Below are 113,860 nucleotides of genomic sequence, written 5' to 3'. Positions count from 1 at the left end.
TGAGGTCCTCGTAGCCGAGCTGGCAGACGACCGAGTACGGCGCAAGGGGCGCTTCGGCGGCGCCGACGACGACGGCGTCGGTGCCGCGCCGGATGGAGCGTGCGGCGTGCATGAGCGCGTCCAGGCCACCGGCCTCGTCGCTGGCCACGACGGCGCACGGTCCCTTGAAGCCGCCGCGGATCGATATCTGGCCGGTGCTGGCGGCGTAGAACCAGGCGATGGACTGGTACGGGCCGACGTAGCGGGAGCCCTGCCCCCACAGGCGCTGCAGTTCACGCTGGCCGAACTCGCCGCCGCCGGAACCGGCAGCGGTCACCACGCCCACGCTGAACGGGGCGCTCTCGTAGTCGGCGCGGCCGAGCCGTGCGTCGTCCAGGGCCAGATCGGCGGCCGCCATCGCGTAGTGCGTGAAGCGGTCGGTCTGGACGAGGTAGCGCTCCTCGATGAACGCGACCGGGTCAAAGTCCCTGACTTCGCCCGCGACGCGCAGCGGAAGGTTCTCGCAGCCCTCGCGGGAGACCATGTCGAGGACGCTGACGCCTTCCTGCGTCTGTTTCCAGAAGGTACCGGCGCCGGTCCCGTTGGGGGCGACGACACCGATCCCCGTAATGACGGATCGCCGGTGTGTCCGGATACTCATGGGGTCCTCCCGCCTGTTCGGGTCAGAGCGACGGCGGACTGGAATCCGCCGAACCCGCTGCCGACCGAAAGCACGCTGCGCAGCTTCAGGGGCCGTGCGGTGCGCGGCACGTAGTCGAGGTCGCACTCGGGGTCCGCGGTCTCGTAGTTGGCCGTCGGCGGCACCGTCTGGTGCTCGATGGCCAGCACGCACGCGGCGATCTCGATGGCGCCGATGGCGCCGAGCGAGTGGCCGACCATGGACTTGATCGAGCTCATCGGCACCTTGTACGCGTGTGCGCCCAGGGCCCGTTTCACCGCTGCCGTCTCGTGCCGGTCGTTCTGCTTGGTGCCCGAGCCGTGCGCGTTGACGTAGTCGACCTGCGAGGCGTTGATCCGGCCGTGCGCGAGGGCGGTGTTGATGGCCTCGGCCATCTCAAGGCCTTCGCCGGTCAGCCCGGTCATGTGGTAGGCGTTGCCGAAGGTGGCGTAGCCCGATATCTCGCAGTAGACGGTCGCCCCGCGGGCACGGGCGTGTTCGAGCTCCTCGAGTACGAGGACGGCGCCGCCCTCGCCCATGACGAAGCCGTCCCGGCGGGCGTCGAACGGCCGCGACGCGTGCTCCGGGTCGTCGTTGTTCGCCGAGGTCGCCTTGATCGCGTCGAAGCACGCCACCGTGATGGGGGTGATCGGTGTGTCCGAGGCACCGGCGATGCAGACGTCGACCCGGCCTTCCTCGATGGAGTGGAAGGCGTACCCGATCGCGTCGAGGCCCGAGGTGCAACCCGTGGAGACGGTCTGTACGGGCCCGTGGGCGCCGACCTCCTCGGCCACGGCCGAGGCGAGGGTGCTGGGCGAGAACGCCCGCTCCAGGTGACGGCCCGCCGGCCGGTGGTCGACGTCCCAGCGCTTGCCGCTCCCGCTGACGGCGACGTAGTCGTGCTCCAGGCGGGTGGTGCCCCCGACCGCGGTTCCGAGGGACACCCCGATGCGCCAGGGGTCCTCCTTCTCCGGGTCGAGTCCGGCGTCGCTCAGCGCCTCCCGGGCGGCCACCAGGGCGAACTGGACGTACCGGTCCGATCGTGCGACCAGGTCCTCGTCGAGGCCGTGGGCCGCAGGATCGAAGTCGCACTCGGCGGCGATGCGCGAGCGGAAGGCCGCCGGGTCGAACAGGGTGATGCCGCGGGTCGCTGTACGTCCGCTGGAGAGGAGGTCCCAGAAGGCCGGGACCCCGATGCCGCCGGGTGCGACGACTCCGACTCCGGTGACGGCCACACGACGGGTCATGACGCAGCCTCCGTTCGTTCTGGCGGGGCTCCGCGCTCGGCGACGTCCGTGTGTTCGGTGTCCACGTGCCCGAGTTCCGGGCGCGGGGCGAGCGGGCCGAGGTGGAAGACCATGCGCGCTTCCACGTCGCCCACGTTGCGGAAGCGGTGGCGGACGTGCGGGGGGATCAGCAGCCCCTGGTCGGGCCGCATCGCGTGCGGCTCGCCGTCCAGGTCCACTTCGAGGAGTCCTTGCACGACGTACACGAATTCCTCGGAGTACGGGTGGTAGTGCTCGCCGATGCGCTCACCCGGGTTGACGATGGCCAGCCCCATGAAGCCGCTGGTGGCGCCTACGGCGGTCGGTGTGAGCAGGGCGCGCAGGTCGCCTCCGCGCCTGCGGTTGGGCTGAGTCTCGCTGAGGTCCACGATGCGAGGCCGGTGCGTGGTCATGACTGCTCTCCTCCAGGCGCGTTGTGCGGTGTGACGGCATCCCGGGGCGGTCCCCGGTGATGCCGGTGAAGCCGTTCAGGACTCGGTGGCCCGACGGTCGGTGATCAGGCTCATCTCTGCCTGGGCGAGGAAGCGCGCGGCCTCCTGGTCGGTCGTCGGCATGCCGTTGGCACCGCCGTCGAGCAGTCGGCCGAGCATGGCCGCCTTGCGGTTGCCGCCGATGCCGAGCGCCTGGGTGGGCTGGGCGTCGAACGGGCCGCTCACTTCGAGGAGCCGCACCACGATGTCGTCACGCTGGAAGATGGTGCTGCTCTCGATGGGGCTGGCGACGTCGTCCGCGGCCTCCTCGTCCTGGCCTGCGAGCAGCCGGGCCAGGGCCATGCCGCAGCCTTCCTTCGCCTGGTAGAACAGCGCGTGCCGCTCGACGTCCGAGGCGGCGTGCCGGCCGGCCTTCACGTGGTGGACGGTCGGGAGTGCGGCCCGGGTGAAGAACATCCGGGCGGAGTCGGGGTCGCTGAGGTCGCGGTCCTGCTCCAGGTACGGGTTGATGGCCTCCTCGACAGCCCTGACCTCGGGCTGACGCGAGACGTGGCGCAGCGCCGCCATCAGGTCGCCCTCGACCTCCACCGCCCGCACGACACGGTTCCCGTGCATGAAGAGCGAGGTACGGCACAGCCGGGTGTTCTCGTCGACGCGTGCCTGCGGGGAGTCGTAGTCGGAGAGGATCTTCGCGACCATCTCCTCCGTTCCCGGCTTCACCGTGAAGGTGAGCGCGTGACGTACCACTCCGTCGCCCAGACGCGGGGCGGCCTGGAGGCGGCCCTTGGCCGGCTCGGGGGCCCGCTGCTCGAACGCGACACCGGTCTCGCGCAGCACGCTGAAGCGGAGGGAGCGGGTGTCGCGGACGCAGCTGTGCAGCGGCTGCACCGTCGCGACGTGCTCCTCGCTGTTCACCCAGGCGAGGAAGGGCGGGGCGCTCTCCCACTCACTGGTGATGAGCCACTGCGAGGGGTTCTCGATGGACTGGCACAGCTGGTCGCTGATGTGCCCTGGGATCGAGGCCACCTGGTTCCGCATGTGCTCGTACGCCTCGAGGAACTGGTTCTGGGCGCCGTCGTGCAGGTCCAGCAGCAGTATGACCCGGAGCCTCGAACCGTCGAAGGCGGACTGCGATATGCGTTCCGAGAGGGTTGTCATCTTTCGCTCTCCTTCGAGACGGATCGGCGGCCACGTCCCGTGGTCCCTCGTCATCCGTCGGTTTCGGTGGAAGCGGAGCAGGTCCCTGCCCGCTGATGCGTATGTCGCCCCCGCATCGCGAGTTCGCTCCCGCGACTGATCGTGGAACGCTGGTACGGGCGGCGCGAGATTTATGAACCGTTCAGGTGAGGCGGTGACCGAAGCCTCCGGACAAGGGCATGGACACTGCATCCGTCCCGCGTCCGAGCTGGAGCAACTGATGAACGAGAAGACCGACCTCCGCGTACCAGTCCTCATCGTGGGCGGCTCCCTGGTGGGCCTGTCCGCCTCCCTCTTCCTGAGCCGGCTCGGCGTCCGCCACCTGCTCGTCGAGAAGCACGCGAACACCTCGACCCACCCCCGAGGGCGCGGCAACAACGTCCGCACCATGGAGCTGTTCCGCACCGCCGGCGCCGAGCAGCTGATCCGGGACGCCGCTTCGGTGCTCGCGGACAACCACGGCATCCTCCAGGCGGGGTCGCTCACCGGGGACGACCAGGAGTGGCTGTTCAAGGAGATCGACCCGGGTGGCGGTCTCGCCCGGTTCAGCCCGAGCGGCTGGTGCCTGTGCAGCCAGAACGATCTGGAGCCCGTGCTGGTCACCCATGCCCGTGACCAGGGCAGCGAGCTGCGGTTCTCCAGCGAGCTGCTCACCTTCGAGCAGGACGCGGACGGTGTGACCGCTGTGGTGAAGGACCGGGAGACCGGGGAGCACACCACGGTGCGGGCGGACTACCTCGTCGCCGCCGACGGACCGCGCAGCCCGATCCGGGAACAGTTGCGCATCGGCCAGTCGGGGCCCGGCGATCTGTTCCACAACGTGAGCATCACCTTCCGGTCCCGGCAGCTCGCCTCGGTCGTGGGCGACCGGCGCTTCATCGTCTGCTACCTGACCAACCCGGAGGCGGACGGGGCGCTGCTTCCGGTGGACAACGAGGAGCAGTGGGTCTTCCACGCGCCGTGGCAGCCGGACCGGGGCGAGACGCTGGAGGACTTCAGCGACGAGCGGTGCGCGGAGCACATCCGCAAGGCGGTCGGAGCGCCCGGTCTCGATGTCGAGATCACGGGCAAGGCACCGTGGCACGCCGCGGAGCGGGTCGCGGAGCGTTACGCGTCGGGCAGGGTCTTCCTGGCCGGTGACTCGGCCCACGAGATGTCCCCCACCGGGGCGTTCGGCTCGAACACCGGCATCCAGGACGCGCACAACCTGGCGTGGAAGCTGGCTGCCGTGATCGCCGGCGAGGCGGGGCCCGGGCTCCTCGGGACGTACGAGGCGGAGCGTCTGCCGGTGGCGAAGGCCACGAGCGCCCGCGCGTCCGCCCGTTCGGGAGAGCACAGCCACCCGGGTTACGCCGGCGCCGGCGCACCCGGTCCGGGCGGCGGTCGCAAGGGCGGCATGCTCACGGTCGCGCTCGGATACCGCTATCTCCAAGGCGCGGTGCTCGGCACGGACCCCAGCCTGCCGGTGGTACCCGAGGGAATGGGTCTGGCGGGCGAACCCGGCACCCGCGCACCGCACTTGTGGGTCGAGAAGGGCGGGGTGCGCCTGTCGACGCTGGATCTGTACGAGCAGTCGTTCGTGCTCCTGTGCGACGCCGGCCACCCGGAATGGCGCGCGGCGGCGCTTCGGGCGGCGGAGCGCCTGAAGGTCCGTCTGGAGGCCTTCACGATCGGTTCGGGTCCGGGTGCCGATCTGGAGCCCGCGAACGAGGCGGACTGGAGCGCCGCCCACGGCACGAGCCCCGAAGGTGCGGTGCTCGTGCGCCCCGACGGCTTCGTGGCCTGGCGGTCCGAGGGCGGCGTGGCCGACGCCGAGGCGACTCTGTACGAGGCGCTGACGACGCTGCTCCACCGCGACTGACCGGTCCCCCGGCGCACCTCGTCGCCGACGGCCTCACCGACCAGCACCTCACCCGACGCCGAACGACCTCAGGGCGGTGAGGAAGGCGTCCGGGTTGTCGTTGTGCACGAGGTGCCCGGCGTCGACCGGGACGTAGCTCCCGCCGGGTATCCGGCGGGCCATCCACGCCAGTTGCTCCTGGTCGATGTGGCTGCGGGTTCCGCCGACCACGAGCGTGGGGGCGGTGATCTCGCCCAGGCGCTCCCGTACCGCCGGATCGGGGGCGTTCAGCTGGGCGTCGATGGAGCCCACCACCGGCCAGTCGAAGCCGAGTTCTCCGGCGGGCCGCTCGGCCGGTGCGCGGGGCGGGTCGAGCGGGACCAGGGGCGGCGCGTCCTCGATGACGAGTCCGCCGATCAGCCCCGGGTACTGCTCGGCGAGCATCAGGGCCGCCGCGCCGCCCATCGAGTGCCCGACCACGACGGCGCCGGCCAGATTGCGGACCTCCAGGAACGCGTGCAGGTCGTCGCGGAAGAACTCGAAGGAGTAGCGGCCGGGCCAGTCGCTGAGTCCGTGGCCCCGGAAGTCGAGCGCGTACACCCGGTGCCGTACGGCGAGCTGTTCGGCGATTCCCGTCCAGTCCAGGCTGTTGCCGCCCCGCCCGTGGGCGAGCACGACGGGCGGGGACGCGGGATCGCCCCAGGTTCGGTAGGCGAGCCGGTTCCCGCCTGCCTGCACGCTGCTGACCTCGGGGTCGAGGAAGGCGGTGACGGTGCGGACGAAGGAGCCGGGGTCGTCCATCCACGGGTAGTGTCCGGCGCCCCGCTGGACGACGAGCTCGCCGTGCGGGAAGAGCGCGGCGAGCTCGGCCGCGCGGTCGGGGCTGGGGCCGCCGTCGTACTCCCCTGCCACGACGAGTGCCGGTGCCTCCAGCTTCCGCAGGGCCTCGACGACTGCGGCGGTCTCGAAGCCGTCCTGCGGGTGGTGGAGCGACCGCGCCTCGGCGTTGGTCTGGGCGGCGGCTTCACCGGCGTGTGCCCGGGCCACGGCGTCCCAGCGCCCGTAGGTGAACGGCAGGGTGGCGGCCCAGACGTCCGCCGTGGCGCGCCCGGCCCAGACCTCCTCCAGCGCGGCCCTGGCCTCGGCGTACCAGGGCTCCTGGCTGCGCAGTTCGGAGGCTTGGCGCCAGTCCTCGTCGGTGACGGGGATACCGGTGGCGCGTGTGCTGGGAGTGACGAGGGTGAGGGTACGCAGTCGCTGCGGGTACTGCGCGGCGTAGAGGGCCGCCAGGCTTCCGGACGCGGAGTGGGCCAGCAGATCGATCCGTTCGAGGCCGAGGTGCGCACGAAGGGCCTCGACGTCGTCGACGATCCGGTCGCAGCGGTACGTCGAGGGGTCCTCCGGGACCGCGGAGTCCCCGGTGCCGCGCAGATCGAGGAGGACCAGCCGGCGCACGCGGGAGAGCCCGCCGAGGTCCCCGAGGTAGCGGGCAGCCCGCATCGGGCCGCCCGGCAGGCAGATCAGCAGGGGGCCGTCACCCACGAGGTGGTAGGCCAGTTCGGTCCCGTCGTACGTGCGGAAAGTCGGCATGCCTGCCATCCAAACAGGGCAGGCGGGCGGCTGCGGGCGCGTACGCCCACAGCGATCAGGCGGCTCGGAGCCGGGAGGGAGCGGAGCGGCTGCCTGCCCGGCACCTCCTGATGGACGTCACGCCTCTTGCCATGGCGTCGGCATCCTGAATTACTACTCCCAGGGACTTCGACCGAACGATCGGTCGTCCGCTTCGGCGAGAGGATTATCCGCATGACGGCTCTGCTGGACGCTGCCGAGCGGCTCGGCCGCGACGAGCTGGAGGCCCTGCAGCTGGAACGGCTGCGGACCACGCTGCGGCACGCTTACGACAACGTCGGCTTCTACCGGGAGGCCTTCGACAAGGCGGGCCTGCGGCCCGAGGACTGCCGTACGCTCGCCGACCTCGCCCGCTTCCCGTTCACCGTCAAGGCCGACCTGCGGGACAACTACCCCTTCGGGATGTTCGCCGTCCCCGAGGAGCGGGTACGGCGCATCCACGCGTCCAGCGGGACGACCGGCCGGCCGACCGTGGTCGGGTACACCGAGCGCGATCTGGACACCTGGGCGGACGTCGTCGCCCGGTCGATCAGGGCCGCGGGCGGGCGCCCGGGCCACAAGGTCCATGTGGCCTACGGGTACGGGCTGTTCACCGGCGGGCTCGGGGCGCACTACGGGGCGGAGCGCCTCGGCTGCACCGTCATTCCCGCGTCCGGCGGCATGACGGCCCGCCAGGTCCAGCTGATCCAGGACTTCCGTCCCGAGATCATCATGATCACGCCCTCGTACATGCTGACCCTGCTGGACGAGTTCGAGCGCCGGGGGGTCGATCCCCGTTCGACGTCGCTGAAGGTCGGCATCTTCGGCGCCGAGCCGTGGACCGAGCAGATGCGCCGGGAGATCGAGGAGCGCTTCGCCATCGACGCGGTCGACATATACGGACTGTCCGAGGTGATGGGCCCGGGTGTCGCGCAGGAGTGCGTGGAGACCAAGGACGGGCTGCACATCTGGGAGGACCACTTCTACCCGGAGGTCGTCGATCCGTTCACCGGCGAGGTGCTTCCGGACGGCGAGGAGGGCGAGCTGGTCTTCACCTCGCTCACCAAGGAGGCCATGCCGGTGATCCGTTACCGGACCCGTGATCTGACGCGGCTGCTGCCCGGTACGGCGCGGGTCTTCCGGCGGATGGAGAAGGTCACCGGGCGCAGCGACGACATGGTGATCCTGCGCGGGGTGAATCTCTTTCCGACGCAGATCGAGGAGATCGTGCTGCGCACGCCGGGGGTGGCGCCGCACTTCCAGCTGCGGCTGACCCGCGAGGGCCGCCTGGACGCACTGACGGTACGCGCCGAGGCGCGGGCCGGGGCCACGACGGACGAACGTGCCGCCGCGGCCCGGTCGATCGCGGCGGCCGTGAAGGACGGGGTCGGGGTGACGGTCGGGGTCGAGATCGTCGATCCGGAGGTGCTGGAGCGTTCGGTCGGAAAGATCAAGCGGATCATCGACCTCAGGGACGCCACCTGAGGCACGGCCCGGTGCTGACCGGCCGGGCAGCGGGTTGCCGTCAGCGGCTTGCCGTCAGCGGGTCGCCGTCAGCGGGTCGCCGTCAGAACGGCGAAGACGACGACATTGCTCCGGTACCCCGACTTCTTGGTGTAGCCACCGCCACAGGTGATCACCCGGATCTCGGGGCGGGCCGACGGGCCGTAGACCTTCTTGTCCGGGAAGTTCTTCTTGTCGTAGGACTCGACGGCGTAGACCGTGAACACGGCGGTGCGCAGGTCCGCCCGGATGACCTCGATCGTGGCGCCCTTGCGGACGGATCCCAGCCGGTGGAAGACGCCGGGGCCGACACGGGTGTCCACGTGTCCGGCGGTGATGGCGGTGCCCACGGCTCCGGGAGCGGTGCCGTCGGCGTACCAGCCGGCGAGGACCGGGTTGTCGTCGGGCGGAGGCTGCAGCGCCCCCGCCGCGTCGAGGGCCAGCCGGGCGACCGGGGCGTCCACGCCGACTGCGGGGATGCGCAGCCGGACCGGGTCCGACGGCGGGAGCGGGGCGACGGCCGGCCGCGCGGCCGGGGCGGTGCGGCTGGGGGACGGGGCCGCCGGGGCGGGGGCCACGGGGGCCGGGGCCACCGGGGCGGGCGTGGCCGGCAGGGGACGCAGGGGGGCCGGACGTACGGGTGGCCGGGGTGCGAGCTCCGGCGGCACGGGGGCGGGGCTCACATAGGCGGGAACCGCCCGGGTGGCGCCCACCGGGGCCGTGTAGGCCTGGGAGACCGCCGGTCGCGCGGGAGGGGCGGCGGCCGGCGCCGGCGCGCTGCGGACGGGCGCGGGAGGTGCGGGAGCCTCGATGGCCTGCGTGGTCGGCGGCTGCGGTGGCGTGTCGTCACGCATTCCGCTGACCACGAGCGCGGTGCCCGCGACCAGGGCCCAGACAAGATGCTTGACCGCGGGGAACGACTGCGGTGACGTGCTGGACCTGCGCCCGGTTTCCATCTCGTGTGCCTCTGCTTCGCAGCGGGTGAATTGCTTGAGGGGGTGGAAGCCCGCGGGCTCCCGGGCCTGTACGGCATCCGGGGCCCGCGGACAGGACACGGCCGCGCGGGACACGGGCCGCGGTCGGACACGAACGCGGTCAGGCTCCGACGGTGCTCACCCGACGGCGCATCCTGACCACACCTCCGGCGAGCGCACCGGCCAGCAGCACGCTTCCCGCGGCGAGCTGCGTGCCCTTGTCCGTGGGAGCCCCGAAGCCGGCGTCGACGCCTCCGCTCGGAGTACCCCCGCCGTTCGGGGCACCACCGCCGCTCTGGACGCGGTCGGCGATCTTGTACGTGTCAGTGATCATGATCCTCGGCGGGCACTTCACGATCACGGTGTCGGTGCGGGCGACGGTCCCCGCCGGAATCTCGAACACGCCGACGAGCGTGCCCTTGCGCTCGCCCGCGAAGAGGTGAAACGCCCCGCCGACCTCCGACGTGCCCTTGCCGTAGGTCTCCTTGCCGCATGCCCTGGTACTGACCGTGACCTGGGAACCGGGTGTGGCCCTGCCGGGGCTGATGCGGATGCTGGGCTCGGCGGCGGGTCCGGCGGCGGCGACCGCGGCCGGGGCCGAGAGCCCGAGGGCACCGACGATCAGACAGATACCCGCACCGACGCGTGTGTTGCGCATGAGGATCCTCCTACGGGAGCAGGGTCCGGCCTGTCTGCGCGGTACCTCTGCTGTGCTCCGTTCCTGAGGCAACCGACAGTCCGTCACATCCGCAACATGACATGTCGCCCCATGCGTCACCCGGCCAGGCGCAGGAGGGCGCCCCTGCGTGATCGTTTACGCAGGTCACCGAAGCGGAGGCAGGGACGGCGGAGGAACCGGCGGGCGGACGGCGAACGGGCTAAGCGCGGCGGGTGATCCGAACCGTCCCGAAGGCGGAGGGAGCCTGCGGGCTACTCCCCCGGCCTCAGGGTCCGGCTGCCGGAAAACCGGTCCCTCAGCTCCCTCTTGAGGATCTTTCCGCTGGCGTTGCGCGGCAGCTCGTCCACGAAGAGGACCCTCTTCGGGGCCTTGAAGTGGGGGAGCTTCTCGCGGGCGTACGCGATCAGTTCGGGCTCGGTGGCCTCGCCACGGCGTACGACGATCGCGGTGACGGCCTCGATCCAGCGCTCGTCGGGCAGCCCTACTACGGCCGTCTCGGCCACTGCCGGATGGGTGTAGAGGGCATCCTCCACCTGTCGTGAGGCGATGAGCACGCCTCCGGAGTTGATGACGTCCTTCACCCTGTCGACGACGGTGAAATAGCCCTGTGCGTCACGGACCGCGAGGTCGCCGGAGTGGAACCAGCCGTCCCGGAACGCCTCGGCGGTCTCCTCCGGCTTGTCCCAGTACCCCTGGCACAGCTGCGGGGAGCGGTACACCACTTCGCCTGCCGTGCCGTCAGGTACCTCCTTGCCGTGCTCGTCGACCACCTTCGCCTCGACGAAGAGCACGGGCCGCCCGCACGATTCCATCCGGCCCTCGTGCTCGTCGGGGCCGAGCACGGTGGCGAGCGGGCCGATCTCGCTCTGCCCGAAGCAGTTGTAGAAGGCCAGCCCGGGCAGCCGCTCGCGCAGCCGTTCCAGTACGGGCACCGGCATGATCGAGGCGCCGTAGTACGCCTTGCGCAGGGCACCGAGCTCACGCGTGGCGAAGTCCGGGTGGTTGGCGAGGCCGATCCACACGGTGGGCGGGGCGAAGAGGCTGTCCGCCTGCCCTGCCTCGACCAGGTCGAAGATCCGGCCCGCGTCCGGGGCGTCGAGGATGGTGTTCTCGGCGCCCACGGCGAGGTACGGCAGCAGGAACACGTGCATCTGCGCGGAGTGGTAGAGCGGCAGCGAGTGCACGGGCCGGTCGGTGGCGCGCAGGTCGAGCGCGGTGACGGCGCTGACGTACTCGTGGACCAGGGCGCCGTGCGTCATCATCGCGCCCTTGGGCCGGTCCGTGGTGCCCGAGGTGTACAGCAGCTGGACCAGGTCGTCGGCGCCGGGCGCACGGTCGGGAGTGAAGGGGCGCGGGGTGTCCAGTTCGCCGAGGAGCGAGTCCGGCGCGTCGCGCAGTGCGCGTACGGCGTGTCCGTCGGGGATGCGCGGGGCCAGGTCGGGGTCGGTGAGGACGAGGGAGCTGCCGGACTGTTCGAGGATGTACGCCAGGTCGTCACCGGTGAGGTTCTGATTGACCGGCACATGGACCAGCCCTGCCCTGGCGCAGGCCAGATAGGCGATCAGATAGACATCGGAGTTGTGGGCGAAGGAGGCGACCCGGTCACCGGGACGCAGTCCGTGTGCGCCGGTGAGCACCGCGGCGGCCGTGCTGACGGACGCGTCGAGGGCCGCATAGGTCCAGGACCGCCCGGCGTAGCGGACGGCGATGTGCTCGGGGGTGCGCCGGGCGCTGCGCGCCACGACTCCGTCGACTGTGCTGCTGCGTACACCTGTCATGGCGTGATCCTGGGCGGCCCGCCGCCGGGGGTCAAGGGCCCGGATACCGACCAGCCGGTTGACAGGTGCACGGGTGGGCTGACTGAGTGGCGCGTGGCTGTCCGGGACTCCTGGGCAACCGCTTTTCACACCCGCACAGTTGGGAGGACCCTTGCCCCTCCGTAACCGTCTGAGACTCCTCGCGGTCTCCGGACTCGCTCTGTTCACCGCGGCCGCGTCGCTGCCTCCGGCCGCGGCCCGCACCTCGCCCGAGCACCGCCCCTCGGGCGGCGGACTGTCCGCCGTCATCCGGTACACCGAGTACGGCATCCCGCACATCGTCGCCAAGGACTACGCGGCTCTGGGCTTCGGCAACGGCTGGGCGCAGGCCGCCGACCAGGTGTGCGTCCTCGCCGACGGATTCGTCACCGTGCGCGGTGAGCGGTCGGCGTACTTCGGTCAGGACGCCGCCCCGGACGGCTCGTTGTCCTCGGCGACGAGGAACCTCTCCAGCGATCTGTACTTCCGCGGGGTACGCGCGAGCGGCACCGTCGAGAAGCTGCTGAAGGTCCCGGCGCCGGCCGGTCCCAGTCACGACGTCAAGGAGACCATGCGCGGCTGGGCCGCCGGTTACAACGCGTGGATCAAGCAGAACCCGATCACGGATCCGGCCTGCCGGGGAGCCTCCTGGGTGCGGCCCGTCACCGCGCTGGACGTGGCCGTCCGGGGCTTCGCGATCTCCGTGCTCGGCGGTCAGGGCCGTGGCATCGAAGGCATCACGGCCGCCCAGCCACCGTCCTCGGTCCCGGCTGTCCCGGGCGTGTCGCCCGAGGAGGCGGCCGGCGCCGCGCAGCGGCTGCTGTCCACGCAGAACGCCGATATGGGTTCCAACGCCGTCGCCTTCAACGGGTCCACGACGGCCGGCGGGCGCGGGCTGCTGCTCGGCAACCCGCACTACCCGTGGCAGGGCGGGCGCCGGTTCTGGCAGTCCCAGCAGACCATTCCCGGCGAGCTGGATGTGGCGGGCGGTTCCCTGCTCGGCTCGACGACGATGTCGATCGGGCACAACAGGAACATCGCCTGGAGCCATACCGTCGCCACGGGCGTCACGCTCAATCTGCATCAGCTGACGCTCGATCCAGCCGATCCGACGGCCTACCTGGTGGACGGCCGGAGCGTACGGATGACGAAGCGGACGGTCACGGTGCCCGTGAAGGACGCCGCCCCGGTGACCCGCAGCCAGTGGTGGACCCGCTACGGCCCCGTGGTCACCTCACTGGGGGCGGGGCTGCCGTTGCCCTGGACGGCGACGACCGCGTATGCGCTGAACGATCCCAACGCCACGAACCTGCGCGCCTCGGACACCTCGCTCGGTTTCAGCAGGGCGCGCAGTACAGCGGACATCGAGGCGGCGCTGCACCGCACCCAGGGCCTGCCGTGGGTGAACACGGTCGCCGCCGATTCCCGGGGGCACTCCTTCTTCTCCCAGTCCCAGGTACTGCCGAGGATCACCGACGACCTCGCCCAGCGCTGCTCCACCGCTCTGGGGAAGGCCACGTACCCCTCGTCGGGACTTGCGGTCCTCGACGGATCTCGGAGCGAGTGCGCGCTCGGCTCCGACCCCGACGCCCTCCAGCCGGGCATCTTCGGGCCGGGCAGGATGCCCGTGCTCAAGGACGCCACGTACGTGGAGAACTCCAACGACAGTGCCTGGCTGACCCATGCGGACACACCGCTGACCGGCTACGAGCGTGTCTTCGGCACCATCGGCACACCGCGCTCCATGCGTACCCGCGGTGCGATCGAGGACGTGTCAGGGATGGCGGAGAAGGGGCGCCTGACCGTCGGTGACCTGCAGCGCCAGCAGTTCGCGAACCGGGCGCCCGCCGGTGACATGGCAGCCGCCGATCTGGCACGTGCCTGCTCGGAGCTGCCCGGCGGCACCGCGTCCGCCACCGACGGTTCGCCGGTCGACGTGTCGGCGGCGTGCGGCGTGCTGAGGCGCTGGGACCGGACCATGGACACCGGCAGCGCCGGAGCACTGCTCTTCGACCGCTTCTGGCGCAGGGCCACCGGGACGGTCCCGGCCGACAAGCTGTGGAAGGTGCCGTTCTCCGCCGCCGATCCGGTCCGGACACCGAACACCCTGAACACCGCGGCCCCCGGTGTCACCGCGGCGCTGGCCGACGCGGTGGCCGAGCTGCGGGCGGCGGGGATCGCGCTGGACGCGCCTCTGGGCAGTCATCAGTCCGTCGTACGCAACGGGAAGCGCATCCCGGTGGGCGGCGGTACGGAGTCGCTCGGCGTCTGGAACAAGACGGAGCCCGTGTGGAACGCCCCGGGAGGCGGCTACACCGAGGTGTCGGCCGGTTCCAGCTACATCCAGGTGGTCGGCTGGGACGGCGGTCCGTGCCCGGTGGCCCGGACCCTGCTCACGTACTCCCAGTCGTCGAACCCCGCGTCACCGCACTTCAGTGACCAGACCCGGTTGTACTCGGGCGAGCGCTGGGTGACGTCGCGGTTCTGCGAGAAGGACATGGCACGCTCACCCGCGCTGCGGGTCGTGCGGGTCCACGAGAGGCGATAGCACTCGCTCTGTCCGCCCCCATCGGCCCCTGACGCACCGGCAGGACGCGTCAGGGGCCGATCGCGACGGTCAGGGCGAGCAGCACCATGTGGGTGGCGCCGAGACCGAGGTGGAGCAGCGCCACCAGGAGCATGATCAGGCCAGGCACGGTCGCGCCCCGGTCGGGCCGGGCTTTCCGATCGTGAAGGTGGGCAGGACCATGCTCAGGGTGGTCTGTGTCGCCACCGCTGTCGGCGCGGCGCCGGCGCCCTCGGCCCCGGACCGGTTGCGCTCACGTTCATGGCCACAGGCTGCCGGAGGAGGCCCGGGAGGGCTCGATGGGACAGCACCCCGCCGCTCGGTGGGACGGCACCCTGGGCACTCGGGAACGCGGGGACCGGCGTCTTCGCGATCGCCAATGCACCGTGATCCGCACGCACAGCGCTTCCTGATGTTGCGTCAGATTCTTCTGCCCGTCAGAGGCGTACGGGACGGCGGGCGTGACAGTAATCTCTGCTTCGGCAGGAAGTTTCAGACTCGGACGAGATTTCGAAAGTTACTTTCGCGCAAGTGCTTTCCATATCAGGGGAAGGGGTTCCGGATGGCCGGGGACGTGTCGGGCAGGGGAATGAGCCGTCGGAGGCTGGGCGGCGGGATACTGGCGCTGGGCGGAGCCCTCGCCCTCGCGCCGATGCCCTTCGCGGCAGCGGCCGCCGAGCGCGGGGCGGAGGTGGGCACACAGTCGGGAGCTGGTACGGGTATGAGGTCGGGGCAGGGCGGACCCACATTGCGCCGCGGTTCGGCCGAGCGCGCGGGGCTGCTGTCCGAGCCGCTCGACCAGCTCGTCGCCGACGCGGAGACGTATCTCGCCGACTCCCCCAAGCACCCCTGGTACGCGGGGGCCGTGCTGCTCGCCGGACGTGGCGGCACCGTGGCCCTGCACCGGCCCATCGGCAAGGCGGTGCGCTACGCGGCGTACGACGAGAAGACCGACACCGGCGTGGAGTTCCCCGCGGACCAGCAGATCGCGATGGCCGAGGACACCGTCTTCGACCTGGCGTCGGTGTCCAAGCTGTTCACCTCGATCCTGGCCGTTCAGCAGATCGAGCGGGGTGCGCTGGAGCTGGAGGCGACGGTCGCCTCCTATCTGCCGGACTTCGCGGGCGGCGGCAAGCAGGACGTGACCATCCGCCAGCTCCTCACGCACACCTCGGGCTTCCGGTCCTGGATCCCGCTCTTCAAGGAGCCGACCAGGGAGGGGAAGCTCCGTCTGCTGTGGAACGAGGTGCCGGCCTCCGCCCCCGGCACGAAGTACCTCTACTCCGACCTCAATCTGATCTCGCTGCAGCTGGTCCTGGAAAAGATCACCGGCCGCACCCAGGACGTCCTGCTCCGCGAGGAGATCACCGCTCCGCTCGGGATGCACCGCACCCGCTACAACCCGCCCGCTTCGTGGAAGCCGAAGATCGCCGCCACCGAGGATTCCCGGCTGCCCTGGTCCGGCCTGGAGCGAGGGCTGGTCTGGGGCGAGGTCCACGACGAGAACGCCTTCAGCCTGGACGGCGTCGCCGGGCACGCGGGGGTCTTCTCCTGCGCCTGGGATCTGGCGGTCCTGGCCCGCACGCTGCTCAACGGGGGTGTCTACGGCAGGACCCGGATCCTGTCCGAGGACTCCGTGGAGCTGATGTTCACCGACTTCAACACCGCGTTCCCGGGCGACGAGCACGGCCTGGGCTTCGAGCTCTACCAGCACTGGTACATGGGTGCGATGGCCACGCCGCGCACCGCGGGACACACCGGTTTCACCGGCACGAGCCTGGTCCTCGATCCGACGACGGACTCGTTCCTGATCGTCCTCGGCAACTCGGTGCACCCCGTGCGCACCTGGCGCTCGGGCAGTGCGCCGCGGGTGGCGGCGGCCAACCGGATGGCGCGCGCCGTTCCTGTCCGTCCCGCCCATGGGCGTACCGCCTGGTTCTCCGGCATGGCGAGCGCCTCGACCGCCACGCTCGCCCTGCCGGCGCTGCGTCCGGCGTCCGCGCACGCGGTGCTGAGCTGTGCGCTCTGGTGGGACACCGAGCCGGGCTCGGACTCCCTGCGCCTGGAGGCGTCCTCGGATTCCGGGGCGACGTGGCTGCCCGTGCCGTTCACGACCGTACCGGCGGACGGAGGCCGCCCTCCGCAGCCCGAGCCGCACCCGGCGGGCTCGGTGTCCGGCTGGTCGGGCCGGGCCTGGCATCGTCTCGAGGCGGACCTGGCCGCCTGGCGCGGCACGGAGGTCGTGCTGCGATGGCGGTACACCACCGACCAGTTGTACGTCGGGCGCGGTGCGTACGTCGACGGTGTACGGGTCCGGGACGGCGGCCGCACGCTCTTCGACGGGGACAGGCCCGGCGACTCCGGCCGCATCGAGACCACGGGCTGGATTCTCTCCGCCGACTGAGCGGTCCGGCTGCTTGGATGACGGTATGAACGGAACCCAGTCCATAGATGCCCCGTGGGGCGTGTCGGTGTTCGGTGCGGCCAGCGTGGATGCCGCGCCCGACCTGGCACGCCTCCGCGTCGCGATCGAGCAGACCAGGAACAAGCCCGGTGAGGCTTTCGCCGCCACCCGGAGCGGTGTGAACCGGATCCGGGAGGTCCTGCGCGGGCACGGGGTGCCCGAGGCCGCGGTGTCGACGTCGCGGCTGAACCTGTCGTCCCGGTGGAGCTACGGCGACGAGCGCAAGTTCCTCGGCTACGAGTGCACCGCCTCGTTCGTGATCGAGCTGCGGGAACTGGACATCCTGGAGACCGTTCTCATCGACGTGGTCGATGCCGGGGCCAACCAGGTCAAGGGTGTCGAGTTCGACGTGAGCACGAAGAAGGAGCTGCGCGCCCGGGCGCGCACGGCGGCCGTCGCCGCGGCGCGGGAGAAGGCGGCCCTGTATGCCGAGGCGGCCGATGTGCGGCTCGGACCCGTGATCCACATCAAGGACGTGGACTCGGAGCAGCTGCAGAACTACCGCGGCCACGGCGGGCAGAACGGCGGCGGCGAGGGCGATCTGACGCCGGGCAGGGTGTCCGTGTCGGCGGGCGTCGTGATCGGGCTTTCCCTCAGCAGCAGTTGAGGACGCGCGCGTCGGCGCGAGGAGCACAGGAGACGGACGTTGAGCGCGGGCCGCCCCGAGGGGGTCCGCGCTCCGCCATTTCCGGCACCGAAACTTTCGCAGACCGTCATGAACATCTTTCGTAATGCTCGACGGCGATTACGGGAGGCTCTGCCGGATGAATTCCCATACGCACCGAAGTCACACCGTCTGCGCAGGTCATGTCACCGCCCGCTCACAGATGAGCGGTTATTCGCTCGGAAATATTTCGGAAATGTGGCGTTGACGGTTCGTCACGTTGAGCGCATACTCTCCCACGCGCCCCCTGCTCCAACGCTCGTCCTCCCGCCGCGGGAGCGCCCACCGGGTGCACCCGCGGCGGCTGCACAGCACCTCGAACGGTCCGAACCCCCACACCCGGGCACCCAGTTCACTCCGCCCGGCAACCGGAAGAAGAGGCTGGAAACGTGATGGCCAAGAAGTCCCCCGGCGACACCTTCACCCGTCCGCACCTGCCGGCCCGTGCCAGACGGGCGGTCTCGCTCATCACGGCGGGCGTCCTCGCCGCGGCGGGCGTGGTCTCCCTCGCCGGTACGGCCGAGGCCGTCGGCGCACTCGGCGACGCCGCTGCGGCCAAGGGCCGGTACTTCGGTACCGCGGTGGCCGCCAACCACCTCGGCGAGGCGCAGTACGCGTCCACGCTGGACGCCCAGTTCGACTCGGTGACGCCCGAGAACGAGATGAAGTGGGATGCGGTCGAGAGCACCCGCAACTCGTTCAACTTCTCGTCCGCCGACCAGATCGTCAGCCGCGCCCAGAGCAAGGGCATGAAGGTCCGCGGACACACGCTCGTGTGGCACTCCCAGCTTCCCGGCTGGGTCGGCGGCCTGGGAACCGCAGATCTGCGTACGGCGATGAACAACCACATCACCCAGGTGATGACGCACTACAAGGGCAAGATCCACTCCTGGGACGTGGTGAACGAGGCCTTCCAGGACGGCAGCAGCGGCGCACGGCGCAGTTCGCCGTTCCAGGACAAGCTCGGCAACGGCTTCATAGAGGAGGCGTTCCGCACCGCCCGCACGGTGGATGCCAACGCCAAGCTCTGTTACAACGACTACAACACCGACGGCCAGAACGCGAAGAGCAACGCGGTCTACGACATGGTCAAGGACTTCAAGCAGCGCGGTGTGCCGATCGACTGCGTGGGCTTCCAGTCGCACTTCAACAGCAACTCCCCCGTCCCTAGCGACTTCCAGGCCAACCTTCAGCGCTTCGCCGCTCTCGGCGTCGACGTGCAGATCACCGAGCTGGACATCGAGGGGTCCGGCTCGGCACAGGCCGCCAGCTACACCAAGGTGGTGAACGCCTGCCAGGCCGTGTCACGCTGCACCGGTATCACCGTCTGGGGAGTCACGGACAAGTACTCGTGGCGCAGCAGCGGCACTCCGCTCCTGTTCGACGGCAACTACAACAAGAAGCCGGCGTACGACGCGGTGCTCGCCGCGCTCGGCGGATCCACCGGTGGCGGCGACGGCGGCGGCACCGGCAGCTGCACCGCCACGTACACCCAGACCGCCACCTGGAACGGCGGGTACAACGGACAGGTGACCATCAAGGCAGGCAGTTCCGCCATCAGTACGTGGACGGTGCCGGTGACCGTGGTCTCGCCGCAGAAGGTCAGCGCCACCTGGAACGGCTCGCCCACCTGGGATTCCAGCGGAAACGTGATGACCATGAAGCCGAGCAACAACGGGAACCTCGCCGCGGGTGCCTCGACGAGCTTCGGGTTCACCGTCGCGACGAACGGGAACACCTCCGCGCCCGCAGTCGGTTCCTGCACCGCATCCTGACCGGAGTCGGTTCCTGCACCGCCTCCTGACCGGAGTCGGCCACCGGCCGGAACGGGGCGCGTGAAACCCGCACCCACCCGCCCCGTTCCTCATCACCGCCCCGCCGGGTCCCGAGACCTGGCGGGGCGGTTCGCCGTCTCCGCTATCCGGCCTCGGCCAGGGCGGGAGCGGGGGACGGTGCCGGAACAGCGGGCGGCGCCGGTGCCGTGGACTCCCGTACCACCAGGCGGGGCCTGATCAGCAGCGACCGTCCGGCACCCGGGGCAGAGTCGATCCGTGCCCGCAGCTGCTGGAACGTCTCGGCCGCCATCTCCGGGAGGGGCTGGCGGACGGTGGTCAGGGGCGGTTCGAAGAGGTCGGCGAGCAGGATGTCGTCGAAACCGACCACCGAGACGTCCCGCCCCGCGCGGAGCCCGGCGTCCTTGGCCCCGCGGCAGATGCCGATGGCGCACATGTCGTTGATCGCGACGAATCCGGTCGGCGGGCGAGGCCGCGACAGCAGTTCCCGGGCGGCGTTCCGGCCCAGCTCGGCGGCGTCCTTGTCCCCGAATTCGGTGGTGTCCGCACCGGGCCACACGATCGCGTCGGCCGGGTCGAGGCCCGCCGATTCGAGCGCGGCCCGGAAGCCTCGCAGTCGCTCCCGGCGGTTGACGCTGTTGACCGAGCCGGAGACGAACGCCAGTCTTCGGTGCCCCAGTTCGATCAGATGGCTGGTCGCGAGCTCGGCGCCCATCGCGTTGTCCACACTGATGCTGGACAGTGAAGCCGGATCGCCCGCCTGCGCGGTCCGGTCGAAGGCGACCATCTTCAGACCCCGGCTGAGCAGCGGGGCGACGTGGTCGAGCGAGGGCAGGGAGGAGCACAGGACCACCCCGCTGACCCCGTCGGCGAGCAGTTCCTCACCGTACTTGAGCTCACGGGCGGGATCGCGCTCGCTGTTGCACAGCAGTACGTGGTAGCCCTCGGCCAGAGCGATGGCCTCGAGCTCTCTCGCGAGCGCCCCCCAGAAGGGGTTGGCGACGGAGGGGACGATCAGGCCGATGACCTTGATGCGGCCGGTGCGCAGCATGCGTGCCGCCCGGTTGGGCCGGTAGCTGAGCTGCTCTATCACCTGCTCCACACGAGCCAGGGTGGCCGCCTGCATACGGTCCGTACGTCCGTTGAGGACGTTGGAGACCGTGCTCGCGGAGACTCCTGCTGCCTCCGCGACCTGATGGATCGTTACCCCGCTCATGCCACCTCCGGTTCGGAACGCACTGCTGAGCTTAGTGTACCGATTTACTGAACGGGCTCCACCGGTACACCCGTTAACATCCCTGAAAATTCTTGTGCATCAGCTGTTGACGCCACTCTCGACGCGTTCTTAGCATCAGTGCATCGATTTACCAGTGCTTCCCAGCCATGTCCGGGAAGTCATCGCTGGATCGATCCACTGACTCCACCTCAAAAGGGGTGTCCCATGGAACTCAACAGACGATCTGTGCTCGCCGCCATCGGCGCGGGTACCGCCACCGCCGCGCTCGCCGGCTGTGGCGGCGGCTCCTCGGCTGCCGGTTCGGCCGACGGCCCCGCCGAGGGCGAGATCACGCTGCTCACCCCGATCTACGAAGGCGCGAAGGGCAAGATCCTGCTGGAGCAGGAGATCCTCGGCGGGTTCCGGAAGAAGTATCCGGACGTCAAGGTGAACGTGGACTACACCACGTACGCGCAGCTCAACGAGAAGATCACCACCGGTCTCGCCGGCGGGCTGCTGCCCGACGTGCTCATGATGGGTGTCGGCTGGATACCCCCGTTCGCGGCGAAGAAGGCGATCGCCGAGCTGCCGGAAGAGCTCGCCACCGCGCACGACTACGAGAAGCGCGTGCTGGAGCCGTCGCGTTACGACGGCAAGCTCTACGCGCTGCCCGTGGTCCTGGACACCCGCATCGTCGTGTACCGCAAGGACCACTTCGCGGAGGCCGGGATCAAGAAGACCCCGGCCAACTGGGCCGAGCTGCGCGCCGTGGCGAAGCAGTTGACGAAGGACGGCCGCGTCGGATTCGACCCGTTCTCCATCGATCTGCGCCAGTGCTGGGAGACCTTCCTCTTCGCCAACGGCGGCCAGTTGTTCAGCGCGGACGGCAAGAAGGTGTTGTTCAACGATGCGCGCGGTGTCGAGGCCCTGCAGTTCTTCAAGGACCTGGTCAAGGACGGCTCGGCGGACTACGCGAAGAAGACGGATGCCGGCGCCCCGTCCAACGTACAGACGGGCAGGGCGTCGATGATGATGTCGACGAGCGCCCTGTGGGTGCAGGCCAAGGAGCAGAACCCGGAGCTCATCGAGGGCGACAAGCTCGGCTCGTTCGTCCTGGCCAACCGCAGGCCGGCGATGCTCCAGGGCGGCACGCTCGTCACCCAGTCCGCGCGTTCCAAGCACCCGGCCGCGGCCCGTGCGCTCGTCGAGTACCTCGCGACGCCCGACTCGATCCTCGGTGCGGCGAAGCAGCGCGGCTCGGTCCCCGGTCTCCGGGACCTCAACGAGTCCGGATACGTCAAGGAGAACGAGTTCGTCGATCTCTCCCTGCAGAACCTGGAGCACGCCGTCTCGGAGGGCGGTACCGCGGCCTGGATGGAGATCCGCGAAAAGATCAAGCCGACGCTGGAGCCCGCGATCGTGGGCGGTCAGTCCGCGAAGGACGCCATCGCGGAGCTCGGCCGTCTCGCCGAGGCCGCCATCGGCCGGATGTAAGGACCCGACACTGTGCCAGCGATATCCGTAGTGAAGGCACGGCCCGCGCGGCCGCCTTCCTCTCCCGAGGCACCGAAGACGACGCGTACGGGCCGGGTCCCCACGGGCCCGGGACGGCGTCGGCGCCGTGCGGGCATGCTGATGGTGGCGCCCGCGCTGCTGCACGCCTCGCTGTGGATCGGTCTTCCGGTCGTGGTCTCGGTGGCCCTGGCCTTCACGAAGTACGACGTGCTGACGGCGCCGGAGTTCGTGGGTCTGGGCAACTTCCGGGACATGCTGGACGACGCGGTCTTCGTCAAGTCCATCGGCAACACGCTCGTCTACACCTTCTTCACGGTGCCCTTCGGCATGGCCCTCGGCCTGCTGGTGGCACTGGCTCTGCACACCGGCCTCAAGGCACGCGGCATCTTCCGCACCGCGGTGTTCCTGCCGCAGGTCACCGCGACCGTCGCGATCGCCCTGGTCTGGCTGTGGATCTACAACCCCGGCAACGGACTGCTCAACACCCTGCTGTCGTTCCTGGGCGTCCAAGGGCCCGCCTGGCTCTCCTCGACGACGTGGGCGATGCCCTCGGTGATCCTGGTGGGCATCTGGCAGGGCATCGGCATGAAGATGCTCATCTATCTGGCCGCGCTGCAGTCCCTGCCCAAGGAGCTGTACGAGGCGGCGTCCGTGGACGGTGCGTCCAAGGTCCGGCAGTTCTTCTCGATCACTCTTCCGCTGCTGAAGCCCGCGACGTTCTTCGTGCTCATCACCTCGATGATCAGCGCCTTCCAGTCCTTCGACCAGATCTACATCCTGACCGACGGCGGCCCCGCCAACAGCACCACGATGATGACGTACGAGATCTACAAGTCCGCCTTCCGGGAGTTCCGCGTCGGCTACGCCAGCGCACAGTCACTCGTGCTCTTCGTGCTGCTGATGGGCTTCACCCTGGTCAACAAGCGGATCATGGGAGGCAGTCGTGGCCACAGCTGAGCTGCAGAAGCCGGCCCCGGCCCCGGTGCCGAGGACCGCGACCAAGGGCAAACCGGTCTCCGCCGGCCGCGTCGCGCTCTACGTGACGTTGTCCGTGGTCTCGCTGCTGATGATGGTGCCCTTCGCCTGGATGATCCTCACCTCGCTCAAGACGCCCGTGGAGATCGCGTCGCAGGATGCCGGACTGCTCCCTGAGCACTGGCAGTTCGGGAACTACGCCGACGCGCTGAAGGCGGCGCCCTTCGCCACGTACGCCCGGAACAGTTTCCTCATCGCTTTCAGCCACACCGTGCTCAATGTGCTGATCGCCTCGATGGCGGGGTACGCCCTGGCCCGCATCAGGTTCCGCGGCAGCGAGACGATCTTCTATCTCTTCATCGCGGCCCTCATGATCCCCACCTACACCAAGGTGCTGCCCGAGTTCCTGATCGTCCGCTTCATGCCGCTGGCCGGCGGGAACGACATCCTCGGCCAGGGCGGCAGCGGCTGGCTGGACAGCTGGTGGGCGCTCATCATCCCCGGCGCCGTCACCCCGTTCGCGGTCTTCCTCTTCCGGCAGTTCTACCTGGACCTTCCGGTGGAGCTGGAGGAGGCGGCCCGGCTCGACGGCCTCGGCGAATTCAGCATCTACGCCCGGATCATGAGCCCGCAGGTCAAGCCCGCGTTCATCACCGTGGCGCTGCTGACCTTCGAGTCCTCGTGGAACAACTTCCTCTGGCCGCTCCTGGTGACCCATACGGACAGCATGCGGGTGATCCAGGTAGGGCTCTCCGTCTTCAAGACGGAGAACGGCACCCAGTGGCACTTCCTGATGGCCGGCACCACGCTCGCCACCCTTCCCATGGTCGTCCTCTTCCTCATCGGCCAGCGCTACTTCGTACAGGGCTTCGCAACCGCCGGTCTCAAGTGACCGGTTCCGGCCCCTCGTGGGCCGGTCACCGAAAGGGCTTCACCCATGTCTGCTGATCTCAACGGCTCCCGCGCACTGGTGACGGGAGCGGGCCACGGCATCGGCCGCGCCATCGCCGTCGCCCTGGCAGAGGCCGGCGCCGACGTCGCCGTCCACTTCCACTCCTCCGCCGAGGAGGCCGCGAAGACGGTCTCCGCCATCGAGGCGCTGGGCCGCAGGGCCAAGGCGTTCCAGGCCGACGTGACCGTGAGCGGCGAGGTGGACGCGCTGGTCGAGGAGGCCACCGGATTCCTCGGCGGTCTGGACGTCCTCGTCTGCAACGCGGGTCATCTGATCGGCCGCGAGAAGATCGCGGCCATGTCGGACGACCACTTCGACCAGGTCATCTCCGTCAATCTGACGTCGGCGTTCCGTACGGTGCGAGCAGCCCTGCCGCATCTGACGCAGTCCTCGGCCGGACGCATCATCACCATGTCGTCGCTCGCCGCGCACAACGGCGGCGGCCCCGGCTCGGTCGCCTACGCGGCTGCCAAGGCGGGCATCCGGGGCTTCACGAAGGGTCTGGCGAAGGAACTCGCGGGCACGGGGATCACCGTCAACACGGTGGCGCCCGGCTTCATCAAGGGCACCGCCTTCCACGACACGTTCACCGCTCCCCAGGCCCAGCAGGCGATGGAGGCCGGCATCCCCGTCGGCCGGGCCGGCACGCCGGAGGACGTCGCCAACGCCGTCGTCCATCTGGCCTCTCCCGCCTCGGGCTTCCTCACCGCCACCACGGTGGACATCGACGGTGGCGTGTGGCCGCGTTGAGGCGCATCGCCCGGGAGCGGGGCGGCTGGTGGCACGCGTACGTCTGCCCGGCGCACGGGGTGGAACTCGACCACGGTGATCTCCTCGGCGGGGTCTTCCCCGAGGACGGTGCGCGCTGCGCGCACGGCTGCCGGGTGGACACGGAGGCGGTGCGCGGTGCCTGGCTGGTGCTGTCGCACCAGGCGTGGGCGCGGCATCTGCGGGTGCTCGCCCATCGCGGCGAGCGCGCGGAGGCGGTGTCCCGGCTCGTCGAGTACGCCGACGTGTACGCCGGTCTCGCCACGGAGCGGCACGGCGAGGCGCAGACATGGATGCTGCGCGGCAGGCTCTTCCACCAGGCGCTGACGGACGCCATCTGGGCGGTGAACATCGGGCACGCGGTGAACACGCTGGCCGCCAAGGACACGGAGGGGCTGGCGGCGGTACTTCCGCTGCTCGACGACCTGGAGCGGGCGGCGCTCGACGCCCGCGACGTGCTGACCGGCCAGGGGCACCTCGCTTCCAACTACACCGCGTGGCTGAACGCTGCCGGCGTTGCCACGAGCCGGGCAGCGGCCGCGGTCCGCGGCCGGGAGTGGGACGGTGCCGGGCAGTGGCTGGAGGGCGCCCACGGCCTGTACGCGCATCTGCGGGTGGCGGTCGCCGAGGACGGCTGGGAATGGGAGGGCAGCACCTACTACCACGGGTTCGTACTGAGGGCGGCCCTGCTGGCGCTGCGCTCCACCGACCCGGCGGCGATCCCGTCCGATGTGGTGGGCGTGCTGGCCGGGATGACGGACGTCCTCGCGGCGATCGCGACGGACGGCGGCATTCTTCCGGCGCTGCACGACGGTCCCTACCTGCGGCCCCCGCTGGCCCTGGAGTGGCTCGAACTGGCGGCTCTCGCAGAACAGTTGGTGCCGTCCGCGGCACTGGATGCGGTGGCTGTACGAGCACGGGCCGAGCTCGGCGAGCACGACGACGGGCTGGACCGGGAGCTCGGCGGCTGGTTCGCCGGGCCGCCGCTCCCCCGCCGGGCGGCGCCCGGCGCCGTCACCGTGTTCCCGTCGGCGGGCTACGGGGTGGTACGGGCGGCGGGCATCCACGCGCTGCTGGACTTCGGCCCGCACGGCGGTTCGCACGGGCACCGCGACAAGCTGTCGCTGTACCTGTACGGGGACACGACCCCGTGGCAGCCGGACCCCGGCCAGGTGCCCTACGCGCACGCCGAGTTCCGTGATCTGTACACGTCGACGGAGGCGCATCCCGCGTTCCGGGTGGACGGCGCCGAGCAGGCGGAGTGCACGGGGGCGCTGCTGGCTTCGGACACCTCCTCGGTGTCCGCCGAGGTCACCACCGCGTACGAAGGGGTGCGCGCGGTACGGCGGGTGGCGGCCGGCGACTGCTACCTGGTGGATCTGCTGACGGTGACGGGCCGGGAGGCGCACCGGGTCACGGCCCAGCTGCGCCCGGGAACGGCGCTCGACATCCAGCTGCAGGCCGCCGGTCCCGTGCGCACCACCTGGTACGGCGAGGAGACCCTGCACGGCTGGCACACCCACACCGCCGGGGTGCCGGTCCGGCCCGTGACCCGGCCCGGCCCGGGTCCGGCCGACGATCCGCAGCGCATGCGCACACGGGTCGACTTCACCGCCGAGGCCGAGCGGGTCACCTTCGCCTCGGTGTACCAGGCGGCATCGGCGGGGCCGGCGGTGAGCGAGGTACGACTCGACGGCGAGGAGCTGACGGTGGAACTGGCGGACGGCTCCACCGCACGCTTCCGGACGGAGGGCTGAGTCGTGCTGCTCTCCGCCACTCCGCCGCCCGGCCCGCGCCCCGCGCAGGAGGTCCGGCTGCGGGAGGAGGCCGCGCGCCACCGCGGTCTCACCCCGCCCCGCACCCACCCCCTGGCCAGCATCACCTGGCTGGGTCCCGCCGCCTCCAACCCGGCTCTGGCGTACCGCACCACCGGCGACCGCGCGCATCTGGAAGAGAGCCGGCGCTGGATCGAGGCGGCGGTGCGGCTGCCGCACTGGGGCCGGGCCCATCTGCCGGACCACGACCTGGACGCGGGCTGGCTGCTGCACCACCTGTCGCTCGCCTACCGGTGGATCGGCGACGAGCTGCCGGACGGGGTACGGGCGCTGCTGCGGTACAAGCTGCTGCTGCAGGGCCGTCGTATGTACGAGTTCGCGGTGGCGAGCGAGGGCCGCTGGTGGTCGTCGTCGTACTGGCAGAACCACAACTGGATCTGTTACGCGGGCCTGGCGACCGCCGGCTACGTCCTGGGCAAGGAGGAGTGGACCGAGCGCGCCAAGGACAACCTCGGCACGGTCCTGGACCTGATGCCGGACGACGGTTCGCATGCCGAGGGCGTCGTGTACTGGCGCTACGGGGTGCCTTTCCTGGCGATCCATCTGGATCTCCTGAAGGAGGCGGAGGGCGTGGACTGGTGGGAGCGCGGCGGATTCCTCGCCAACACCTTCCGCTACCGGCTCCACCAGACGGCGCCCGGCTTCGCGTTCAACGTCGACCACGGTGACTGCCACGACCGGCGCAGTGGTCACAGTGCGGGGCTGTACTACCGGCTCGCCGCGCAGTACGGCATCGCGCAGGCCCAGTGGATGGGCGATCTGGCCTCGGGCGAACTGCTGTGGCAGGAGGCGGCGGAGAGCGGGGTGCGGCCGGGAATCCTGCCGGAGGCCTATCTGGAGTACCTCTGGTACGACCCTTCCGTTCCGGCCGCCCGGCCGACCGAAACGCGTGCGTTCTTCCCTGACCTCGGGCTGCTTTCGGCCCGCACCGGGTGGGACGACGATGCGACGCTGGTGTCGTTCAAGGCGAGTCCGGGTGGCGGCCACACCGCGTGGGAGACCTCGGCGAAGCACCGGGCCGAGCTGGGCTGGGAGACCCTGAACCAGGGGCACCACCACCCGGACTCGGGGTCGTTCGTGCTCATCTCGCAAGGGGCGTTCCTCGCCGTCGACGAGGGCTACAGCAACCGCAAGCGGGCGGCGCACCACAACCTGCTGCTGGTGGACGGGCAGGGTTACGCGGACGAGGACCGCTACCACGTCTACAAGGACATTCCGTACGAGCGGCAGGCCAGGCAGCGCGACGTGCTGGTGGACGCCGAGGCCGGCTGGGCCCACGCCACCGCGGAGATCGCCGCGATGTACGACCCGGAACTCGGTGTCCGGCGCCTGGACCGGACCCTGGTGTTCACGCCGTCGGGCCGGCTCGTGCTGCTCGACCTGGCCGAGGCGGAGACGGGGCGGGAGTGGACGTTCCTGCTGCAGACCGACCGCCCGACGGAGCCGCGGCCGGACGGCAGCCGGCTGATCAGGTCGGGAGAGGCCACTGCCCTCGTACGGCAGTTCGCGCCTCACGACGCCTCGCTGGTCTGTGAGGTCACCGAGGTCGAGGCCAATCCGACGTCCAGTACACCGGAGCTGCGGCTCACGCGGACGCTCCACACACTCCGTTCGACCGCCCCGCGGTCGCCGGACGGTCTCTTCCTCACCGCCATCACGCCGGGGGCGGCGTCTGCGGGCGAACAGATCGCGTGCCTGGAAGGGGGCGGTGTCACGTTCACGGACGCGGAGGAGACCGTCCTGCTGTCCCCCGTCACCCGTCGGATCCGTACGTCACGGGTGAGCGCCGACGCCGCGGCCCTGCTGACCTCCGCCGACGCCGCGCCGTTCGTCGTGCGGTGCACGCGGCTGGAGATGGACGGGCACGTGCTCCTCGATGTGCCGGAGCCGTACACAGGAAAGGTCGGCTGATCATGCAGGCAACACTCTCGTCCGGCTGGCCGACGCTGTTGCGGCGTCTGGAGTTCATCGCGTACCCGGCCGTCGCCGGGGCCGCGTGCATCGTGCTGTCCCTGGGTGTCGTCACCTGGCTGCCCGCACTCGCGGCCATGGGCCACGCGCTGCAGCTGTGGCGTGCGGAGGGGGACAGCCGCGTGTTCGTCAACGCGTTCGCCGCGTTCCCCCGCTACTGGCGCGCGCTGTGGCGGCACGGGTTGCTGTCGACGGCGGCGGCGGTCGTCCTCGGCGCGAACATCGTGTACCTGCTGTCCCGTTCGGAGCCGTGGACCTTCGTCGTGCTCGCCGCGCAGGTGGGCATCGCCGCCGCGCTCGTCATCCACCACATCGCGCTCGCCGCCGAGGCCGGACGGACACCGCGGGGCTCGGTCCGCACCTGGTCGGCCGGGGCGCTGGCGCTCGGCTTCGGGTCTCCGGCCCGGGGCACCGCACTGCTCGGCGCGGTGATCTCCGCCGTGCTGCTCTCCCTCGTCGTACCGCTGGGGCCGTTGCTGCTGGGCCCCAGCATCCCCGTACTGCTCGCTCTGTCCTTCGCTGATCCCAGGAGGCACACCTCATGAGCCATGCACTGCGCACCACCCTGGCCGCCGCGATCGCCGCGGGCACCTCGCTCCTGTTGCCGGCGCCGGCAGTGGCCGCCGAGGCGGCGACGGCGTACTACGTGTCGCCGTCCGGCAGCGACGCCAACGCGGGTACGTCGGCGGGGGCGCCGCTCGCCACGATCCAGAAGGCCATGGACCTGGCGCCCACGGGAGCGGTGGTGAACCTCGCGGCGGGCACCTACCGGCAGGACGTGGTGACCGTGCGCCCCGGCGTCACGCTCACGGGCCCGTCGAGCGCCGTGGTGAAGGGGGCGGGCGACGCCCGGATCATCCAGGTGCAGCACGACTCGACGACGCTGAGCGGCTTCACGGTGGACGGGCTGCACGGCTCGTCCACCGAGGTGGCGGGCTACCGCCTGAAGCTCATATATGTCATGAGCACGACTGCCGGGAACGGAGTGGGCGGCCTGCGCATCACCGGCATGACGCTCAAGAACGCCGCCGACGAGTGCCTGCGGCTGCGCTATCTGGTCACCGGCGCGGAGGTGGACGACAACACGATCACCAACTGCGGGGTCGCCGACTTCAAGTTCGGCGGGGGCGGCAAGAACGGCGAAGGCATCTACCTCGGCACGGCCCCCGAGCAGCAGGGCGCGAACGGTGCCCCGGACGCCGCGGCGGACATCAGCAGGAACAACCGCATCCACCACAACACGATCGCCACCCAGGGCAACGAGTGCGTCGACGTGAAGGAGAACTCGACCAACAACTACGTCGAGTACAACGACTGCAGTGGCCAGAAGGACTCCAGCTCCGGCGGCCTCGACGCACGCGGCAGCGGCAACATCTTCCGCTACAACACCGTGCACGACAACGTCGGCGCAGGTGTACGGCTCGGCGGTGACACCGCGACCGACGGCATCGACACGAGCGTGTACGGCAACACCATCACCGGTAACGCGGGCGGCGGCATCAAGTTCATGCGCACCCCGCAGGGCCCGGTGTGCACGAACACCATGAGCGGCAACACCGGTGGCAACGCGGTCGGTACGTACGCGAGCGAGTACGAGCCGACCGGTGCGTGCCCGCAGTGACCGGCCGGGGGCCCGCGAGACGCGGGGTACTGACGGCGGCGGCGGGCCTGGCGGCGGTGGCCGTCGCCGCGCCCGGAGCCCAGGCCGCCCCGGCCGCGCAGGGCAGCGGCGGCGGGGCCGGCAGGTCACGCTGGGCCACGTCCTGGGCGACGGCGCAGACCGCGCCGACCGAGACCGACACGGTGGCGGCCCGCGGGCTCACCGACGGTGTGTTCACGGCCGTCCTACGGCTGTCGGCCGGCGGGCAGGTACGTCTGCGGTACGGGAACGCCTTCGGCGCCGTACCCGTCCTGATCGGCCCGGTGACGGCCGGCGGGCGCGCGGTGACGTTCGGCGGCCGACGGCAGGCGTGGCTCGCCGCGGGCGCCTCCCTGACCAGTGATCCGGTCGACGGGCCACCTTTGCCTGCGGCGTCGCGGCTGACGGTGGAGACCCGGCTGCCCGGCCCCACCGGACCCCTGTCCTTCCACCGCAACACCCATGCCTCGCACTCCGTCGACGGGGTGCGGACCACCTCCGTGTTCCTGCTGACCGGGGTCGAGGTGACCGGCGCCCACGGTCCGGTGCTCGCCGTGCTCGGCGACTCCATCGCGGAGGGGGTCGGCACACCCGACGACGCGGACCTGCGCTGGCCGGACCAACTGGCCCGGCGGCTCCCCGGATCGGCTGTCGCCAACCTCGGCATCAGCGGCAACCGGCTGCTGCTGGACGACGCCCGGTTCGGGCCCGGCGGGCAGGCGCGGTTCGACCGCGACGTCCTTTCGCTGCCCGGCCTGCGCACCGTACTCGTCCATCTCGGCATCAACGACCTCCAGCAGCCACCGGCCCAGACGGACCCCGCGCTCGTCCTGGCCGGCTACCGCCAGCTGGTCCTGCGGACCCGGAACGCGGGGCTGCGGATCGTCGGCTCGACCATCACCCCGTTCGAGGGGTGGACCCGCTGGACGCCGGAACTCGACGCGGTCCGGCAGCAGATCAACCGCGCCGTACGCACCGGCCGGCTGTTCGACGCGGTCGCCGACTTCGACCGCGCCCTGCACGATCCCGCACAGCCGTCACGCCTGCTGCCCGCGTTCGACAGCGGCGACGGCCTGCACCCCAATCCCTCCGGTCACGCCGCGCTCGCCGCGGCCGTGGACCGCCGACACCTCCTGTGAGGGCCCGACACATGACCCCAGGCACCGGCAGAGGCACCACCCGACGCACCGTCCTGGCCGGAGCGGCGGCGCTCGGCGCGGCCGTCACCCTGCCCCTCACCCTTACCTCCGGGACCGCGCACGCGGCCGCCGGGGACGCGGCCGCACTGCGCGCCCGCTGGCACACCCTGCTCACCGGCGGCGCCGGCCTCGACCTGGCGGACGAACGGATCGCGGCGGCAGTCGCCCGGACCGGCCGCGCCGCGACCACTGCGGCGACGGGCCTGGACCCGGCGCGCGCCGAGGGCCTGTTCCCCGACCTGACCAGCACCACGCTCTCCAACCACGTCACCACGTCGTTCAAACGGCTCGCCACGATCGCCACCGCCTGGGCGGTGCCCGGCACCCCGCAGTACGGGGACGTGGCCCTCGGAGACCTGCTGCTCGCCGGCATCGACTGGATGCTGACCCACCGTTACGGCCCCGAGCACACCCGCTTCGACAACGACTGGGACTGGGAGATCGGCTCGGCGCTCGCGCTCAACGACGCGTCCGTGCTGCTGTACGACGTGCTCGGCACCGAGCGTCTCGCGCGGATCACCGAGGCTGTGCGGCACTACACGCCCGACCCGAACCTGTGGCGGGCGGACCGGCAGATCGCGACCGGGGCGAACCGGGTGTGGATCTCCACCGTGGTCGCGGTCAACGCCGTCCTCCGTGACGACGGGGACGCCCTCACCCGGGTCCGCGACGCTCTTTCGGACGTCGAGGGTTCAGGTGCCAACAGTGTCCTGGCCTTCAACGACCGCGCGGACGGCTCGGCGGGCACGGGCGAGGGCTTCTACTCCGACGGCTCGTTCCTCCAGCACTACAAGCACCCGTACAACGGCGGCTACGGCAAGGAGCTGCTCAACAACCTCTCCCGGCTGCTGAACCTGCTCGCCGGCACGGACTGGACGGTCACCGACCCGGATCTCGACAACGTCCGCGGCTGGGTCGACGACGGTTTCGACCCGCTGCTCGCCCGGGGCGATGTGATGGCGTCGGTGTGCGGGCGTGAGATCGCGCGTCCCAGCAAGCAGGGCCACGCCTCGGCTCAGACGGTCATCGAGGCGGTGGTGCGGCTGATACCGAGCTTCCCGGGCGACACGGCCGACCGCTTCACCGCACTGGTCAAGCAGTGGATCGCCGAGGACACCTACCGGGACTTCCTGGCCGTCACCGATCTGGCCTCGCTCGTCGCCGCCCGCCGGATCCTCGACTCGCCCGTCCCCGCGCGCGGCCCGCTGGTCGCGCACAAGCAGCACCCGCGGATGGACAAGGCGGCGCACCACAGGCCGTCGTTCGCGCTGGGCATCTCGGCGTACTCGAGCCGGATCTACAACTACGAGTCGATCCAGAACGAGAATCTGCACGGCTGGCATCTCTCCGACGGCATGGTGCTGCTGTACACCGACGACCTCGGGCACTACAGCGAGGACTACTGGCCCACCGTCGACCCTGCCAGGCTGCCGGGGACCACGGTCGTCGCGGGCCGGCCGGCGGACGCGGCGGGGCAGCGCACGACGAGCACGGCCGACTGGGCGGGCGGCACCGCACTGCCGGGGACGACGCTCGGCGCCTACGGCATGGAGCTGCGGGCGTACGGAAGTTCGCTGCGCGGCCTCAAGAGCTGGTTCTGTCTGGACGACGTGATCGCGTGTGTCGGCTCCGGCATCACGGCGGACGCGGGACCGGTGGAGACCGTCGTGGAGAACCGCAAGCTCCGCGACCCGCACGCCGCGCTCCTCGTCGACGGCAGGGCCGCCCCGGCCGACGCCGGCTGGTCCGCGCAGCTCGACGGTGTGCGGTGGCTGCACGCCGAGGGGACCGGCGGCTACGTCTTCCCGAAACCCGCCACGCTGCGCGGTCTGCGTGAGGAACGGACCGCGACCTGGCGGGAGATCAATCTCAAGTACGGCACGGACACACCCGTGACCCGCCCCTACCTGACGCTGTGGCAGGACCACGGCGCGGCACCGGCCGGCGCGGGGTACTTCTGGCTGCAGGCCCCATCGGCCTCCGCCGCGCGCACCAGGCAGTGGGCGGCCGCACCCCCGGTGGAGCTCGTCTCCGACTCGACGGCCGTGCACGCCGTACGCCGCTGTGCGGACGGTCTGCTCGCCGCGAACTTCTGGACCGCGGGCACCGCGCAGGAGCTGGCCGCCGACGGCCCCGCCTCGGTGCTGGTGCGGGCGGACGGCCGGACGGTCACGGTGGCTCTCTCGGACCCGACGCAGCTGCGGTCCTCGGTGGTCGTGGACCTCGCCCGGCGCGGCCTGACGGTCGTCGCGGCGGACCCGGGCGTCAGCGCCACGTCCACCGGCCGCGGCATCCGGATCACCGCGGACACGGCGAACCGGCACGGCGCAACCCTCACCCTCACCCTGAAGAGGAGCTAGACCCTTGCTGTTCGACATGCCCCTGGAGCGGTTGCGCGAATACCGGCCGCAGCCGGAGGAGCCGGCCGACTTCGACGCCTTCTGGGAGAAGACGCTCACCGAGACGGCCCGGCACGGCCTGGACGCCGAATTCGTGCCGTACGACGCCGGATTCGCGACCGTGGACGTGTTCGACGTGACGTTCCGCGGCTGGGGCGGCCAGCCGGTGAAGGCCTGGCTGATGCTCCCGCGTGTCCGCTCCGGGCCGCTTCCTGCGGTGGTGCAGTACATCGGCTACAACGGTGGCCGCGGTATCCCGTACTCCTGGCTGACCTGGAGCGCACTCGGCTACGCCCACCTCGTCATGGACAACCGGGGCCAGGGCGGCGGCGGCAAGAACACCTCGGACACCCCCGACTTCGGCCCCGACGGGCATGGTTCCTCGTCCCCCGGGTTCCTCACCCGCGGGATCGAGGATCCTGCCCGTCACTACTACCGGCGGCTCATCACCGACGCGGTGCGGGCCGTCGACGCGGCGAAGGCCCACGAGGCCGTGGACTCCTCCCGGGTCGCGGTCCTCGGCGGCAGCCAGGGCGGGGGCCTCGCACTCGCCGTGGCCGGGCTGCGTGAGGACGTGGTGGCCGCGGTCGCCGATGTGCCGTTCCTGTGCCACTTCCGGCGCGGGTCGCAGATCACGGACGCGGGACCGTACGCCGAGATCGCCCGCTGGCTGTCGGGCCACCGCTTCCGGGTCGAGGAGGCGATGCAGACCCTGTCGTACTTCGACGGCGTCAACTTCGCGGCACGGGCGACCGCTCCGGCGTGGTTCTCGGTGGGGCTGATGGACCGGATCTGCCCGTCCTCGACCGTGTACGCGGCCTACCACGCCTATGCCGGTCCGGCCGAGATCGAGGTGTTCCCGTACAACGGCCACGAGGGCGGCGCGGAGTACGACCTGCCGCGCAAGCTCTCCGCCCTGCGCGGCGTGTTCGGTCAGTAGGCGACGGGCAGTCCGTCACCGGCCCAGCGCCGCCATGGCGGCGTTGTGGCCGGGCACCCCGCTGACCCCGCCGCCGCGCACCGCACCCGCCCCGCACAGCAGGACGTTGGCGTGTGCGGTCTCGACGCCCCAGCGGCCGGTGTCCTCGGTGGCGTAGGGGAAGGACAGGTCCCGGTGGAAGATGTGGCCGCCGGGCAGTCTCAGGTCCTGCTCCAGGTCGAGCGGCGTCTTGGCCTCGATGCACGGCTCGCCGTTGCCGTCGAGGGCCAGGCAGTCGGCGATCGGCTCCTCCAGATGGGCGTCGAGTTCCGCGAGGGTGGCCTTGAGGAGGGCGGCGCGCGTGGCCTCGTTGTCCGCGGCGAAGAGCCGGGCGGGGGTGTGCAGCCCGAAGAGGGTGAGGGTCTGGTAGCCGCGTGCGGCGAGGTCGGGGCCGAGGATCGACGGGTCGGTCAGTGAGTGGCAGTAGATCTCGGACGGCGGGGCGGCGGGCAGCCGTCCCGCCGCCGCCTCGCGGTAGGCGTCGGCCAGTTGCCCGTACCCCTCCGCGATATGGAAGGTTCCGGCGAACGCCCGGCGCGGGTCGACGGAGTGGTCACGCAGCTTCGGCAGCCGTGTGAGCAGCATGTTCACCTTCAGCTGCGCCCCCTCCGCCAGGGCCGGCGGCTCGTCACCGAGGAGGGCGGCCAGCGCCTGCGGCGACGCGTTGACCAGGACCTTGCGGGCGCCCAGCACCCGTTCTCCGGCGGGCGAGCGGACGGTGACCTCGGCGTGGGTCCCGTCGGTCTCGATACGGGTGGCCTCGTGCAGGACGCGGATCTCGGCGCCCGCAGCTCGGGCCGCTCCGGCCAGGGCATCGGTGAGGGCTCCCATCCCGCCGACCGGGACGTCCCAGTCACCGGTTCCGCCGCCGATGACGTGGTAGAGGAAGCAGCGGTTCTGGAGCAGGGACGGGTCGTGGGCATCGGCGAAGGTGCCGATCAGGGCATCGGTCAGCACCACTCCGCGTACGAGGTCGTCGGTGAACCGCTCCTCGACGGCGACGCCGATGGGCTCCTCGAACAGCGTGCGCCAGGCTTCGGCGTCGTCGATCCGCGCCCGTAGGCCGTCGCGGGTCGGCAGGGGTTCCGTGAGCGTCGGGAAGGCACGCTCGGCGACCCGCTGCGTCATCGCGTAGAAGCGCTGCCAGGCCTCGTACTCGCGGTCGTCGCCGGTGAGTTCCGCGAAGGACGCCCGGGTGTTGTCGCCGCCGACGAGCAGTCCGGTGGCCCGTCCGCCGCGCACGGCCGGGGTGTACGAGGAGACCGTGCGCTTGCGGACGGCGAAGTCGAGACCGAGATCGCGGACGATCTTCTGCGGGAGCAGCGAGACGAGGTACGAGTAGCGGGAGAGCCTGGCGTCGACCCCGTCGAAGGGGCGGGTCGACACAGCCGCTCCCCCGGTGCTGCCGAGGCGCTCCAGGACGAGGACGGACTGCCCGGCACGGGCGAGGTAGGCAGCGGCCACCAGACCGTTGTGGCCGCCGCCGACGATCACCGTGTCGTAGCTGTCGTGCGCGGGTGTGCCGGGTGTCTGCGTCTCGTCTGTGGGCATGGCCCCTTGGTAACACGGAAGGATCATCCCTGGCCAGAGGGCCGGAGGGTGTCGGTGTCCGGGTGCCGGGAGGGTCGGCGGGGCGGGTCCGGGGGCACCGGCAGGGAAATCGTTGGGCGGCCCGGGGCGGCTGTGGCAGGGTGCTTCCCCGAATCGTTTCACCACCGAACCGCCTTGCCCACGCCCCGCCCCCGCCACCGCCCCAGGAGAGTTCATGGCAACACCGGCACGCCTGATCCCCTTGCTCGAACAGTTCGACTGGGCGTGTGAACGCCTCGGCAACCGGATGGCGGGGCCCGTCGTGGACAGCGGCAACGGCACCGACGTCGAGGCCCCGCCCATGACCGACGAGGAGTACCTGTGGGAGCCGGTGCCGGACTGCTGGTCGGTCCGTCGGCGTACCTCGGGTCCCGGTCCGCGGGCGACCGCTCTGGCCGGCACCGGTGACTGGGGGCGCGACACCGCGGCCTTCCCGCACCCCTCGCCGCCGCCGTTCACCACCATCGCGTGGCGCCTGAGCCATCTCACCGAACTGCTGGCCCTGCGCGCCGACCATTCGGCAGGCAGCCACAGCCTGACCCGGGACGACTTCCGCGTCGAAGGGGGCGTGAACGGGGCGCTCGCCGCCTTCGGGACCGCTGCCGCCGCGTGGCGAACGGCCCTGCTGGGCGCCGACGACACCGCGCTCGACACGGTCGGGTACAGCACGTACCCGCACGGCAGCGACCCGGAGGACCCGTTCATCGACATCGTCTGGTGGGTCAATCAGGAGCTGCTGCATCACGGCGCCGAGATCGCGCTGCTCCGTGACCTGTACCGCGGGCGGAACATCTGACGCCCGCTCAGTGCGGCGGTATCCCGTGCTGCCGGCGCAGGGCCGCGACCCGCCGGTAGAGGTCCACCGCTTCGGTGCTGCGCCCGAGCTGTTCCAGGCAGTGCGCCTCGTCGTTGCGGCTGGCGAGCGCGTCGGGGTGGTCGGCGCCCAGGACCCGCTCACGGGCCTCGGCGACCTTCCGGTAGTCCGTGAGGGCGTCGGCCCACCGGCCCAGCCAGCCCAGGCAGACGGCGACCTCCCGGCGGCTGACGAGCGTGTCGGGGTGGTCGGGGCCCAGGGTGCGTTCCCGGATCGCGCACACCTCGCGTGATTCGACGAGCGCCTCCTCCCAGCGGGCCATCCGCCCCAGGTTGACGCCGAGTCCGTGCCGGGCGCGCAGGGTCTCCGGGTCGGCGGCTCCGTCGACCCGGGTGCGGTCGTCGACCAGGGCGCGGTACAGCTCGAGCGCCTCGGCGCTGCGGCCCAGCCTGCCGAGGCTGATACCGACCTCGTAGCGGGCGGAGAGGGTGTCCGGGTGATCGGCCCCGAGCGCCACGGCACGGGCCTGCGCGACATCGCGGTAGGTCTGCAGGGCCTCCGGCCACCGGTCCAGCTGGCCCAGCGTGTACGCCACTTCGTACAGCGTGACCAGGGTGTCCGGGTGGGTCGCGCCGAGGAGGCGGCTGCGGGCGTTCGCCACGTCACGGGCCATGCGGTACGAGTCCTCCAGGCGGCCCAGCCTGCTGAGGTTGAACGCCAGGTTGTGGCGGCAGCGCAGGGTGTCCGGATGGTCCGGGCCCATCGAACGCTCCCGGGAGGCGAGCACCGCGGCGTACACCTGGTGGGCTTCGAAGTGCCGGCCGAGCTGGCCCAGGACGTACGCCGTCTCCTGCCGGGCCGCGAGGGTCTCCGGGTGGTCGGGCCCCAGGGTGCGTTCGCGGCCGTCAGCGACCCGGCCGAACTCGCGCAGGGCATCCGTGGCGCGTCCGGTGCGGCTGAGAGTGAATCCGACCTCGTACCGGCTGGAGAGGGTGTCGGGGTGGTCGGGGCCGAGGGCCTGCTCGCGTCGGGCGGCGACCGCGCGGTGCACTTCGCCCGCCTCGTCCCAGTGTCCGAGGCGCCCCAGGTTGAGGCCCGCGCTGTGGCGGCTGGCCAGGGTGGCGAGCAGCTCGGGCGACGGGGTGGGCCGGTCGGCCCGGGCCGCGGGAACGCTGCCGGGCAGAACCCGCAGGTCGGTTCCGGTCGTCCAGGAACCGGTCAGGCCGAGCGAGAGGTCGATGGGTGCCGTCCCCGGGGGTATCGCACCGGTCGCCTTGTGACCGGTGGTCATGTTCCGGGTCCAGGACGGCAGTCCCTGCGCGCGGCCCGCAGGCCGACGGGCGGGGTGCAGGACGGGGGCGGGCGGGGCGAGCCGGACCCTCCCGGCGTCCGGGCCCTGCGTCTGCTCGCCGGTGCGTCCGAGCGCGATGCGCCTGCGCAGGTCGCCTGCGTCGGCGGGCCGCCCCTCGGGAGTCTTGGCCAGCAGGTCCAGGACGACCCGGTCGAAGAACCCGGGAAGTTCGGCACGGTGGGTGCGCAGCGGTTCGGGCTGGGTGTCACGGTGTCCGACGAGGACCGCCCAGGCGTCGTCCAGGTCGAACGGCGGTACGCCCGTGGCGATCTCGTACAGCACGCAGCCCAGCGAGTAGAGATCGCTGCGGTGGTCGACCTCACCGCCGCTGATCTGCTCGGGCGACATGTAGTGCGGGGTGCCCATGGCGATGCCCGTGCCGGTCAGGCGGGAGGTGAAGCCGATGTCGTGTCCGAGCCGGGCGATGCCGAAGTCGCAGATCTTCACGGTGCCGTCGCCGAGCCGCATGATGTTGGCGGGCTTGAGGTCGCGGTGCACGATGCCCTGCTGGTGGGTGTAGCCGAGGGCGTCGGCGACCTGTTCCGCGATGTCGACGACGTCGGGTACTGGCAGCGGGTGCTGTTTGTTGTCCTCGAGGAGCTGGCTGAGGTTGCGCCCTTCCAGGAGCTCCATGACCAGGTAGAGGACGCCCTCGGACTCGCCGAAGTCGTGGACGACGGTGACACCTCGGTGCTGGAGCGCCGCGGCCACCCGTGCCTCGCGGCGGAAGCGTTCGCGCAGGATGCGGGTGAAGGACGGGTCGTGTTGGGGCCCCATCGGTTTCAGGCATTTCACGGCCACCTGGCGGCCCAGGGACTCGTCGCGGGCACGCCACACCTCGCCCATGCCACCGCGCCCGATCAGATCGAGCAGCCGGTACCGGCTCTGGATCAGCCTGGTGTCCGCCATCGCCTGCTGTCGCCCCCGTCGCATCGCCTACTGCTGCGCCCTCCCCGGCCCGTCCAGTATGGCGGCCTGTCTGCGGAGTTTGTACGGGGCGGGGCGGCTGCCGGGGCCGAGTCGTGCCATCGCCTTCACAATGTGTCCGGGTGGCAGGCACCAGCGGAGGCGCGCGGGGATGCGGCGCAGGGCGCTGCCGGTGGTGCGCAGGCGGCGGTCGACGGCTTCCGGGGGCGGTGCCGGCCTGCCGTACAGCTCGTGGGCGTACGGGGGCAGCGAGTCGTACGCGAGTGCCGCCACGCGCCGCCACAGCAGTGCGCGCGCCGGGGCCAGCAGGGCGTGGACCGGGGGGTTGCGCAGGAAGTCGTCGACGTCCAGCGCGTCCGGACCGGCGGCGAGTTCGGGGCGGACCCGGTCGAAGTAGTCGGCGAGTGCCGCGGTCGTGGCGGGGACGCCTGCGGGGTCGAGGCCGACGAGGCGGGCGCTCTCGCACTGTTCGCCGATGTACCGGTCGGCCTGGGCGTCGGTGAGCCGGAAGCCGGAGCGGCGTTGCACCTGGAGGTAGGAGTCGACCTCGGCGCAGTGCACCCAGAGCAGGAGCCCGGGTTCGTCGATGCCGTAGCTCTCGCCGGTCTCCGGGTCGGTGGCTTTGAGGAGACGGTGGATCCTGCGGACCCGGGCGCCGTACTTCTCCGCCGCCTGGGTGGTGTCGTAGGTGAGAGTGCCGACGAAGTCGGCCGTGCGCATCAGGCGCCCCCAGGCGTCCTTCCGGAAGTCCGAGTTCTCCATCACGCCGCGTACCGCGCGCGGGTGCAGCGCCTGCAGATAGAGGGCGCGCACGCCGGCCACCCACATCATCGGGTCCCCGTGCATCTGCCAGGTGACGGAACCGGGGCCGAACAGGCCAGGGTCTGCGTCGCTCATCGGCTCGTACCTTCCGCTCGGCTGTGGAACGGGGAGGCCTCGCCATACATGCATACCGCAACCGCGCACGTTCCGGGAGGGGCAGGGCCATGCGCGGGTGTCCTGGGCGGTACCGCCCAGGACACCCGCGGGTCAGCGCTTGACGGCCCGCAGGACGACGAACTTCGGGTCGCCCGAGACGGTGGTGCAGTTGCCGAACGTCCGGCGCAGCTGCGTGTGGTACCCGAGGTGCCGGTTGCCGACGACCCACAGTTCACCGCCCGGGCGCAGTGCGGCCCGCGCTCCCTGGAACATGGTGCGGGCGGTCGCGTCCGTGATCGCCTGGTGGGAGTGGAACGGCGGGTTGGTGAGGACGAGGTCCACACTTCCCGGGGGCACGTCAGCGAGCCCGTCACCAACCAGGAAGTCGGCCTTGGCGTCCGCCCCCGTGTTGGCCCGGAAGGTGGCCTCGGCGGAGGCGACCGCCTGGTACGACTCGTCGATGAAGGTGACCGACGCCTCGGGGTTGGCGAGCGCGGCGGAGGTGCCCACGACGCCGTTCCCGCAGCCGAGGTCGACGACATGGTCCGGGCCGGTACGTCCGGGCAGGTGCTTCAGGAAGAAGCGAGTGCCGATGTCCAGGCGCTCGGCGCAGAAGATCCCTGCGTGATTGGTGACGGTCCGGCCGGAGACGGCACCGACGTCCTCGGGCAGGTCGTAGCGGTACGGCCAGGGGCTGGGGGTCCGGGGCAGCGCCGGATCCGGGGTGCAGTAGATGAGCCGGGCCTTCTTCACCGCGAGCGACGTGCGGGTCGGTCCGATGATCCGCTCGAAGAGCTTCAGGGTGGAGGTGTGGATCTCCTTGACCATGCCGGTGCCGATGACGACGGTGCCGGCGTGGACGGCGGGGGCCAGTCTGTGCAGCTGGTCCTCGAGCAGCGCGAGGCTCTTCGGTACCCGTACGAGCAGGACGTCGATGCGCTCCGGCGGGGTGTCGCGCGCCGACAGGAGCCGCACGGAGTCGGGTGCCGCACCGTTGCGTGCCAGGTTGGCCACGGTCGCCCGCTGCGCGAGGTAGGAGTCGGTGATCTGCACGGGGCGGTATCCGGCGAGCGCGGTCGCGAGAGCGCCCCAGCGGTCGCCGACCACGGCGACCTCGCCGGTCAGGTCGACCGGTTCGTCTCCCTCCGGATCCTCCAGCCGGCGCAGCAGATACTCGTCGGCGGCGTCCCAGGCACGGAACGGGTCGCGCGGGTCCTCGGGGAATCGGGCGAGATCGAGTCCACCCTGTGACGTAGTCAAACGATTCATATTGCGTTCAGGCTAACCGAGTGGCGGGAAGCACCCCGCACGCTCCCCGCCCAGGGCCCTTACGGAAGCTGCTTGTCAATGGCCGACCGACCCTCCTCGGCCAGCCTGCGCTGCGCCCACTCCAGGGTCGCGGGGGTCAGATCCCGCCCGGAGGCGAGCACCAGATCCTCCGCGGCGGGCCGGTCGCTCCCACCGGTGTGCAGCAGACGGTCGGGGGTCACCCCCCTGATCTCCGGCACGGGTACGGATACGGATTCGGACTCTTCGCTCATACCGCCTCCTCGTCCTTGCGGTAATTCTCGCGCCGGGGCGGCGTCGCCGCATCCGATGCCCGACCTGCCGCGACGACACGGCGTCACTTGACCTGCACATGATGAATACGCAACGTTCACACGACTGGCACGGTGCGTGTGGAAGGCTCCCGGCTGACCAGACATCACATGGCCGTCGTGGCACCGCTTCCCCGCCTGTCTTCCCCGCCGGCGGCGCGGTTCCCGCAGCTTCGGAGAGGACACCCCACATGTCCAGTCGTCGCCATTTCTACGCGCGTCCACTGTTGGCAACAGCTGCCGCGATCGCCGTCATCACCGGCGTCGCGGCCACCGCACCCGCCGCAACCCCCAAGGACGCGACTGCCGCCCCGGCGTCGCTCACCGCCCTCGACGACACGTACTACCAGGACGCTCTCGGCAAGACCGGCACCGCGCTCAAGAGCTCCCTGCACACGATCATCAGCGCGCAGACCAAGCTCTCCTACAGCCAGGTCTGGGACGCGCTCAAGGCCACAGACCAGGACCCGTCCAACTCCGCCAACGTCATCCTCCTCTACACCGGCCGCTCCCAGGCCAAGAGCGACAACGGGGGCGACACCGGCGACTGGAACCGCGAGCACGTCTGGGCCAAGTCGCACGGCGACTTCGGTACGGCGACGGGTCCCGGCACCGACATCCACCACCTGCGTCCCGAGGACGTCCAGGTCAACTCCATCCGCGGCAACAAGGACTTCGACAACGGGGGCAGCAGCGTGTCGGGGGCGCCCGGCAACTACACCGACAGCGACTCCTTCGAGCCGCGCGACGCGGTCAAGGGCGATGTCGCCCGGATGATCCTCTACATGGCCGTGCGGTACGAGGGCGACGACGCCTTCGCCGACCTCGAACCGAACGACAGCGTGAGCAACGGCTCGGCCCCGAACATCGGGCGGCTCTCCGTGCTCAAGCAGTGGAGTCAGGAGGACCCGCCGGACAGCTTCGAGCAGCACCGCAACGACGTCATATTCGACACGTACCAGCACAACCGGAACCCGTTCATCGACCACCCCGAATGGGTCGAGGCCATCTGGTAGGGCTCAGCCGGGGTCGGCCAGGGCCTGTGCGCAGCGCTCCACGGCCTCCTCGCGGGTGCTGTAGCGCGGCAGGTCCTGGCCGGTCCGCTCCCGGACGAGGTCGGGCGGGCCCAGCCGGTTGCCCGGGTCGACGACGGCAGCGCGCCGCCCGTCTTCGGCCAGACGGGCCAGCCCGGCGTGCAGCAGGGTGAGGGCCACGGAGTCGGCGCCGGTGACTTCGCGCAGATCGAGCACGACGGAACCGGTCTGTTCGGGGCCCGACTCGTCCATGGCGTAGAGCACACGCTCCGCTGCGGTGAAGTCGAGGGCGCCCTGCGCCGCGACGATGCCGACCCGTTCGTGCAGGGCACGCTCCTGTCGGCTCGCGGGGGCCGAGGGCAGCACATCGGCGGTGGTGGCCAGCGTGACGGTCGAGCCGGGGAGCGCCGGGTTCCTCATGAGGTGGAGCCCGAGCCGCTCGGACAGGGCGCCGAGCGCCGCGTGTCCGCGTACCGAGGTACCCGCCGGGTCCAGCAGCGGGCTGTAGGTGGCGAGGCCGAAGCGTGCCGGGCCTGCGGCGATCAGCCCGCCCGACACACCGCTCTTGGCCGGCAGCCCGACCCGCAGCAGCCAGTCGCCGGAGGCGTTGTACATCCCGCAGGTGGCCATGACCGCGAGGACCTGGGCGGCGACGGCCGGGGAGACGACGCTCTCGCTGGTGATCGGGTTGACGCCGCCGTGCGCGAGCGTGGCGGCCATCACAGCGAGGTCGACGGCGGTGACCCGCACCGAGCACTGCCGGAAGTAGGTGTCCACCGCGGCGACGGGGTCGACGTCCAGGGTGCCCGTGCTGCGGATCAGGTAGGCGAGTGCCCGGTTGCGGTCCCCGGTCGCCGCCTCGGAGACGTACACCTCCTCGTCGACGTCCAGCCGGCGTCCGGCGAACCTGCTGAGACAGATCAGGATGCGGTCGAAGGCGGGGAGGTCCGGGGTGCCGGGCACCAGCGCGGTGGTGACGATGGCTCCGGCGTTGACCATGGCGTTGGCCGGCCGGCCGGTGCGCGGTTCCAGGCTGATGGCGTTGAAGGCCTCGCCGCTGGGTTCGGCGCCCACCCACCGGCCCACCTCGTCGAGGCCGAGCGAGGACAGGGCGAGCGCGTAGACGAAGGGTTTGGAGACCGACTGCATGGTGAAGGGGACGTCCGCCTCCCCTGCGCTGTAGCAGTGGCCGTCCATGCTGACGAGCGCCAGCCCGAAGTCGTCCGGGTCGGCTCTGGTCAGCTCGGGGATGTAGTCGGCACGTTCTCCGCCACGCATGCCGGCGAATCGGGCGTGCAGTTCGCGCAGCGCGTCCGTGACGGCGTCGGACGCGGTCATCCCGGATCCGTTCCGGGATCCGTCCGGGCGGAGAGGAACGGCCTTTCTCCGCTCATTCCGTGTCGTCGCCGAAGATGTCGCGGAGCTTCAGGGCCGTCTCCACGCCCTCGGCGCCCTCGGCCGACTGGAACTTCCACACGGTGAGCGTGGACATCGCATACCTCCGAAGAGAAACATAACAATTCGCTCATATTAGGATCAAAAGGTATGAATTGACTCGCCGAGCGACCCGCACCGGTCGAACGGCCCGCACCTCACCGTGGGGGCGGGCACGCCCAGCACCGCGAACCCCGAACCCTCCGGGAGGGAACGATGGATACGGACGCCCTGACCGCCGGTCTGCTGCAGGAACTGAGAGCGACCAGGCCCTATCCGGCCCTGTCCCTGACGATGCCGACCCACCGCCGGGCGCCCGACAACGCCCAGGACTCCGTACGGCTGCGCAATCTGGTGGCCGAGGCAGGCAACCGGCTGGAGGCTGACCCCCGGGTCACCCGCGAGGCCGGATCCGCGGTCAAGGCCCAGCTCCAGCGGGCGGCCGAGGAGGTGGACCAGCGCCGCGCCCTGGAGGCTCTGGTCATCCTCGCGGACGCCGACGGCTACCAGATCTGGCAACTGCCCCGCACCGCACCCGAACGGGTGGTCCTGAGCGACACCTACCTCACCCGCAACCTGGTCGCGGCGAAGGCCGGGGCCCAGTTCTTCTGGGTACTCGCCGTCTCCGCCGAGCACGCCACCCTGTGGTCCGGCACGAACGACGACCTGCGCGGCGAGCAGACCGGCGGATTCCCTCTCACCGCTCCGCACGAGGCACCCAACCCCCAGCGCGAGGAACGGATCGGCGACACCCCGAGCACCTACAGCAGCGAGGACGCCCGCAACTTCCTGCGCTCCGTCGACGAGAAGCTGCGCGCGGTGCTCGCGGCGGACCCGAGGCCGCTGTTCCTGGTCGGCCTCGCCCCCGCACTCGCACTCCTCGACGAGGTCGGCGAGAGCTCCAAATCGGCGATCGGCAGGGTCGCGAAGGGAACGACCGCGGAGACGACCGCGGCCGAGCTGCTCAAGGACCTGCGCCCCGCACTCGAGGACCGTCGGAAGCAGGCCGCCTCCGAGATCCAGGGCAGGCTCGACAACGCCCGCGGCAGCCGCTCCTTCGCCGGCGGACTCGACGAGGTGTGGGCCGCGGTACGGGAGGGCCGCGCCGGACTCGTCGCGGTGGAGGAACACTTCCAGCAGACGGTCAGGGTCGCCGACGAGCACCTGGAGCCGGTCGACCCGGCAGGAACCCGGGAGGTGGACGACCGGGTTCGCGAGGACATCGTCGACGAGCTCATCGAGGCGGCACTGGACAGCGGCTGCGAGGTGGCGTTCGTCGCGGACGACTCCCTCGCCGACCACGGCCGGATCTCGGCGGTCCTACGCTTCTGACGGCGTGTCCCTACATGGAGATTATGTGAATTATGTCTAGGTTTGGCGCTCCGGGATCTCACTGATCACGCTTGTGCACGAAGGAGAGCCATTCATGGACCGATTCAGGCGCGCATCGGCGGCAGCCCTGCTGACAGCGGCGGTGCTGGCCGGCGCGGTGGGCGGGGCAGCGGCGTCGTCCGGCGTCCCCGCACCGCCCTCCGGGGCGAGCGCGGAGGACGTGGCGACGCGGCCCGCACTCACCGCGCAGGTGACCGTGGACAGCGTCGGCGCCTGGCAGGAGTTCCGCATCCACGGCTCCGCGCAGAACATCCGCTCCGGCACGCCCGTCGCCCTCCAGCAGAAGCAGGGCAACCGCTGGGTCTCGCTCCCCGCCACCATGAGGACCACCGGCAGCAACAGCTACAGCCTGCGGGTGAAGCTCGGCATCAAGGGTGAGAACGCGCTCCGGATCGTCGGCGGCGGCGCGGTCTCGCCCGTCGTCCGCACGACGGTGCGCTGAGCACACGAAACTGCGGACACCCCCGCACGCCCCCGGCCGGCCCGCTTCTCAGCGGGCCGGCCGGGGTGCTGTTACCGGTCGTTGCTAGCGGACATCCGCTTCGGGGCCGTACCAGACGGTCGTGACGTTGCAGAACTCACGGATGCCGTGTCCGGCCAGCTCCCGCCCGTAGCCGGAACGCTTCACTCCGCCGAACGGCAGGGCGGGGTGCGAGGCGGTCATGCCGTTGAAGAAGACACCGCCCGCCTCCAGGTCGCGTACGCAGCGGTCCGTCTCCCCCGGGTCGCGCGTCCAGACGTTGGAACTGAGCCCGAAGGGCGTGTCGTTGGCGAGGTCCACCGCTTCGTCCAGGTCCGCGACCCGGTAGAGCGTCGCCACCGGGCCGAACGTCTCCTCCCGGTGGATCCGCATACCGGGGGTGATCCCGGCCAGAACGGTCGGGGAGTAGAACCAGCCCCGGTCGAGACCGGCGCCCAGCCCCTCGGGCCGGCCACCGCCGCACAGTACGGTGGCGCCCCCGCGTACGGCGTCGTCCACCAGCTCCTCCAGGTCCGTGCGGCCCTGTTCACTGGCGAGCGGTCCCACGTCGGTGGACTCCTCCATCGGGTCGCCCACGGTCAGGGCGCGCATCCCGGCGGTGAAACGCTCGGCGAACTCGTCGTAGACGTCGGTATGGACGATGAAGCGCTTCGCGGCGATGCAGGACTGCCCGTTGTTCTGTACGCGGGCGGTGACGGCCGTATCCGCCGCCCTGCGGACGTCCGCCGACGGCAGGACGATGAACGGGTCGCTGCCGCCGAGTTCCAGCACGGTCTTCTTCACCTCGTCACCGGCGACGGAGGCGACCGCCCGGCCGGCCGGTTCGCTGCCGGTGAGGGTCGCCGCCGCGACCCTGGGGTCGCGCAGGATCGCCTCGACGGCGCCCGACCCGACGAGCAGCGTCTGGAAGCAGCCGGCGGGGAAGCCGGCCCTGGTGAACAGGTCCTCGAGGTACAGGGCGGTCTGCGGCACGTTCGAGGCGTGCTTGAGCAGCCCGGTGTTGCCCGCCATGAGGGCGGGCGCGGCAAAGCGCATGACCTGCCAGAGCGGGAAGTTCCACGGCATCACCGCGAGGACGACACCCAGCGGGCGGTAGTGCACATGGGCACGGGACGCCCCGGAATCCTTGACGTCCGCTTCCTCCGGGTGTTCATCGGCGAGCAGACGCTCGGCGTTGGCCGCGTACCAGCGCATCGCCTTGGCGCATTTGGCGGCCTCCGCCCGGGCCGCCTTGACCGGCTTGCCCATTTCGGTGGTCATCGTGCGCGCGATGTCCTGCTGGTCCTCGTCGAGGAGATCGGCGGCCCGGTTCAGCAGGCGGGCCCGTTCGGCGAAGTCCGTGGTCCGGTAGCGGCGGAACGCACGGTCGGCGACAGCGAGCTTGCGCTCGGTCTCCTGCTCGTCCAGTGCGTCGAATGTCGCGAGCGTCTCGCCGTTCGCGGGATTGACCGTCGCGATGGGCATGGCAGTGGCCTCCTTGATGGGTTCTTCGACCGTGCCGCGCCACGCCCTGCCGCGCAACGCGGCCCCGTGGTGCACACGTACCCGGCCGGCGCGGATCATGCGTGCGCGAGGCACGCAGTCCACGCCGGCCGGGCGGGCAGCGGACCGCTCGTCACACGAGGACGGGCTCCGGGACGGGCCGGCTGCGGAACGTGCGGCCGTCGGGGAGCGGCGTACGCGGCAGCAGGCCGGTGGTCCGCGGCGCCTCGGCGTATCGCGTGAACCAGACGACCTTGCCGTCGGTGGTCCGGCAGGTGCCCCAGCTGTCGCTGAGAGCCATGACCCTGCTGAGGCCGCCGCCACCGCCGCTGAGCAGCCTGGGCATCCGGGAGTCGTTGTCGGCCACGGACACCGTCAGATGGCGGCCGGTCCAGCGGAGTTCGACGACGCACTTGTTGTCGTCGCCGACATGCCGCTGGACGTTGGTCAGGAGCTCGTCCGCGGCCCGGCACACCGGCCGGACGTGCAGATCGAGGCTCCAGTGACGAAGGTGTGCGGCGACTATGCGCCGCAGCTGGGAAATGCGCTCTGCCGACACCTGCAGTTCGACCAGATAGTGCCGGTCGAGTGGAACGGTCATCGTCGAGGCTCCTCACCGCGAGGCCCACGTACTTCACCCCGTCTGTACCAACGACCCCCGAACACGAAGCGTGAGCAGTATCCACTTCTGGGTCACTCATCAGGGTGACCCGAGGGGGCCGGTTGCGCAACCGAGGGGCAGGGCCACGCTGTGTCACAGGTAGGGCAGCAGTTTGTCCGGGGTGAGCGGGAGTGTGCGCAGCCGCGCCCCGGTGGCGTGCCGCACGGCGTTCCCGATGGCGGCCGCCGTGCCGACGATGCCGATCTCACCGATGCCCTTGCTGCCCATCGGGTTGAGGTGGGGGTCGTCCTCGTCGATCCAGTGCACCTGGATCTCGGGGACGTCGGCGCACGAGGGCACATGGTAGGAGGCCAGGTCGCTCTCGGTGAAGTCCCCGAAGACGGGGTCCATGGTGCTGCCCTCGGTGAGGGCCATGCCGAGGCCCATGACCATGCCGCCCATGAACTGGGAGCGCGCCGTAAGGGAGTTGAGGATGTGTCCGGCGGCGAAGACGCCCAGCATCCGCCGCACCCGGACCTCGCCGGTGAGGGAGTCGACCGCCACCTCGGCGAAGTGCGCGCCGAAGGCGTGCCGGGCGTACGGGGACTCCTCCGCGGTCTCCTGCTCCGTGTCCGCCGTGACCGTGATGCCCTCCGGCGGGACCGGCCCGCCGTGTCGCGCGAGCCGGTCCGCCAGGGCTCCGGCCGCCTTGTGCACCGCCGATCCCCAGGACGCCGTGCCCGAGGAGCCGCCGGCCACGGAAGCCTCGGGCAGGTCGCTGTTGCCGATGTCGATCCGGACGTTCTCGTACGGGGTGCCCAGGGACGAGGCGGCGATCTGCGCCAGGACGGTGCGGGCGCCCGTGCCGATGTCGGTGGCGTTCACCCCGATACGGAACGAGCCGTCCGGTGCGGCATGCGCGGAGGCGGCGGCCTTGGAGACGAGCACCGGGTACGTCGCCGAGGCGACCCCGGTGCCGAGCAGCCACGGCCCCTCCTCCCGCGCGGCGGGGCTCGGGTCCCGGTCGTACCAGCCGAACCGGCGGGCCCCTTCGTTCAGACAGGCTGCGAGGTTGCGGCTGCTGAACGGGCGTCCGCTGTCGGGTTCGGCCAACGGTTCGTTGCGCAGGCGCAGTTCGACCGGGTCGATCCCCAGGACGCAGGCCAGTTCGTCCATGGCGGATTCGAGAGCGTACATTCCCGGAGCCTCGCCCGGTGCGCGCATCCAGGAGGGGCTCGGCACATCGAGGGCGCTCACCCGGTGCACCGTGCGACTGTGGGGCGAGGCGTACATGACGCGGGCCGGTACGGCGGCCTGCTCGACGAACTCCTTGATCGTCGAGGTGTGCGTGACGATCTCGTGGGAGACGGAGACGAGCACGCCGTCGCGGTCGGCACCCAGCCGCACCCGCTGCACGGTGGGCGCACGGTGGCCGACGATCGCCGCCATGTACCTGCGGGGCAGCGCGAGTTGGACCGGGCGCCCGGTGTGCCCCGCGGCCATCGCGGCCATCACGGCCTGGGGGCGCGGGGTGCCCTTGGAACCGAAGCCGCCGCCGACGTGCTCGGAGATGACGGTGATGCGGTCCCGCTCGATCCCCAGCGCCCGGGCGAGGCTGTCGCGCACCGCGCCGGAGCCCTGGCTGGAGTCGTGGACGGTCAGATGTCCGTCGGCCCACCAGGCGGTGGAGGCGTGCGGTTCCATGGGGTGGTTGTGCAGACCTCCGAGCGTGTACGTGGCGTCGATGCGCACCGGGGCGCCGGCGAACGCGGCGTCGGCGTCGCCATGTTCGCGTACCGCAGGGTGGCCCCCGTTGGCCTGCTCGGGCGTGTAGAGGCCGGGGTGGTCCTCGGTGAGGATCACGTCGTGGCCGGTCGTCCTGTACTCCACGCGGACGGCTGCCGCGCCGGCCCGGGCGGCTTCGGAACTCTCTGCCAGGACGAGGGCGACGGGCCAGCCCCGGTGCGGAACCCGGTCGTCCTGGAGGACCGACAGGATCGGGTCGTCGGGCTCCTTCAACCGCGGCGCGTTGTCCAGGGTGAGGACGGTGTGCACTCCCGGAACGGCGAGAGCGTCGGCGGTGCGGGTCGCGGTGACGTGCCCGCTCGGGACCGTGGCGGGGACGACCCACCCGTACAGGCAGCCGGGCGGGGTGTGCTCCGCGGCGTACCGGGCAGTGCCGGTGACCTTGTCCCGGCCCTCACGTCGGACGACGGGGGCGCCGGGCTGCTGGGGTGCGTGGCTCATGGCGGAAGTCCTCGGTTCGTCGGGGTGCGGGCCGGGCGGCTCAGCGTGGCGGCGCCGGCGGGGCGGCGAGTTCCGTCAGGGCCCCGATCGCCAGATTGCGTGCCAGGGACACCTTGAACCCGTTGTCCCGCAAGGGCCTGGCGGCTTCGAGTTCGGTGTCCACCGCCTGGGCGAAGGTCTCGTCGGTGGCGGGTGCGCCCCGCAGCACCTCCTCCGCGGCCAGGGCGCGCCACGGCCGGTGGGCGAGCCCGCCGAAGGCGAGCGAAGCCTGCTCGACACGGCCGTCGCGGACGGTCAGCACGGCGGCGACGGAGGCGAGCGCGAAGGCGTACGAGGCGCGGTCGCGCGCCTTGCGGTACAGCGAGGCGGCGCCGTCCGGACGCGGTGGCAGCACCACTTCGGTGATCAGTTCGCCGGGCCTGATCACGGTGTCCTGGTCGGGGTTGTCGCCAGGCAGCCGGTGGAAGCCGGTGACGGGCACGGTCCGTTCGCCCTCGGGTCCGTGCAGCCGGACGGTGGCGTCGAGGGCCGCGAGGGCGACCGCCATGTCCGAGGGGTTGGTGGCAACGCAGTCCCGCGAGTGGCCGAGCACCGCGAGATCGCGGTGGGCGCCCTCGAGGGCCGGGCAGCCGGAGCCCGGTGTTCTCTTGTTGCAGGGCTTGGAGACATCCTGGAAGTACGGGCACCGGGTGCGCTGGAGCAGGTTCCCGCCGGTCGTGGCGGTGTTACGGAGCTGCCCGGAGGCACCGGCGAGGAGGGCCTGCGACAGGGCGGGGTAGTCGGTCCGTACATCGGGGTGGGCCGCGAGGTCGCTGTTGCGTACGGTCGCACCGATCCGGAGGCCGTCGTCCGTCCGCGTCACCCGGTCCAGCGGGAGCCGGGTGACGTCGATGAGCAGGCCGGGCGACTCCACGCCGAGCTTCATCAGGTCGACGAGGTTGGTGCCGCCGCCGAGGAACCGGGCTCCGGGGCGTTCGGCACAGGCGCGGACGGCCTCGGCCACGGAGCCGGGGCGCAGATAGGCGAAGGGTTTCACGGTGCCACGTCCTCGATCGCTCGGACGATGTGGGGGTACGCGCCGCACCGGCAGAGATTTCCGCTCATCCGTTCGCGGATCTCCTCCGGCCCGAGGGCGGCCGGGCCGTCGGTGGCGATTGCCGTGCGGGGGGTGGCGTGGGAGGGAAATCCGTCCGCCGCCTCGCCGAGCATGCCGACCGCCGAACAGATCTGTCCGGGGGTGCAGTAGCCGCACTGCAGGGCGTCCCTCTCCAGGAAGGCCGCCTGCAGGGGGTGCAGCCGGTCGCCGTCGGCCAGCCCTTCGACGGTGGTGATGCGGGCACCCTCCTGAGCGACCGCGAACAGCAGGCAGCTGTTGGCGCGGCGGCCGTCGACGAGCACGGTGCAGGCACCGCACTGACCGTGGTCGCAGCCCTTCTTCGCACCTGTGAGGCCGAGGTGTTCGCGCAGCGCGTCCAGCACGGTGGTGCGGTGATCGAGCGTCACCGTCCGTGCGGTGCCGTTGATGTGCAGGGTGAAGGTCGAGCGGGTGCCCGGAAGCGGACCCTGTCCGGAGTCCGAATCGCCCTTCCCGGGGGTGAGGTCCATGGACTGGCGCCTTCCGGTTTCGTGCGGTGCGGGCATCACGCGGGACCGCGGCTCTCCAGTCGCAGCCGGATCTCCTGTTCCTGGTCACCTGCGGCCGTCCCCACGACCCGTACGGCGAAGGTGTCCGCCAGGTGCTGACGTAGGCGGTCGACCGCCCAGTAGCCGCCCTGCGCCTCGACGGTCACGGGTGCGGACAGCTGCGTGGGCCTGGCACCGGCGAGTTCCTCGGACACATCGACGGTCGCTGTCCAGACGGTCGGGCGTGTCGTCGACACCTCCTCGGGGGTGTCGCTCGCCGGGCGGTCGGAGACGAAGGCACGGCGCAGCACGTCGAACACGGTGCGCGCGTCCTCCTTCGGGCAGCCGGTCACCGCCACCACGACGTCGCCGCTCTCCCGGTGCTCCTGTGCCTGTGCGTCCGTGCTGTTCACAGTGGTTCCTTTCGGCTTCGAGGAAGGCGATACCGCTGTTGGCGCGGATCGTCACGAACCGGCCGCCCAGTTCACTCGTGCGGGTGTAGCGGGTGCCCCCGTGGAGGGCCCGACGTCCGCCGGGTCCGGACGACGACGGGGTACGCGTGGCTCCGGATCCCACGCGAGCGGGCACTCCGCCCCGGTCGGACGAGCAGCCGCGGCCTGCCACGGAGCGCACCCACTCCAGGCTCACCCAGTGGCTGCGTGTCGGCGACACGAGCAGGTTCGAACCGCGTGAAACACTTTCACCAGGACACCGTCACAAAATATGAATTACATTCACCAACTGTCTGTTATCGATCCTCCCGGGTATGCGCCATGCATGGACGTAACAAACGGAGTCAGGGATTCTCTCGCCGTCACCCTTGCCGGGCCCGGCACGATCGGGGTTGTCGTCGGCATCGCAGGACTTGCCGTAGCGGTCGTGCTGGTCGGCGCCTTCTGGTGGGGCATGCGGCGCCGGGACCAGGAGCTTCCGCCGCCGCGCCCCGAGGAGCAGCCGCACCGCCCGGATCACCGGACGGAGATCCGGGAGAGCGACAAGCACGGCTCGGACAGCTTTCCCGACAACGGCCGGGGACTCTCGCCCTACGAGCTCGGCGACCACGGCAACGAGGTGATCCCGCCCGACACCGACCGCCCGCGTGACTGAGACGCGGACACCCGGGCGCGCACCCGGCCGCCCCTCCTCCCCGCCACGGCAGGGAGGAGGCCGTGTGTTGCGGGAGCGGTCGGCACACATGAGGCTGGGGCTGGCCCCCGCGGCACCGAAGAAGTCATGCCGCAGAACCGATAAGGCAGAGCGACATGACCGCAAGCGAACCGGCACCGCTGACCGGCGCCACCGCGCCGTGCTGGGTCCATCTCGTGACCCGGGAGCTGGGGGCCGCCCAGCGCTTCTACGGTGCCGTCCTCGGCTGGACGTTCCGCACCGGCCCCTTGGGCAAGGACTACGCCATGGCCCGTTCGGACGGAGTGCCCGTGGCAGGGATCGGCGCGGTCGCCTCCGCCTACCAGGTGGGCGTGGCCTGGACCCCGTACTTCTCGGTGCGGGACGCCGACGTGGCCTCGGCCCGCATCCGCGAACGCAGTGGCACGGTGGCGGTGGGCCCGCTGACCATCGGCAAGGGACGCGCGGTCCTGGCCGCCGACCGGGACGGCGCGTCGTTCGGCGTCTGGGAGTGGACGGGGCGCGCGGCCTCCCTCGCACCGTCCGGGCACCGGGCGCACGCCTGGCTCAGACTGCGCACCAGGAACGCCTTCGACGCGGCGATCTTCTACGGCGAGGTACTGGACTGGGAGAGCGGGGCGCCCGGCTGCTGCGAGGTCTCGTACGTCAAGGAGGAGGTACTCGTGCGCTGCGACGGCCGTCCCCTGGCCCGGATCAGCTCCGGGGCCGTCGAGGCCGCACCCGACCCGATGGTGCGCCCGCACTGGCAGGTCCAGTTCCCGACCACCGATGTGGCGGCAACGGTCCGCGTCGCGGAGGAGCACGGAGGCACGCTCCTGGAGCGGCGCAGTGTGCCCCACGGCACCGAGGCGACGCTGCGCGACCCGGACGGCGGGCTGTTCACCGTGACGGACGTACGCAGCCCCGCCGAGACGGACGACGACTGACGGTTCACCCGGCGGAACCGGAATCCCCGTCGCCCGGCCGGCCGCCGTCGCCGGACTTCGGATTCCCCCGGGCGATGGCCCACAGCGGGAAGACGAACCAGCAGGCCAGGAACCACAGCGCCATCGCGCCCACCAGCCACAGGGCCAGGGCGTTGTGGAGCGCCACCCGCAGGATCAGCAGCAGGGTCGAGCACATCGTGCAGAAGAGCAGTCCGAGCCCGAGCTTCGTCAGGCGCGAGGCCCAGGTCACGGTCTGCGGCTTCATCCGTCTGCCGGTGAGCAGCCGGTGGTAGGACACCGGCCCTATCAGTGCGGCGGCCGTGGCCGATCCCAGCATGACGGTGACGACGTAGATGTTCCGGTCGGTGGTGGAGAGGTCGGCGAACCGGGGCTGGAAGACCACCGCGAGCAGAAAACCGAAGAGGATCTGCACGCCGGTCTGGGCAACCCGCAGTTCCTGCAGCAGATCCGTCCACTGCCGGTCCGCCCGTTCCTCCTCCGTCTCCTCACGGCCGGTCCTGGCCGCCACATCCCTCTCCCCACCCTTGCCCGCCGGTATCCGTCCCATCGGTGCCTCCACCACGTCGAGTGGGTGGTACAGGTGCCCCGGGGTCGCTCCGTGAATCCTTTCGGCGGGAGAACACGTGGTAACCCGCCAAGGACATCGCGGGCCTGGCCCGTACAGGCGACCGGCTGCGCGCAGGGGGACGACACACGTGCCCGTGCTGTCCATAGTGGCACCTACCTGGGATTTCACCACGCCGGCCGGGCGCCGTCCTCCCCCCGCGCGGTCGGTGCGGACGGAGGTGCGCGAGCGGCCGGAACCGGGCGATCGGAGGCCAAGCCCTCGACTCACCGTGACCCCTCACCTAAGATCTTGGGTACGGCATCGCGCGTCGGTCACCGTCCGGGTGAGGCGTGGAGGTAGCCCGTGAGATGCCCGTTGGAGGCATTCCACAGTGTCAGTCGAGTTGAATCACACCATCATTCACTGCCGGGACAACCGCGAGTCCGCCGATTTCCTGGCGCACATTCTGGGCCTGGACGCCGGAAGGGAATGGGGCCCCTTCATTCCGCTCGTTCTCGCGAACGGCGTGACGCTGGATTTCGCGACCATTCCCGCTGAATCGATCACCGCGCAGCACTATGCGTTCCTCATTTCCGAGGCGGAGTTCGATACCGCCTTCGAGCGGATCAAGGCGCAGGGGACCGCGTACTACGCCGATCCCCACCAGAAGCTCCCCGGCGAGATCAACCACAACGACGGCGGGCGCGGGATCTACTTCCCCGACCCGAGCGGGCACGGGATGGAACTCATCACCCGCCCGTACGGCGGCTGGTCGTAGCAGCGGCTGCCTGTGGCGCATCCGAGTGGCCCGGCCGGGAGACGGCCGGGCCACTCGCCGTCAGGGGCTCTCGATCGGGAGGGTCAGCTCGGGCCGGTCCCACATCACCGCGGGCGGGCTGGCCGGCACCGTACCGGTGCGCTCCGCGCCCACGCTGCGGTAGAAGCCTTCGGCGGGCGGATGCGAGACCACTCGTACTTCGCTCAGTCCGGCGCGGCGCGCCTCGTCCAGTAGGTGACCGACCAGGAGGCGCCCGATGCCCAGCCCCTGGGCGTCGTCGCCGACGAACATGAGGTCGAGTTCGGGCGGGGAGACGACCAGCGAGTAGAAGCCGAGCACGCGGTCGTCGGCGCCGACGGCAACGAAGACCTGGTGGGTCTCGATGTAGTCCGGGCCGACCCGGTACCCCTGGACCATCGGCGCGTACGGCCCGTCGTAGGCGCGTGAGGTGGTGACGAGGCGGGTGAGCCGCTTGGCATCCCGTGCGACGGCCCGCCTGATGCGGACCCCTGCGGGTCCGGTGGACCCGCCACGCCTGTACGTAATGCTCGACTTCATACAGCGAGTATTACGTACCCGCGACTCCCGGTGCGCAGGGACCCGGTGCGCAAGGGGTCATGCCCCACGGGTTCAGGTTCAGCCCCGGCCCCGCTGCTCCCGCCACTCCCTCAGGACGGCCTCGACGTCGAAGGGCCTGAGGTTCAGGGGCGGGCCCTCGGGCGGCATGAGAAGCGCCTTGCGGATCTTGTCGTTGATCTCGTTCAGCAGGCGCCGGACCTCGGCTTCCGTCCTGGCATCCGAGACCGCCTCCCTGGCGTCCTCAGCCTCTTTCCGGAGGGTCAGCGACGGCGGGAGCACGGACAGCCCCTCCCGCTGCATCTTGGCCTTGATCCACCACGTCTCGTCGTAGGGCCGTTCGAGCCCGGGGATCGGCTTGCCGAAGCCGGGCAACGCGGAGAAGTCGCCGCGCTGTTCGGCCTCGCGGATCTGCTTGTCCACCCAGGACTCGAAGCTGACGCCGGTGGGCTTGCGCTCGGTCACCGTGTGCCCCTCTCAGAACTCGTCCGGCAGCACTCCGGGTTCGGGCCCGGGTCCCGCGCATTCCACGATACCGAGCAGCCCGTCCGCATGAACTCCGTCAAGCGGGTACACGACTGCTTGCAAAGCCGCCCGGCACTTCGACCCGGGCCCGTCCGAAGGGAGTTGACGAGAGTGAGACAGCGCTACGCACCGACCGCGAACCGACAGGGGGGTCCGTCATGACGACCGTGGTGATCATCGTTGCCGTCGTCCTGCTGGCGGCGGTCGGCTACTTCCTCGTCCGTCGCCGGACGGGCGGCGGCCATGGGCTGCGGCGCCGCTTCGGACCCGAGTACGACCGCACGGTCGAGCGGCACAACGGCGACACGAAGGCCGCCGAGCACGAGCTCGCCGAGCGCGTGAAGCTGCACGGCCACCTGGAGGAGCGGCCCCTGCCCCCGGAGGCCCGCGAGGGATACACCGACCGCTGGGCCGCGGTGCAGGAGCAGTTCATCGACTCGCCCACCGAAGCGGTCGCCCAGGCCGACGCGCTGCTGGCGCAGCTGGCCCGGGACCGGGGCTTCCCCGACGGGGCCGGCTTCGAGGAGCAGACGGCCGCCATCTCGGTGCACCACGCGGAGCACGTCGACGGGTACCGCAAGGTGCACACGGCGGTGCGCGGCAAGGGCGGCACCGAGGACATGCGCAAGGCGCTGATCGAGTCCCGCGCCCTCTTCGACGTACTGCTCGGACACGCTCCGGACGAACCGGCCCGCACGAGCCGGCACCGGACGAACGGAAGGACCGCCTGATGCACCGCACCGAACCCACTGACAGCTCTGCCACCGAGGCGCCCCGGACCGCGGCGGAAGCGCGGCGCGCCGAAACGACTCCGACCTCGACGGAAGCGCGGCGCACCGAGACGACTCCCGCATCGACGGAAGCGCGGCGCGGCGAGACGACTCGGACCGCCCCTGAACCGCAGCACGACCCGGCACCCGGGACCGCCGCGACGCGGACCGCGACACCGGGCCCCGACCCGACCCAGGTCATGAACCGGGGTCCCGGCGATGCCGGTGCGCCGCCCGCCGCACGCCCGTCCACCGCCCCGGCCTCGGCATCGGCAGGCAAGCCGGCCCACAGGCCCGAGACCGCCCCCGCGGGCATGCCCCTGCTGCCCGCCAAGGAGCAGGCCTCGCTGACCGAGCGCATGCAGCAGGCCGTCGCCGACTTCGTCGAGAGTCCGCGCCAGGCGGTCGAGGAGGCCGAAAGCACGTTCGACACGATCGTGGCGGATCTGACCGAGGCGCTCGAGGAGCGCAGGCGCACCCTGCGCACGAGCTGGCAGGCACCGGACACCGAGGCCCGGACGGAGGAGCTGCGGCTGGCCCTGCAGCAGTACCGTGACGTCGGCGAACGGCTCCTGCGGGTCTGACCCGGAACCCCGCAACGGCGGCCCGGTGCGATGTCCTTCGAGGACGTCGCACCGGGCCGCGCGGCGTTTCAGGCCGGTACCGCCAGGTCGGCGCGCAACCGCTCCACCACCGCCGGGGGTAGCCGCAGCGCCTTGTGGAGATAGCCGTCGAGTCCGCCCCATTTCTCGTCCATCGCGTCCAGCGCCGCTTCGAGGTAGCGGGGGCGGACCTCGATGATCGCGGACGCGATGTCCGGGTCCCCGCCCGCCTCGAGGAAGCGCTGGACGCCTGGCCCGAAAGCACCCCGGACGGCCGGATTCACGGCCAGGAACTCCGCCCGGACGACTTCACGCGACGCGCCCGCCATGAGCAGCAGGAGCGCGGCGGCCCAGCCGGTCCGGTCCTTGCCGGTCGCGCAGTGGAACAGCACCGGTCGCGCACGCGGATCCGCGGCTGTCTCCAGGAAGGCGCGGTAGGCGGCCGCGGCACCGGGCGAGAGCACCATCTTCCGGTAGGTCTGGGCGAAGAGTTCCTCCGCCTTGCCGTCGCCGAGCACACTCGCTGCGCCGTCCGGGTCGCCGAGCAACGCCCTGATCCTGGCGGGTGCGACACCGGGGTTGTCGCCGAGCACGTCGGCGACGAAGAGCCGTGCGCCCGGCGGCAGGCGGTCGGGCGCCCACTGGCGTTCGTCCGCGGTGCGGAGGTCGACGACGGTACGGATACCGAGCGCGGCCACCGCCATGTCGCTCTCGGCGTCGAAGTCGCTCAGCTGCCCCGAGCGCAGGAGGATTCCCTGACGCAGGCGGCGGTCGCGTCCCAGGGCGATGCCGCCCAGGTCGCGCAGGTTGACGACGGTGGCAGCAGGGACGGCGCGGGCGGTCTGCACGATGAACTGCCTCATTCCCGACGAACTCCACAGGTCAGAATCAACGTCGCACGTAGCGCGAAAATCGACAAAGGAAAGTGCCGGGTACCGGCGGGGATGTCAGTCGGCGAGGATCCTCGTCTTCTGCGCGGCGAACTCGGCGTCGGTGAGTACGTCCTGCTTCCGCAGCTCGGCAAGCCGCTCGAGCAGGGTGATGACGTCGTCCCCGCCGTCCGCGGCCCCCTCCGAGGGAAGGCGCTCATGCGCCACGAGCTGCCCGCCGGCCTCTTGGGCCGCACGGGTGAAGGGCACCGCCCAGAGGTCCTCGCGGACGATCAGCGCGGCCGAGTTCCCCGGCGGCACGCTCCGGCCGAGCGAGTCGATGTCCTTGACGGCGGACAGCCCGGCCACCTCACCGGTGACCGGCTCGAACGACACCAGCCCGTCGGGGTCGACATCCCTCAGCTCCTTGGACGCGAGCGTGCCGCCCTCAGCGCGGTGGACGAAGGACAGGTCCAGGACACGCACCGCCTCCGACGCGACCGCGTCGGCCAGAGCCGACGCCATCGGACCGGTGAGGGTGCTGCCGGGAAAGACGACGACGAGGTACTCCACGGGTCCCACGGCCACGACGCGCCCCTTTCCTGCGGTGCTGGAACGTCAGAAGCATAACTTCGGACATTCAGTGACGCACTGTGAAACTTCATGGTTAAGACATCGCATTCGCCTCATTGCCTGCCATGGAGGGGTACGACGGGACCGGACCCGCTCACCCCCCGGACGGGGGAAACGCGACGGTCGGTGAGGGATCACGCGCGTTCCGGAGAGGGCAAGGTCACAGCCGGTGCCACTGCTGCTCCTCAGAGCACTGACCTAGCATCTGAGCATGACGGTCCTGCCTGCTGACGGGCTCTCTCTGGCCGCCGAGTTCCCTGACCCCTCCCATGATCAGTGGCAGAGCCTTGTCGAAGGCGTACTGCGCAAGTCTGGCAAGGAAGTCACGGGCACGGCCGCCGAGGAAGCACTGTCCACCGCGCTCGGGGACGGGCTCACCGCCCGCCCCCTGTACACCTCCCACGACGTATCAGCCGACCCCGGATTCCCCGGCTTTGCCCCCTTCACCCGGGGCAGCAAGGCCGAGGGCAGCATCACGGGCGGCTGGGACGTACGGCAACGCCACGCGCTGACGGACCCGGTACGCCTGAACGAGGCCGTACTCGGCGACCTGGAGAACGGCGTCACCTCGCTGTGGCTGGCCGTGGGCGGGCCCGGCGGGGTTCCGGCCACCGGCCTCGCCCGTGCGCTCGACGGTGTCTATCTCGACCTGGCACCCGTCGCCCTCGACGCCGGCAGCGAATTCGAGCCTGCCGTACGGGAGTTGCTGGCGCTCTACGAGGCGCGAGGCATCGCGAAGTCTGCCGCGCGCGGCAGCCTCGGCGCGGACCCGCTCGGCCACGCGGCGCGTACCGGCGGCGAGCCTGACCTGACGGCCGCCGTCCACTGGGCGCGGCTGTGCGGCCGCGAGTACCCGGGGCTGCGCGCGCTGGCCGTCGACGCACTGCCGTACCACGAGGCGGGCGGCTCGGCCGCGCAGGAGCTGGGGCTCTCGCTGGCGACGGGCGTCGCCTATCTGCGGGCGCTGACCGAGGCGGGAGCCTCCGTCGAGGAGGCGTGTGCGCAGCTGGAGTTCCGGTACGCGGCGACGGCCGACCAGTTCCTGACGATCGCGAAGCTGCGGGCCGCGCGACGGCTGTGGGCCCGGGTCGCCGAGGTATGCGGAAGCACTGCGGCAGGTGCGCAGCAGCAGCACGCCGTGACCTCGCCCGTGATGATGACCCGCCGTGACCCGTGGGTGAACATGCTGCGGACGACGCTCGCCTGCCTGGGCGCGGGGGTCGGCGGGGCCGACTCCGTCACCGTACTGCCGTTCGATCACGCACTGGGTCTGCCGGACGCGTTCGCCCGGCGGATCGCCCGGAACACGTCGACGATCCTCATGGAGGAGTCGCACTTGGCACGGGTCATCGATCCGGCAGGCGGTTCCTGGTACGTCGAGCGGCTGACCGATGAACTCGCCGCCGCAGCATGGTCGTTCTTCCAGGAGGTCGAGCGGGCGGGCGGCCAGGCCGCCGCGCTGCGCTCCGGGATGGTCGAGGAGCGGCTCGCCGGCACCTGGGCCGCCCGCAGCAAGGACCTGGCGCGGCGCAAGGAACCGGTGACGGGCGTCAGCGAGTTCCCGACGCTCACCGAGCGGCCCGTGGAGCGGGAGCCCCACCCCGCCCCTTCGACGGGAGGCCTGCCGAAGGTCCGCCGCGACGAGGCCTTCGAGGCTCTGCGTGCCCGGTCGGACCGCCACCTGGCCGCCACCGGCAGCCGCCCGAAGGTGTTCCTCGCCGCCCTGGGCCCGGCCTCGGTGCACACGGCACGCGCGTCCTTCGCCGCGAATCTCTTCGTCGCGGGCGGCATCGAACCCGTCCACGATCCCGCTTCCGTGGACGCCACGACCGCGGCCGGGGCCTTCACCGCCAGCGGAGCGACGATCGCCTGCCTGTGCTCCTCCGACGCGCTCTACGCCGAGCAGGCCGACGCTGTCGCCGGGGCCCTCGCCTCCGCCGGAGCCGTGCAGGTCCTCCTCGCGGGCCGGCCCGGCGATTACACGGGCGTCGACGGCCACGTGTTCGCGGGCTGCGATGTGGTTGCCGTCCTCTCCTCCGTACTCGACTGCATGGGAGTGGCGTGATGAAGACCACCGAGACCACCGGGACCCCGGCGACGGGAACCCCGGTTCCGGACTTCTCCGATGTCCCCCTGGCCGCCGACGCCCCTGCGGAGGTGTCCGCCGACCAGTGGCGTGCCGCGGTGAAGGAGTCGACCGGTACGTCCGAGGACGAGCTGCTCTGGGAGACACCCGAGGGCATCGCGGTCAAGCCGCTGTACACCGGACAGGACCTGGAAGGCCTCGACTTCCTGGAGACCTACCCGGGCATCGCCCCGTATCTGCGCGGCCCGTACCCGACGATGTACGTCAACCAGCCCTGGACGATCCGGCAGTACGCGGGATTCTCCACGGCCGAGGAGTCCAACGCCTTCTACCGGCGCAATCTGGCGGCCGGTCAGAAGGGGCTCTCCGTCGCGTTCGACCTGCCCACGCACCGCGGCTACGACAGCGACCATCCCCGGGTGACCGGTGACGTCGGCATGGCGGGCGTGGCGATCGACTCGATCTACGACATGCGCCAGCTCTTCGACGGCATTCCGCTGGACAAGATGTCGGTGTCGATGACGATGAACGGCGCGGTGCTGCCCGTACTCGCCCTGTACATCGTGGCCGCGGAAGAACAGGGCGTGCCGCCCGAGAAGTTGGCCGGGACCATCCAGAACGACATCCTCAAGGAGTTCATGGTCCGCAACACCTACATCTATCCGCCCGGCCCCTCGATGCGGATCATCTCCGACATCTTCGCGTTCACCTCGCAGAAGATGCCGCGCTACAACTCCATCTCCATCTCCGGCTACCACATCCAGGAGGCGGGGGCGACGGCCGACCTGGAGCTGGCCTACACGCTGGCCGACGGTGTGGAGTATCTGCGGGCGGGACGCGACGCCGGGCTCGACGTGGACGCGTTCGCGCCCCGGCTGTCGTTCTTCTGGGCGATCGGCATGAACTTCTTCATGGAGATCGCGAAGCTGCGCGCGGCCCGGCTCCTGTGGGCCAAGCTGGTGAAGGAGTTCGAGCCCAAGAACTCCAAGTCGTTGTCGCTGCGCACCCATTCGCAGACTTCCGGGTGGTCGCTGACCGCTCAGGACGTCTTCAACAACGTCACGCGGACGTGTGTGGAGGCGATGGCGGCCACCCAGGGCCACACCCAGTCGCTGCACACCAACGCCCTGGACGAGGCGCTCGCGCTGCCGACGGACTTCTCGGCCCGGATCGCGCGCAACACCCAGCTGCTGCTCCAGCAGGAGTCCGGCACCGGGCGGGTCATCGACCCGTGGGGCGGCAGCGCGTACGTGGAGAAGCTGACGTACGACCTGGCGCGGCGGGCGTGGCAGCACATCGAGGAGGTCGAGGCGGCCGGCGGCATGGCGAAGGCCATCGACGCGGGCATCCCGAAGCTCCGGATCGAGGAGGCCGCGGCCCGTACCCAAGCGCGGATCGACGCCGGGCGCCAGCCGGTCATCGGCGTCAACAAGTACCGGGTGGAGACCGACGAGAAGATCGACGTGCTCAAGGTCGACAACTCCTCGGTGCGTACGCAGCAGATCGAGAAGCTCCGGCGGCTGCGCGAGGAGCGGGACGAGACGGCCTGCCAGGACGCCCTGAGGGCGCTGACGGCGGCGGCCGAGCGGGACCCGGGACCGGGCCTGGAGGGCAATCTGCTGGCGCTCGCGGTCGACGCGGCCCGGGCGATGGCCACGGTCGGCGAGATCTCGGACGCTCTGGAGAAGGTGTACGGGAGGCACGCGGGCCAGATCCGTACGATCTCCGGCGTGTACCGCAAAGAGGCAGGAGAGTCCCCGTCCGTGGACCGTACCCGCGCGCTGGTCGACGATTTCGAGGAGGCCGAGGGCCGGCGTCCGCGCATCCTGGTCGCGAAGATGGGCCAGGACGGCCACGACCGCGGCCAGAAGGTGATCGCCACCGCCTTCGCCGACCTGGGCTTCGACGTCGACGTCGGCCCGCTGTTCCAGACGCCGGGCGAGGTCGCCCGGCAGGCGGTCGAGGCGGACGTGCACATCGTGGGCGTCTCGTCGCTGGCCGCCGGGCACCTCACGCTCGTACCCGCGCTTCGCGCGGAACTGGCGGCCGAGGGCCGGGAGGACATCATGATCGTGGTGGGCGGGGTGATCCCGCCGCAGGACATCGAGACGCTGCACGGGGCGGGTGCCGCCGCGGTGTTCCCGCCCGGCACCGTGATCCCGGACGCGGCCCACGACCTGGTCACGCGGCTCGGTGCCGCGCTCGGCCACGAGCTGTGAGCCGCTGACGGATGGCTCCGAACATCGACGTCGACGCGTACGTCAAGGGCGTGCTCGACGGGAAGCGTGCGTTCGTGGCGCGTGCGATCACACTCGTCGAGTCGACCCGCCCCGATCACCGGGTACTGGCGCAGCGGTTGCTGAGCGAGCTGCTGCCCCGTTCGGGGCGGGCGAGGCGCATCGGGATCAGCGGGGTTCCCGGAGTGGGGAAGTCCACGTTCATCGATGCGCTAGGCACCCTACTGACGGGGCTCGGGCACCGGGTCGCCGTACTGGCCGTCGACCCCTCGTCCAGCCGTACGGGCGGTTCCATCCTGGGCGACAAGACCCGGATGGAGCGGCTGGCGGTGGACGCCCGGGCGTTCGTACGCCCCTCCCCCACCGCGGGGACGCTCGGCGGGGTGGCCAAGGCGACCCGTGAGTCCATCGTGGTGATGGAGGCGGCGGGCTACGACGTGGTCCTGGTGGAGACGGTCGGGGTCGGGCAGTCGGAGACCGCGGTCGCCAACATGGTCGACACGTTCCTGCTGCTCACCCTGGCCCGTACCGGCGACCAGCTGCAGGGCATCAAGAAGGGTGTCCTGGAACTGGCCGACGCCATCGCGGTCAACAAGGCCGACGGCCCCCACGAGCGCGACGCCCGCTCGGCGGCACGTGAACTGGCGGGCGCCCTGCGGCTGATGCACCCCGTGGACGCGGCGTGGACTCCTCCGGTGATGACCTGCAGCGCCCGGGAGTCGACCGGTCTGGACGAACTGTGGGAGCGGCTGGAGCAGCACCGCACGCTCCTGGACAGCACGGGGCGGCTCACGGCCAAGCGCCGCGAGCAGCAGGTGGACTGGACATGGACGATGGTCCGCGACGAGCTGCTGGACAGCCTGCGCAGCCATCCGGCCGTGCGTGCGCTCACCCCGGAACTCGAACAGCGGGTACGCGGGGGCGAGTTGACGGCCACTCTGGCCGCCGAGCAGATCCTCGGAGCGTTCCGCGGGGATGCGGCGGCTCAGCCGGGCACGGCCGGCGGAAAGAATCCGGAAGACAGCTGAGGCCCGTTCGCGCACAGTGGGTGCGGTGACCGCTGACACCGCACCCACGACCCGTTCCAGTGAGCTGCTGGGATTCGCGCCCGATGCCCGGGTACTCATCGTCAACTGCGACGACTTCGGGATGTACCACGCGGTCAACTCCGCCGTGATCGCGTCGATCGAGAACGGCATCGCGGCCTCGTGCAGTCTCATGGTGCCGTGCCCGTGGGCGCTGCACGGCATGCGTCTGCTCCGGGAGCGGCCGGAGATCCCCTTCGGCATCCACCTCACGCTCGTCTGCGACACGACGGACTACCGCTGGGGGCCGCTGAGCGCGAAGGACAGGGTTTCGTCGTTGCTGGACGACGCGGGCGGGCTCTTCACTCCGGCGGGCATCCCCGAGCTGCTCGGCCGGGCCCGCCCGGAAGAGGTCGAGCGCGAGTTCCGTGCACAGATCGACGCCGTCATGGACGCCGGTCTCGAGCCGACCCATCTCGACTGGCACTGTCTGGCGGACGGCGGGCGCGAGGACATCCTCGACCTGACCGTGGCCCTTGCCGGGGAGTACGGCCTGGCAGTACGGATCTGGCTCGAGCCCGCGAGGCAGAAGATGCTGCGGCAAGGCCGGCCGGTCACTGATCACGCCTTCCTGGACAGCTTCGCGCTGGACCTCGACGGCAAGGCGGCCCGCTTCGCCGAGCTGCTGCGCTCCCTCCCGGCAGGGCTGAGCGAGTGGGCGGTGCATCCCGGGCTGGCCGACGAGGAGTCACGGGCCATCGACGGCGGCTGGCAGGTGCGCAGCACCGACCTTGAATTCCTCACATCGCCCGAGGCGCGCGAGATCCTGCGGCAGGAGGCCGTCGTGGTGACCGACTACCGCGCGGTCCAGCGGGTCTGGTCCGGCGCCGGCGGCGCCAGGTAGCCGGGCGGCTCCTTCCCTCTCCTCGGCTTGCGTGCTACGGTGCGATCAGCACGTGTGTACGCCCGGAATCGGGCGCCGGTGCTGTTTCATCTCATTTCCGCTGTGGTGCCCGTCCTCCAGTGACCGGCGATCCAGCTTCTCCGCATCACTTCTTCTGTCCGGTCCGGGCTTTTCCGCCCGTCACACGGGGCGTGATTCCGCCGCCTCCGCTTCGCCGGACCTCTCATTCGCCTTGTCCGCGAAAGGACCCACCCCATGACCAGCACACTCGAACGCCCCGTCACACAGCAGAATCAGCCCGTCCGCACCGCAGGTGTCCTCGACACCACGAACAACGGACACGGCGTACTGCGCACCGACGGCGGCCATCCCTCCCCCGGTGACATCCAGGTGTCGCCCTCGCTCATCCGGCAGTACGGCCTGCGCAAGGGCGACGTCGTCGGCGGAACCTGCGAACGGCCGCGGGCACTGTCCCGGATCGACTCGGTCAACGGCCGTGCCCCGCAGGACCTTCGGGGCCGGCCGCACTTCCGCGACCTCACACCTCTCCACCCCCAGGAGCGGCTGCGCCTGGAGACACCGCGCGGCGGACCCGCCACGCGCGTCGTCGACCTCGTCTCACCGGTCGGCAAGGGGCAGCGCGGCCTCATCGTCGCGCCTCCGAAAACCGGCAAGACCGTGCTTCTGCAGCAGCTCGCCGCAGCCGTCGCCACCAACCATCCGGAATGCCATCTGATGGTCGTCCTGCTCGACGAACGCCCCGAGGAGGTCACGGACATGCGCCGCTCCGTGCGCGGCGAGGTGTACGCCTCCACGTTCGACCGGCCCGCGAAGGAGCACATCGCGCTCGCGGACCTCGCCGTGGAACGGGCCAAGCGGCTCGTGGAGCAGGGCCGGGACGTCGTGATCCTCCTAGACTCCCTGACCCGACTGTGCCGGGCCCACAACAACGCCGCCGGGGCGGGCGGGCGCACCCTCAGCGGTGGCGTCGACGCCTCCGCCCTCATCGGCCCGAAGAAGCTGTTCGGGGCGGCACGCCTGGCCGAGGAGGGCGGTTCGCTGACCATCCTGGCGACCGCGCTGGTGGACACCGGATCCCGCGCCGACGACTACTTCTTCGAAGAGCTGAAGAGCACCGGCAACATGGAACTGCGTCTGGACCGCCGGCTGGCCGACAGGCGGGTCTTCCCCGCCGTCGACATCACCCTGTCCGGCACCCGCCGCGAGGAGCTCCTGGTACCCGCCGCGGAACTGGCGGCCGTACGGGGACTGCGCCGCGCCCTGCAGTCCAGGGACGGACAGGCCACCCTGGAGGTCCTGCTGGAGAAGGTCCGCGCGACCCCGGACAACGCCACGTTCCTCCGGCAGGTCCAGCACACCGTTCCCGGCGCGTAGCAGCCCCGGCTCACGACACCTCGGCCACGGCGCGCCGGTCCCGGATCAGCCCGTTCCGCCCAGCGCCTCGGCGACCAGGGTGCGCGCCTCGTCCTGGACCCTGGCCAGGTGTCCGGCGCCCTGGAAGCTCTCCGCGTACACCTTGTACACGTCCTCCGTTCCAGAGGGGCGGGCGGCGAACCAGGCACTGTCGGTGCAGACCTTCAGGCCGCCGATGGCCGCGCCGTTGCCCGGCGCCTCGGTGAGTACGGCGGTGATGGGCTCACCCGCCAGGGTGTCCGCCGTGACCTGGTCCGGGGAGAGCCTGGCCAGTACCGCCTTCTCCTCACGCGTCGCCGGAGCGTCGACCCTGGCGTAGGCCGGGTCGCCGAAGCGGGCGGTGAGTTCGCCGTAGTGCTGGGAGGGGGTGGAGCCGGTGACGGCGGTGATCTCCGAGGCCAGCAGGGCGAGCAGGATGCCGTCCTTGTCGGTGGTCCACACCCGGCCGTCGCGGCGCAGGAAGGATGCTCCGGCGGACTCCTCGCCACCGAAGCCCAGGGTGCCGCCGAACAGTCCGTCGACGAACCACTTGAATCCCACCGGCACCTCCACCAACGGGCGCCCGAGGTCTGCCGCGACCCGGTCGATCATGGAGGAGGAGACGAGGGTCTTGCCGATGCCGGTGCCGGCGGGCCAGCTGTCGCGGTGGGAGTAGAGGTAGCGGATGGCCACGGCCAGATAGTGGTTGGGGTTCATCAGGCCGCCGTCGGGGGTGACGATGCCGTGCCGGTCGGCGTCCGCGTCGTTGCCGGTGGAGATGGTGAACGCGTCGCGCTGCTCGATCAGCGACGCCATCGCGTACGGCGAGGAGCAGTCCATCCGGATCTTCCCGTCCCAGTCCAGCGTCATGAAACGCCAGGTGGGATCGGCGAGCGGGTTGACCACGGTGAGGTCGAGCCGGTGGCGTTCGGCGATCCGGCCCCAGTAGGCGACCGAGGCGCCGCCGAGCGGGTCCGCACCGATCCGGATCCCCGCGTCGCGTACGGCGTCCAGGTCCAGGACGGCCGGGAGGTCGTCGACGTACGCGGTGAGGAAGTCGTGCCGCCCCGTGGTGTCGGCGGCGAGTGCCCGGGCGTACGGGATCCGCCGGACCTCCTTCAGCCCGCCCTCGATCAGGGTGTTGGCCCGGTCCTGGATCCAGGAGGTGGCGTCCGAGCCGGCCGGCCCGCCGTGCGGGGGGTTGTACTTGTAGCCGCCGTCGGCCGGCGGGTTGTGCGACGGGGTGACCACGATGCCGTCGGCGAGACCGCTGCCGCGGTCCTGGTTGTACGTCAGGATGGCGTGCGACACGGCGGGGGTGGGGGTGTAGCCGTCGTCGCTGTCGATCAGTACGGTGGCCCCGTTGGCGGCCAGCACCTCCAGGGCGGTCACCCGCGCCGGTTCGGACAGCGCATGGGTGTCGGCGCCGAGGAACAGCGGCCCGTCGGTGCCCTGACGGGCCCGGTAGTCGCAGATCGCCTGGGTCGTGGCGGCGATGTGGTCCTCGTTGAAGGCTGCGGCCAGGGCCGAGCCCCGGTGCCCGGAGGTACCGAACGCGACGCGCTGGCCGGGTTCCGCGGGGTCGGGGTGAACGGTGTAATAGGCCGTCACCAGACGCGCCACGTCCACCAGGTCTCCGGGCTGCGCCGGCTGACCGGCCCGTTCGTGAACCATCGGTTCTCCTCTGTCTTCGTCGGTGCGCCCACGGCCCGGACCACCATCACGGGGCGGACGATCATCACGAGTTGTACCCGATACTGCCCCGTCGGCCGCACCCACGGGTACCCGCGGCCCGACAGCAGTACATCCGGAGCGCGGTGCCCGCCCGGGGTCCTTCACGACGATTGGCCGGTTCCCGCGCAGAACACGGCGGGACGGGCAGGGCCGGGAGGCCCCCGTCGGCCGCGTGCACCGAGGGCCGCAATTCGCCTCGCGCAACTCGGCATCCGGTGGCGGAACTTCAGGATCAGAGGATTCCGGTATCTCGAATTCCATGACGAGTTGGCGGCTTCCACGATCGGCCGAACGCAAGAGGAAAACGCACGGCATTGCCATCATGGGTCACCGCCCCGAACAGCGGAAGATGCGGGGGTCTGACACGCCGCAGCATTCATTAATACGGCGTCAGCACCCCTGACCGGAGCCAATCCGCATCGCCCGGTGCGCGAGTCATGCGCGTTTTCCTACACACTGTCTGTCACAGTGCATTTCGGTTTTACCCACTTATCTCCGCCGCCATATTCCATTCGCCGGTACTTACCCGAACCGGCTCGTCGGGGGCATGTGAGAAGAGAGCCGTGCGTGCTGCAGAAGAGTTGCACCGAGGAAAGACAACTGACGGTCCTTCATTTGGTCCAGCCGGTGGAGGGTGGAGTCGCACGGGTCGTGACCGACCTCGTCGCCGCACAGGTCCGGGCAGGGCTGCGGCCTGTCGTGGCCTGCCCGCCGGGCGGTTCGCTGGCGTCCGGGGCGGCCGTGGCCGGGGCCCGGGTGTGTGCCTGGCCGGCCGAACGTGCCCCGGGGCCGGGGCTGGGCCGGGAGATCGTCACCGCGAGCCGTCTGATCAGCGCGTACGCGCCCGACGTGATCCACGCCCACAGCGCGAAGGCCGGCCTCGCCGGCCGGCTGGCCGTCCGGGGCCGGGTGCCGACGGTGTTCCAGCCCCACGCCTGGTCGTTCGATGCGGTGGAGGGCCGGACCGCCCGGCTGGCCGTGCGGTGGGAGCGGTTCGGGGCACGGTGGAGCGACCGCATCCTCTGTGTCAGCGAATCCGAACGCCGCGCGGGCGAGACCGCGGGCCTCGCCGCCCACTGGTCCGTGATCCACAACGGCATCGACCTCGGCCACTTCCGGCCGGCCGGCCGGGAGGCCGCGCTGGCGGCCCGGGCTGCGCTGCCGCTCCCGGAGACCGTCCCGGCCGGTGCTCCCCTGGTCGTGTGTGTCGGGCGGCTGAGCCGGCAGAAGGGCCAGGACGTGCTGCTGCGGGCCTGGCGGCGGATGCGTGTACCGGGGGCACGGCTCGTCCTGGTCGGTGACGGGCCGTGCCACGACGAACTGCGGCGCGCGGCACCTCCGGGTGTGCTGTTCGCGGGAGCGAGCCGGGACGTACGGCCGTGGATCCACGCGGCGGACGTCCTGGTCCTGCCTTCGCGGTGGGAAGGGATGGCACTGGCCCCTCTCGAGGCGATGGCGTGCGGCACACCCGTCCTGATATCCGACGTCAACGGAGCCCGGGAAAGCCTGCCGCCCGGCCACGAATCCCACTGCCTTGTGCCGCCCGAGGACCCTGCAGCCCTCGCGACGGCCCTGACCGCTCTGCTGACCGACCCACAGCTGCGGAAGGAGCTGGGCAGCACGGCGCAGAGACATACCCGGTCGGTCTTCGATGTGAGGAAGACCGCCGGGGCGGTCCTGAGCCTTTACCAGGAACTTGTCGGCCTGTCCCACCCCACGACGAGGAAGCGCACCGAGCAATGACGACGGAGAGTGCACCTGTCCCCCGAGCCGCCCAGGCAACAGCCGTACGGCGTACGGCTTCCGCTGTCCGCCCACCGCGCGGCGGTACCGGGCGCGCGCAGTCCCTGCGGGCCACCCGGAGCCGCAGGAGGTGGGGGTCCCCCTCGGGGCTCGTCGCCGCCGACGGCCTCGCGCTGGCTCTTGCCCTGGCGTTGGTGGCCCCCCTGCCGTGGCCTCCGGGGGTCTTCGTCCTCCAGGCCGTGGCCCAGTTGCTGCTGCACGCCCACCGGGGCCTGTACCGGATCGGACTGTCCCCGTCCGTTCTGGCGGAGCTGCCCGCGCTGCTCGGTCTTGCGCTGGTCCAGTGGTACGTGACGGCCGAGGCACTGACCGCGTACGACCCCCGTTACGGCATCGGCTGGACGGCACTGGGCTGCGCGGTCGCCGCGCAGACGCTGCTGAGCTGCGGTGCGCGCACGGCGGTCCACCGGTCCCGGCTCCGGTCGGCTGCCCGCAGCCCCCAGTCGGCCCTGGTCGTGGGAGACGGCCAGGTCGCCCACCGGGTCACCGCCGTCCTGCAGGAGCACCCGGAGTACGGGCTGCGGCCGGTGGGCCGGGTGGGGTCCGACGTTCCGCCCGCCGATGTCCCCGTGCCCGGTGCGACACCGTGCGGCGGAGCTCAGCTCCCCGTACTCACGACCGCGCAGGACGTCGGCCGCGCGGTCATCCAGAACTCGGTGCGGCACGCCGTCTTCACGGTTCCGCCGGAGTCGGCACCCGGCGGGGCGGCGTTGTTCGGGCAGTTCGTCCGGCAGGGCTGCCGGGTGTGGCTGATCACCGAGGAGGGGACGATCACCCCCTGCCGGACCAAGTCCAGACCGGACCATGTGTGGGGGTTCGCGGCCCACGTGCTGGACGACGGCCGGCACCGGCCGGCCGGCCACCGGGTGAAGCGGGCGATGGACGCCGTCCTGGCCATGATCGCCCTGATCGCGGCGGCCCCGCTGCTGGCCGCCTGCGCACTGGCCGTACGCGTCTGCGACGGCCCCGGAGTCGTCTTCAGACAGGAGCGCATCGGACGGCACGGACGGCCGTTCGTCCTGCTGAAGTTCCGCACCCTGCGCCCCGCCGACGCCCATGAGTCCGCCACCCGGTGGAACGTGTCGGACGACGAGGGCATGAGCGGCGTGGGCAGGACGCTCCGCCGGACGTCGCTCGACGAACTGCCGCAGTTGTGGAACGTGGTGCGCGGCGACATGAGCCTGGTAGGCCCCCGCCCGGAACGCCCCTACTTCGTCCAGCACTTCAGCCGGATCCACCCCGGCTACCGGGCCCGTCACCGCATGCCCGTCGGCATCACGGGTCTGGCCCAGGTGAACGGTCTGCGCGGCGACACCTCGATCGAGGACCGTGTCCGCTTCGACAACCGGTACATCGGGACCTGGTCGCTCTGGCAGGACGTGTGCGTCCTCGCGCGGACCGCCGGCTCGGTCTTCCGCCTCGGAGGCAGCTGAACCGTGACTCTCACCCTGACCGCCGCGCCGCCGGCACCCGTCGTCCGGTCCGGACCGGCGCCCCCGGTCGCGCGCCGGTGGGCCACCGGATGGCCGCTGCTGCCCCTGGTCGCGACGGTACTGCTCCTGGCCGTGCCGGCCGACGGCTCGGGGCCCGGGACCGTGAACGGCGTTCCGCCGGCCGACCTCGTCTCGGGCGTCGCGGTGCTCGTCTGCCTGGGGCGCCTGCTGTTCCTGCGGACGCGCCCTCTCACCCCGGCCGCGGCCGTCGTTCTGGGACTGCCGGCCGTTGGTCTCGCGGTGGCCACGGTCACCGCGGCGGACCCGGCGGCGGCACTCCCCGGCTTCGTCCGGTACCTGCAGATCTTCGTGCTGGTACCGGCCGCCGTCTTCATCCTGGTCCGGGACGCCCGAGGGTTCCGGATCATCACGGGCACGCTGGTCCTTCTCGCCCTCGTCCAGGGCGCAACGGGGGTGTACCAGTACGCCACCGGGTCCGGCGCCTCCTACATGGGCGAGGACATCCGCGCCGTCGGTACGTTCGGGCCCAGCGACGTGATGGGCATGGCCACGGTGGTCGCCTACGGGCTGCTCGCAGCCGCCGCGTACGCGCTGGGTACCCGCGCCGGCGGGCCCCGGTGGCTGCGTCCCGGTGCGTTCTGCGTCGCCGCGCTCCTGGTGGTTCCGCTCACCCTGTCGTTCAGCAGGGGGGCCTGGATCGCGACGGTCGCGGGTGCACTGGCCGTGATCGCGCTGACCGGGCTGCGACAGGCCGTGCGCGCGCTGGCTGTGGTGTGCGCGGCCGGAGTCGTACTCGTCGGCGGTTTCGGCGTCGGGTCCGAGATGGTCTCGCAGCGGCTCACCAGCATCACCGAGGTGACGCGCGCCCCCGACCGGTCGGTCAACGACCGATACACCATGTGGGCCGCCGCGGCCGGCATGTGGCGCGAGCAGCCCGTGACCGGCGTCGGTCTCAAGGGCTTCCCCGCGCACCGCGACGGACACGCCTCGATCGGCCTCTCCTCGGGCAGTGACACCGCGGGCGCCGGGCAGGACTTCCGCAAGCAGCCGCTGCTGTCCCCCCACAACATGTACCTGCTCGTGCTGAGCGAGCAGGGACTCATCGGCCTCACCGCCCTTGCGGGCACCTGGGTGGTGGTCCTGGCCGGCGGGGTGCGCAGGCTGGTCCTCGCCCGGGCCCGGGGAGCCGCGGCCGTCGACTGCGGTCTCGCCGCGGTCGGGCTGATGACGTGGCAGACGGTCGACTTCCTTTACGCGGACATCGGCGGTCCCTCCACCGTCCTCACGGGAATCGTGCTCGGACTGGCCGCGTGGTGGGCGCTGGCCGAGCCGGAGAGGGCGACCGCCGCGTGAGCCGGGTCTCTGCGGCGACGGCCGAGCAGGCGAAGGGTCCGGGGACATCCGCGCCCCAAGCTCCGCCGGGGCCGGGGCGGTTCCTCGCCCGGGCGGCCGCCGGTGCCGCCGGGCTGACCGTGATCGCCTCCCTGCTGGGGCTCGTGCGGGACCAGGCCATCGCCCGGCTCTTCGGCGCGAGCCATGCCAGCGACGCGTTCCTGATCGCCTGGACCGTGCCCGAGATGGCGGCCACGCTGCTGATCGAGGACGGGATGGCCCTGCTGCTCGTCCCTGCCTTCAGCCATGCGCTGGCCCGGCGCGCCGCTGGATCTGCTGCGGACGGACAATCGGACGATCCCGTACGGGCACTCGTCGCGGACACCTTTCCCCGGTTGTTCGCCTCACTGGCCGGTGCCGGTGCCCTGCTGGTCCTGGGAGCTCCGTGGGTCGTCAGGATTCTGGCGCCGGGTCTGAGCGATCCCGGACTGGCCGTGGAATGCACCCGTCTGACAGCGGTCACGGTGCTCACCTTCGGCGTCACCGGGTACTTCAGCGCGGCCCTGCGGGCGCACGGGCGCTTCCTGGCCCCGGCCGGGGTCTACATCGCCTACAACATCGGCATCATCGGCATGACGCTCGCACTGCACTCCGTCTGGGGCGTGCGCGCCGCGGCGGCCGGGGTGGCCGTCGGCAGTGTGCTGATGATCCTGACCCAGTTGCCCACGTTCGCACGGCTGCTGCGGCGGCGGGTGCCACGCGCCGACGGGCCGCGCCCGGCACGGGAGGGACTCTCCCCGCTCCTGGGCGCCACGGTCCTCGCGCCCGTCGTGCTGTTCGTGGTGGGCCGTCAGTCGCAGGTGTTCGTCGAGCGGTTCCTCGCCTCGTCCCTGTCCGACGGGGCCATCTCCCATCTCAACTACGCCCAGAAGGTCGCGCAGCTCCCGATGGTGCTGTCCATGATGATCTGTACGGTGACCTTCCCGGTCGTCGCCCGGGCGATGGCGGCCGGGGACCAGGACGGCGCCCGCCGACGGGTCGAGCGCGATCTCGCCCTGGCCGGGACGGTGGTCCTGCTGGGCACGTCGATGGTGCTCGGTTACGCGCACCAGATCGTCGAAGTGCTCTTCCAGCGCGGCGCTTTCGATGCCCAGGACACCGCGGCCACTGCCGGGGTGATGCGGATCTACGCACTCGGGCTGCTCGGCCACACCCTGGTCGGAACGCTGTGCAGGCCGTTCTTCTCCGCCGGAAAGCCCACCTGGTACCCGGTCTGCGCGATGGGCGCCGGGCTGCTGGTCACCACGGGGGCCGGTCTGGCCCTGGCCGGCCCGTTCGGCGTCAACGGCATCGCGGCGGCGAACGCCGTCGGCATCAGCACGGCCGCGCTGCTGCTGCTCCTGGGGCTGGGCTCGCGCGCGGTCGCCATCCGGGTCCGCGCCGTCGCCGTCTCCCTCGGCCGGCCCGCGGCCGCGGCAGCGGTCGCCGGGGCCGCGGGTTGGGCGGCCGCCCCGGCGATCGGCCATCCGGCACTCAGCCTGGCGGCCGGCTGTGTCCTCGTCCCGGCGGCCTTCCTTCTCACCGGACTTGCCCTCAGAGCTCCCGAAGTCGTTCATCTGCTGGCTCTCACCCGACAGAGGTTCCTTCATGGCCGCTGACACATCGGCACACGCCGCCGTCCCGTCCGTTCTCCGACCTCAGCCGTGGATTCTCACCTACCACTCGGTGAGCGACCCCACGGACGATCCGTACGGCATCACCGTCTCCGCCGACCGCCTGGACCAGCAGCTGACCTGGCTGCGCCGTCGCCGCCTCACCGGCGTGGGGGTCGGGGCGCTCCTGCGCGCACACGCCTCCGGCCGCCGCGGGCTGGTCGGGCTGACCTTCGACGACGGGTACGCCGACTTCCTCCACGAAGCGCTCCCGGTACTGCTCGGCCACGGCTTCACGGCGACGGTGTTCGTCCTGCCCGGCCGGACGGGCGGATCCAACGCATGGGATCCGCTCGGCCCCCGGAAGCCCCTGCTGTCCGAGGACGGCATCCGTGCCGTCGCGGACGCGGGGCTGGAAGTCGGCTCGCACGGCATGCGCCACCTGGACCTGACGGCGCTGAGCGACGAGGAGCTGCGTGTGGAGACGCACGGCAGCAGGGAGGCGATCCGCGGCATCACGGGGACCGCTCCGGCCGGCTTCTGCTATCCGTACGGCACGGCCGACCGGCGGGTGCTGGCGTCGGTCCGGGACGCGGGGTACGGCTACGGCTGCGCGCTCGGCCCCGGTCCCCTGATCGGACCGCTGGCCCTGCCCCGTACGCACATCAGCCACGCCGACCGGGGCACCCGGCTGCGCGCGAAGGAGCTGCGGCACCGGCTGCGCCACCGCCCCGGCGCCGCCCCCGCGCCCGTCCCCGCCGGGGGGACCCGATGAAGGCCCTGCACATCATCACGGGCCTCGGTGTCGGCGGCGCGGAGCAGCAGTTGCGTCTGCTGCTCCGTCATCTGCCGGTGCCCTGCGACGTCGTGACGCTCACCAACCCCGGACCGGTCGCCGAAGGACTGCGTGCCGACGGCATCCGCGTCGGGCACCTGGGGATGAACGGCAACCGCGACCTCACCGCCGTGCCCAGGCTGGCCAGGCTCATCCGCCGCGGCGCGTACGACCTCGTGCACACCCATCTGTACCGGGCATGCGTCTACGGGCGGATCGCGGCCCGGCTCGCCGGGACCACGCGTGCCACGATCGCCACGGAGCATTCCCTGGGGCATGCGGAGATCGAGGGGCGGCCGCTCACCCGCGGCACCCGGGCCCTGTACCTGCGCACCGAGCGCCTCGGGGCGGCGACGGTCGCCGTCTCCCCCACCATCGCCGGCCGCCTGCTCGACTGGGGCGTGCCGGCCGCCCGGATCCACACCGTGCCCAACGGAATCGACGCGGCCCGCTTCCGCTTCGACAGCGGTCAGCGCCGTGCGACCCGCGCACTGCTCCGTATCCCCGACGACGCCTTCGTGGTGGGGGGCGTCGGCAGGCTCGTGCCCGGCAAACGCTTCGACGTACTGATCCGTGCCGTTGCGGCGCTCCCGGGCGCCTGGCTGGTACTGGCCGGGGACGGACCCGAGGCCGGCTCGCTGCGCGCCCTGGCCTCCCGGCTCGGGATCGCCGAACGGGTCCGTCTCCTCGGCGAGTGCGACACGGACGGTGGCACGGCGGGCCCCGGGATCCCCGCGGTGCTCTCGGCCATGGACACCTTCGTCTCGGCGTCCCGCGAGGAGACCTTCGGGCTGGCGGCCGTCGAGGCCCTGGCCGCCGGACTTCCCGTCGTGCACAGCGCCTGTCCCGCCATCGAGGACCTCCCGGCCGGCCGGGCACCGGGCGCCACCCGCATCGGCGACGCCGGGTCCCTCTCCTCTCCCGCCGATCTCACGCACGAGCTGACGGCCGCGCTGCGCCACCGGATGGAGAGCGGCGTACGAAGACTGCCGCCGCCCCCGGCCGTGGACCAGTACGACATCAGGCTCAGCAGCGAACGCCTCATGGATGTCTACGCGCACGCCCTCGACACCGCCCCTTCGACCTGGAGAGCACACTCATGACCGAGTCGCCCGAGCAGCAGCCGGCCGCCCGCGGACGGTTCCGCAGACTCCGCCCCAAGTCCGCACTGCCCCACTGGTGGCCCCTGCCCGCCTGCATCCTGCTCGGAACGGCGTCCGGGCTGTCCTACGGACTGCTCGCCCCGACCGAGTACTCGGCGACCAGCTACGCCATGGTGGCGGCCGACAAGGGCGTCGACCCGGCAGCCGCGCTCGGCTACGCCCAGTCGTACGGCCGCCTGGCCACGAGCGAGGCGACCCTGGTCTACGCCCGCGGCGCCGCGGGCGAGCCGGTACGGGAACTGCGCACCCACGTACGCTCCGAGACCTCCCCCGACTCGCCCATGATCGCGATCACCGGAACGTCGGAGAACCGGCGACGGGCCGCTGACATCGCCAACGCGGTCACCGAGGCCGTGGTGGTGAGCAGCGGTCATGTCGCCAAGGACACCGGGGTGAAACTCCTCAAGTTCTCGCACGCCGTGCCCTCGGCGGAACCGGTGTCCCCCTCGGTGCCCCTCGGCACGGCCGTGGGTGCGAGCGCGGGCGGGCTGATCGGCGGCCTGGTCCTCCTCGTACGGCCCCGCCCGGGTAACCGGGGTGTCCCCGCCCAGGTGCCGGCTCCCGCCCAGGCGGGCGGTCCGCTCCCGGCCGACGAACGGGAGCTCGTGCGATGACCGTCGACCTGGACGGGCGCCTCACCGTCACCCTCTGCCGCGACCTGGGCGAGTTCACCGGACTCTCCGGGGAATGGGACGCCCTGCACCGCCGCTGCTCGACCGCCACGCCCTTCCAGAGCCACGCCTGGCTGCATTCGTGGTGGCTGTCCTACGGGGCACCGGGCAGGCTCCGCGTCGTACTGGCCCGGCGGAACGGGCGGCTGATCGGTGCGGCTCCCCTGATGCTCGTACACCGCCCGCTGCCCCTGCTGGTGCCCATGGGCGGGGCGATCTCCGACTTCTTCGACATCCTCGTGGACGACGAGGAGGCGAAGGGCGCGGTCATGGCCCTGGAGCGCGGACTCGAACGGGCCGCCGTCCACACAGTGATCGATCTGCGGGAGGTGCGGCCCGACGCCTCGGCCCAGCTGCTGTACGAGAACTGGTCGGGCGCCAGGAGCAGGCTCACGGACTCGACCTGCATGGAACTCCCCGCCGAGCCCATCGGCGCGCTCCTTTCACGGATGCCCGGTTCGCGTGCCCAGCGCGCCCGGTCCAAGCTGCGCAAGCTGGACGCTCTGCGGATCGAGTGCCGCCCCGCGCCCGAGCACCGCGTGGCGGACGCGGTCGACACCCTGGTGCGGCTGCACGAGCGCCAGTGGCGCGGCCGTGGGATCAACCCCGAGCACCTGCGGCCGCGCTTCTCCGCGCATCTGGTGCGTGCGACCCGCCGGATGGTCCGCGACGGCGAGGCGTCGCTGACGGAGTTCGTGCTCGACGGCGATGTGGTGGCCGCCGACCTGTCGCTCAGGTCCGCGCATCTGGCCGGTGCCTATCTGTACGGAGCCGATCCCGGGCTCCGGGACAAGAAGGTGGACGTGTCGGTGATGCTGCTGCGCGAGGCGGCACAGCAGGCGGCGGACACGGGACGCAGTGTGCTGAGTCTGCTGCGCGGCTCGGAGCAGTACAAGAACACCTGGGAACCCGTTCCGGTCGTCAACCAGCGCCTCCTGCTCGCCCGCTCCGCTCTGGAACCGCTGCTCCGGTTGCGCGAGTCGCAGGTGGTGGCGCGGGACAGGGCCGCGGAAGCCGTGAAGAACCGCTTTCCCGCCGCACGTGACTGGCACAGCAGGCTGAGCTCTCTGCCTGCCGGGGGCCTCTCCGCCATCGGCCGGAGATGACCGCGGATTACGACTTTTGATCCGATCCGTTACCGTCTGTCGATTTTCGCGTTGTCAGGGCATGCCGGCGCACGTTCTGCAGCCGGCTCGACCCTCTCAAGGAGAACAGATGTCGCGCATCTCGAAGGTAGCCGCTGTCATGGCAGGTACCGGTGCCCTGATCGCCGGCGGTGCCGGCCTGGCTACCGCCGACGCCGGCGCGGAGGCCGTCGCCGCCCACTCCCCCGGTGTCGGTTCGGGCAACGCCATTCAGGTGCCCGTTCACATCCCGGTCAACGTCTGCGGCAACACCGTGAACGTCATCGCGCTGCTCAACCCGGCCTTCGGCAACACCTGCGCGAACGTGTCGGACAGCCACGAGGACAAGGGTGACTACGGCTACGGCCACTGATCTCCACGCCGTACGCCGCCGGGCCGCTCCTCCCCACCGGGAGGAGCGGCCCGGCCGTTTCCGCGGCCGGGCCGGATCCCGCCGCTCAGACGTAGCGGTACAGGCGGCTGTGATCCAGGAGCTTCGCGGGCGCCACGTCCCAGGGGGGCATCGGCTCGTCGAGGGCGAAGACCCGGTCGCGCTGCGGATCGCCGGCCGGGAGTCCGCGGCCCGGCAGGTAGCGGGAGCGCGGGTGCGCCTTCTGCCATCGTGTCCAGAGCAGATCCATGAAGGCGTGGTGCAGCCAGAAGACCGGGTCGTCGGGCGACGCGGCACCCCCCATCGAGCCACCGATCCACCGGTGCACCTGGTTGTGGTTGGCCACCCCTCGTCCGCCTCTGATCCCCCAGCCCTCGATCCTGTTCCGGAAGCCGGTGGTGCTGACGCTGTTCCACGGCGCGGTGTCGTAGACCGGGTCGCTCAGCGCCCGGTCCACATCGGCCTTGCTGGGCAGGGTGACCGGCGCGGAGGGGCGGCCGAAGTTCCGGCGCAGGAAGTGGTCGTCGGTGACTCCCGCGCTGATGCGCCAGTTTCCCTCCCGGTACGCGAACGGCCCTGTCATGACCTGCCGGTCCCCGGACCTCCCGTTGCCGCCGAGGAAGTCCTCCGCCCAGAGGGAGGACGCCGGCGTGTTGTCCCGCGTCCAGTCCCAGTACGGGATCGACACGCCGGGGTCGACGGCCTGCAGGGCCTTCTCGAACTCCAGCAGGTACCTGCGGTGCCACGGGAAGAAGGACGGGGTCATATGAGCGGGCCGTGGCCGGCTCTCGGCGTCGGTGACGTAGAACTCCCGGTGCAGGTCGACGAACTCGTCGTACCGTCCCGAGCGCTTGAGCTCCAGGATCGCACCGACCAGGCGCTTCTTCTCCGTGCGTGTGAGGTTGCGCTGATTCTTGCGGCTGTACACCCGTGCTCGTCCTTCGTGGTTCAGATGGTGTGCGGGGAGGCCTTGGCCAGCTGGGCGGTGCCGATCTCGTCGACCGCCGCGCGGGCCGTCTCGAGCAGTGTCGGGAACGACTCGTAGTGGTTGACCGTGCTGAGGTAGCTCCCGTCGGAGCGCCTCATCACATGCAGCGTTCTGCCGTCGATGCTCACCTGCGTGTCCGCGATCGCGGCCACGGCACCGGTCCGGCCGGTGGGCGCCTCGCCGCCGGCAGGCACCAGGGCCGTCGCCGTCCCGCGGATGTCACGGCCCCGGTACATCTCGGCGAACCGCTCGGGCCCGGGAGGGCGCCCTCGCCCGCCGGTGCGGGTCTCTGCCTCCGTGGCGGGGGGCCGGTCATCCGTGGCGCCGGCCCGGGACTCCCGGTCTGTCACGAGAATCGGAGCGAGCGCGCCGCCCGTCCCGGCGATCACGCTCGCCGTGAAGGCGGCGCGCAGCACGACGCGGCGGGCCGGGCTCTTCCTGGCGGCCCGGGCGCCGCTCGTGCCGGTGGTCGGATCCATGATCTGTCTTCCTGCCTCTCGTCCACTCTTCCGAGGTGTCTTCTCTCTCGAAGTTGACAACGAGGCGGCGCGTGAACGGTTCTCGTCGTGCGCGAATCACGCGACCGTGGGAACTTTTCCGGTCCGTCCGGCCGTGTCGCCCGGACGGCAGCGCGCGGCGGGCCAGCATGGCCGTTCCGAGCTCACGGAGGTTGCATGAACGCGCCGACCCAGGTACCCACGAGCCGCGTGCGCAGGACGGCGGACGTCGATCTGGCCGACCCGTCGTTCTGGCAGTTGCCCCGGCCCGAGCGGCTGTCCGCGTTCGCGCTGCTGCGGGAACTCGACGCGCCGGCCCTGTTCACCCCTCGTACGGGCCCGCACGCGCCTTTCCACGCGCTGGTGAGGCACGCCGATGTGAAGGCGGCGAGCCGGCAGCCGCACCTCTTCGCGAGCGCGCCCGGTGTCACCACTCCGGAACCGGCCCGCTGGGCCAAAGCGGTGTTCGGCAATTCCATGGTCAACATGGACGGCGCCGAGCACGCGGGGCTGCGCAGGACCATCTCCCGTGCGTTCACTCCGAGGCTGCTCGCGGCCACCGAGGAGAACATCCGCGACATCGCGCGTCGGCTGGTGGACGAGATGATCGCCGACGGCCCCGGCGACTTCATGCCCTCGGCTCCCTCCCGTATGCCGTTCGAGGTCATCTGCGACCTGATGGGAATCCCCGGCCACCATCGCGCCGAGATCGCCGCCCAGATCGATCAGGCGTCGGAGTACGTGGGCGTCAGGCGCCGGGGCCGCGCACGGCTGCGGGTGCCCGGCCGTGGTCTGCGCTCCCTGGGCCGTATGCAGATGGTGATGGCGAAGCTCGCACGTGAACGCCGTCGCCGGCCCGCCGACGATGTGATCTCGGCCCTGGTCCGCGCAGACGTCGACGGCCAGGCACTGTCCTCGCGTCAGCTCGGCGCCTTCTTCTCCCTGTTGCTGGTGGCGGGGGTGGAGACCACACGTAACGCGATCGCCCACGGCCTGCTCCTGCTGACCGCACACCCGGAGCAGCGCGCTCTCCTCGAGTCCGACTTCGACCGCTACGCCGACGGCGCGGTGGACGAGATCGTCCGGCACTCGACGCCGATCATCCAGTTCCGCCGGACGGTCGCGGCCGAGGCCACACTCGGCGGGCGCACCTTCGTTCCCGGCGAGAAGGTCATGCTTCTCTACGCTTCGGCGAACCGGGACGCCTCGGTATTCACCGACCCCGATGCCTTCGACATCACCCGCACCCCCAATCCGCACCTCGGATACGGCGGGGGCGGACCCCATCACTGTCTGGGAGCACATTTGGCACGGCTGGAAATGAAGGCGCTCTTCCACGAACTGCTCACGCGGCTCGGGAACGTGCGGGCGGTCGGCGAACCGGTCCTCGTCGATTCGAATTTCGACAACCGCGTCCGCTCACTTCCCTTCACCTTCGACAATTGTCACCCGAATGGACCGGTCTGATTCTCCGGATGTCGCGAATGGCCTACTCAAAAGCGCTCGCACAGCCCATTGTTGAGCGTTTCTCCTTAGGGTCGAGATCGTCGTAGGTATGCCGAAAAACCCCAAGGAGGAGCCGTGCCCGCACAGCGCCGTCTCATCAGTTTCTGCATCGGGACGGCTGTGCTCGGCCTCCTCGTCGGTGGTGCGGTCGTCACCGAGCGGACCGGGGCGGACTCCGAGTCCGGTAAGGGCGCTTCACCTGCTTCCTCGCCGGCTGCCGACACCACCGCGATCGGCGCCTACCTGGACTACGGACCCGACGGCATCCGGCGGATGGCGGAGCTGTCGCGCTGGCTCGGCGGGACGGAGCTGCGTGTCGGGCACAGCTACCTGCCGGGCGACCTGTGGGAGAACATCGAGGGCCGACCCGGATTCCTCGCGGCGTGGGGTGCCTGGCGGCGGGCGTCCGAGGACCGGATGTTCGTACTCAATACGCCGATGCTGGAGCGGAACGAGGCGCGCGTCCCGGACGCGGAGGTGCGCAGACTCCTGCGGGCGGGTGCCCGGGGAGAGTTCGACGAGCACTTCCGCAAGCTGGCCGACCGGCTGGTCCTGCTGGGCATCCCGGACACGGTGATCGTCCTCGGCTGGGAGATGAACGGCACCACGTACACGCACCGCTGCGGTCCGGATCCCGTTGCGTGGAAGGCGTACTGGAGTCGCATCGTCACCACGATGCGGTCGGTCCCGGGCCAGAAGTTCCGCTTCGACTTCGCCCCGAGCCGAGGGCGGGACGCCGTTCCCTGGACCGAGTGCTATCCCGGCGACGACGTCGTCGACATCATCGGCATGGACTCCTACGACCAGCCTCCGGCCCGGACCTTCGACGAGCAGGTGAACGAACCGTACGGGCTGCAGAAGCAGGTCGACTTCGCCGCGGAGCGCGGCAAGCCGATCTCCTATCCGGAGTGGGGCCTGTTCCGCAACGGCGACAACCCGCAGTACATGCGTCGCATGCTGAAGTGGATCGACCAGCACAAGCCGGTGTACCAGACGATCACGGACTACTGCCCGCACGGCGTGTGGCAGTGCGCCGAGAACCCCGAGTCGTCCCGGGTGTACCGCGAGATGCTGACCCAGAAGCCGGGGACCGCCGATCCCACCTCGCCCGTACCCGCGCCGAGCGGCACGCCCAAGCCCGACAAGCCCACACCGACCGTGCCCACACCGGACACCAACGGATCCGAGTGGTGCATCAGCATTCCGCTGAGCGACTGGTTCGGCCAGTGGGTGGCGAACCGGAGGTTCTGCCTGCGCGACTGATCGTCGCCCCGGAGTCCGTGGTGCGGCCCGACGGTCACGAATCTGTGGCCGCCGGGCACATTCCGGGGTCGCACCCGTGAATGAATGCGGGTATGACCCGCCCCAGAATCCGTGTCGCCGCCTACGTGGTCCGCCGACGAGACATCACAGAACTGCTCGTGTTCGACCACGTGGATGCACCGGAGGCGGGTACCCAGATCCCTGCGGGAGGCGTACGGCCGGGCGAGGACCTCGAGCACGCCGTCCTGCGGGAGATCGCTGAGGAGACCGGACTGGCGACCGCCGTCCCGGTCCGGCAGATCGCGGTGGAGGACAGCCCCCATCCCGGCACCGGGCAGCCGCGCAGGACCACGTTCTTCCTCCTGCGGGCTCCGGCGGACACTCTGGACGCGTGGAGCCACCGCGTCCGCGGCGACGACGAGGACGCGGGCCTGGTGTTCGCCTGCAGGTTCGTGCCGATTCCTCTGCCGCAGCCGCTGGCGGACGGGCAGGACGCCTGGCTGGACCGGCTCTGAAACAGGGGGCGTACTGCGCCGGCGCCGGGCAGACCGCTGTCAGGCGTCCTGTCCGCGCAGGAACGCCAGTACTGCGGCGGTGAATTCCTGAGGGTTCTCCTCGGGGATCCAATGCGCGGTGCCCGGCACGATGAAGCCCGTCACCCGGTGGGCCACTTCCCGCATCATCTCCTCGACGAGCGCCCCCGAGGTACTCATCGCCCCGCCGACCGCCAGCACCGGTACCGCCAGTTTGCCGTTGCGCCCGAGTGCCGCGCGGTTCTCCTCCGCATCCGCGTCGAACGCCCGGTACAGCTCGAATCCCGCACGCATCGCTCCCGGTGCGGAATAGGCCGAGACGTAGACGTCGAAGTCGCTGCCGTCGATGGCCGACGGGTCGGAGTTGCGTACGGCGAAGAATGCCTGGAGGTACTGCCGTTCACGTCCGGCCACCAGCATCTCCGCGACGTCACGTGCTCCGTGGAACGCGAAGTGCCACACACGTGGGTCGGTGCGCAGCCGGTCGAACACTCCGGTGCCGGGAAGTGGGGCGTCCACAACCACGAGATGGGACACGTCGTCGCGGAACTGCTGGGCGTACGCGTAGGCGACCATGAGGCCGATGTCGTGGCCGACGAGCACGACGGGCTCGCGGATTCCGAGGTGCTCGTGCAGCAGTTCGTGGATGTCGCGCGCCACCGTCCACTTGTCGTAACCGGAGGCCGGGCGCGACGAGTGACCGGCACCGCGGTAGTCGGGAGCGATCACGCGGTATCCCGCTGCGACGAGCGGCCCCATCACCCGACGCCACTCCCACCAGGTCTGGGGAAAGCCGTGGACCAGCACGATCGTGCGGGCGCCCTCGCCGGCCGACACGTAGTGCAGCCGGACTCCCTGGGACAGGTCGGCCATTCCGTGAGTGAGGGCGAGCGGGTCGTGCGGATCCTGGCCGGACGGCATGGTGAAGGCTCCTGTCGTGTCGGGGCGTCCCGGCGGGGGCTCCGCCGGGCTTTCCGCTGCCTACTCTCCATCCAGGAACCCAACAGGACAAGTGAAATGATCTATAGCAACTGTTAAGCTCATCTACATGCTGGATATGAGGCGCCTGCAGATCCTCCGTGCTGTGGTCACCAGCGGTTCGGTGTCCGCCGCGGCCGCGAATCTCGGATACACACCGTCGGCCATCAGCCAACAGGTGGCGGCTCTGGAGAAAGAGGCTGCGACGCCGTTGCTGGAGAGAGCCGGCCGGGGCGTACGGCCCACCGAGGCCGGGCGGCTGCTGACCGGTTACGCGGACACCATCAGCAGGACCGTGGCCGAGGCGGAGACGGCGCTCGCCGACCTCCGGGAGGGCCGGACCGGCCATGTGGGTGTCCGCTACTTCAGCTCCGCCGGCGCCTCTTTGGTGGCTCCGGCACTCGCCCGCATGCGGCACGGACACCCGGGAATCCGGGTCGTGCTCAAGCTGAGCGATCCTCACGACCCGTTGCCGGAGGTCAAAGAGGGCGCTGCCGATCTGGCGGTGGTGGTCCGGCCGCAGGGGGACGTCCCGAGTGGAGTCCGTCTGGTACCTCTTCTCGACGACCCGTACCGCGTGGTCCTGCCGGTCGGGCACCGGCTGGCAGCGCAGCCGGTGATCGATCTCGGCGCCCTCGCCGACGAGGCATGGGTGGGCAGCGAGCGGGCCTCCGACCGGTGCCTGGACATCGTGCTGACCGCATGCGCGGCCGCGGGTTTCAGCCCCGGTTTCACGGTGGAGAGCGGGGACTACGCGACGGCGCTGGGTTTCGTGGCCACGGGCATCGGTGTGGCGCTGATTCCCCGGATGGGGTTGCGCGGTACCGATGCGGACGTTGTCGTGCGCCGGGTCCGGGGGCCCGAACCGGTCAGGGAGATCTGCGCGGCGGTGCGCGGGACGACGACGGTCCCGGCGTCACTGGGTGCCTTGCTCACCGCACTCTCGGACGCCGCGAGCTGCCTGGACGCGTCCCCTCCGGAGTCCGCAGCGGCAGGCAGGGACTGACGGGGGCGGGCTCGGCGCGCCGGCGCATCCATCGGCCGTGCGCCCGGCACGCGTCGGCACCACGGCCCGGCGAGGCGGAACTCCGCCTCGCCGGGCCGGCGTTCGGCCGGGCCTGCCGTAACAGATCAGGCCTTGCTGGTGCAGATCGTGTCGTACGGCCTGCCCGGGCTCGGGAACAGGTCCAGAGGGTCGGCTCCCGCAGGACATTCCTCGGCCGTCTTCGTCAGGGCCACCACCTTGCTCGCGCCGCTGCCCCCAGCGCCGCAGGCCACTTCCTTGGCCGTATCGTCCACGCAGTCGCCCACCACCAGCTGGCCACCGCCCGCTCCGGCATCACCGGGGTGGTCGCCGGACAGGTTGCGGCCGCAGATGGTCTTGCTGGGGAGCCCGTTGCTGGCGTCACCGGACCCGATGGCGACCTTCACCGAGATGATCTCGTCCGTACCCGCCGGGCATTCGACTGCCCCGGCGAAGAAGGAACCGTCAGTGACGGCAAGGGCCTTGATCGTCGCCTTGGGGTCGTCGCAGTCGAGGCTCTGGAAGCTGTCCTTCGCCCCGCCGCTGTCGGGTCCTGCACAGTCTCCGACCTTCCACTCCCGGGCCTTCTGATCGCCGCCGCCGGAGGATTCGCTGCAGGCAGTGGTGACCCCCAGGACGAGCGCGAGGAGCAGCACCGCCCTGACGCCCGCACCAGGACCGCGTCGCGATGGCGAACCCGGGTTGCTCCGACTGCTGTGGGGTCGCGTGCTGCCGTGAACGCTCATGCTGCTGCTCCTTGGGTATATGGCGTGGCACGCAAGGCATTTCGGCGTGGCACACGCATGGTGACGCGCGCCTGACGACGCCCGGAAGGAGCGCGGCGGTTCCCGAGGTGGGCCATGCCGCTTGCATGCGTCCACAAGTCAGGTGCGACGGCGCTGTCCCGGTCCGGACCACGTTCTATGAGGCGATCGGCAGGAACGGAGCGGTCGGCTTCCGAAGTACCGCGGCATGAGGGCGAATTGGGTATCCACGCGTGAGTTGCTGAGTACGCGCACCCAGTACACGGCAGCCCCGGGGCGGCGAGGGTGGTGGCAGACCGGATCACTGGAGAGGAACACGCACATGCCCCGCAGAACGAACCGACCCGCCCCTGCTGTCCGTCCCGCAGGAATTCGCCTCGCCGCTGCCGCTCTCGTGAGTGCGGCAGCGGCCGTGGCACTCACCGGATGTGCTGGATTCGAGTACCGCGAGGACATCTGCAGCAATGGCGAGTACCCCGTCCTGTCCGTGGGCGGCACCGGCTCCGCTTGCGTGTCGGACAAGGAAGAGCCTCCGGGCGGATACGCGCGATACCCGGAGGGCAAGGTGCCGCAGCAAGTCGACGACAAGTGGGACGTGTACTGGGATACCCACACGCTCGACAAGGACGGCACCACCATCGAGGCGCCCTGACGCCGGAGACAGAGCCGTCGAACCCGGCGACAGACCGGCGAGGCTGGGCGGGCGGCACCTCTTCGGCCCTAGGATCGGGCCATGAGCAGGACTGACCGCGCCGGCCGAATGATCGCCGCACCACCGGCGGCTGTCTACGGCGCCCTCCTCGACCGGAAGTCGCTCGAGGCCTGGCTGCCGCCGGACGGCATGCGCGGGCGGATCGAGCGGTGGGATCCACGGCCCGGTGGCGGGTTCCGGATGGTCCTCACCTACCTCGACGCCACCGACAGCCCCGGCAAGACCTCGGATGCGACGGATGTCGTCGACATCGTGTTCGCCGACCTGGTGCCACCGGAGCGCGTGGTGACACGGGCCGTGTTCGAGGCCGACGACCCGTCGTACGCGGGCACCATGACGATGACCTGGTACCTCGCCGCCGCCGGTGGCGGGACCGAGGTGACGGTCACCGCCACGGACGTACCGCCCGGCATCGACCGAGCGGACCACGAGGCCGGGATCGCGTCCTCGCTGGCCAACCTGGCGTCGTACGTCGAAGCTGCCGGCTGACTCGGCTCGTCCGCACCGAAGGGACTGGGCTCAGTTCCCCACGCCGAGGCCGGCCATGAACGCGGACGGGTACCTGTCACCGCGCGCCGCGCCCGGCGGCACCGCCTTCTCGATCTCGGCGAGGTCGTCCGCGGTGAGGTTCAGGTCGATCGCGGGCAGAGCCTCGGCCAGTCGCTCGCGGGTGCGGGCGCCGACCAGCGGCACGATGGCCTCGCCCTGTGCGGCCACCCAGGCGATGGCCAGCTGGGCGACGGTGCACCCCTTCGCCTCGGCGACCCGGCGCAGGGCTTCCACGAGGGCGAGGTTGTGTTCCACGTTCCCACTCGAGAAACGCGGGCTGAAGCTGCGGCTGTCGCCGGGACCAGCGGCGCGGCCGGCGGACCAGTGCCCGGAGATGAGGCCGCGGCTGAGTACGCCGTACGCGGTCAGGCCGATGCCGAGCTCCCGCAGCGTGGGCAGAATGTCCGCCTCCACCGCACGGGAGATCAGCGAGTACTCGATCTGCAGGTCGGCGACCGGGTGCACGGCGTGCGCCCGGCGGACGGTCGCGGCGTCGACCTCCGAGAGGCCGATGTACCGCACGTACCCGGCGTCGATCATCTCCTTGATCGCGCCCACCGTCTCCTCGATCGGTACCGCCGGGTCCAGCCGTGCGGGGCGGTAGATGTCGATGTGGTCGGTGCCCAGCCGGGTGAGTGAGTAGGCCAGGAAGTTCTTCACCGCCTCGGGACGGCCGTCCGTTCCGTTGAACTCCGGGCCGGGCCCGCGCAGCATGCCGAACTTGACGCTCAGCTGGTAGCTGTCCCGATCCCGGCCGCGCAGCGCCTCGGCGAGCAGCATCTCGTTGTGGCCCATGGCGTAGAAGTCGCCCGTGTCGATCAGCGTGACGCCGTTGTCCAGCGCGGCATGCACGGTGGCGATACTCTCCGCCCGGTCGGCCGCGCCGTAGACACCCGACATGCTCATCGCACCGAGGCCCAGTGCGGAAACGGCCGGTCCGGTGCTGCCGAGGTTTCGGGTCTGCATCGCGTTCTCCTTCGTCGTCGGTCTGTCTTCCACCTTGCGGCGGCGCGGCGGCGTGCGGGAGCGGAGCGTTCATCAGGGGAGAGCCGCTCCCTGGATCGAGTCGTCGCCGCGAGGGATCATGGGGTCATGCAACGCGCCGAGCTCGCCGACTTCCTGCGCCACCGCCGCGAGGCGGTCCGCCCGGCCGAGGTCGGCATCTCCGACGGCCCCCGCCGCCGCACCGCCGGGCTGCGCCGGGAAGAGGTGGCCATGCTCGCCGGCATGTCGGTGGACTACGTCGTACGCCTCGAGCAGGGCCGCAGCAGTCAGCCCTCGACCCAGCTGCTCGGTGCGCTGGCCCGGGCCCTGCGTCTCTCCGACGACGAGCGGGACCATCTGTTCCACTTGGCCGGCCACCAGCCGTTGCCCGCGGAAGGAGTGGCCCGCCTCGCCCGCGCAGGCCTGATCCGCATGCTCGACCTGCTGGGCGACACCCCGGCCCTGGTGCTGTCGGACCTGGGTGAGGTCCTCGCTCAGAACCGGGCTGCCATCCTTCTCACGGGCGACCAGAGCGGCTTCTCCGGAGACCGGCGCTACCTCGTGTACCGCTGGTTCACCGATCCGGCTGCCCGCGCCGTCAGCTCTCCCGAGGAGCGCGAGTACCGCTCCCGCCAGGTCGTGGCCGACCTGCGCGCGGTCGCCGGCCGCCGTTCCGGCGACCCCACGGTCACCGGCCTCGTCGAACGGTTGCAGGCCGCGAGCGACGACTTCCGTCGACTCTGGGCCGAACACGAGGTGGCTGTCCGGCGGGCCGACCGCAAGACCATCCTGCACCCGCGGGTGGGCCGTCTGGTGATGGACTGCGAGACCCTGGTGACTCCTGACCAGGGTCAGCAGCTGCTGGTGCTCACCCCTGCGGACGACGAGGCCCGTGAGCGTCTGGAACTGCTGCGGGTGCTCGGTGTCGAGGAGTTCCCCGTGGGAGCGACGGGCACGCCTGAACAGTGAGGCGGGCCGTGGGTCGCTGAGCACCCGGTCGTCGGCGCGAGCCTGCAATCCGCCCGAGTGGGCATCACCTGGACGGACGCGGCGGATCGGGACGATGCCCTGGAACGCGCACGGAGGGCCGCACCGGGACTGGATGCGGCCGCCGTCTCGACCACCGGCGAGGGCGGCGCCTGACCGCCGGGAGGGCGGCGCCCAGCCGGTGCCTGCGCACTGACACGCAGGGTGCGCCTCGACTTGATAGGCAAGTGAATGTTTGCCTATCCTGTGGTCGTGGCCGACGATCTCTTCAAAGCCCTCGCCGACCCGACCCGCCGCACGATCCTCGACGAGCTCACCGAGAAGTCCGGACAGACACTGTTCGAGATCTGCTCGCGGCTGAGCATGAAGCATCAGCTCGGCATCTCGCGCCAGGGGGTCTCCCAGCACCTCGCCGTGCTGGAGGCCGCCGGGCTCGTCGAGACCAGGCGGGAGGGCCGCTACAAGTTCCACGACCTGAACACAGCCCCTCTGCGGCAGATCGCCGAACGGTGGCTCGTGCCCGACACACCCGGACCGGAGAAGAGCACCTCATGAAGATCCATCTGACCAGCGTCTTCGTCGACGACCAGGCCAAGGCCCAGCACTTCTACACCGAGATCCTCGGCTTCGTGACGAAGCACGACGTACCGCTCGGCGAGAAGGACCGATGGCTGACCGTCGTCTCGCCCGAGGAGCCCGGCGGTACCGAACTCCTCCTGGAGCCCACCGGTCACCCGGCCGCCAGGACCTACCGGGACGCGCTCGTCCAGGACGGCATCCCGTTGGCCCAGTTCGCCGTCGACGACGTCGAGGCGGAGTACGAGCGCCTGCGCGGCCTCGGCGTCCGCTTCATCCAGGAGCCCCTGAACATGGGCCCGGTCACCACCGCCGTCTTCGACGACACCTGCGGCAACCTGATCCAGATCGCGACGCCGCCGCAGTAGGCGGGCGGTCCGTCGACCGGCCCGACGGCGCGGGCGCTCAGCGGATGTCCGTACGCCGCACGGCGGAGCGCCCTACGCTGACCATCATGCCGACCCGGGTGCCGATGAGCGACGAGCTGCGTTCCGCGTTGGGCTCCCCCACGGAAGCCACACTGCTCGACAGCAGCCCGCGCTCCCGGGTGTGGCGGGTCGAGCTGCGCGACGGCGGCCGGATGATCGTCAAGCAGATCACCGATGGCGGCGGCACCGGGCCCGACGGGGACGCGCGCTATGCGCGGGAGGTCGCCGCGCTGCGGCTCGCCGCACGGGCCACCCGTCCGACCGTCGCGCCCGCACTGCTCGGAACGGACCCGGCGTCCCGTGTGATGGTTCTGGAGTACCTGGACGACCTCGGCGCGGTCGACGACTGGACGCCGGGCTACGCCGAGTCCCTTGCCCGGCTGCACGCGCTCACCGGGCCGGCCGATACGGGCACGCTCCCCGCCTGGTCCGGGCCGACGGCCGCCGACGCCGACTCGTTCATCGCCCTCGCCAAGGCCCTCGACGTCCATGTCCCACCCGCGGTGACGAACGAACTCGCCGGCCTGATCGACCGGCTCGAACCCGCGCCCCACCATGCGCTGCTGCACGGCGACCCCTGCCCCGGCAACGACCTGCGGACCGCCACCGGCGTACGCTTCGTCGATTTCGAGCAGGCGTCCCTGGGCAACGGCCTGGTCGAACTCGCCTACCTCCGTATCGGCTTCCCGACCTGCTGGTGTGCGATGTCGGTCACCGGGTCGCCGCTCGCTGAAGCCGAGGGCGTCTACCGTGCCACCTGGCGGGGCCTCACCGGCACCGACGTCCCCGGCGACCTCGCGGACGCCTGCGCCGGCTGGCTGATCCGTGGCGACGCACTCGTCGAACGCGCCCACCGCGAGTCGGTCGACCACCTCGCCCGGGTACCGGCGGAGGACTTCGAGTGGGGCTACGTGTCCGCCCGGGAGCGCCTCGTCCACCGGCTCGGCGTGGTCGCCGGCATGACCCGCGACCACGACCGTCTGCACGCACTCGGCAACCTCAGCGCGGCACTGGCCGCACGCCTGCTGGAACGCTGGTCCGCGCTGCGCCCGCTGCCCACGCAGGACACCCGCCCCTGGGACTGACGGCACGGGTGGTCACCGGCGCATGCCGCTCGTCGCCGGTCAGACGTCCACGTGGCCGGCAATGTTCAGGATGTTGCCGTCAGGTGCGCGGACGAAGAACCGGCGCAAGCCCCACGGTTCGTCGGTGAGCGGGTGCACGATCTCGTACCCGCGCCGTCGTGCCTCGGCGTACGCGTCGTCGACACCCGCACCGACCCTGACCGAGGCGACGGGGTCCTGGGGTGCGGTGGCGTCGCGGGTGAGGAGCTGGAGCTCCGCACCTCCGTGGGGCGACCGGTAGCGGGCGACCCAGCCCAGATTGAAGTCCTCGACGCTCAGGCCGAGATAGCCGGTGTAGAAGTCACGGGCGGCCGCGATGTCCGGCACACGGAGATTCACTGTGATGCGGGTGGCTTCCATCATTGCTCCTTCGAAAGCTGCAGGCATGTCCCGTGGCGCACAGCCCGTGGCGCACTGTGCTCGCACCCTGCAGCCTGCCACCGAGCCACAGCCCCCGTGCCGGCAACGCGCGGGAGCGCCCTCACCGTCGACGTGCCGGGCGGCCGGGGTGAGGGGGCGTCAAGGTCAGGGTGCGGGCGGGGCGGGCGGCTCGGTTCGGGGCAGGTAGGCGCCCTTGGCGAGGATGCCGTCGATCTGCCGGCCTTCCACCGTGGTCACGCGCCGATGGGGCAGTGGTACGCCCACGATGTGTGCCAGGCGCCGGAGTTGGACATCGATGGCGGCTTCGCAGCTGACGCAGAAGTCGTCGGCGCCGCGGCGCCCCTGGGACCAGCCGAGGAGCACCAGGGCGAGGGCGAGCGGGGCGGCCGGCCACCAGAAGACGGACACGACCAGGTAGGGCAGGGCCCAGGCGACGCGGACGGTCGCGGCAGCGTAGTCGTCCCACGCGGCGGAGACGACCTTGGGGGTTCGGTCGCTGTGGAGTTGCCAGAGGCGGGGCCACACCCTGGCGAGGGATACGCCGTACTGCACGGCCACCCGCTCGTCCACGAGGGCGAAGCGGTCGCCGATCCAGGTGGCGCGGTGGGGCAGGTAGCGGTCCGGCGAGGCGTAGCCGCCGCGCCGGGCGGTGTCCAGGGCGAGCCGGCGGCGGCGCCGGATGCCGGGGCCCATGAGGCGGCACAGGAGGACCGACCTGCCTGTCCAGAGCCGGTTCACGACCAGGCTCATCTCCCTGACGAGTACGGCGGTCACGGCGACCCCGGCAAGGAGCAGGCAGCCGACAACGACACCCTTGGTGCTCCGGGCCGTGCCGGCGAGCGCGTCCAGGCGCCGGACCAGGACGTCGACGTCGAGGGCGTGTGCGGCTCCGGAGGGTGCCATCGCCCAGGCGACGACCACGGTCGCGGCGAAGGGCACGCCGGGCAGGATCAGGAAGGCGAACCAGCGGTCGGCTATGCGTTTGCCGAGGTCGGAGAGGATGCCGTCCATCAGCCACCGTCCTCGGAGAGCATCGGGGTCCCGTCGAGATGGCAGCGCGGTTCCGTGGCGTCGGCATTGCGTCCCCGTGCGGGGCAGCGGCCGTGCGGGCACCGGAATCCTTCGATGACGGGGCGCTCCTGCCAGGTCTCACCGGCCGGGAGTCCGGAGGCGCGGGATCCCTCGCGACGGAGCCGGAGTTCGCTCAGGGCCTCGGTGGCGGCCTTGCCCTCGCGGACCTCGGCGAGCTCCCTGTCGAGGTCGGCCCGCCATCCGAACCGGTCAGCCTTCTGTCTGAGGCCGGGAAGGTTGGCGCACAGCCACCCCAGGGCTGCCTGTTCCTCGGTGGGGGCCGGTCGGCGGGCCTCGGCGTCGGGGGCATTCCGACGAGGGCGTCGCTGCCAGGGCAAGCGCACGCGGATGGACATGCGAATCACTCCTCTACGGTCCGATGTGCAGCAGGGAAGACCAGACGTCGACGTCGCGCGGGGCGGCGCGGCGCAGGGACTGCGCCGCGTTGTGGACGGCCTGGGCAGCACGTGCGCCGTCAGGTGCGCCGTGCTCGGTCAGTGTCCGGTACACCTCCCGTGCCGCGTGGAGGGCCTTGTCGCTGTCGACCTCCCACAGGGTGCCCACGACGTGGACGAACGACTGGAGGTGGAGCAGGGCGGCCAGGTGGACGGCCTCGTCGTAGGCGCGCGGGTCCGGGGCGGCGGTGCTGCAGGCGGACAGGTAGCAGAACTCGGCGTCGTCCAGCCGGAGATCGGCCAGCTCCTCCAGCGAGACGACGCCGTCGGCCACGGCCAGTCCGGAGGCGTCGGCGTGGCAGGCGAAGTGCACCCAGTGGGCGCCGCCCAGCTGCGCGAGGACGTCGGCGACGCGTGCGGGATTGAGCGGCACCGCGTCGGGGAAGCGCTGCAGGTACTCCTCGGCCTCCTGTTCCACGGCCGGCAGGTCGGGCCTGTCGGGGGTCCGGGTCGCGGCGACGACGAGTCTCCGGCGGGGCTCCACGACTCGCTCGGCCGACCTGAGCAGTGCGCTGATGGTGGGGGTGTAGGAGGAGACGACCTCGTCGAGCAGGGCGGGGCCGCCGGGCCGGGTGTGGTGGCCCGCTGCGTGGATGGGCAGGGCGGCCAGCGGTCCGGTCGGACACCACCAGATCCGCCGCCCGTCCCGCAGGTGGGGGGTGACGGCGCGCAGCACGGGAACCGCCAGGTCGTCCCACAGGCGTGCGGATATGACGTTGAGTAACGCCTGGTGGCGCCCGTTGGGGTCGACGGACTGCTCGGCCCATGCGACCAGTTCGCCATGGTCGAGCCCGTCGAGCGGCACGAGGACGGGTTCGCCGTCCGGGAGCAGGACTATCGCGTCGCACCGCAGCGGGCTCGCGTTGACCACGACGACGGGCCCGTTCACGGCGGCTCCGGAGAGCTCGTGGTAGTCCCGCCGGCCGGCCGAACCCAGGCGTGCGGAGAGTTCGTTCCACTCCCTGCCGAGGCGGATGCGCCGCTCCACGTCGGCGCCGCCCTCGTCGAGGTGCCATCGGGGCTCGTCGGGCACGTCGAGTTCGGCACGGATCTCGTCGAGGCGTCGCGCCAGGGCGGGGTCGGCGGTGCGGACGCCCTCGACTCCGTCCCGCAGCCGGGCGAGTTGGCCCCACATGACGGCGCGCCCGTGTTCCAGGATCTCGACCGCGTACTCCACCCGGCCGACGGCGATCGCGGCCGCGGCGGCGGCCGTCGACACCCCCTGCCAGCGCCGGAGCAGCCACCGCTGGTCGTCGCGGCGCAGTCCGATCCACGCCAGCTGAGGCAGGAGCTCGACCGCTGCCCCGTAGCCCTCGACGGCCAGGGCTCCTCCGGTGCCGAGTTCGCCGAGGCTCATGGCGGCGGCCAGCCGCGCCTGCAGGGGCGAGGAGGCGCTGCCGGCCGCCTCTCGAAGGGAGTTGGCGGCTGCGTCGATCCTGCCGGATGCGGAGAGCACCGAGGCGTGGACGATCAGGCACGCGGCATGCCACGGGTGACCGGGGCCCTTCTCGTCCACGAGGCGCGCGGCCAGCTCATGGGCCTCGGCCAGGTCCCGTTCGTCGCCGTCGCGGGCGAACCGTTCGAGGAGCGCCCGGACCGTGTCGGGGTCGGGCGCGGCGCGCCGGCCCGCCCGGATGGCGGCGGCCAGCGCCCCCGGGTCCGCCGTGGCGCGGTAGCGGAGCAGCTCCAGCTCGCTGACACGGCCGTGCACCCGGTTCGGATACCGGCGGCCCACGCGCCGTACGAGGGCGAGCGCCCGGTCGAGGTCGGCGGGGTCCCCGCGTAGCTCGTAGCGGTGCCTGAGCGCCCAGGTCAGGTTCAGGCAGACGAAGGACCATCGGGCGAAGGTGAACCAGAACCAGGGGCGGGGCTTCGCGGCGAGCCGGTCGAGAACGGCGATCGCACGGTCCAGGTTGACCACCGCCCCGGTCCACTCGTAGCGGAGGACGAATGCCCGTGCCACGTTCGTTTCGAGCGCCGGCCATCCCAGTGCGAGCATGAGCCGGTCGATCGAGTGCCGGGGCTGAGCGCCGAACGCGGTGGGGCCGTCTCTCAGCAGGTCGTCCAGCGCCGCCGCGTCGTTCCCCCGCTCCGCGAGGAGGTTGATCAGCGCCTCGGTCCGCAGGAACCAGGCTATGGAGGCGAAGTCGCGGGTACCGGACAGCTGGAACCGTTCGGCCTGCTGGACGACCCCGCGCAGGGCGTCCTGCGTCCCGGGGCCGGCTGCGTGGCGGCCGGGTAGGGCTGCCATGGCGCGGACCGCGATGACCAGCAGCCCGAGCATCCGGTCCGCCCACCACGGGACGAACGCCAGCACGGCCGGGACCAGTACCTGGACGCCGAAGGTGACGCCGAGGAAGTTCGCCGTCGTCCGGTCCGACAGGAGTTCCTCGAAGTCCTCGCCCTCGGGCAGGAAGGGCAGCGTGACCGAGAGCCCCAACATGCCCAGCACAGCAAGGAACTTGAGCGGCATCGCCACCGGCTGCCGGACGAAGGCGAGATAGGCGTGCCCCACCAGCCGCCGGTGCGTGACGGTCCAGCTCACCGCGAAGACGAAGAACGCGAAGCAGCCGGCCCCGAACAGGGGCAGCCAGTACGGCATCAGCGGTGAGTCGGGCGTGTACCGGTGCAGCTCGTACGTGGTGAGATCACGCCAGGCGGCCAGACCTGGCTCGTAGACGGCGTTGTGTTCGACGTCGTAGACAGGCTGGTCATGCGGGCCGAACCGGAAGAGCCGGTGCTGCGCCACCTGGTGTCCCCAGCGTGCGCCGACCGTGGCGGCGACCGCCGCCAGCGCCCACACGGCGATCCGCCGCTTCCCCCATGCCATCGCACAGAGGATACGACGGGAGAAGCGCTCTGCGTACCGAAGTATCTACGCTGTGACCTGCGCCCTCGGCATGATCGTTCGTTCCCGGGAGGTTGTCGGCACCGGGTGGCAGGATGCCGTGCCATGACCGCACCGATCAGTAAGTCGTGGACGCTCGTCGAGAACTGGCTCGCCGAGCACGCCCCGGCGACCTGCGCCGCGCTGGCTCCGCCCGCGGATCCTGCGGACATCGCCGCGGCAGAACGCGTCATCGGCCGCCCACTGCTGAAACCCTTGGTGTCGTCGTTGTCGCGGCACGACGGTCTCCTCGACCGGCGCGTCTCGCTGCTGCCAGGGTTCTACCGGCCGATGGGTGCACGCGAGATAGCGGCCGAGTGGCAGCTCTTCACCGGTTTCCACGACAAGCGCACGGCGGACGAGGAAGGTGACGAGGCGGACTACGACTTCATGAAGACCGGGGTCAGCAACGTCCTGTACGGACATCCGCAGTTGATTCCCGTCGCGCGGGACGTTCGTGGGGGGTGCCTCGTACTGGACCACCGTGCCGAGACAGACCGGGGACGCGTCCACCAGGCCGAGGCCGAGCAGGGCATCGTGCGCGGATCTCACGAGATGTGGACGTCCCTGCCGGTGCTCATGGAGGCGATAGCCACGTCGCTCGAGACCAACCGGCCCCTCGACGGCCACACGCCCGTGGTGGACAAGGAGCAGAGGCTGTGCTGGGACTTCAGACCGGTGGGCGATGACCGACCCCTGCCGCGGTCATGACACCGCAGCGTGTACGACAGGAGGCGGGCGTCCGTCGTAGGCTGAAACTCGCACGTGAACGGACAGGAGGCTCAGGTGGCCGGGACGACGGTGGCCGAGGTGATGGCCGAGCTGGCCGAGCTCGAGGACCCGAAAGCGCGCGCGGTGAACGAGAAGCACGGTGACGACCACGGTGTGAACCTCAGCAAGCTGCGCGCCCTCGCGAAGCGGCTGAAGACGCAGCAGGATCTCGCGTGCGGGCTCTGGGGGACGGGTGACACCGCGGCGAGGCTGCTGGCGATTCTGATCTGCCGCCCGAAGGCGTTCGAGCGCGACGATCTGGACGCCATGCTGCGCGAAGCGCGCACGCCCAAGGTGCACGACTGGCTCGTGAACTACGTGGTGAAGAAGAACCCGCATTCCGAAGAGCTGCGCCTGGTCTGGTTCGCCGATCCGGATCCAGTGGTCGCGAGTGCCGGCTGGGCACTGACCACCGAACGCGTGGCGAAGAAGCCCGAGGGCCTCGACCTCTCAGGACTGCTCGACGTCATCGAGGCGGAGATGAAGGACGCCCCGGACCGCCTGCAGTGGGCGATGAACCACTGCCTGGCTCAGATCGGGATCGAGCACGCCGAGCACCGCGCCCGAGCGATCGACATCGGTGAGCGTCTCGAAGTGCTCAAGGACTACCCGACTTCCCCGGGCTGCACCTCTCCGTTCGCGCCCGTCTGGATCACCGAGCTGGTGCGCCGACAGCACGCCCAATAGCGGCTCAGGGGTACCTCAGGTACCGCTGAGCGGCGAGCCCCACGTGCGGTCGTGGTGGGCTCTCCCCGTCAGGTGCGCAACCAGCAGCCCCGCTGTGTCCGGGGCGGTGGCTCGGGGGGAGCCTGTCGCGGTCAGGGCGGCGGTGAGCCGTGCATGCGCCGACTCCGGGCAGTGCATGTCATTGAGAAGGGGAAGGGCGAGCAGGAGTCGGGCGGCGGGCTCCTCGACCCCTTCGGCCGCGGGAGCGGGGTTGTCGGCTATGTGGACCAGCTGGTTCCAGGTGAGCCCGACCCCCGAGAACCCTCCTTCCCAGGTGGCGATCTGCTGTGCGTAGCTCCGCCCCGGGTGAGTGAGGAGGTAGTCGATGGCGTAGTCGCCGACCATGTTGCGGTAGACCACGACGACTCCGGACCCGTCTGCCGCGGGCAGCCGGAACACGGGCCAGCGTCCGGGATCGAGGAGGATCTCGGACAGGGCATCGGCATCGGCGCCGTCGTCGCCGAACCACTCCGGAACAGGACGCTCGGCACCGACTACGTCGGCGCACATCGCCATGAGGTAGTTCGACCAGAAGCCCGGGCGAGCCGCCAGCGACTCCCCCGCAACCAGCGGGCCGCAGTCGTATCCCTTGATCAGCACCCCGCCAGCCTGCCACCCTGGGTGACCGCACACGCAACCGCGGTCCCCACCCGAGGCCCGCGTCCAGCCTTCCCGCCTCCGGCGACGAGCCCCGTCCAAGCCTCCGGGCATCACTGACGGCACATCAGTACAGTCGGCACCAGCCCCGCCGGAACCCGTCGTCGGGGGCTCGGGCAGTCAGGATCAGCAACTCGCGCCACATCGTACGACCCGCAAAGACACTGGTCAGAGCCCCGTCTGACAACCCTGCTGGGAGATACCGTTGAGAATGCTCATCAACGTGCCGGAGACCGTCGTCGCGGACGCGCTTCGCGGCATCGCCGCCGCCCACCCCGAGCTCACCGTGGATGTCGAGAACCGTCTGGTCGTGCGGCGCGACGCGCCCGTGGCCGGGAAGGTGGGGATCGTCTCCGGCGGCGGGTCCGGGCACGAACCCTTGCATGCGGGGTTCGTCGGGCCGGGGATGCTGTCCGCCGCGTGTCCCGGCGAGGTCTTCACCTCCCCCGTGCCCGATCAGATGGTGCGGGCCGCCGCCGCGGTCGACAGTGGTGAGGGGGTGCTGTTCGTCGTCAAGAACTACACGGGTGACGTGCTCAACTTCGACATGGCGGCCGAGCTCGCCGAGGAGGAGGGCATCCGGGTCGCCCGGGTCCTGGTCGATGACGACGTGGCGGTGACCGACAGCACGTTCACGGCGGGCCGTCGCGGCACGGGCGCGACGGTGTTCGTCGAGAAGATCGCCGGTGCCCTCGCCGACGAGGGTGCGCCGCTGGACCGGGTGGAGGCCGTGGCGCGGCAGGTGAACGAGTCCTCCCGGAGCTTCGGGGTGGCGCTCAGCGCGGTGACCACTCCGGCGAAGGGCAGCCCGACGTTCGATCTCCCCGGTGGGGAGCTCGAATTGGGCATCGGGATCCACGGCGAGCCGGGTCGGGAGCGGCGCCCGATGATGACGTCGGGAGAGATCGCCGACTTCGCCGTCCACGCGGTGCTGGAGGATCTGCGGCCGAACGGTCCCGTGCTGGCCCTCGTCAACGGGATGGGCGCGACACCGCTGCTGGAGCTGTACGGGTTCAATGCCGAGGTACACCGGGTGCTGGCCGAGCGGGGCGTGGCCGTGGCTCGTACGCTGGTGGGGAACTACGTGACGTCGCTCGACATGGCCGGCTGCTCGGTGACGCTCTGTCAGGTGGACGAGGAGATGCTACGGCTCTGGGACGCGCCGGTGCAGACGTCTGCGCTCCGCTGGGGCCGGTGAGTGCCCGGCGTGCGTGAGGAAACAGGAGATCATGTGCTCGACACCGACTTCTTCCTTCGCTGGATGGCCGCCACCGCGGCGGCAGTCCGGCGTGAGGCGAGCCGTTTGACCGACCTCGACGCCGCGATCGGGGATGCCGATCACGGAAGCAACATGGAGCGCGGCTTCACCGCGGTGACCGCGGTACTGGAGAAGGATCCTCCCGCAACACCCGGGGGCGTGCTGACGCTCGTGGGGCGGCAGTTGATCTCGACGGTGGGCGGGGCGTCCGGACCGCTGTACGGGACGCTGCTGCGGCGTACCGGAAAGGCGCTGGGCGAGACGCCCGAGGTGACTCCCGGTCAACTGGCCGAGGCGTTCGGTGCGGGCGTCGCCGCTGTGGCTCAGCTGGGCGGTGCTCAGGCCGGGGACAAGACGATGCTCGATGCGCTGCTGCCTGCCGTCGACGCACTGGGGGTGTCGTTCGCGGCGGCCCGGGACGCGGCTCAGGCAGGTGCGCTGGCGACCGTGCCGTTGCAGGCGCGCAAGGGCAGGGCCAGCTACCTGGGCGAGCGCAGCATCGGACATCAGGATCCGGGCGCGACGTCCTCGGCGCTCCTGGTCGCGGCGCTCGCCGAGGCCGCGGAGACGAGCGGCGGAGGAGACGCGTGAGCGAGGAGAAGCAGGTCGGGATCGTCCTGGTGTCGCACAGCGGCCCGGTGGCGGAGGCCGTCGTGGAGCTGGCCAAGGAGCTGGCGGCCGGTGGGGCCACCGCCCCCGTGGCTGCGGCCGGGGGCACCTCCGCCGGAGGGCTCGGGACGAGCGCGGAGCTGATCGCCGGGGCTGCGAGGTCGGTGGACAGGGGTGCGGGGGTAGCGCTGCTCGTCGATCTCGGGAGCGCGGTCCTGACGGTGAAGGCCATGCTGGCCGAGGGTGACCAACTGCCCGACGGTGCGCGGCTGGTGGACGCGCCGTTCGTCGAGGGCGCGGTCGCCGCACTGGTGACCGCGTCGGCGGGGGGCGATCTGGCCGCGGTGGAGGCGGCGGCCGTGGACGCGTACGACTACCGCAAGGTGTGAGCGGAGGCAGGCCGTCCCGCGCGGGGCGGGGCGGCCTGCCAGGCATCACCCGCGCGTTCAGGTCACCGTGCAGACCGCGCCGTTGAGCGTGAACTGCTGGGGCTCGGTGAAGGCACCCGAGTACGTACCCTGGAAGCCGAACGACTGGGTGCCGCCTGCGGCGATCCGGCCGTTGAAGCCCACATCGGCCGCGGTCACCGCGCCCGAGGACGGCGAGAGGGCCGCGTTCCAGGCCTGGGTGACCTTCTGTCCCGACGGCAGGGTGAAGCCGAGCTTCCAGCCGTCGACAGGTGCGGTTCCGGTGTTGCTGACCGCGACGTCGGCAGTGAACCCGCCCGACCACGAGTTCGTTCCGTAGGCCACGCGGCAGGTGCCGGGGACCTGCGGCTCACCCGGGTTCTCCGTGCCGCCACCCGTGTTGACGGCCGAGGAGAAGGAGGTCACTCCGAGGCCGGCGCCGTTCTGCCAGGGCTCGAACCCTGCCTGGACGCTGGTGAGGTACCAGGAGGGCTGGGCCATGCCCCGGGCAACGGTCTGGTCGACGAAGTCCATGACGTCGAAGGTCCAGCTGCTGATCGCGGACGGCGCCACGAAGGAGATCACGTCGTTGCCGCCGTTGCTCCCGGTCCAGACCTCCCAGGTGCGGCCGGCGACGGAGGCGGTGCCCGCCTGCGAGCCGATCGGCTGGATGGGCCCCACCCGGTTGAACCAGATCATGATCTCGGTCCGGTTGACTCCGTCGGTCTTCGGCTCCGGGTCGAGCCAGATGTCGTAGGACGCGTTGTAGACGGCGTTGTCGACGTAGGCGTACGAGATGCTGCTCGGCGCGCTGCTGATCGAGCTCAGCCGCTCCGGAAGCGCGGTACCGGGCGAGCAGTTCGTGTAGTGGCAGCCGTTGAAGACGGACGGGTACGACTTGGGCGCCCCGTTCGTCGGAACCGACCCGCCGGCCCGGTCGACGGTGAAGCCGTTCGCGGTCACGTTGACGCACTGCTCGTCCGCGGTGCCCCAGCGGTTGTTCTGAACCACGTACCGCCCCTGGATCACGGCCGTGCCGTACTGGTCGCAGATCAGGGTGTCGGCGTGAGCGGGCGTCGCGACCGTGCCGAGCGCCGCGAGCGAGGCCAGCGCCACGAGTAACGCCGTCACGGCGCTCCGTGCGGACCTGAGAGAGACGATGAGGCTCTTCATGATGTCCTTTCGGTAGGACCCGATGATGGGAGCGCTCCCAGTTCTTGCTCCGGCGTGGAACCTATGGGGCTGCTGGGACTCTCCACAAGAGCCCCTCCGTAACACTTCCCGCGCCTCCCCGAGCCGGACGTCTCGCGGACGGGTCGCGCGGGACCCGTCGGGTACGACACATCCCGGCAACAAGCACGCAATCAACAAATTGTTTAAAGCCCTTACGGTCTCGTGCTGTTGGACCTTCTCCGTCCCCGCCCGTCCTTGGAGCGCCCCATGGTGTCCGCAACACCCGTACATCCCGTCGACGCGGTCCCACCGATACGCCAACTGGCGGCCTTCGGGCTGCAGCATGTGCTCGCGATGTACGCCGGCGCGGTGGCCGTGCCGTTGATCGTGGGCGGCGCGATGAAACTGCCGCCCGCCGATCTGGCCTATCTGATCACCGCGGACCTGTTGATCTGCGGGGTGGCGACGCTCATCCAGTGCGTCGGCTTCTGGCGCTTCGGTGTGCGTCTGCCGATCATGCAGGGCTGTACGTTCGCTGCCGTCTCGCCGATGGTGCTGATCGGCACGGAGGGCGGCGGGCTGCCCGCCATCTACGGATCCGTGATCGTCGCCGGACTCGCGATCGTCCTCCTCGCCCCGGTGTTCGGCCGGCTGCTGAGGTTCTTCCCGCCGCTCGTGACGGGCACGGTGATCCTGATCATCGGTGTCTCGCTGCTGCCGGTGGCCGGCAACTGGGTGGCCGGCGGCGCGGGTGCGCCCGACTTCGGCGCCCCGAAGAACCTCGCCCTGGCGGGCTTCGTCCTGGTCGTCGTACTGGCGGTCCAGGGCTTCGCGCCGGCCTTCCTGAGCAGGATCGCCGTGCTGATCGGTATCGCGGTCGGCCTGGCGGTGTCGGTGCCGTTCGGGTTCACGGACTTCGGCGGGGTCGGGGACGCGCACTGGGTGGGCATCAGCACGCCCTTCCACTTCGGCGCTCCGACGTTCCACGCCTCGGCCGTCATCGCGATGCTGGTGGTGGCCCTGGTGACGATGACGGAGACGACCGGGGACTTCATCGCCGTCGGCGAGATGACCGACCGCAAGGTCGAGCCGCGCGCCCTGGCCGACGGCCTGCGGGCCGACGGTCTGTCCACGGTCCTCGGCGGCGTGTTCAACACCTTCCCCTACACGGCGTTCGCCCAGAACGTGGGCCTCGTCGGCATGACCAAGGTCCGCAGTCGCTGGGTGGTCGCCGCGGCGGGCGGGATCCTCGTCCTGCTCGGGCTGCTGCCCAAGCTGGGCGCCGTGATCGCGGCGATTCCGGCTCCTGTGCTGGGTGGTGCGGGCCTGGTGATGTTCGGGACCGTCGCGGCGAGCGGCCTGCGGACCCTCGCCCAGGTCGAGTTCAAGGACAACCACAACCTGACGATCGTCGCCGTCTCGGTGGCGATGGGTGTGCTGCCGGTCGGGGTGCCCACGCTCTACGACCAGTTCCCGGACTGGTTCCAGACGGTGATGCACAGCGGGATCAGCGCGGGCTGCCTGACGGCCATCGTCCTGAACATCCTCTTCAACCACCTTCCCTCGAAGGCGGGTTCACCGGCGGCCACCGCCGCACCGGTCGGCGTACCCGTCAGCCGCGGCGAGGAATCCGTCCAGAAGGCCGGAGATCAGCGCGTCTGACCGGACCGGGCGCGGTGGAGCCCCGGCCGCACCTTGGGTTGCGGCACCGGTGCGGCACCCTCCCCAGGGTGCCGCACCGGTGGTGGCTCAGGCTGCCGGGGCGAGCACCGCCCCGGCAGCGACCTCGATCCGCACCTGCCGGGTCGTTCCGTTCACACTCACCGCGAGCGTGACGGTGCCCGGCCGCAGTGCGGTGAGCGTGCCGGTGACAGTGTCCAGCGCCGCGACGTGACGACCGCGAGCGCCGTCCGGTCCGCCGATGTGGAGATTCGGGGAGCCCGTCCAGTCGGCGCTGAGCGGGAAGGCGACCGGCACGGTCCTCGACCCCTGGGTGACGCTCGCGCCGACCTTCGTGCGCTCTCCCGTGCCGATCACGGACGGCGCGTCGAGGGTCAGGGCGTCGACGTGGGCGCGCGTCTGGGCCGAGACCCAGTCGGGTCCGCCCTGCCACGGCCGGTGGCGCGCCGTCGCCCGTTCGGCGGGCGACACGCGGTCGGCGCCGATCAGGCTCCAGCCGGTGAAGCCTCCCTCGTCCGCCGGCCCTGCCGGCGCCTTGCCGGAGTTCCCGTTGATCAGATACGGGACGCCGTCGACGTGCGAGGCGTGGAAGACGCCCACATGGCTGCCGATCAGGGCCGCGCCCTTGCCCGTGGTGCGGCGGAATCCGGCGAGCCACTGTTCGACGAGAGCCGCTTCCTTCCTGTCGCCGAGCTGACTGCCCTTCTGCACGGTGGGGTCGCGCGGCGGTACGTGCTCGATCAGCATGACGGAGCCGACCGACGAGTCCTTCGCTGCCGCGTCCAGCTGCGCGCGCAGCTCCTTGATCTGGGCGAAGCCCCCGCCGCGCAGGCTGAGGCTCGACGTGTCGAGCGTGATGACGCGGGTGCCCTTGTGGTCGAACGTGCGCTGGGCGGGGCCGAATTCGGTGATGAAGTTGTCGATCTTCCCGCCCATCACCTCGTGGTTGCCCGGTACGTAGTACCAGGGCAGCGCGTCCCCGAGTTCCTCCTCGAGGACGCGGCGGGCGAAGGCCAGGTCCGCGGGTGATCCCTCGTCGACGAGGTCTCCGTTGACGACCAGGAAGTCCGGCTGTGCGGCCTTGATCTCCTGCAGGGTGCGACGGGCCTGCCGGACGATCGCGCTGTCCGGGTCGCGGGCGACGAACTGGGCGTCGGACATCACCGCGAACTGCCAGTCCCTGCGTTCGGTGACGGCCGCAGGGTCGATCAACGGGTCTGCGGGGGCTGTCTGTTCGGGAAGCTCGACGGTCGGCGGAACCTGGGCGGACAGGTCGTCGATGACGATCTCGCCGGTGTACTGGCGGGCGGCCGCCGTCTCGGCGAGATAGAAGCGGTACACGGACAGCGGCATCGCCACGCCCTGCGGTACGGCGAAGGTGACCTGGCGCCAGCCCGTCCAGGTGACGTAGGGGCCGCGCAGCAACTGGTCCGAGCCTGCGGCGTCCTTGAGGTGCAGTGTCGGCCAGGCGCCGTTGCCGTCGCCCTTGATCCACAGGGTGAACGACTGGGGCTGGCCGGGTACGGGAACGGGCTGCGGCGGCGCGGCGTAGGCGGCGCGCGTCGCGGTCGACAGGGTGAAGTCGTAGGTGAGCCGCAGTCCGGTGCCGGTGTGCCCGTCGGGTGTCGCGGCGAGGGAGCCGGCAGCCCTGGCCTGGCTGAACTTCCAGGATCCGGCGTCATCGAAGGCCGACACCGCCTGCTCGGCGAGCCCGACACTCACCGCGAGAGTGGTGCCGACGCCCTGGACGGTGGCCTTGATCTGTCCCGCACCGCTGCCCGTGAGGGACCTGACGGTGAATGAGCCCCGGCCGTCGTCGTCGATGTCGAACAGGGCCCGGTCGTAGTCGAGGGTGACGTCGTCCGGCTCCACGGGTGCGCTGGTGCCGTGGGCGTCGAGGCCCACGATGCCGAAGGTGCCGGTGGCCTGCGTGTCCGCGAGGCCGACCCGGACCGTCGTGGGCTGGATCCGGACCAGCCGGTCCAGGACGGTGAGCTGCGTGGCGCCGTGGGCGCCGGCCCGTTCGGCCCGCACGTCGGTCGTGCCGCTGCGGCGGGCGGTGAAGGTGCCGTGGGAGTCGATGCTGCCGATGGCCGGGGCTGCGGTGCGCCAGCGCGGAGTGCCTCGGGCGGGCCCGTACGTCTCGTCGAATCCGGCGGCGGTGAGCTGTCGCGTCAGGCCCGGGAAGACGCGCTCGGGGTGGCCGCCCCTGACGGGGTCGGCGCCGGGGGCGGCGCCGGCGGGTGTGCGGGTCTCCACCCAGAATCCCTGGAGGCTGCCGCTGCCGTCGGGCGCTGTGAGGGCGAGGCCGTTGGGTACGGTGCGCTCGCTCCCGTCGGACGGGCTGTTCTCCACCTGGAGCGTGTCGCTTCCGGGCTCGCGGGCGACGAGCGTCGAGGAGCCGCCGCCGTCCAGGTTGAGCGCGCTGTACGAACCGGCCTGACGCATCATCAGGCCCAGCTCGGTGAGCGTGACACCGCCGCTGTCGGTCTGGCGGCCGTCGACCGTGACGACCTGCATGGTGCGGCCGTCCTTGGAGAAGCCGACCGCGGTGCGGGGCGCGGCCGTGTTGTTGCCCTCGGCGTCGTGGTTCTGGGCGGCACCGTCGACGACCAGGAGCTCCCTGCCGCCGACGGCGGTGCGCGGCACGGCTCCGCCGTCGGTGCGTGCCCGGTACTCCATGGCGACGGGGTCACCGGGCTTCAGGGCGGTCAGCAGGGCCGCTCCGGCCTCGCGTCCGACGAGGACGGTGGTGCCGTCGGGCACGGGTCCCGACCCCGGAGTGGCCGACACGGAGACGACCCTGCCGCCCTGTACGGCTGCCTCGGCGACGGGGGACGCGTCGTCGACGGTCAGGGCGCGGTCCGCGCTGCCCCAGGCGGAGGTGTAGGCGCCCACTCCCCCGGCGGGTACGTTCGCGGCGTTGTACGCGGCGAGAGGATGCTGCCCGGAGGGAAGCGTCAGGCTTCCCTCGAAGTACAGCTGCAGAACCCGTCCCGCGTTCTCCGGACCGATGCCCACAGCACGGTTGACGCCCGGGGCGGGCGAGTGCACCGGGCTGCCGTCCTTGATTCCGGGGCCCTGCGGCGCTCCGGTCTGGTTGATGTCGAAGAAGTCCGCGTTGATCGCGGCCACGGTGCGCCGGCCCTGACCCGGGTCGTGCCCGGCGGCGAGTTCGGAGACGGTTCGCCGTTCCGCGACCTTGCCGGCCGAGAGGTAGTCGGCGCGGGCTCCGGCGTCCAGGTCGACCGAGAGGGTGTCGACCCGCAGCCACTTGTCGGACTCGAGCCGGTCGTAGGAGCTGAGCCGGATGCCGGGGGCGAGTGGGCGGGAACTCCGGGCGGTCTCGATGCCGTCGCCGTCCACGACGGCTCTCGCCCCTCCGGACGGACTGCTCGCGGGCGGCGGGGCGACCGGTCTGAGGATCTCGGCGGAGTTGCGGGGACGCGGATCCGGATTCGAATCGGCGGCTGCGGGCGCCATGGCCCCGAACGCCATCGCGGTCACCGTCGCGAGCAGCACGAGTGGCCGCACTGCGGTGCCGAGTATGCCTGGGCCCACAAGTCCTCCTGGTGCAGAGCTGGTTGCGCCGGCAGTAAGCGCTGTCGGCGGACAGCATGGCCGGGTGTACGGTGCCGCACCAGAGGACAACGAGGACATCAGGAGAAACAGCCGGCGGCGAAGGAGTGACCGTCGGTGCCGGGCGGCTCGGCGCTCGGCCGAACGGGCGTTCGCCGGTGGCCTTCGGGAACACCGCCGGGCAGACTTGGCGACATGCCGACATCAAGGCGCAGTGCGGGTGTTCTGCTCTACCGGGCGACCGGGGACGGACGGGACGTCGACGTGCTGATCGGGCACATGGGCGGTCCCTTCTGGGCGGGCCGCGAGGCGGCTGCCTGGTCGATCCCCAAGGGCGAGTACGAACCCGGGGAAGAGCCGGCGGCAGCCGCCCGGCGGGAGTTCGAGGAGGAGCTGGGGCTGCCGGTACCGGACGGCGCGTGGGTGTCACTGGGCGAGGCGCGTCAGTCGAGCGGCAAGACCGTGACCATCTGGGCCGTGGAGGCCGAACTGGATCCCGCGGAGGCGGTTCCGGGGACGTTCACCATGGAGTGGCCCAGAGGGTCCGGTGTGCAGCGGGAGTTCCCGGAATTGGACCGGTTCGCCTGGTGCACACCGGACGAGGCCGCAGAACGCCTGGTGGCGGGCCAGCGCGTCTTCGTCGACCGGCTGCGCGATTACGTCCGGGACGGACGGGCGCCGTCGGAGCCGTAGGCCGCGAAGGCGCGGCTCCCGGCGCCGGTCACCGGACGGCCCGCCCGCAGTTCGAGGCGGTCACCCGTGAAGCGGCCGCGGAAGCTGCGGTCGTGCGAGACGACGACGACGGCGCCCCGGTACTGGGCGAGTGCCGCCTCCAGTTCCTCGACGAGGCTCAGCGCGATGTGGTTGGTCGGCTCGTCCAGGACCAGCAGATCGGCCGGCCTGGTCACCAGTCTCGCCAGGGCGAGTCTGCGCTGCTGCCCGATGGAGAGTGCGGCAACGGGGACGGTCAGGTCTTCGGGACGGAAGAGGCCGAGCGCCAGCAGGTCCTCGGCGTGCTCGTCGGCGAACCCGGGCCGTCCTGCGGCGAACGTGGCGAGCAGCGAGCGGCGCGTGGGCCTGACGGGGAGTTCCTGCGGGAGGTAGCCGATCCGTGCCCGGCGCCTGACCGTGCCGGCGTCGGGGGCGAGGTCCCCTGCCAGCACGCGCAGCAGGGTGGACTTGCCCGCACCGTTCGGGCCGGTGACCAGGAGTCTCTGCCCCGGGCCGACGCGCAGCGCGGGCAGGTCCAGGCGGTCGCCGACGACGACGGAATCGAGCTCGGCCAGCGGCTCGGTGCTCCCGTTCTCCCCGGCCTCCCGATCACCTGCTGTCGCGAGTTCGACCGTGAAACTCAGTGGCCGGGGAGGCGCGGGCACGGGCGTGCGGCGCAGGGCCTCAAGGCGGGTCCTGGCCGCCCTGACCTGCCCGGACAGCTTGGCTTCGTGTGATCTGCGGTGCTTGCCGAAGCCCTGCCCCGGGTCCTTGCCGGTACCGGCCAGACGCTGACCGGCCGCGCTCACCAGTTCCTCGGTCCGGGCAAGCTCGGCCAGCCACTCCTGGTGCTCCTGCGCCCATCGACGGCGTGCGGCTGCCTTGGCTGTGCGGTAGCCGTCCCAGCCGTCCCCGTACCGGGAGACGCCGCGCAGGTCCCTGTCGACCTCCAGGATCACGGTGGTGGTCCGCTCCAGGAACGCCCGGTCGTGGGTGACGGCCACCACGGTGCCGCGGTGGGCACGGAGGTGGTCCTCCAGCCAGGTGACGGCGGCGACGTCGAGATGGTTGGTGGGTTCGTCGAGCAGGAGCAGTTCCGGAGCCGCGGCGAGTACGCAGGCCAGGGCCAGTCTGGACTGCTCCCCGCCGGACAGGGTGCCGAGCCCGCGGTCCCGGCCGAGGTGGCCCAGACCGAGGCCGTGCAGGGCCGCGTCGGCCCGGGCGTCGGCCTGGTACCCGCCGCGTTCCTCGTACGCCGTCAACAGGTCGCCGTACGCGGCGAGTTCCGCTTCGGTGGGGTTCCCGTCGGACATCGCCGCTTCGGCCTCGCCGATCAGGCGCTCCAGGGTGCGCAGTTCGGCGAGGGCCGCGTCGATCGTGTCCTGGACGGTGCTGCCGGGGTCGAGCGTGAGGGTCTGGGCGAGGTAGCCGGTGCCGCCGGGGAAGGTGACGGTGATGTCGCCGCTCTCCGGGGCCTCGGCCCCGGCCATCAGACGGAGCAGGGTGGACTTCCCGGAACCGTTCTCGCCGATGACGCCGACCTTCTCGCCGGGACGGACGGTGAGGGACACCTGGTCGAGGACGGATCGGTCTCCGTAGGCCTTGGAGACGTCTTTCATGGACAACTGGGCGCGATGGCGCTGGGGAGACATGGGTGCTTTCCCTGAGGTGACAGGCCCTCGGCGGCGCACGGTGGAACGCGCTGCGGGGCAGGGGTGTCGGACGGCGGGAAGGACTGCGGCACGACTGCGTGACCGGGTCGGTCACGCGGCGACGCTCAGCGTCGCGCGGCGGCGTCCTGGCCGGGAATCAGAGAAAGAAGTAGTACGAACCCATGCGGTCCAGTGTAACCACGCTCCGCCGGGTACCGCCGTCGGTTTTCGGGCGGGGCGACGGCCCGGAGGTGTGCGCTCCGGGCCGTCACCGTCGGCTGTGGGCGTGGCTGTCGGGCTCGAAGGTCCCTCATCGGCTCAGCGTCGGAAGACCGGTGATTGCGCGAACCTGACGCGTTCCAGGGCCTGTTACGGGAACCAGGCTCCCGCCGCCGGGTCCACGGTGCCGCGCTCGAGGTCCTCCGGGCCGGCCGTGCCGCGCAGGCAGAGGCCGTCCGACTCCCCCGGGGCGGCCCGTACGGGGTCAGTAGTCGCTCAACGCTCCTGTGGGGCGCTGTGCGGCGTCACCGTCGGACATCTCCCGCAGCCTGCCCGTGTCCTGCGGCCTGCTCAGGACGAGCGCCGCCACGTCGTCGCGGCGCACCCCTCCGGAGAAATTCTCCAGGTCCACCTGGAGCGCCTCCAGCACCTGGCGGGGGTCACGCCCCGCCCACTCGGCGAGCCGTTCGTCCAGCGGGTAGAAGGACCCTCCGGAGTCGCGGGCCTCGGTCACCCCGTCCGTGAACACCAGGAGCGCCGCGCCGCGAGGAAAGTCGACCCACTCGGCGGCGCGCGCCTCGGTGCTGAGCTCCGCCATCCCGAGAGGTACGGACGTCCGGTGCAGGGCGACCTTCGACACCGATCCGCCGTGCAGCAGTCGCGGCGGAAGGTGTCCGCAGTTCACGGCCCTCACCCTGTCGCCGCCGTCGAATCCGAGCAGCAGGGCGGTGACGAAGCGCTCGGTGTCCCCGGTCTCGGCGGTGAACTGGTTGTGCCGGGACACCGCGGCCTCCAGGGCGTCGGCCACCCTGGTGAGCTCGGGCTCCCGGACGGCCGCTTCGCGGAAGGCGCCGAGCGCGGCGAAGCCCGCTCCGATCGCGGGCAGCCCCTTGCCCTGGACGTCACCGATGATGACCCGTGTCCCGTAGGGCGACTGCACGACTTCGTAGATGTCGCCGCCGACGAAGCGGTCCTCCTCGATCGGCTCGTAGATCCCGTGCGCCCGGACCTGCTCGGTGACGATGGGCAATGGCCGCAGGATCTGTCTCTGGAGTGCCACGGCCGCCGAACGCAGCCGGGCGATCTCCTTGGCGTGGCGGATACGGGCGGCGCAGGCGACGACTCCCAGGGCGCTGGCCACCGCGGTGAAGCCGATGACGAAGGTGACGTCCCAGAACGCCCCTCCGGACCCGATGAGGGACCCGGTCACGACAATCGTGACCCACAGCGCCACACAGACGGTCTGGCGGACCGTGCAGAAGACCGAGGCCATTGCGGGCAGGACCACCAGGAGCGGAATGATGGGCAGTTCCTCGCCGGTGAGGACGTCGAGGAGGACGACCATGGCGGTCAGCAGCACCAGCCCGACGGCGAGCGCCCAGCTCCTGACACGGGAGGCACCGGCCGCCGCCTCACCCGGATCCGTCCCGGGCAGCGCCGTCCGGCGCGCCGCTGCCGGCAGCCGGAGCCCCATGACCATGAAAGGCCTCTCGCCGTTTTGTCGGTGTCATCCCACTTGTTCCAAACTACCTTTCCCCCGGGCCGGGGTCCTGGCGTCGGTGCGGCGCTCGGGTTCCGCCGGGACCAGCGCGGAGAGGAACGAGGTCCGGCGGCGCAGCCGGAAGCCGAGGGATTCGTAGAGCCGGATGGCGTTGACGTTCGACGCGGCGGCGTGCAGGAAGGGCGTCTCGCCGCGTTCCTCGATGCCGTGGGCGACGGCCCGGACGAGCCGCGTCGCGAGCCCCTCCCCGCGTACGGACTCGTCGGTGCACACGCCACTGATCTCGGTCCAGCCGGGCGGGTGAAGCCGCTCGCCCGCCATCGCCACGAGCACCCCCGAGCGGCGGATACCCAGATAGGTGCCGAGCTCGACCGTGCGCGGCAGGAACGGGCCGGGCCGGGTGCGCGCGACGAGCTCCAGCATCTCCGGCACATCGGCGGGGCCCAGGAGCACCGCCTCCGGGTCCGGTGCGGTGTCCACGCCGTCGTCCACCAACTGCACGCCCTCGGCCTGGAAGACGATCTCCCAGTCGTCCGGCGGCGGCTCCCGGAAGGCGGTGAGGGTGATGGAGGCACCCGGCCCGGCGAGCGCGGCGACATCGGCCCAGTCCTGGGCCTCGGGCCGGTCCGGCAGGGCGAGCCACGGGGTGACGTCGGGCGGGTAGCGCAGGATGCGGCCCTGGTGCTCCGCGAAGTGGGCATGGGGTCCGGTCAGCGAGGCGCGGGCCGGATTGTCCAGCGGATGCGCCTCGCCCAGGGGCGTCGGGTCACCGAGGGAGCTCATGCCGCCTCCCCGCTCGCGGTGGTGCCGGTCCCTTCGGGTGCCGCTGCCGGGATCCGTCCGGCGGCACCGACGGCGGGCATCAGAAGTCGGCTTCCCGTTCCGGGTCCGTCATGGCGATCGCGTACGCAGGCCTTGGGCATGGGCTCCTCGCTCCGGTTGATCTCAGCAGCTGACGACAGCATCGGAAAGCCCATTCGTCATGCACCTATTCCCGGGACGCCCGACTGTTCATGAGCGTGTAATCAAGGCACCGGGCCGCGAGCCCTCACGGCCGGTGGCGCGCGGACCCGGGCGGCCGGCGAAAGACGGTCGGCCGGATCGCGTACCGCTAACGGGATCGTGCCCCCAACGTGCCCTTCGCTGTGGCACTCTGGAGACGGCCGCCCCACCGGGCTCCCCCGTACCGGTGGGGCGGTCCTGTGCTTGCTTGCTCCCGGCGGGGCCCTCGATGCGGCTCCCGGGAAGGGCTGCCGCGGACGGGTCCTGGGGCGATAGCGACGATTACCGGCCAAAGGCGGGCGCGTACGCGGCTCAAATCCGCCTTTCGCGCTTGCGGGCCGAGCCTCCGGGCAGGCGCCCAGACCTCATGGCCCACGACCTGAGGAGCGTGACGGCAATGACGGAGCACACCGCGCGGACCGCCGACGTGACGCGAGCAGCAGCGACGGACGATCTCCCGTGGATCGAGGACGCCGGGAAGATCGCGCCCAAGGACGCACGCGCCCTGTCGAAGCTCTTCTTCGATCGGCTGCAGGTGCTCGAGGAGGGCACTCCCGAGTACCAGTACGCCCGGAACACGCTCATCGAGATG

The 113,860-nt window shown here is 71.2% G+C and carries 100 protein-coding genes (2 of these 100 cut by a window edge); 58 read left to right on the top strand and 42 right to left on the bottom strand.

Annotated features, from left to right (window positions below; translation table 11 throughout):
* The 4 genes from OG257_RS35800 to OG257_RS35785 all read right to left on the bottom strand — a co-directional run.
* A protein-coding gene (locus tag OG257_RS35800; RefSeq protein ID WP_329214408.1) for a ketosynthase chain-length factor crosses the window boundary here: on the bottom strand, positions 1-640 show its 5' portion. It extends 611 nt beyond the left edge of the window; the window shows 640 of its 1,251 coding nt (coding positions 1-640); the start codon lies at positions 638-640; its stop codon lies beyond the left edge, outside the window.
* Positions 637-1,905: a beta-ketoacyl-[acyl-carrier-protein] synthase family protein gene (locus tag OG257_RS35795; protein WP_329214406.1), complete on the bottom strand. Its 1,269-nt coding sequence runs from the start codon at positions 1,903-1,905 to the stop codon at positions 637-639. The genes OG257_RS35800 and OG257_RS35795 overlap by 4 nt, the downstream gene beginning before the upstream one ends.
* Positions 1,902-2,336 carry a cupin domain-containing protein gene (locus tag OG257_RS35790; protein WP_329214404.1) on the bottom strand — a complete coding sequence of 145 codons (435 nt, stop codon included), beginning with the start codon at positions 2,334-2,336 and terminating at the stop codon, positions 1,902-1,904. Before OG257_RS35790 ends, OG257_RS35795 begins: the two co-directional genes overlap by 4 nt.
* A gap of 75 nt (positions 2,337-2,411) precedes the next feature.
* Complete coding sequence (locus tag OG257_RS35785) at positions 2,412-3,533, bottom strand: SchA/CurD-like domain-containing protein (protein ID WP_329214401.1); 1,122 nt, start codon at positions 3,531-3,533, stop codon at positions 2,412-2,414.
* A 259-nt stretch (positions 3,534-3,792) separates the two neighbouring features.
* On the opposite strand from OG257_RS35785, the gene OG257_RS35780 reads away from it, so the two are divergent.
* Entirely contained in the window at positions 3,793-5,433 is a 1,641-nt protein-coding gene (locus OG257_RS35780) for an FAD-dependent oxidoreductase (RefSeq protein ID WP_329214399.1), read from the top strand.
* Positions 5,434-5,481: 48 nt separating this feature from the next.
* On the opposite strand, the gene OG257_RS35775 is transcribed toward OG257_RS35780, so the two are convergent.
* Positions 5,482-7,002, bottom strand: a complete 1,521-nt coding sequence (locus OG257_RS35775; RefSeq protein WP_329214397.1) for an alpha/beta fold hydrolase — start codon at positions 7,000-7,002, stop codon at positions 5,482-5,484.
* A 213-nt stretch (positions 7,003-7,215) separates the two neighbouring features.
* Between OG257_RS35775 and paaK the strand changes: the two genes are divergently transcribed.
* Positions 7,216-8,505: a phenylacetate--CoA ligase PaaK gene (paaK, locus tag OG257_RS35770; protein ID WP_329214395.1), complete on the top strand. Its 1,290-nt coding sequence runs from the start codon at positions 7,216-7,218 to the stop codon at positions 8,503-8,505.
* Positions 8,506-8,573: 68 nt separating this feature from the next.
* Here paaK and OG257_RS35765 read toward each other — a convergent pair whose 3' ends face one another.
* The 3 genes from OG257_RS35765 to OG257_RS35755 form a co-directional block, all read right to left on the bottom strand.
* Positions 8,574-9,479, bottom strand: coding sequence for a class F sortase (locus OG257_RS35765; protein WP_329214394.1), 906 nt, complete (start codon positions 9,477-9,479; stop codon positions 8,574-8,576).
* Between the two features lie 139 nt (positions 9,480-9,618).
* Complete coding sequence (locus tag OG257_RS35760) at positions 9,619-10,155, bottom strand: sortase (protein WP_329214392.1); 537 nt, start codon at positions 10,153-10,155, stop codon at positions 9,619-9,621.
* Positions 10,156-10,427: 272 nt separating this feature from the next.
* The gene (locus OG257_RS35755; protein WP_329214390.1) at positions 10,428-11,954 is read right to left on the bottom strand and encodes an acyl-CoA synthetase; all 1,527 of its coding nucleotides are present in this window, start codon (positions 11,952-11,954) and stop codon (positions 10,428-10,430) included.
* A 151-nt stretch (positions 11,955-12,105) separates the two neighbouring features.
* On the opposite strand from OG257_RS35755, the gene OG257_RS35750 reads away from it, so the two are divergent.
* From OG257_RS35750 to OG257_RS35735, 4 genes are all read left to right on the top strand, one after another.
* Positions 12,106-14,520, top strand: coding sequence for an acylase (locus OG257_RS35750; protein ID WP_329214388.1), 2,415 nt, complete (start codon positions 12,106-12,108; stop codon positions 14,518-14,520).
* Between the two features lie 580 nt (positions 14,521-15,100).
* Positions 15,101-16,942, top strand: a complete 1,842-nt coding sequence (locus OG257_RS35745) for a serine hydrolase (protein ID WP_329214386.1) — start codon at positions 15,101-15,103, stop codon at positions 16,940-16,942.
* 25 nt (positions 16,943-16,967) lie between these two features.
* Positions 16,968-17,609, top strand: a complete 642-nt coding sequence (locus tag OG257_RS35740; RefSeq protein ID WP_329214384.1) for an SIMPL domain-containing protein — start codon at positions 16,968-16,970, stop codon at positions 17,607-17,609.
* A 449-nt stretch (positions 17,610-18,058) separates the two neighbouring features.
* The gene (locus OG257_RS35735; protein ID WP_329214382.1) at positions 18,059-19,441 is read left to right on the top strand and encodes an endo-1,4-beta-xylanase; all 1,383 of its coding nucleotides are present in this window, start codon (positions 18,059-18,061) and stop codon (positions 19,439-19,441) included.
* 142 nt (positions 19,442-19,583) lie between these two features.
* Here the strand turns inward: OG257_RS35735 and OG257_RS35730 are convergent, their stop codons facing one another.
* Positions 19,584-20,675 (bottom strand): LacI family DNA-binding transcriptional regulator, encoded by a 1,092-nt coding sequence (locus tag OG257_RS35730; protein WP_329214380.1) that lies wholly within the window; start codon positions 20,673-20,675, stop codon positions 19,584-19,586.
* Between the two features lie 225 nt (positions 20,676-20,900).
* On the opposite strand from OG257_RS35730, the gene OG257_RS35725 reads away from it, so the two are divergent.
* The 11 genes from OG257_RS35725 to OG257_RS35675 are packed head-to-tail and all read left to right on the top strand — an operon-like array spanning position 20,901 to position 34,868.
* Positions 20,901-22,169, top strand: a complete 1,269-nt coding sequence (locus tag OG257_RS35725) for an ABC transporter substrate-binding protein (RefSeq protein WP_329214378.1) — start codon at positions 20,901-20,903, stop codon at positions 22,167-22,169.
* Positions 22,170-22,181: 12 nt separating this feature from the next.
* The gene (locus tag OG257_RS35720) at positions 22,182-23,147 is read left to right on the top strand and encodes a carbohydrate ABC transporter permease (RefSeq protein ID WP_329214376.1); all 966 of its coding nucleotides are present in this window, start codon (positions 22,182-22,184) and stop codon (positions 23,145-23,147) included.
* Entirely contained in the window at positions 23,134-24,057 is a 924-nt protein-coding gene (locus OG257_RS35715; RefSeq protein WP_329214374.1) for a carbohydrate ABC transporter permease, read from the top strand. The genes OG257_RS35720 and OG257_RS35715 overlap by 14 nt, the downstream gene beginning before the upstream one ends.
* A gap of 45 nt (positions 24,058-24,102) precedes the next feature.
* Positions 24,103-24,867, top strand: coding sequence for an SDR family NAD(P)-dependent oxidoreductase (locus OG257_RS35710; RefSeq protein WP_329214372.1), 765 nt, complete (start codon positions 24,103-24,105; stop codon positions 24,865-24,867).
* Positions 24,855-26,642 (top strand): heparinase II/III domain-containing protein, encoded by a 1,788-nt coding sequence (locus OG257_RS35705; protein ID WP_329214370.1) that lies wholly within the window; start codon positions 24,855-24,857, stop codon positions 26,640-26,642. Before OG257_RS35710 ends, OG257_RS35705 begins: the two co-directional genes overlap by 13 nt.
* Before the next feature lie 3 nt (positions 26,643-26,645).
* Entirely contained in the window at positions 26,646-28,631 is a 1,986-nt protein-coding gene (locus OG257_RS35700; RefSeq protein ID WP_329214368.1) for a hypothetical protein, read from the top strand.
* A 2-nt stretch (positions 28,632-28,633) separates the two neighbouring features.
* On the top strand, positions 28,634-29,236 hold the full coding sequence (locus tag OG257_RS35695; RefSeq protein WP_329214366.1) for a hypothetical protein: 603 nt from the start codon (positions 28,634-28,636) through the stop codon (positions 29,234-29,236).
* Positions 29,233-30,312 carry a right-handed parallel beta-helix repeat-containing protein gene (locus tag OG257_RS35690; protein WP_329214364.1) on the top strand — a complete coding sequence of 360 codons (1,080 nt, stop codon included), beginning with the start codon at positions 29,233-29,235 and terminating at the stop codon, positions 30,310-30,312. The genes OG257_RS35695 and OG257_RS35690 overlap by 4 nt, the downstream gene beginning before the upstream one ends.
* Positions 30,300-31,469 (top strand): SGNH/GDSL hydrolase family protein, encoded by a 1,170-nt coding sequence (locus OG257_RS35685; protein WP_329214362.1) that lies wholly within the window; start codon positions 30,300-30,302, stop codon positions 31,467-31,469. Before OG257_RS35690 ends, OG257_RS35685 begins: the two co-directional genes overlap by 13 nt.
* 11 nt (positions 31,470-31,480) lie before the next feature.
* Entirely contained in the window at positions 31,481-33,889 is a 2,409-nt protein-coding gene (locus OG257_RS35680; RefSeq protein ID WP_329214360.1) for a polysaccharide lyase 8 family protein, read from the top strand.
* Positions 33,890-33,893: 4 nt separating this feature from the next.
* Positions 33,894-34,868 carry an acetylxylan esterase gene (locus OG257_RS35675; RefSeq protein ID WP_329214358.1) on the top strand — a complete coding sequence of 325 codons (975 nt, stop codon included), beginning with the start codon at positions 33,894-33,896 and terminating at the stop codon, positions 34,866-34,868.
* Positions 34,869-34,883: 15 nt separating this feature from the next.
* On the opposite strand, the gene OG257_RS35670 is transcribed toward OG257_RS35675, so the two are convergent.
* Positions 34,884-36,458 (bottom strand): phytoene desaturase family protein, encoded by a 1,575-nt coding sequence (locus OG257_RS35670; RefSeq protein ID WP_329214356.1) that lies wholly within the window; start codon positions 36,456-36,458, stop codon positions 34,884-34,886.
* Positions 36,459-36,672: 214 nt separating this feature from the next.
* On the opposite strand from OG257_RS35670, the gene OG257_RS35665 reads away from it, so the two are divergent.
* Positions 36,673-37,293 (top strand): DinB family protein, encoded by a 621-nt coding sequence (locus OG257_RS35665; protein WP_329214354.1) that lies wholly within the window; start codon positions 36,673-36,675, stop codon positions 37,291-37,293.
* 7 nt (positions 37,294-37,300) lie between these two features.
* On the opposite strand, the gene OG257_RS35660 is transcribed toward OG257_RS35665, so the two are convergent.
* From OG257_RS35660 to OG257_RS35645, 4 genes are all read right to left on the bottom strand, one after another.
* Complete coding sequence (locus tag OG257_RS35660) at positions 37,301-39,571, bottom strand: serine/threonine-protein kinase (RefSeq protein ID WP_329215521.1); 2,271 nt, start codon at positions 39,569-39,571, stop codon at positions 37,301-37,303.
* A 27-nt stretch (positions 39,572-39,598) separates the two neighbouring features.
* Complete coding sequence (locus OG257_RS35655) at positions 39,599-40,486, bottom strand: oxygenase MpaB family protein (RefSeq protein WP_329214352.1); 888 nt, start codon at positions 40,484-40,486, stop codon at positions 39,599-39,601.
* A gap of 132 nt (positions 40,487-40,618) precedes the next feature.
* Positions 40,619-41,776, bottom strand: a complete 1,158-nt coding sequence (locus OG257_RS35650; RefSeq protein ID WP_329214350.1) for a methyltransferase — start codon at positions 41,774-41,776, stop codon at positions 40,619-40,621.
* A 59-nt stretch (positions 41,777-41,835) separates the two neighbouring features.
* On the bottom strand, positions 41,836-42,048 hold the full coding sequence (locus OG257_RS35645; RefSeq protein ID WP_329214348.1) for a hypothetical protein: 213 nt from the start codon (positions 42,046-42,048) through the stop codon (positions 41,836-41,838).
* A gap of 248 nt (positions 42,049-42,296) precedes the next feature.
* Between OG257_RS35645 and OG257_RS35640 the strand changes: the two genes are divergently transcribed.
* Positions 42,297-43,121: an endonuclease I family protein gene (locus tag OG257_RS35640; protein ID WP_329214347.1), complete on the top strand. Its 825-nt coding sequence runs from the start codon at positions 42,297-42,299 to the stop codon at positions 43,119-43,121.
* A gap of 3 nt (positions 43,122-43,124) precedes the next feature.
* Here OG257_RS35640 and glsA read toward each other — a convergent pair whose 3' ends face one another.
* Positions 43,125-44,477 carry a glutaminase A gene (gene glsA, locus OG257_RS35635; RefSeq protein WP_329214345.1) on the bottom strand — a complete coding sequence of 451 codons (1,353 nt, stop codon included), beginning with the start codon at positions 44,475-44,477 and terminating at the stop codon, positions 43,125-43,127.
* A 312-nt stretch (positions 44,478-44,789) separates the two neighbouring features.
* Here glsA and OG257_RS35630 point away from each other — a divergent pair, with 312 nt between their 5' ends.
* Both OG257_RS35630 and OG257_RS35625 read left to right on the top strand, forming a co-directional pair.
* A complete protein-coding gene (locus OG257_RS35630; protein WP_329214343.1) occupies positions 44,790-45,905 on the top strand; it encodes a baeRF3 domain-containing protein in 1,116 nt (371 codons plus the stop codon).
* A 94-nt stretch (positions 45,906-45,999) separates the two neighbouring features.
* A complete protein-coding gene (locus OG257_RS35625; protein WP_329214341.1) occupies positions 46,000-46,407 on the top strand; it encodes a hypothetical protein in 408 nt (135 codons plus the stop codon).
* Between the two features lie 84 nt (positions 46,408-46,491).
* Here OG257_RS35625 and OG257_RS35620 read toward each other — a convergent pair whose 3' ends face one another.
* The 6 genes from OG257_RS35620 to OG257_RS35595 form a co-directional block, all read right to left on the bottom strand.
* Complete coding sequence (locus OG257_RS35620) at positions 46,492-47,910, bottom strand: NADP-dependent succinic semialdehyde dehydrogenase (RefSeq protein ID WP_329214340.1); 1,419 nt, start codon at positions 47,908-47,910, stop codon at positions 46,492-46,494.
* A gap of 151 nt (positions 47,911-48,061) precedes the next feature.
* Complete coding sequence (locus OG257_RS35615; protein ID WP_329214338.1) at positions 48,062-48,529, bottom strand: ATP-binding protein; 468 nt, start codon at positions 48,527-48,529, stop codon at positions 48,062-48,064.
* A gap of 153 nt (positions 48,530-48,682) precedes the next feature.
* Positions 48,683-50,776, bottom strand: coding sequence for a xanthine dehydrogenase family protein molybdopterin-binding subunit (locus tag OG257_RS35610; protein ID WP_329214336.1), 2,094 nt, complete (start codon positions 50,774-50,776; stop codon positions 48,683-48,685).
* A gap of 40 nt (positions 50,777-50,816) precedes the next feature.
* Positions 50,817-51,812: an FAD binding domain-containing protein gene (locus tag OG257_RS35605; protein WP_329214334.1), complete on the bottom strand. Its 996-nt coding sequence runs from the start codon at positions 51,810-51,812 to the stop codon at positions 50,817-50,819.
* Entirely contained in the window at positions 51,809-52,381 is a 573-nt protein-coding gene (locus OG257_RS35600) for a 2Fe-2S iron-sulfur cluster-binding protein (RefSeq protein ID WP_329214332.1), read from the bottom strand. The genes OG257_RS35605 and OG257_RS35600 overlap by 4 nt, the downstream gene beginning before the upstream one ends.
* A gap of 35 nt (positions 52,382-52,416) precedes the next feature.
* A complete protein-coding gene (locus OG257_RS35595) occupies positions 52,417-52,812 on the bottom strand; it encodes a hypothetical protein (RefSeq protein WP_329214331.1) in 396 nt (131 codons plus the stop codon).
* A 364-nt stretch (positions 52,813-53,176) separates the two neighbouring features.
* On the opposite strand from OG257_RS35595, the gene OG257_RS35590 reads away from it, so the two are divergent.
* Positions 53,177-53,506 (top strand): DUF6479 family protein, encoded by a 330-nt coding sequence (locus OG257_RS35590; protein ID WP_329214329.1) that lies wholly within the window; start codon positions 53,177-53,179, stop codon positions 53,504-53,506.
* Between the two features lie 155 nt (positions 53,507-53,661).
* Entirely contained in the window at positions 53,662-54,471 is an 810-nt protein-coding gene (locus OG257_RS35585) for a VOC family protein (protein WP_329214327.1), read from the top strand.
* Positions 54,472-54,475: 4 nt separating this feature from the next.
* Here the strand turns inward: OG257_RS35585 and OG257_RS35580 are convergent, their stop codons facing one another.
* Positions 54,476-55,039 carry a DUF6328 family protein gene (locus OG257_RS35580; RefSeq protein WP_329214325.1) on the bottom strand — a complete coding sequence of 188 codons (564 nt, stop codon included), beginning with the start codon at positions 55,037-55,039 and terminating at the stop codon, positions 54,476-54,478.
* A 391-nt stretch (positions 55,040-55,430) separates the two neighbouring features.
* On the opposite strand from OG257_RS35580, the gene OG257_RS35575 reads away from it, so the two are divergent.
* Positions 55,431-55,817, top strand: a complete 387-nt coding sequence (locus OG257_RS35575) for a VOC family protein (protein WP_329214323.1) — start codon at positions 55,431-55,433, stop codon at positions 55,815-55,817.
* Between the two features lie 60 nt (positions 55,818-55,877).
* On the opposite strand, the gene OG257_RS35570 is transcribed toward OG257_RS35575, so the two are convergent.
* Positions 55,878-56,375: a GNAT family N-acetyltransferase gene (locus tag OG257_RS35570; protein WP_329214321.1), complete on the bottom strand. Its 498-nt coding sequence runs from the start codon at positions 56,373-56,375 to the stop codon at positions 55,878-55,880.
* A 78-nt stretch (positions 56,376-56,453) separates the two neighbouring features.
* Entirely contained in the window at positions 56,454-56,858 is a 405-nt protein-coding gene (locus OG257_RS35565; protein ID WP_329214319.1) for a J-domain-containing protein, read from the bottom strand.
* A 218-nt stretch (positions 56,859-57,076) separates the two neighbouring features.
* Here OG257_RS35565 and OG257_RS35560 point away from each other — a divergent pair, with 218 nt between their 5' ends.
* Entirely contained in the window at positions 57,077-57,649 is a 573-nt protein-coding gene (locus OG257_RS35560; RefSeq protein ID WP_329214317.1) for a hypothetical protein, read from the top strand.
* Positions 57,649-58,272, top strand: coding sequence for a hypothetical protein (locus OG257_RS35555; protein ID WP_329214315.1), 624 nt, complete (start codon positions 57,649-57,651; stop codon positions 58,270-58,272). The genes OG257_RS35560 and OG257_RS35555 overlap by 1 nt, the downstream gene beginning before the upstream one ends.
* 68 nt (positions 58,273-58,340) lie before the next feature.
* Here the strand turns inward: OG257_RS35555 and OG257_RS35550 are convergent, their stop codons facing one another.
* Together OG257_RS35550 and OG257_RS35545 are read right to left on the bottom strand one after the other, a co-directional pair.
* Positions 58,341-59,138 carry a tyrosine-protein phosphatase gene (locus OG257_RS35550; protein WP_329215519.1) on the bottom strand — a complete coding sequence of 266 codons (798 nt, stop codon included), beginning with the start codon at positions 59,136-59,138 and terminating at the stop codon, positions 58,341-58,343.
* Positions 59,139-59,237: 99 nt separating this feature from the next.
* Positions 59,238-59,747 (bottom strand): SHOCT domain-containing protein, encoded by a 510-nt coding sequence (locus tag OG257_RS35545; protein ID WP_329214313.1) that lies wholly within the window; start codon positions 59,745-59,747, stop codon positions 59,238-59,240.
* A gap of 256 nt (positions 59,748-60,003) precedes the next feature.
* On the opposite strand from OG257_RS35545, the gene OG257_RS35540 reads away from it, so the two are divergent.
* From OG257_RS35540 to rho, 5 genes are all read left to right on the top strand, one after another.
* The gene (locus OG257_RS35540) at positions 60,004-61,857 is read left to right on the top strand and encodes a methylmalonyl-CoA mutase family protein (RefSeq protein ID WP_329214311.1); all 1,854 of its coding nucleotides are present in this window, start codon (positions 60,004-60,006) and stop codon (positions 61,855-61,857) included.
* The gene (gene scpA / locus OG257_RS35535) at positions 61,857-64,097 is read left to right on the top strand and encodes a methylmalonyl-CoA mutase (protein ID WP_329214309.1); all 2,241 of its coding nucleotides are present in this window, start codon (positions 61,857-61,859) and stop codon (positions 64,095-64,097) included. The genes OG257_RS35540 and scpA overlap by 1 nt, the downstream gene beginning before the upstream one ends.
* 11 nt (positions 64,098-64,108) lie before the next feature.
* Positions 64,109-65,143, top strand: coding sequence for a methylmalonyl Co-A mutase-associated GTPase MeaB (meaB, locus tag OG257_RS35530; RefSeq protein WP_329214307.1), 1,035 nt, complete (start codon positions 64,109-64,111; stop codon positions 65,141-65,143).
* A 25-nt stretch (positions 65,144-65,168) separates the two neighbouring features.
* A complete protein-coding gene (locus OG257_RS35525) occupies positions 65,169-66,044 on the top strand; it encodes a polysaccharide deacetylase family protein (RefSeq protein ID WP_329214305.1) in 876 nt (291 codons plus the stop codon).
* Between the two features lie 255 nt (positions 66,045-66,299).
* Positions 66,300-67,439, top strand: coding sequence for a transcription termination factor Rho (gene rho / locus OG257_RS35520; protein ID WP_329214303.1), 1,140 nt, complete (start codon positions 66,300-66,302; stop codon positions 67,437-67,439).
* A 45-nt stretch (positions 67,440-67,484) separates the two neighbouring features.
* Here the strand turns inward: rho and pgm are convergent, their stop codons facing one another.
* Positions 67,485-69,131 carry a phosphoglucomutase (alpha-D-glucose-1,6-bisphosphate-dependent) gene (pgm, locus tag OG257_RS35515; RefSeq protein WP_329214301.1) on the bottom strand — a complete coding sequence of 549 codons (1,647 nt, stop codon included), beginning with the start codon at positions 69,129-69,131 and terminating at the stop codon, positions 67,485-67,487.
* A 627-nt stretch (positions 69,132-69,758) separates the two neighbouring features.
* Here pgm and OG257_RS35510 point away from each other — a divergent pair.
* The 9 genes from OG257_RS35510 (at position 69,759) to OG257_RS35470 (ending at position 79,598) form a co-directional block, all read left to right on the top strand.
* A complete protein-coding gene (locus OG257_RS35510; RefSeq protein WP_329214300.1) occupies positions 69,759-70,934 on the top strand; it encodes a glycosyltransferase in 1,176 nt (391 codons plus the stop codon).
* Positions 70,931-72,427, top strand: coding sequence for an exopolysaccharide biosynthesis polyprenyl glycosylphosphotransferase (locus tag OG257_RS35505; protein ID WP_329214297.1), 1,497 nt, complete (start codon positions 70,931-70,933; stop codon positions 72,425-72,427). The genes OG257_RS35510 and OG257_RS35505 overlap by 4 nt, the downstream gene beginning before the upstream one ends.
* A 3-nt stretch (positions 72,428-72,430) precedes the next feature.
* On the top strand, positions 72,431-73,801 hold the full coding sequence (locus OG257_RS35500; RefSeq protein WP_329214295.1) for an O-antigen ligase family protein: 1,371 nt from the start codon (positions 72,431-72,433) through the stop codon (positions 73,799-73,801).
* On the top strand, positions 73,798-75,438 hold the full coding sequence (locus OG257_RS35495; RefSeq protein WP_329214293.1) for a lipid II flippase MurJ: 1,641 nt from the start codon (positions 73,798-73,800) through the stop codon (positions 75,436-75,438). Before OG257_RS35500 ends, OG257_RS35495 begins: the two co-directional genes overlap by 4 nt.
* The gene (locus OG257_RS35490) at positions 75,428-76,207 is read left to right on the top strand and encodes a polysaccharide deacetylase family protein (RefSeq protein ID WP_329214291.1); all 780 of its coding nucleotides are present in this window, start codon (positions 75,428-75,430) and stop codon (positions 76,205-76,207) included. Before OG257_RS35495 ends, OG257_RS35490 begins: the two co-directional genes overlap by 11 nt.
* Positions 76,204-77,370, top strand: a complete 1,167-nt coding sequence (locus OG257_RS35485) for a glycosyltransferase (protein ID WP_329214289.1) — start codon at positions 76,204-76,206, stop codon at positions 77,368-77,370. The genes OG257_RS35490 and OG257_RS35485 overlap by 4 nt, the downstream gene beginning before the upstream one ends.
* Complete coding sequence (locus OG257_RS35480) at positions 77,367-78,044, top strand: YveK family protein (protein WP_329214287.1); 678 nt, start codon at positions 77,367-77,369, stop codon at positions 78,042-78,044. Before OG257_RS35485 ends, OG257_RS35480 begins: the two co-directional genes overlap by 4 nt.
* A complete protein-coding gene (locus OG257_RS35475; protein ID WP_329214285.1) occupies positions 78,041-79,207 on the top strand; it encodes a GNAT family N-acetyltransferase in 1,167 nt (388 codons plus the stop codon). The genes OG257_RS35480 and OG257_RS35475 overlap by 4 nt, the downstream gene beginning before the upstream one ends.
* 109 nt (positions 79,208-79,316) lie before the next feature.
* Positions 79,317-79,598, top strand: coding sequence for a chaplin (locus OG257_RS35470; RefSeq protein ID WP_329214283.1), 282 nt, complete (start codon positions 79,317-79,319; stop codon positions 79,596-79,598).
* An 85-nt stretch (positions 79,599-79,683) separates the two neighbouring features.
* Here the strand turns inward: OG257_RS35470 and OG257_RS35465 are convergent, their stop codons facing one another.
* Together OG257_RS35465 and OG257_RS35460 are read right to left on the bottom strand one after the other, a co-directional pair.
* Positions 79,684-80,544, bottom strand: coding sequence for a tyrosinase family protein (locus tag OG257_RS35465; protein ID WP_329214281.1), 861 nt, complete (start codon positions 80,542-80,544; stop codon positions 79,684-79,686).
* Between the two features lie 20 nt (positions 80,545-80,564).
* Complete coding sequence (locus OG257_RS35460; RefSeq protein ID WP_329214279.1) at positions 80,565-81,083, bottom strand: tyrosinase family oxidase copper chaperone; 519 nt, start codon at positions 81,081-81,083, stop codon at positions 80,565-80,567.
* 195 nt (positions 81,084-81,278) lie between these two features.
* Between OG257_RS35460 and OG257_RS35455 the strand changes: the two genes are divergently transcribed.
* From OG257_RS35455 to OG257_RS35445, 3 genes are all read left to right on the top strand, one after another.
* On the top strand, positions 81,279-82,568 hold the full coding sequence (locus OG257_RS35455; RefSeq protein WP_329214277.1) for a cytochrome P450: 1,290 nt from the start codon (positions 81,279-81,281) through the stop codon (positions 82,566-82,568).
* Positions 82,569-82,682: 114 nt separating this feature from the next.
* A complete protein-coding gene (locus tag OG257_RS35450; protein WP_329214275.1) occupies positions 82,683-83,870 on the top strand; it encodes a glycoside hydrolase family 26 protein in 1,188 nt (395 codons plus the stop codon).
* Positions 83,871-83,962: 92 nt separating this feature from the next.
* On the top strand, positions 83,963-84,385 hold the full coding sequence (locus OG257_RS35445) for an NUDIX hydrolase (protein WP_329214273.1): 423 nt from the start codon (positions 83,963-83,965) through the stop codon (positions 84,383-84,385).
* Positions 84,386-84,424: 39 nt separating this feature from the next.
* On the opposite strand, the gene OG257_RS35440 is transcribed toward OG257_RS35445, so the two are convergent.
* Positions 84,425-85,324, bottom strand: coding sequence for an alpha/beta fold hydrolase (locus OG257_RS35440; RefSeq protein ID WP_329214271.1), 900 nt, complete (start codon positions 85,322-85,324; stop codon positions 84,425-84,427).
* 127 nt (positions 85,325-85,451) lie between these two features.
* Here OG257_RS35440 and OG257_RS35435 point away from each other — a divergent pair, with 127 nt between their 5' ends.
* The gene (locus OG257_RS35435; protein ID WP_329214269.1) at positions 85,452-86,387 is read left to right on the top strand and encodes a LysR family transcriptional regulator; all 936 of its coding nucleotides are present in this window, start codon (positions 85,452-85,454) and stop codon (positions 86,385-86,387) included.
* 125 nt (positions 86,388-86,512) lie between these two features.
* On the opposite strand, the gene OG257_RS35430 is transcribed toward OG257_RS35435, so the two are convergent.
* Positions 86,513-87,151: a hypothetical protein gene (locus OG257_RS35430; protein ID WP_329214267.1), complete on the bottom strand. Its 639-nt coding sequence runs from the start codon at positions 87,149-87,151 to the stop codon at positions 86,513-86,515.
* A 340-nt stretch (positions 87,152-87,491) separates the two neighbouring features.
* Here OG257_RS35430 and OG257_RS35425 point away from each other — a divergent pair, with 340 nt between their 5' ends.
* Positions 87,492-87,821, top strand: coding sequence for an SCO0607 family lipoprotein (locus OG257_RS35425; RefSeq protein WP_329214265.1), 330 nt, complete (start codon positions 87,492-87,494; stop codon positions 87,819-87,821).
* Between the two features lie 81 nt (positions 87,822-87,902).
* Positions 87,903-88,370: an SRPBCC family protein gene (locus OG257_RS35420; protein WP_329214263.1), complete on the top strand. Its 468-nt coding sequence runs from the start codon at positions 87,903-87,905 to the stop codon at positions 88,368-88,370.
* Positions 88,371-88,400: 30 nt separating this feature from the next.
* On the opposite strand, the gene OG257_RS35415 is transcribed toward OG257_RS35420, so the two are convergent.
* Entirely contained in the window at positions 88,401-89,396 is a 996-nt protein-coding gene (locus tag OG257_RS35415; protein ID WP_329214261.1) for an aldo/keto reductase, read from the bottom strand.
* A gap of 126 nt (positions 89,397-89,522) precedes the next feature.
* On the opposite strand from OG257_RS35415, the gene OG257_RS35410 reads away from it, so the two are divergent.
* The 4 genes from OG257_RS35410 (at position 89,523) to OG257_RS35395 (ending at position 92,490) form a co-directional block, all read left to right on the top strand.
* A complete protein-coding gene (locus OG257_RS35410; protein ID WP_329214259.1) occupies positions 89,523-90,383 on the top strand; it encodes a helix-turn-helix transcriptional regulator in 861 nt (286 codons plus the stop codon).
* Positions 90,384-90,653: 270 nt separating this feature from the next.
* On the top strand, positions 90,654-90,956 hold the full coding sequence (locus OG257_RS35405; RefSeq protein WP_329214257.1) for an ArsR/SmtB family transcription factor: 303 nt from the start codon (positions 90,654-90,656) through the stop codon (positions 90,954-90,956).
* The gene (locus OG257_RS35400) at positions 90,953-91,345 is read left to right on the top strand and encodes a VOC family protein (RefSeq protein ID WP_329214255.1); all 393 of its coding nucleotides are present in this window, start codon (positions 90,953-90,955) and stop codon (positions 91,343-91,345) included. Before OG257_RS35405 ends, OG257_RS35400 begins: the two co-directional genes overlap by 4 nt.
* An 86-nt stretch (positions 91,346-91,431) precedes the next feature.
* Complete coding sequence (locus OG257_RS35395) at positions 91,432-92,490, top strand: phosphotransferase (protein ID WP_329214253.1); 1,059 nt, start codon at positions 91,432-91,434, stop codon at positions 92,488-92,490.
* 39 nt (positions 92,491-92,529) lie between these two features.
* On the opposite strand, the gene OG257_RS35390 is transcribed toward OG257_RS35395, so the two are convergent.
* The 4 genes from OG257_RS35390 to OG257_RS35375 all read right to left on the bottom strand — a co-directional run bounded on the left by OG257_RS35390 (position 92,530) and on the right by OG257_RS35375 (position 97,266).
* On the bottom strand, positions 92,530-92,889 hold the full coding sequence (locus OG257_RS35390; protein WP_329214251.1) for a VOC family protein: 360 nt from the start codon (positions 92,887-92,889) through the stop codon (positions 92,530-92,532).
* 165 nt (positions 92,890-93,054) lie between these two features.
* Positions 93,055-93,921 (bottom strand): hypothetical protein, encoded by an 867-nt coding sequence (locus OG257_RS35385; protein WP_329214249.1) that lies wholly within the window; start codon positions 93,919-93,921, stop codon positions 93,055-93,057.
* Positions 93,921-94,337: a hypothetical protein gene (locus OG257_RS35380; RefSeq protein WP_329214247.1), complete on the bottom strand. Its 417-nt coding sequence runs from the start codon at positions 94,335-94,337 to the stop codon at positions 93,921-93,923. The genes OG257_RS35385 and OG257_RS35380 overlap by 1 nt, the downstream gene beginning before the upstream one ends.
* A 13-nt stretch (positions 94,338-94,350) precedes the next feature.
* Positions 94,351-97,266, bottom strand: a complete 2,916-nt coding sequence (locus OG257_RS35375; protein ID WP_329214245.1) for a CHAT domain-containing protein — start codon at positions 97,264-97,266, stop codon at positions 94,351-94,353.
* Positions 97,267-97,389: 123 nt separating this feature from the next.
* Between OG257_RS35375 and OG257_RS35370 the strand changes: the two genes are divergently transcribed.
* Both OG257_RS35370 and OG257_RS35365 read left to right on the top strand, forming a co-directional pair.
* Complete coding sequence (locus tag OG257_RS35370) at positions 97,390-98,034, top strand: SMI1/KNR4 family protein (protein ID WP_329214243.1); 645 nt, start codon at positions 97,390-97,392, stop codon at positions 98,032-98,034.
* A gap of 102 nt (positions 98,035-98,136) precedes the next feature.
* The gene (locus OG257_RS35365) at positions 98,137-98,781 is read left to right on the top strand and encodes a DNA alkylation repair protein (RefSeq protein ID WP_329215517.1); all 645 of its coding nucleotides are present in this window, start codon (positions 98,137-98,139) and stop codon (positions 98,779-98,781) included.
* A gap of 15 nt (positions 98,782-98,796) precedes the next feature.
* Here OG257_RS35365 and OG257_RS35360 read toward each other — a convergent pair whose 3' ends face one another.
* Positions 98,797-99,420, bottom strand: a complete 624-nt coding sequence (locus OG257_RS35360; protein WP_329214241.1) for a hypothetical protein — start codon at positions 99,418-99,420, stop codon at positions 98,797-98,799.
* A gap of 268 nt (positions 99,421-99,688) precedes the next feature.
* Here OG257_RS35360 and dhaK point away from each other — a divergent pair, with 268 nt between their 5' ends.
* The 3 genes from dhaK to OG257_RS35345 are packed head-to-tail and all read left to right on the top strand — an operon-like array spanning position 99,689 to position 101,733.
* Positions 99,689-100,675 carry a dihydroxyacetone kinase subunit DhaK gene (dhaK, locus tag OG257_RS35355; RefSeq protein ID WP_329214239.1) on the top strand — a complete coding sequence of 329 codons (987 nt, stop codon included), beginning with the start codon at positions 99,689-99,691 and terminating at the stop codon, positions 100,673-100,675.
* A 33-nt stretch (positions 100,676-100,708) separates the two neighbouring features.
* On the top strand, positions 100,709-101,326 hold the full coding sequence (gene dhaL, locus OG257_RS35350; RefSeq protein ID WP_329214237.1) for a dihydroxyacetone kinase subunit DhaL: 618 nt from the start codon (positions 100,709-100,711) through the stop codon (positions 101,324-101,326).
* The gene (locus OG257_RS35345) at positions 101,323-101,733 is read left to right on the top strand and encodes a PTS-dependent dihydroxyacetone kinase phosphotransferase subunit DhaM (RefSeq protein ID WP_329214236.1); all 411 of its coding nucleotides are present in this window, start codon (positions 101,323-101,325) and stop codon (positions 101,731-101,733) included. The genes dhaL and OG257_RS35345 overlap by 4 nt, the downstream gene beginning before the upstream one ends.
* Positions 101,734-101,790: 57 nt before the next feature.
* Here the strand turns inward: OG257_RS35345 and OG257_RS35340 are convergent, their stop codons facing one another.
* A complete protein-coding gene (locus OG257_RS35340; protein WP_329214234.1) occupies positions 101,791-102,924 on the bottom strand; it encodes a GH12 family glycosyl hydrolase domain-containing protein in 1,134 nt (377 codons plus the stop codon).
* Between the two features lie 267 nt (positions 102,925-103,191).
* Here OG257_RS35340 and OG257_RS35335 point away from each other — a divergent pair, with 267 nt between their 5' ends.
* Positions 103,192-104,586: a nucleobase:cation symporter-2 family protein gene (locus tag OG257_RS35335; protein WP_329214233.1), complete on the top strand. Its 1,395-nt coding sequence runs from the start codon at positions 103,192-103,194 to the stop codon at positions 104,584-104,586.
* Positions 104,587-104,673: 87 nt separating this feature from the next.
* Here OG257_RS35335 and OG257_RS35330 read toward each other — a convergent pair whose 3' ends face one another.
* Positions 104,674-108,102, bottom strand: a complete 3,429-nt coding sequence (locus OG257_RS35330) for a phosphodiester glycosidase family protein (protein WP_329215515.1) — start codon at positions 108,100-108,102, stop codon at positions 104,674-104,676.
* 276 nt (positions 108,103-108,378) lie between these two features.
* Between OG257_RS35330 and OG257_RS35325 the strand changes: the two genes are divergently transcribed.
* Positions 108,379-108,876 (top strand): NUDIX domain-containing protein, encoded by a 498-nt coding sequence (locus OG257_RS35325; protein ID WP_329214231.1) that lies wholly within the window; start codon positions 108,379-108,381, stop codon positions 108,874-108,876.
* On the opposite strand, the gene abc-f is transcribed toward OG257_RS35325, so the two are convergent.
* The 3 genes from abc-f to OG257_RS35310 form a co-directional block, all read right to left on the bottom strand.
* A complete protein-coding gene (abc-f, locus tag OG257_RS35320) occupies positions 108,840-110,546 on the bottom strand; it encodes a ribosomal protection-like ABC-F family protein (RefSeq protein WP_329214229.1) in 1,707 nt (568 codons plus the stop codon). The two genes, OG257_RS35325 and abc-f, sit on opposite strands and share 37 nt — an antisense overlap.
* Before the next feature lie 484 nt (positions 110,547-111,030).
* Positions 111,031-112,245 (bottom strand): PP2C family protein-serine/threonine phosphatase, encoded by a 1,215-nt coding sequence (locus OG257_RS35315; protein ID WP_329214227.1) that lies wholly within the window; start codon positions 112,243-112,245, stop codon positions 111,031-111,033.
* Between the two features lie 27 nt (positions 112,246-112,272).
* A complete protein-coding gene (locus OG257_RS35310) occupies positions 112,273-113,049 on the bottom strand; it encodes a GNAT family N-acetyltransferase (protein WP_329214225.1) in 777 nt (258 codons plus the stop codon).
* A 616-nt stretch (positions 113,050-113,665) separates the two neighbouring features.
* Here OG257_RS35310 and OG257_RS35305 point away from each other — a divergent pair.
* Positions 113,666-113,860 carry the start of an RNA polymerase sigma factor SigF gene (locus tag OG257_RS35305; RefSeq protein WP_329214223.1) on the top strand. 678 nt of this gene lie beyond the right edge of the window, so only the first 195 of its 873 coding nucleotides appear in the window; its start codon is at positions 113,666-113,668; its stop codon lies off the right edge, out of view.

Origin of the sequence: Streptomyces sp. NBC_00683 (assembly GCF_036226745.1) — a bacterium.
Classification (GTDB): Bacteria; Actinomycetota; Actinomycetes; order Streptomycetales; family Streptomycetaceae; genus Streptomyces.
Note: the sequence above shows the minus strand (reverse complement) of the source record. Positions and strands in the feature narration are given on the sequence as shown.

Bases quoted from the DNA above. Each gene is read 5' to 3' on its own strand.
- dhaK (WP_329214239.1), top strand. From the start codon at position 99,689: ATGCTCATCAACGTGCCGGAGACCGTCGTCGCGGACGCGCTTCGCGGC.
- pgm (WP_329214301.1), bottom strand. From the start codon at position 69,131: ATGGTTCACGAACGGGCCGGTCAGCCGGCGCAGCCCGGAGACCTGGTG.
- OG257_RS35335 (WP_329214233.1), top strand. From the start codon at position 103,192: ATGGTGTCCGCAACACCCGTACATCCCGTCGACGCGGTCCCACCGATA.
- OG257_RS35745 (WP_329214386.1), top strand. From the start codon at position 15,101: ATGGCCGGGGACGTGTCGGGCAGGGGAATGAGCCGTCGGAGGCTGGGC.
- OG257_RS35620 (WP_329214340.1), bottom strand. From the start codon at position 47,910: ATGCCCATCGCGACGGTCAATCCCGCGAACGGCGAGACGCTCGCGACA.
- OG257_RS35375 (WP_329214245.1), bottom strand. From the start codon at position 97,266: ATGGCATGGGGGAAGCGGCGGATCGCCGTGTGGGCGCTGGCGGCGGTC.
- OG257_RS35775 (WP_329214397.1), bottom strand. From the start codon at position 7,002: ATGCCGACTTTCCGCACGTACGACGGGACCGAACTGGCCTACCACCTC.
- OG257_RS35455 (WP_329214277.1), top strand. From the start codon at position 81,279: ATGAACGCGCCGACCCAGGTACCCACGAGCCGCGTGCGCAGGACGGCG.
- OG257_RS35665 (WP_329214354.1), top strand. From the start codon at position 36,673: ATGGCAACACCGGCACGCCTGATCCCCTTGCTCGAACAGTTCGACTGG.
- OG257_RS35610 (WP_329214336.1), bottom strand. From the start codon at position 50,776: ATGAGCCACGCACCCCAGCAGCCCGGCGCCCCCGTCGTCCGACGTGAG.
- OG257_RS35390 (WP_329214251.1), bottom strand. From the start codon at position 92,889: ATGGAAGCCACCCGCATCACAGTGAATCTCCGTGTGCCGGACATCGCG.
- OG257_RS35490 (WP_329214291.1), top strand. From the start codon at position 75,428: ATGGCCGCTGACACATCGGCACACGCCGCCGTCCCGTCCGTTCTCCGA.
- OG257_RS35325 (WP_329214231.1), top strand. From the start codon at position 108,379: ATGCCGACATCAAGGCGCAGTGCGGGTGTTCTGCTCTACCGGGCGACC.
- OG257_RS35315 (WP_329214227.1), bottom strand. From the start codon at position 112,245: ATGGTCATGGGGCTCCGGCTGCCGGCAGCGGCGCGCCGGACGGCGCTG.
- OG257_RS35660 (WP_329215521.1), bottom strand. From the start codon at position 39,571: ATGGCGGACACCAGGCTGATCCAGAGCCGGTACCGGCTGCTCGATCTG.
- OG257_RS35625 (WP_329214341.1), top strand. From the start codon at position 46,000: ATGGACCGATTCAGGCGCGCATCGGCGGCAGCCCTGCTGACAGCGGCG.
- OG257_RS35470 (WP_329214283.1), top strand. From the start codon at position 79,317: ATGTCGCGCATCTCGAAGGTAGCCGCTGTCATGGCAGGTACCGGTGCC.
- OG257_RS35570 (WP_329214321.1), bottom strand. From the start codon at position 56,375: ATGAAGTCGAGCATTACGTACAGGCGTGGCGGGTCCACCGGACCCGCA.
- OG257_RS35645 (WP_329214348.1), bottom strand. From the start codon at position 42,048: ATGAGCGAAGAGTCCGAATCCGTATCCGTACCCGTGCCGGAGATCAGG.
- OG257_RS35755 (WP_329214390.1), bottom strand. From the start codon at position 11,954: ATGACAGGTGTACGCAGCAGCACAGTCGACGGAGTCGTGGCGCGCAGC.
- OG257_RS35505 (WP_329214297.1), top strand. From the start codon at position 70,931: ATGACGACGGAGAGTGCACCTGTCCCCCGAGCCGCCCAGGCAACAGCC.
- OG257_RS35365 (WP_329215517.1), top strand. From the start codon at position 98,137: ATGGCCGAGCTGGCCGAGCTCGAGGACCCGAAAGCGCGCGCGGTGAAC.
- OG257_RS35585 (WP_329214327.1), top strand. From the start codon at position 53,662: ATGACCGCAAGCGAACCGGCACCGCTGACCGGCGCCACCGCGCCGTGC.
- OG257_RS35680 (WP_329214360.1), top strand. From the start codon at position 31,481: ATGACCCCAGGCACCGGCAGAGGCACCACCCGACGCACCGTCCTGGCC.
- OG257_RS35330 (WP_329215515.1), bottom strand. From the start codon at position 108,102: ATGGCGTTCGGGGCCATGGCGCCCGCAGCCGCCGATTCGAATCCGGAT.
- rho (WP_329214303.1), top strand. From the start codon at position 66,300: ATGACCAGCACACTCGAACGCCCCGTCACACAGCAGAATCAGCCCGTC.
- meaB (WP_329214307.1), top strand. From the start codon at position 64,109: ATGGCTCCGAACATCGACGTCGACGCGTACGTCAAGGGCGTGCTCGAC.
- glsA (WP_329214345.1), bottom strand. From the start codon at position 44,477: ATGACCGCGTCCGACGCCGTCACGGACGCGCTGCGCGAACTGCACGCC.
- OG257_RS35310 (WP_329214225.1), bottom strand. From the start codon at position 113,049: ATGAGCTCCCTCGGTGACCCGACGCCCCTGGGCGAGGCGCATCCGCTG.
- OG257_RS35735 (WP_329214382.1), top strand. From the start codon at position 18,059: ATGGCCAAGAAGTCCCCCGGCGACACCTTCACCCGTCCGCACCTGCCG.
- OG257_RS35655 (WP_329214352.1), bottom strand. From the start codon at position 40,486: ATGAGCGACGCAGACCCTGGCCTGTTCGGCCCCGGTTCCGTCACCTGG.
- OG257_RS35630 (WP_329214343.1), top strand. From the start codon at position 44,790: ATGGATACGGACGCCCTGACCGCCGGTCTGCTGCAGGAACTGAGAGCG.
- OG257_RS35475 (WP_329214285.1), top strand. From the start codon at position 78,041: ATGACCGTCGACCTGGACGGGCGCCTCACCGTCACCCTCTGCCGCGAC.
- OG257_RS35380 (WP_329214247.1), bottom strand. From the start codon at position 94,337: ATGTCCATCCGCGTGCGCTTGCCCTGGCAGCGACGCCCTCGTCGGAAT.
- OG257_RS35340 (WP_329214234.1), bottom strand. From the start codon at position 102,924: ATGAAGAGCCTCATCGTCTCTCTCAGGTCCGCACGGAGCGCCGTGACG.
- OG257_RS35425 (WP_329214265.1), top strand. From the start codon at position 87,492: ATGCCCCGCAGAACGAACCGACCCGCCCCTGCTGTCCGTCCCGCAGGA.
- OG257_RS35415 (WP_329214261.1), bottom strand. From the start codon at position 89,396: ATGCAGACCCGAAACCTCGGCAGCACCGGACCGGCCGTTTCCGCACTG.
- paaK (WP_329214395.1), top strand. From the start codon at position 7,216: ATGACGGCTCTGCTGGACGCTGCCGAGCGGCTCGGCCGCGACGAGCTG.
- OG257_RS35460 (WP_329214279.1), bottom strand. From the start codon at position 81,083: ATGGATCCGACCACCGGCACGAGCGGCGCCCGGGCCGCCAGGAAGAGC.
- OG257_RS35615 (WP_329214338.1), bottom strand. From the start codon at position 48,529: ATGACCGTTCCACTCGACCGGCACTATCTGGTCGAACTGCAGGTGTCG.
- OG257_RS35560 (WP_329214317.1), top strand. From the start codon at position 57,077: ATGACGACCGTGGTGATCATCGTTGCCGTCGTCCTGCTGGCGGCGGTC.
- OG257_RS35690 (WP_329214364.1), top strand. From the start codon at position 29,233: ATGAGCCATGCACTGCGCACCACCCTGGCCGCCGCGATCGCCGCGGGC.
- OG257_RS35695 (WP_329214366.1), top strand. From the start codon at position 28,634: ATGCAGGCAACACTCTCGTCCGGCTGGCCGACGCTGTTGCGGCGTCTG.
- OG257_RS35725 (WP_329214378.1), top strand. From the start codon at position 20,901: ATGGAACTCAACAGACGATCTGTGCTCGCCGCCATCGGCGCGGGTACC.
- OG257_RS35650 (WP_329214350.1), bottom strand. From the start codon at position 41,776: ATGAATCGTTTGACTACGTCACAGGGTGGACTCGATCTCGCCCGATTC.
- OG257_RS35780 (WP_329214399.1), top strand. From the start codon at position 3,793: ATGAACGAGAAGACCGACCTCCGCGTACCAGTCCTCATCGTGGGCGGC.
- OG257_RS35740 (WP_329214384.1), top strand. From the start codon at position 16,968: ATGAACGGAACCCAGTCCATAGATGCCCCGTGGGGCGTGTCGGTGTTC.
- OG257_RS35640 (WP_329214347.1), top strand. From the start codon at position 42,297: ATGTCCAGTCGTCGCCATTTCTACGCGCGTCCACTGTTGGCAACAGCT.
- OG257_RS35580 (WP_329214325.1), bottom strand. From the start codon at position 55,039: ATGGGACGGATACCGGCGGGCAAGGGTGGGGAGAGGGATGTGGCGGCC.
- OG257_RS35555 (WP_329214315.1), top strand. From the start codon at position 57,649: ATGCACCGCACCGAACCCACTGACAGCTCTGCCACCGAGGCGCCCCGG.
- OG257_RS35480 (WP_329214287.1), top strand. From the start codon at position 77,367: ATGACCGAGTCGCCCGAGCAGCAGCCGGCCGCCCGCGGACGGTTCCGC.
- OG257_RS35710 (WP_329214372.1), top strand. From the start codon at position 24,103: ATGTCTGCTGATCTCAACGGCTCCCGCGCACTGGTGACGGGAGCGGGC.
- OG257_RS35795 (WP_329214406.1), bottom strand. From the start codon at position 1,905: ATGACCCGTCGTGTGGCCGTCACCGGAGTCGGAGTCGTCGCACCCGGC.
- OG257_RS35785 (WP_329214401.1), bottom strand. From the start codon at position 3,533: ATGACAACCCTCTCGGAACGCATATCGCAGTCCGCCTTCGACGGTTCG.
- OG257_RS35790 (WP_329214404.1), bottom strand. From the start codon at position 2,336: ATGACCACGCACCGGCCTCGCATCGTGGACCTCAGCGAGACTCAGCCC.
- OG257_RS35410 (WP_329214259.1), top strand. From the start codon at position 89,523: ATGCAACGCGCCGAGCTCGCCGACTTCCTGCGCCACCGCCGCGAGGCG.
- OG257_RS35590 (WP_329214329.1), top strand. From the start codon at position 53,177: ATGGACGTAACAAACGGAGTCAGGGATTCTCTCGCCGTCACCCTTGCC.
- OG257_RS35430 (WP_329214267.1), bottom strand. From the start codon at position 87,151: ATGAGCGTTCACGGCAGCACGCGACCCCACAGCAGTCGGAGCAACCCG.
- OG257_RS35400 (WP_329214255.1), top strand. From the start codon at position 90,953: ATGAAGATCCATCTGACCAGCGTCTTCGTCGACGACCAGGCCAAGGCC.
- OG257_RS35730 (WP_329214380.1), bottom strand. From the start codon at position 20,675: ATGAGCGGGGTAACGATCCATCAGGTCGCGGAGGCAGCAGGAGTCTCC.
- OG257_RS35765 (WP_329214394.1), bottom strand. From the start codon at position 9,479: ATGGAAACCGGGCGCAGGTCCAGCACGTCACCGCAGTCGTTCCCCGCG.
- OG257_RS35540 (WP_329214311.1), top strand. From the start codon at position 60,004: ATGACGGTCCTGCCTGCTGACGGGCTCTCTCTGGCCGCCGAGTTCCCT.
- OG257_RS35385 (WP_329214249.1), bottom strand. From the start codon at position 93,921: ATGGACGGCATCCTCTCCGACCTCGGCAAACGCATAGCCGACCGCTGG.
- OG257_RS35760 (WP_329214392.1), bottom strand. From the start codon at position 10,155: ATGCGCAACACACGCGTCGGTGCGGGTATCTGTCTGATCGTCGGTGCC.
- OG257_RS35370 (WP_329214243.1), top strand. From the start codon at position 97,390: ATGACCGCACCGATCAGTAAGTCGTGGACGCTCGTCGAGAACTGGCTC.
- OG257_RS35395 (WP_329214253.1), top strand. From the start codon at position 91,432: ATGCCGACCCGGGTGCCGATGAGCGACGAGCTGCGTTCCGCGTTGGGC.
- OG257_RS35670 (WP_329214356.1), bottom strand. From the start codon at position 36,458: ATGCCCACAGACGAGACGCAGACACCCGGCACACCCGCGCACGACAGC.
- scpA (WP_329214309.1), top strand. From the start codon at position 61,857: ATGAAGACCACCGAGACCACCGGGACCCCGGCGACGGGAACCCCGGTT.
- OG257_RS35445 (WP_329214273.1), top strand. From the start codon at position 83,963: ATGACCCGCCCCAGAATCCGTGTCGCCGCCTACGTGGTCCGCCGACGA.
- OG257_RS35435 (WP_329214269.1), top strand. From the start codon at position 85,452: ATGCTGGATATGAGGCGCCTGCAGATCCTCCGTGCTGTGGTCACCAGC.
- abc-f (WP_329214229.1), bottom strand. From the start codon at position 110,546: ATGTCTCCCCAGCGCCATCGCGCCCAGTTGTCCATGAAAGACGTCTCC.
- OG257_RS35485 (WP_329214289.1), top strand. From the start codon at position 76,204: ATGAAGGCCCTGCACATCATCACGGGCCTCGGTGTCGGCGGCGCGGAG.
- OG257_RS35420 (WP_329214263.1), top strand. From the start codon at position 87,903: ATGAGCAGGACTGACCGCGCCGGCCGAATGATCGCCGCACCACCGGCG.
- OG257_RS35600 (WP_329214332.1), bottom strand. From the start codon at position 52,381: ATGGACCTCACCCCCGGGAAGGGCGATTCGGACTCCGGACAGGGTCCG.
- OG257_RS35440 (WP_329214271.1), bottom strand. From the start codon at position 85,324: ATGCCGTCCGGCCAGGATCCGCACGACCCGCTCGCCCTCACTCACGGA.